Annotated in this window: 100 protein-coding genes, 2 tRNA genes and 2 riboswitches (2 of these 104 cut by a window edge); of the genes, 61 read left to right on the top strand and 41 right to left on the bottom strand. The window is 62.9% G+C overall.

Annotation, left to right across the window (positions count from 1 at the left end; genetic code table 11):
• The 4 genes from BMX27_RS11640 to gcvP form a co-directional block, all read left to right on the top strand.
• Positions 1-1,272, top strand: the 3' portion of a protein-coding gene (locus BMX27_RS11640) for an aspartate aminotransferase family protein (RefSeq protein ID WP_090159974.1). 120 nt of this gene lie to the left of the window's left edge; the window shows 1,272 of its 1,392 coding nt (coding positions 121-1,392); the start codon falls outside the window, past its left edge; it ends in the stop codon at positions 1,270-1,272.
• Between the two features lie 15 nt (positions 1,273-1,287).
• Positions 1,288-1,374, top strand: a riboswitch (glycine riboswitch).
• A gap of 128 nt (positions 1,375-1,502) precedes the next feature.
• Positions 1,503-2,624 carry a glycine cleavage system aminomethyltransferase GcvT gene (gene gcvT / locus BMX27_RS11635; RefSeq protein WP_090159973.1) on the top strand — a complete coding sequence of 374 codons (1,122 nt, stop codon included), beginning with the start codon at positions 1,503-1,505 and terminating at the stop codon, positions 2,622-2,624.
• Positions 2,625-2,642: 18 nt separating this feature from the next.
• Positions 2,643-3,002 (top strand): glycine cleavage system protein GcvH, encoded by a 360-nt coding sequence (gcvH, locus tag BMX27_RS11630; RefSeq protein WP_090160029.1) that lies wholly within the window; start codon positions 2,643-2,645, stop codon positions 3,000-3,002.
• Positions 3,003-3,011: 9 nt separating this feature from the next.
• On the top strand, positions 3,012-5,852 hold the full coding sequence (gene gcvP / locus BMX27_RS11625) for an aminomethyl-transferring glycine dehydrogenase (RefSeq protein WP_090159972.1): 2,841 nt from the start codon (positions 3,012-3,014) through the stop codon (positions 5,850-5,852).
• A 61-nt stretch (positions 5,853-5,913) separates the two neighbouring features.
• On the opposite strand, the gene BMX27_RS11620 is transcribed toward gcvP, so the two are convergent.
• The 3 genes from BMX27_RS11620 to BMX27_RS11610 all read right to left on the bottom strand — a co-directional run bounded on the left by BMX27_RS11620 (position 5,914) and on the right by BMX27_RS11610 (position 8,861).
• Positions 5,914-6,705 (bottom strand): ATP-binding cassette domain-containing protein, encoded by a 792-nt coding sequence (locus BMX27_RS11620; RefSeq protein WP_056037545.1) that lies wholly within the window; start codon positions 6,703-6,705, stop codon positions 5,914-5,916.
• On the bottom strand, positions 6,702-7,769 hold the full coding sequence (locus BMX27_RS11615; RefSeq protein WP_090159971.1) for an ABC transporter permease: 1,068 nt from the start codon (positions 7,767-7,769) through the stop codon (positions 6,702-6,704). The genes BMX27_RS11620 and BMX27_RS11615 overlap by 4 nt, the downstream gene beginning before the upstream one ends.
• 69 nt (positions 7,770-7,838) lie before the next feature.
• Positions 7,839-8,861, bottom strand: coding sequence for a sugar ABC transporter substrate-binding protein (locus BMX27_RS11610; protein ID WP_090159970.1), 1,023 nt, complete (start codon positions 8,859-8,861; stop codon positions 7,839-7,841).
• A 160-nt stretch (positions 8,862-9,021) separates the two neighbouring features.
• On the opposite strand from BMX27_RS11610, the gene BMX27_RS11605 reads away from it, so the two are divergent.
• Entirely contained in the window at positions 9,022-10,218 is a 1,197-nt protein-coding gene (locus BMX27_RS11605; RefSeq protein ID WP_090159969.1) for an ROK family transcriptional regulator, read from the top strand.
• A gap of 3 nt (positions 10,219-10,221) precedes the next feature.
• Here BMX27_RS11605 and BMX27_RS11600 read toward each other — a convergent pair whose 3' ends face one another.
• A complete protein-coding gene (locus BMX27_RS11600) occupies positions 10,222-11,283 on the bottom strand; it encodes a Hint domain-containing protein (protein ID WP_090159968.1) in 1,062 nt (353 codons plus the stop codon).
• A gap of 117 nt (positions 11,284-11,400) precedes the next feature.
• Positions 11,401-12,309: a lipid A-modifier LpxR family protein gene (locus tag BMX27_RS11595; protein WP_090159967.1), complete on the bottom strand. Its 909-nt coding sequence runs from the start codon at positions 12,307-12,309 to the stop codon at positions 11,401-11,403.
• Positions 12,310-12,543: 234 nt separating this feature from the next.
• Between BMX27_RS11595 and glgB the strand changes: the two genes are divergently transcribed.
• Genes glgB through BMX27_RS11570 form a run of 5 tightly spaced genes read left to right on the top strand, consistent with a single transcriptional unit; the run spans position 12,544 to position 21,268 of the window.
• Positions 12,544-14,748 carry a 1,4-alpha-glucan branching protein GlgB gene (glgB, locus tag BMX27_RS11590; RefSeq protein WP_090159966.1) on the top strand — a complete coding sequence of 735 codons (2,205 nt, stop codon included), beginning with the start codon at positions 12,544-12,546 and terminating at the stop codon, positions 14,746-14,748.
• Positions 14,749-14,777: 29 nt separating this feature from the next.
• Positions 14,778-16,049 carry a glucose-1-phosphate adenylyltransferase gene (gene glgC, locus BMX27_RS11585; protein WP_090159965.1) on the top strand — a complete coding sequence of 424 codons (1,272 nt, stop codon included), beginning with the start codon at positions 14,778-14,780 and terminating at the stop codon, positions 16,047-16,049.
• A 4-nt stretch (positions 16,050-16,053) separates the two neighbouring features.
• Positions 16,054-17,490, top strand: coding sequence for a glycogen synthase GlgA (gene glgA / locus BMX27_RS11580; protein ID WP_090159964.1), 1,437 nt, complete (start codon positions 16,054-16,056; stop codon positions 17,488-17,490).
• On the top strand, positions 17,487-19,613 hold the full coding sequence (gene glgX / locus BMX27_RS11575; protein WP_256212483.1) for a glycogen debranching protein GlgX: 2,127 nt from the start codon (positions 17,487-17,489) through the stop codon (positions 19,611-19,613). The genes glgA and glgX overlap by 4 nt, the downstream gene beginning before the upstream one ends.
• Positions 19,614-19,642: 29 nt before the next feature.
• Positions 19,643-21,268: an alpha-D-glucose phosphate-specific phosphoglucomutase gene (locus BMX27_RS11570; protein WP_090159963.1), complete on the top strand. Its 1,626-nt coding sequence runs from the start codon at positions 19,643-19,645 to the stop codon at positions 21,266-21,268.
• Between the two features lie 6 nt (positions 21,269-21,274).
• Here the strand turns inward: BMX27_RS11570 and BMX27_RS11565 are convergent, their stop codons facing one another.
• Positions 21,275-22,090, bottom strand: coding sequence for a helix-turn-helix domain-containing protein (locus BMX27_RS11565; protein WP_090159962.1), 816 nt, complete (start codon positions 22,088-22,090; stop codon positions 21,275-21,277).
• Positions 22,091-22,165: 75 nt separating this feature from the next.
• Here BMX27_RS11565 and pobA point away from each other — a divergent pair, with 75 nt between their 5' ends.
• Positions 22,166-23,335 carry a 4-hydroxybenzoate 3-monooxygenase gene (gene pobA / locus BMX27_RS11560; RefSeq protein ID WP_090159961.1) on the top strand — a complete coding sequence of 390 codons (1,170 nt, stop codon included), beginning with the start codon at positions 22,166-22,168 and terminating at the stop codon, positions 23,333-23,335.
• An 87-nt stretch (positions 23,336-23,422) separates the two neighbouring features.
• Positions 23,423-23,755: an Hpt domain-containing protein gene (locus BMX27_RS11555; RefSeq protein ID WP_090159960.1), complete on the top strand. Its 333-nt coding sequence runs from the start codon at positions 23,423-23,425 to the stop codon at positions 23,753-23,755.
• Here BMX27_RS11555 and BMX27_RS11550 read toward each other — a convergent pair.
• Both BMX27_RS11550 and hemN read right to left on the bottom strand, forming a co-directional pair.
• Entirely contained in the window at positions 23,752-24,522 is a 771-nt protein-coding gene (locus BMX27_RS11550; protein ID WP_090159959.1) for a DUF2189 domain-containing protein, read from the bottom strand. The two genes, BMX27_RS11555 and BMX27_RS11550, sit on opposite strands and share 4 nt — an antisense overlap.
• 57 nt (positions 24,523-24,579) lie before the next feature.
• Complete coding sequence (hemN, locus tag BMX27_RS11545) at positions 24,580-25,935, bottom strand: oxygen-independent coproporphyrinogen III oxidase (protein ID WP_090159958.1); 1,356 nt, start codon at positions 25,933-25,935, stop codon at positions 24,580-24,582.
• A 53-nt stretch (positions 25,936-25,988) separates the two neighbouring features.
• On the opposite strand from hemN, the gene fnrL reads away from it, so the two are divergent.
• The 9 genes from fnrL (at position 25,989) to ccoS (ending at position 34,524) form a co-directional block, all read left to right on the top strand.
• Entirely contained in the window at positions 25,989-26,723 is a 735-nt protein-coding gene (gene fnrL / locus BMX27_RS11540) for a transcriptional regulator FnrL (protein ID WP_090160027.1), read from the top strand.
• Between the two features lie 111 nt (positions 26,724-26,834).
• Positions 26,835-28,436 carry a cytochrome-c oxidase, cbb3-type subunit I gene (gene ccoN / locus BMX27_RS11535; protein ID WP_090159957.1) on the top strand — a complete coding sequence of 534 codons (1,602 nt, stop codon included), beginning with the start codon at positions 26,835-26,837 and terminating at the stop codon, positions 28,434-28,436.
• Positions 28,437-28,446: 10 nt separating this feature from the next.
• The gene (gene ccoO / locus BMX27_RS11530; RefSeq protein ID WP_056037392.1) at positions 28,447-29,172 is read left to right on the top strand and encodes a cytochrome-c oxidase, cbb3-type subunit II; all 726 of its coding nucleotides are present in this window, start codon (positions 28,447-28,449) and stop codon (positions 29,170-29,172) included.
• Positions 29,173-29,181: 9 nt separating this feature from the next.
• A complete protein-coding gene (locus BMX27_RS11525) occupies positions 29,182-29,409 on the top strand; it encodes a CcoQ/FixQ family Cbb3-type cytochrome c oxidase assembly chaperone (RefSeq protein ID WP_090159956.1) in 228 nt (75 codons plus the stop codon).
• Entirely contained in the window at positions 29,402-30,265 is an 864-nt protein-coding gene (gene ccoP, locus BMX27_RS11520) for a cytochrome-c oxidase, cbb3-type subunit III (protein WP_090159955.1), read from the top strand. The genes BMX27_RS11525 and ccoP overlap by 8 nt, the downstream gene beginning before the upstream one ends.
• Positions 30,266-30,417: 152 nt before the next feature.
• On the top strand, positions 30,418-31,827 hold the full coding sequence (gene ccoG, locus BMX27_RS11515) for a cytochrome c oxidase accessory protein CcoG (protein ID WP_090159954.1): 1,410 nt from the start codon (positions 30,418-30,420) through the stop codon (positions 31,825-31,827).
• On the top strand, positions 31,824-32,273 hold the full coding sequence (locus BMX27_RS11510) for a FixH family protein (RefSeq protein ID WP_090159953.1): 450 nt from the start codon (positions 31,824-31,826) through the stop codon (positions 32,271-32,273). The genes ccoG and BMX27_RS11510 overlap by 4 nt, the downstream gene beginning before the upstream one ends.
• Entirely contained in the window at positions 32,270-34,387 is a 2,118-nt protein-coding gene (locus BMX27_RS11505; protein WP_090159952.1) for a heavy metal translocating P-type ATPase, read from the top strand. Before BMX27_RS11510 ends, BMX27_RS11505 begins: the two co-directional genes overlap by 4 nt.
• Complete coding sequence (gene ccoS, locus BMX27_RS11500; protein ID WP_056037410.1) at positions 34,384-34,524, top strand: cbb3-type cytochrome oxidase assembly protein CcoS; 141 nt, start codon at positions 34,384-34,386, stop codon at positions 34,522-34,524. The genes BMX27_RS11505 and ccoS overlap by 4 nt, the downstream gene beginning before the upstream one ends.
• Before the next feature lie 15 nt (positions 34,525-34,539).
• Here the strand turns inward: ccoS and BMX27_RS11495 are convergent.
• The 3 genes from BMX27_RS11495 to BMX27_RS11485 form a co-directional block, all read right to left on the bottom strand.
• Positions 34,540-34,625: transfer RNA gene (locus BMX27_RS11495), tRNA-Leu, on the bottom strand.
• A gap of 40 nt (positions 34,626-34,665) precedes the next feature.
• Positions 34,666-35,214, bottom strand: coding sequence for a tetratricopeptide repeat protein (locus tag BMX27_RS11490; protein WP_090159951.1), 549 nt, complete (start codon positions 35,212-35,214; stop codon positions 34,666-34,668).
• 47 nt (positions 35,215-35,261) lie between these two features.
• Entirely contained in the window at positions 35,262-35,747 is a 486-nt protein-coding gene (locus tag BMX27_RS11485; RefSeq protein WP_090160026.1) for an Lrp/AsnC family transcriptional regulator, read from the bottom strand.
• Between the two features lie 107 nt (positions 35,748-35,854).
• Between BMX27_RS11485 and putA the strand changes: the two genes are divergently transcribed.
• From putA to BMX27_RS11470, 3 genes are all read left to right on the top strand, one after another.
• Positions 35,855-39,313 carry a bifunctional proline dehydrogenase/L-glutamate gamma-semialdehyde dehydrogenase PutA gene (gene putA, locus BMX27_RS11480; protein ID WP_090159950.1) on the top strand — a complete coding sequence of 1,153 codons (3,459 nt, stop codon included), beginning with the start codon at positions 35,855-35,857 and terminating at the stop codon, positions 39,311-39,313.
• A gap of 57 nt (positions 39,314-39,370) precedes the next feature.
• Positions 39,371-40,102 (top strand): rhomboid family intramembrane serine protease, encoded by a 732-nt coding sequence (locus BMX27_RS11475; RefSeq protein WP_090159949.1) that lies wholly within the window; start codon positions 39,371-39,373, stop codon positions 40,100-40,102.
• A gap of 391 nt (positions 40,103-40,493) precedes the next feature.
• Positions 40,494-42,350, top strand: coding sequence for an acyltransferase family protein (locus tag BMX27_RS11470; protein ID WP_090159948.1), 1,857 nt, complete (start codon positions 40,494-40,496; stop codon positions 42,348-42,350).
• A 228-nt stretch (positions 42,351-42,578) separates the two neighbouring features.
• Here the strand turns inward: BMX27_RS11470 and BMX27_RS11465 are convergent, their stop codons facing one another.
• The gene (locus BMX27_RS11465) at positions 42,579-43,367 is read right to left on the bottom strand and encodes an inositol monophosphatase family protein (protein WP_090159947.1); all 789 of its coding nucleotides are present in this window, start codon (positions 43,365-43,367) and stop codon (positions 42,579-42,581) included.
• Positions 43,368-43,430: 63 nt separating this feature from the next.
• Positions 43,431-44,336: a LysR family transcriptional regulator gene (locus BMX27_RS11460; RefSeq protein ID WP_090160025.1), complete on the bottom strand. Its 906-nt coding sequence runs from the start codon at positions 44,334-44,336 to the stop codon at positions 43,431-43,433.
• Between the two features lie 97 nt (positions 44,337-44,433).
• On the opposite strand from BMX27_RS11460, the gene metF reads away from it, so the two are divergent.
• On the top strand, positions 44,434-45,300 hold the full coding sequence (metF, locus tag BMX27_RS11455; protein ID WP_090159946.1) for a methylenetetrahydrofolate reductase [NAD(P)H]: 867 nt from the start codon (positions 44,434-44,436) through the stop codon (positions 45,298-45,300).
• Between the two features lie 39 nt (positions 45,301-45,339).
• Entirely contained in the window at positions 45,340-45,816 is a 477-nt protein-coding gene (locus BMX27_RS11450) for a PaaI family thioesterase (protein ID WP_090159945.1), read from the top strand.
• Here BMX27_RS11450 and BMX27_RS11445 read toward each other — a convergent pair.
• Together BMX27_RS11445 and BMX27_RS11440 are read right to left on the bottom strand one after the other, a co-directional pair.
• Positions 45,800-46,816 carry a DUF2235 domain-containing protein gene (locus BMX27_RS11445; protein WP_256212482.1) on the bottom strand — a complete coding sequence of 339 codons (1,017 nt, stop codon included), beginning with the start codon at positions 46,814-46,816 and terminating at the stop codon, positions 45,800-45,802. The genes BMX27_RS11450 and BMX27_RS11445 overlap by 17 nt on opposite strands.
• Positions 46,803-49,103, bottom strand: a complete 2,301-nt coding sequence (locus BMX27_RS11440) for a xanthine dehydrogenase family protein molybdopterin-binding subunit (protein WP_090159943.1) — start codon at positions 49,101-49,103, stop codon at positions 46,803-46,805. The genes BMX27_RS11445 and BMX27_RS11440 overlap by 14 nt, the downstream gene beginning before the upstream one ends.
• Positions 49,104-49,236: 133 nt before the next feature.
• Between BMX27_RS11440 and BMX27_RS11435 the strand changes: the two genes are divergently transcribed.
• From BMX27_RS11435 to BMX27_RS11420, 4 genes are all read left to right on the top strand, one after another.
• The gene (locus BMX27_RS11435) at positions 49,237-52,167 is read left to right on the top strand and encodes a valine--tRNA ligase (RefSeq protein WP_090159942.1); all 2,931 of its coding nucleotides are present in this window, start codon (positions 49,237-49,239) and stop codon (positions 52,165-52,167) included.
• Positions 52,167-53,279 (top strand): pyridoxal phosphate-dependent aminotransferase, encoded by a 1,113-nt coding sequence (locus BMX27_RS11430; RefSeq protein WP_090159941.1) that lies wholly within the window; start codon positions 52,167-52,169, stop codon positions 53,277-53,279. The genes BMX27_RS11435 and BMX27_RS11430 overlap by 1 nt, the downstream gene beginning before the upstream one ends.
• A gap of 50 nt (positions 53,280-53,329) precedes the next feature.
• The gene (locus BMX27_RS11425) at positions 53,330-53,536 is read left to right on the top strand and encodes a hypothetical protein (protein WP_090159940.1); all 207 of its coding nucleotides are present in this window, start codon (positions 53,330-53,332) and stop codon (positions 53,534-53,536) included.
• An 83-nt stretch (positions 53,537-53,619) separates the two neighbouring features.
• Positions 53,620-53,946 (top strand): DUF305 domain-containing protein, encoded by a 327-nt coding sequence (locus BMX27_RS11420; RefSeq protein WP_090159939.1) that lies wholly within the window; start codon positions 53,620-53,622, stop codon positions 53,944-53,946.
• On the opposite strand, the gene BMX27_RS11415 is transcribed toward BMX27_RS11420, so the two are convergent.
• A complete protein-coding gene (locus tag BMX27_RS11415; protein WP_090159938.1) occupies positions 53,943-55,118 on the bottom strand; it encodes a pyridoxal-phosphate-dependent aminotransferase family protein in 1,176 nt (391 codons plus the stop codon). The genes BMX27_RS11420 and BMX27_RS11415 overlap by 4 nt on opposite strands.
• 108 nt (positions 55,119-55,226) lie before the next feature.
• On the opposite strand from BMX27_RS11415, the gene BMX27_RS11410 reads away from it, so the two are divergent.
• Positions 55,227-57,038 carry an ABC transporter ATP-binding protein gene (locus BMX27_RS11410; protein WP_371260128.1) on the top strand — a complete coding sequence of 604 codons (1,812 nt, stop codon included), beginning with the start codon at positions 55,227-55,229 and terminating at the stop codon, positions 57,036-57,038.
• Entirely contained in the window at positions 57,031-57,774 is a 744-nt protein-coding gene (locus BMX27_RS11405) for a CAF17-like 4Fe-4S cluster assembly/insertion protein YgfZ (RefSeq protein ID WP_090159937.1), read from the top strand. The genes BMX27_RS11410 and BMX27_RS11405 overlap by 8 nt, the downstream gene beginning before the upstream one ends.
• 90 nt (positions 57,775-57,864) lie before the next feature.
• Here the strand turns inward: BMX27_RS11405 and efp are convergent, their stop codons facing one another.
• The gene (gene efp, locus BMX27_RS11400; RefSeq protein ID WP_090159936.1) at positions 57,865-58,428 is read right to left on the bottom strand and encodes an elongation factor P; all 564 of its coding nucleotides are present in this window, start codon (positions 58,426-58,428) and stop codon (positions 57,865-57,867) included.
• 228 nt (positions 58,429-58,656) lie between these two features.
• Between efp and BMX27_RS11395 the strand changes: the two genes are divergently transcribed.
• Positions 58,657-58,980 (top strand): DUF6280 family protein, encoded by a 324-nt coding sequence (locus BMX27_RS11395; protein ID WP_090159935.1) that lies wholly within the window; start codon positions 58,657-58,659, stop codon positions 58,978-58,980.
• Positions 58,981-59,037: 57 nt separating this feature from the next.
• Here BMX27_RS11395 and BMX27_RS11390 read toward each other — a convergent pair whose 3' ends face one another.
• The gene (locus tag BMX27_RS11390) at positions 59,038-59,613 is read right to left on the bottom strand and encodes a cobalamin biosynthesis protein CobQ (protein ID WP_090159934.1); all 576 of its coding nucleotides are present in this window, start codon (positions 59,611-59,613) and stop codon (positions 59,038-59,040) included.
• Positions 59,614-59,663: 50 nt separating this feature from the next.
• On the opposite strand from BMX27_RS11390, the gene BMX27_RS11385 reads away from it, so the two are divergent.
• Complete coding sequence (locus tag BMX27_RS11385) at positions 59,664-61,130, top strand: cobyric acid synthase (protein ID WP_090159933.1); 1,467 nt, start codon at positions 59,664-59,666, stop codon at positions 61,128-61,130.
• A 3-nt stretch (positions 61,131-61,133) separates the two neighbouring features.
• Here the strand turns inward: BMX27_RS11385 and BMX27_RS11380 are convergent, their stop codons facing one another.
• The 3 genes from BMX27_RS11380 to BMX27_RS11370 all read right to left on the bottom strand — a co-directional run bounded on the left by BMX27_RS11380 (position 61,134) and on the right by BMX27_RS11370 (position 64,026).
• Positions 61,134-61,946 (bottom strand): hypothetical protein, encoded by an 813-nt coding sequence (locus BMX27_RS11380; protein WP_090159932.1) that lies wholly within the window; start codon positions 61,944-61,946, stop codon positions 61,134-61,136.
• Positions 61,947-62,014: 68 nt separating this feature from the next.
• On the bottom strand, positions 62,015-63,376 hold the full coding sequence (locus BMX27_RS11375) for a TolC family outer membrane protein (protein WP_371260127.1): 1,362 nt from the start codon (positions 63,374-63,376) through the stop codon (positions 62,015-62,017).
• Positions 63,373-64,026: a protein-L-isoaspartate O-methyltransferase family protein gene (locus tag BMX27_RS11370; RefSeq protein ID WP_256212481.1), complete on the bottom strand. Its 654-nt coding sequence runs from the start codon at positions 64,024-64,026 to the stop codon at positions 63,373-63,375. Before BMX27_RS11370 ends, BMX27_RS11375 begins: the two co-directional genes overlap by 4 nt.
• 156 nt (positions 64,027-64,182) lie before the next feature.
• Here BMX27_RS11370 and BMX27_RS11365 point away from each other — a divergent pair.
• A tRNA-Cys gene (locus BMX27_RS11365) sits at positions 64,183-64,256 on the top strand.
• A 117-nt stretch (positions 64,257-64,373) separates the two neighbouring features.
• On the opposite strand, the gene smc is transcribed toward BMX27_RS11365, so the two are convergent.
• Complete coding sequence (gene smc / locus BMX27_RS11360) at positions 64,374-67,829, bottom strand: chromosome segregation protein SMC (protein WP_090159931.1); 3,456 nt, start codon at positions 67,827-67,829, stop codon at positions 64,374-64,376.
• A gap of 190 nt (positions 67,830-68,019) precedes the next feature.
• Positions 68,020-68,243, top strand: a riboswitch (cobalamin riboswitch).
• Positions 68,244-68,277: 34 nt separating this feature from the next.
• Here smc and BMX27_RS11355 point away from each other — a divergent pair.
• From BMX27_RS11355 to BMX27_RS11345, 3 genes are all read left to right on the top strand, one after another.
• A complete protein-coding gene (locus BMX27_RS11355; protein ID WP_090159930.1) occupies positions 68,278-68,952 on the top strand; it encodes an energy-coupling factor ABC transporter permease in 675 nt (224 codons plus the stop codon).
• Positions 68,953-69,032: 80 nt separating this feature from the next.
• Positions 69,033-70,118, top strand: a complete 1,086-nt coding sequence (gene cobW, locus BMX27_RS11350) for a cobalamin biosynthesis protein CobW (protein WP_090159929.1) — start codon at positions 69,033-69,035, stop codon at positions 70,116-70,118.
• Positions 70,118-70,567, top strand: a complete 450-nt coding sequence (locus BMX27_RS11345; RefSeq protein WP_090159928.1) for a GNAT family N-acetyltransferase — start codon at positions 70,118-70,120, stop codon at positions 70,565-70,567. Before cobW ends, BMX27_RS11345 begins: the two co-directional genes overlap by 1 nt.
• Before the next feature lie 5 nt (positions 70,568-70,572).
• Here BMX27_RS11345 and BMX27_RS11340 read toward each other — a convergent pair whose 3' ends face one another.
• Positions 70,573-70,833, bottom strand: coding sequence for a hypothetical protein (locus BMX27_RS11340; RefSeq protein ID WP_090159927.1), 261 nt, complete (start codon positions 70,831-70,833; stop codon positions 70,573-70,575).
• 65 nt (positions 70,834-70,898) lie between these two features.
• Between BMX27_RS11340 and cobN the strand changes: the two genes are divergently transcribed.
• The 5 genes from cobN (at position 70,899) to bluB (ending at position 77,288) form a co-directional block, all read left to right on the top strand.
• Positions 70,899-74,660, top strand: a complete 3,762-nt coding sequence (gene cobN / locus BMX27_RS11335; RefSeq protein ID WP_090159926.1) for a cobaltochelatase subunit CobN — start codon at positions 70,899-70,901, stop codon at positions 74,658-74,660.
• Between the two features lie 299 nt (positions 74,661-74,959).
• On the top strand, positions 74,960-75,301 hold the full coding sequence (locus BMX27_RS11330; protein WP_056035102.1) for a CidA/LrgA family protein: 342 nt from the start codon (positions 74,960-74,962) through the stop codon (positions 75,299-75,301).
• Entirely contained in the window at positions 75,298-76,023 is a 726-nt protein-coding gene (locus BMX27_RS11325; protein ID WP_090159925.1) for an LrgB family protein, read from the top strand. Before BMX27_RS11330 ends, BMX27_RS11325 begins: the two co-directional genes overlap by 4 nt.
• A 26-nt stretch (positions 76,024-76,049) precedes the next feature.
• A complete protein-coding gene (gene cobO / locus BMX27_RS11320; RefSeq protein ID WP_090159924.1) occupies positions 76,050-76,658 on the top strand; it encodes a cob(I)yrinic acid a,c-diamide adenosyltransferase in 609 nt (202 codons plus the stop codon).
• Between the two features lie 6 nt (positions 76,659-76,664).
• A complete protein-coding gene (bluB, locus tag BMX27_RS11315) occupies positions 76,665-77,288 on the top strand; it encodes a 5,6-dimethylbenzimidazole synthase (protein WP_090159923.1) in 624 nt (207 codons plus the stop codon).
• Positions 77,289-77,366: 78 nt separating this feature from the next.
• On the opposite strand, the gene BMX27_RS11310 is transcribed toward bluB, so the two are convergent.
• The gene (locus BMX27_RS11310) at positions 77,367-79,001 is read right to left on the bottom strand and encodes a thiamine pyrophosphate-binding protein (protein ID WP_090159922.1); all 1,635 of its coding nucleotides are present in this window, start codon (positions 78,999-79,001) and stop codon (positions 77,367-77,369) included.
• Positions 79,002-79,084: 83 nt separating this feature from the next.
• Here BMX27_RS11310 and BMX27_RS11305 point away from each other — a divergent pair, with 83 nt between their 5' ends.
• The 3 genes from BMX27_RS11305 to BMX27_RS11295 are packed head-to-tail and all read left to right on the top strand — an operon-like array spanning position 79,085 to position 80,890.
• Entirely contained in the window at positions 79,085-79,615 is a 531-nt protein-coding gene (locus BMX27_RS11305; RefSeq protein ID WP_090159921.1) for an NADPH-dependent FMN reductase, read from the top strand.
• A gap of 58 nt (positions 79,616-79,673) precedes the next feature.
• The gene (locus BMX27_RS11300; RefSeq protein WP_090159920.1) at positions 79,674-80,456 is read left to right on the top strand and encodes an HTD2 family dehydratase; all 783 of its coding nucleotides are present in this window, start codon (positions 79,674-79,676) and stop codon (positions 80,454-80,456) included.
• On the top strand, positions 80,453-80,890 hold the full coding sequence (locus BMX27_RS11295; protein ID WP_090160021.1) for a VOC family protein: 438 nt from the start codon (positions 80,453-80,455) through the stop codon (positions 80,888-80,890). The genes BMX27_RS11300 and BMX27_RS11295 overlap by 4 nt, the downstream gene beginning before the upstream one ends.
• Here BMX27_RS11295 and BMX27_RS11290 read toward each other — a convergent pair.
• Positions 80,887-81,921, bottom strand: coding sequence for an NAD(P)/FAD-dependent oxidoreductase (locus BMX27_RS11290; protein ID WP_090159919.1), 1,035 nt, complete (start codon positions 81,919-81,921; stop codon positions 80,887-80,889). The genes BMX27_RS11295 and BMX27_RS11290 overlap by 4 nt on opposite strands.
• Before the next feature lie 48 nt (positions 81,922-81,969).
• Between BMX27_RS11290 and mnmD the strand changes: the two genes are divergently transcribed.
• The 3 genes from mnmD (at position 81,970) to BMX27_RS11275 (ending at position 84,636) form a co-directional block, all read left to right on the top strand.
• Positions 81,970-82,635 (top strand): tRNA (5-methylaminomethyl-2-thiouridine)(34)-methyltransferase MnmC2, encoded by a 666-nt coding sequence (gene mnmD, locus BMX27_RS11285; protein WP_090159918.1) that lies wholly within the window; start codon positions 81,970-81,972, stop codon positions 82,633-82,635.
• 3 nt (positions 82,636-82,638) lie between these two features.
• Positions 82,639-83,505: a DMT family transporter gene (locus BMX27_RS11280; RefSeq protein ID WP_090159917.1), complete on the top strand. Its 867-nt coding sequence runs from the start codon at positions 82,639-82,641 to the stop codon at positions 83,503-83,505.
• 90 nt (positions 83,506-83,595) lie between these two features.
• A complete protein-coding gene (locus BMX27_RS11275) occupies positions 83,596-84,636 on the top strand; it encodes a sensor histidine kinase (protein WP_090159916.1) in 1,041 nt (346 codons plus the stop codon).
• Here BMX27_RS11275 and BMX27_RS11270 read toward each other — a convergent pair whose 3' ends face one another.
• Entirely contained in the window at positions 84,637-86,802 is a 2,166-nt protein-coding gene (locus tag BMX27_RS11270; protein ID WP_177172709.1) for a lytic transglycosylase domain-containing protein, read from the bottom strand.
• Positions 86,803-86,959: 157 nt separating this feature from the next.
• On the opposite strand from BMX27_RS11270, the gene dapA reads away from it, so the two are divergent.
• Positions 86,960-87,832 carry a 4-hydroxy-tetrahydrodipicolinate synthase gene (dapA, locus tag BMX27_RS11265; protein ID WP_090159914.1) on the top strand — a complete coding sequence of 291 codons (873 nt, stop codon included), beginning with the start codon at positions 86,960-86,962 and terminating at the stop codon, positions 87,830-87,832.
• A gap of 50 nt (positions 87,833-87,882) precedes the next feature.
• Here the strand turns inward: dapA and BMX27_RS11260 are convergent, their stop codons facing one another.
• The gene (locus tag BMX27_RS11260; RefSeq protein ID WP_371260126.1) at positions 87,883-89,064 is read right to left on the bottom strand and encodes a winged helix-turn-helix domain-containing protein; all 1,182 of its coding nucleotides are present in this window, start codon (positions 89,062-89,064) and stop codon (positions 87,883-87,885) included.
• Positions 89,065-89,147: 83 nt separating this feature from the next.
• Between BMX27_RS11260 and smpB the strand changes: the two genes are divergently transcribed.
• The 8 genes from smpB to BMX27_RS11220 all read left to right on the top strand — a co-directional run bounded on the left by smpB (position 89,148) and on the right by BMX27_RS11220 (position 96,725).
• A complete protein-coding gene (gene smpB / locus BMX27_RS11255) occupies positions 89,148-89,621 on the top strand; it encodes an SsrA-binding protein SmpB (protein ID WP_056035144.1) in 474 nt (157 codons plus the stop codon).
• 137 nt (positions 89,622-89,758) lie between these two features.
• Positions 89,759-90,853, top strand: a complete 1,095-nt coding sequence (locus BMX27_RS11250) for a carboxynorspermidine decarboxylase (protein WP_090160020.1) — start codon at positions 89,759-89,761, stop codon at positions 90,851-90,853.
• Between the two features lie 27 nt (positions 90,854-90,880).
• Positions 90,881-92,122 (top strand): saccharopine dehydrogenase family protein, encoded by a 1,242-nt coding sequence (locus BMX27_RS11245; protein WP_090159912.1) that lies wholly within the window; start codon positions 90,881-90,883, stop codon positions 92,120-92,122.
• Between the two features lie 118 nt (positions 92,123-92,240).
• Positions 92,241-93,107 (top strand): 3-mercaptopyruvate sulfurtransferase, encoded by an 867-nt coding sequence (gene sseA, locus BMX27_RS11240; RefSeq protein ID WP_090159911.1) that lies wholly within the window; start codon positions 92,241-92,243, stop codon positions 93,105-93,107.
• Between the two features lie 10 nt (positions 93,108-93,117).
• Positions 93,118-94,302, top strand: coding sequence for an amino acid aminotransferase (locus tag BMX27_RS11235; protein ID WP_090159910.1), 1,185 nt, complete (start codon positions 93,118-93,120; stop codon positions 94,300-94,302).
• 22 nt (positions 94,303-94,324) lie between these two features.
• A complete protein-coding gene (locus tag BMX27_RS11230; protein WP_371260124.1) occupies positions 94,325-94,546 on the top strand; it encodes a chorismate mutase in 222 nt (73 codons plus the stop codon).
• Positions 94,547-94,734: 188 nt separating this feature from the next.
• A complete protein-coding gene (locus BMX27_RS11225; RefSeq protein WP_090159909.1) occupies positions 94,735-95,694 on the top strand; it encodes an L-malyl-CoA/beta-methylmalyl-CoA lyase in 960 nt (319 codons plus the stop codon).
• 68 nt (positions 95,695-95,762) lie between these two features.
• Complete coding sequence (locus BMX27_RS11220; RefSeq protein WP_090159908.1) at positions 95,763-96,725, top strand: acetyl-CoA carboxylase carboxyltransferase subunit alpha; 963 nt, start codon at positions 95,763-95,765, stop codon at positions 96,723-96,725.
• Here the strand turns inward: BMX27_RS11220 and BMX27_RS11215 are convergent.
• Genes BMX27_RS11215 through BMX27_RS11195 form a run of 5 tightly spaced genes read right to left on the bottom strand, consistent with a single transcriptional unit; the run spans position 96,722 to position 100,353 of the window.
• Positions 96,722-97,420, bottom strand: a complete 699-nt coding sequence (locus tag BMX27_RS11215; protein WP_090159907.1) for a hypothetical protein — start codon at positions 97,418-97,420, stop codon at positions 96,722-96,724. The two genes, BMX27_RS11220 and BMX27_RS11215, sit on opposite strands and share 4 nt — an antisense overlap.
• Complete coding sequence (locus BMX27_RS11210; protein WP_090159906.1) at positions 97,414-98,016, bottom strand: MSMEG_1061 family FMN-dependent PPOX-type flavoprotein; 603 nt, start codon at positions 98,014-98,016, stop codon at positions 97,414-97,416. Before BMX27_RS11210 ends, BMX27_RS11215 begins: the two co-directional genes overlap by 7 nt.
• Complete coding sequence (locus BMX27_RS11205) at positions 98,013-98,786, bottom strand: lysophospholipid acyltransferase family protein (RefSeq protein WP_090159905.1); 774 nt, start codon at positions 98,784-98,786, stop codon at positions 98,013-98,015. The genes BMX27_RS11210 and BMX27_RS11205 overlap by 4 nt, the downstream gene beginning before the upstream one ends.
• A complete protein-coding gene (locus BMX27_RS11200; RefSeq protein WP_090159904.1) occupies positions 98,783-99,685 on the bottom strand; it encodes a cell division protein FtsX in 903 nt (300 codons plus the stop codon). Before BMX27_RS11200 ends, BMX27_RS11205 begins: the two co-directional genes overlap by 4 nt.
• The gene (locus BMX27_RS11195) at positions 99,682-100,353 is read right to left on the bottom strand and encodes a cell division ATP-binding protein FtsE (RefSeq protein WP_090159903.1); all 672 of its coding nucleotides are present in this window, start codon (positions 100,351-100,353) and stop codon (positions 99,682-99,684) included. Before BMX27_RS11195 ends, BMX27_RS11200 begins: the two co-directional genes overlap by 4 nt.
• A gap of 167 nt (positions 100,354-100,520) precedes the next feature.
• Between BMX27_RS11195 and BMX27_RS11190 the strand changes: the two genes are divergently transcribed.
• On the top strand, positions 100,521-101,459 hold the full coding sequence (locus BMX27_RS11190) for a zinc-ribbon domain-containing protein (protein WP_256212480.1): 939 nt from the start codon (positions 100,521-100,523) through the stop codon (positions 101,457-101,459).
• A 40-nt stretch (positions 101,460-101,499) separates the two neighbouring features.
• On the opposite strand, the gene BMX27_RS11185 is transcribed toward BMX27_RS11190, so the two are convergent.
• The 5 genes from BMX27_RS11185 to argH all read right to left on the bottom strand — a co-directional run bounded on the left by BMX27_RS11185 (position 101,500) and on the right by argH (position 107,441).
• Entirely contained in the window at positions 101,500-104,082 is a 2,583-nt protein-coding gene (locus tag BMX27_RS11185) for a TIGR02302 family protein (RefSeq protein WP_090160018.1), read from the bottom strand.
• Between the two features lie 58 nt (positions 104,083-104,140).
• The gene (gene lysA, locus BMX27_RS11180; protein WP_090159902.1) at positions 104,141-105,406 is read right to left on the bottom strand and encodes a diaminopimelate decarboxylase; all 1,266 of its coding nucleotides are present in this window, start codon (positions 105,404-105,406) and stop codon (positions 104,141-104,143) included.
• 112 nt (positions 105,407-105,518) lie between these two features.
• Positions 105,519-105,836: a DUF2834 domain-containing protein gene (locus BMX27_RS11175; protein ID WP_056035724.1), complete on the bottom strand. Its 318-nt coding sequence runs from the start codon at positions 105,834-105,836 to the stop codon at positions 105,519-105,521.
• 22 nt (positions 105,837-105,858) lie between these two features.
• A complete protein-coding gene (locus tag BMX27_RS11170; RefSeq protein ID WP_090159901.1) occupies positions 105,859-106,074 on the bottom strand; it encodes a hypothetical protein in 216 nt (71 codons plus the stop codon).
• Positions 106,053-107,441 carry an argininosuccinate lyase gene (gene argH, locus BMX27_RS11165; protein ID WP_090159900.1) on the bottom strand — a complete coding sequence of 463 codons (1,389 nt, stop codon included), beginning with the start codon at positions 107,439-107,441 and terminating at the stop codon, positions 106,053-106,055. Before argH ends, BMX27_RS11170 begins: the two co-directional genes overlap by 22 nt.
• 19 nt (positions 107,442-107,460) lie before the next feature.
• On the opposite strand from argH, the gene BMX27_RS11160 reads away from it, so the two are divergent.
• Positions 107,461-108,054 carry a TlpA family protein disulfide reductase gene (locus BMX27_RS11160; protein ID WP_090159899.1) on the top strand — a complete coding sequence of 198 codons (594 nt, stop codon included), beginning with the start codon at positions 107,461-107,463 and terminating at the stop codon, positions 108,052-108,054.
• A 74-nt stretch (positions 108,055-108,128) separates the two neighbouring features.
• Here the strand turns inward: BMX27_RS11160 and BMX27_RS11155 are convergent, their stop codons facing one another.
• Positions 108,129-110,042: a cation:proton antiporter domain-containing protein gene (locus tag BMX27_RS11155; protein ID WP_090159898.1), complete on the bottom strand. Its 1,914-nt coding sequence runs from the start codon at positions 110,040-110,042 to the stop codon at positions 108,129-108,131.
• A 24-nt stretch (positions 110,043-110,066) separates the two neighbouring features.
• Complete coding sequence (locus tag BMX27_RS11150; RefSeq protein ID WP_090159897.1) at positions 110,067-110,633, bottom strand: YqgE/AlgH family protein; 567 nt, start codon at positions 110,631-110,633, stop codon at positions 110,067-110,069.
• A gap of 106 nt (positions 110,634-110,739) precedes the next feature.
• On the opposite strand from BMX27_RS11150, the gene BMX27_RS11145 reads away from it, so the two are divergent.
• Entirely contained in the window at positions 110,740-111,495 is a 756-nt protein-coding gene (locus BMX27_RS11145; protein WP_090159896.1) for a protein-disulfide reductase DsbD domain-containing protein, read from the top strand.
• Here BMX27_RS11145 and BMX27_RS11140 read toward each other — a convergent pair.
• Complete coding sequence (locus tag BMX27_RS11140; RefSeq protein ID WP_090159895.1) at positions 111,492-114,881, bottom strand: efflux RND transporter permease subunit; 3,390 nt, start codon at positions 114,879-114,881, stop codon at positions 111,492-111,494. The two genes, BMX27_RS11145 and BMX27_RS11140, sit on opposite strands and share 4 nt — an antisense overlap.
• Positions 114,881-115,343, bottom strand: partial view of an efflux RND transporter periplasmic adaptor subunit gene (locus BMX27_RS11135; protein WP_090159894.1) — the 3' end only. Its footprint extends 989 nt past the window's final position; 463 of the gene's 1,452 nt are visible here — the last part of the coding sequence; its start codon lies beyond the right edge, outside the window; it ends in the stop codon at positions 114,881-114,883. The genes BMX27_RS11140 and BMX27_RS11135 overlap by 1 nt, the downstream gene beginning before the upstream one ends.

Genomic DNA, 115,343 nt, shown 5'->3' with positions numbered 1-115,343 from the left:
AAGGGCGTGTGGCTGACCGACAGCGACGGCAATCGCATTCTGGACGCGATGGCGGGGCTGTGGTGCGTCAACATCGGCTATGGTCGTCCCGAAATGGCCGAGGCCGCCAAGCGGCAGATCGAACAACTGTCGTTTTACAACACGTTCTTTCAAACCACGCACGTTCCGGCCGTCACATTGGCAGCCAAGCTGGCACAGATTGCCCCCGGCGACCTGAACCATGTGCATTTCGCCAATTCCGGGTCAGAGGCGAATGACACCAACCTGCGCCTTGTGCGGCATTATTGGGCCGCCAAGGGCAAGCCGACGAAGCGTATCGTGATTGGCCGTTGGAATGGATATCACGGGTCCACGATGGGATCAGGCAGTCTGGGCGGCATGAAATTCATGCACGCACAGGGCGGCATGCCGATCCCCGACGTCGCACATATCGAACAGCCCGACTGGTGGATGCAGGGCGGCGACAGCGATCCGGCAGATTTCGGGCTCGCACGGGCCAAGCAGCTAGAGGAAAAGATACTTGAGTTGGGTCAGGACAACGTGGCGGCGTTCATCGCGGAGCCGATCCAGGGATCTGGCGGTGTCATCGTGCCGCCCGCAACTTACTGGCCTGAAATCCAGCGCATCTGCGCGCATTACGACGTTCTGCTGATCGCGGATGAGGTCATCACAGGCTTTGGCCGCACCGGCAAATGGTTCGGCAGCCAGACGCTGGATCTGCGTCCCGACATCATGACCATCGCAAAGGGGATGTCATCGGGTTACGCGCCCATTGGCGCATCGCTGCTGTCGGACGACGTGGCGAACACGATCAACGAGGCGGGCGAATTCAACCACGGCTACACCTATGCGGCACATCCGCTGTCGGCCGCACTTGCGCTGGAAAACATCCGCATCCTCGAGGATGAAAAGATCGTCGATCACGTGGCGAATGTCGCAGCGCCCTACCTGCGCGAAAAGTGGGAAGGCCTGATCGACCACCCGCTGGTCGGTGACGCCAGCATCGTGGGTCTGATGGGATCAATCCGCATGACACCTGACAAGGCGGCACGCGCGAAATTCAAATCCGACGAGGGCACGGCAGGGTACATCTGCCGCGAACGCTGTTTCGCCAACAACCTGGTCATGCGTCACGTGGGCGACCGCATGGTGATTTCACCGCCACTGGTCATCACCAAGGCGGAAATCGACCAGTTCATCGACCGCGCCGTGCAGTCGCTGGACGAGACACATGCGAAACTCAAGGCCGATGGCTTGATGGTAGCCGCCTAACTGGCTAACCTTCATACGACTCGTGTGGGAGAACCGGTAACACCCGGTGCCGAAGGCGCAACCGCCCCGGAAACGCTCAGGCCACAGGACCACAGGGGTCTTAACACTCTGGAGAGTGGCACCTTTCGTGCCCGCCGACGGGATAGCGATCTCAGGCAAACGGACAGAGGGGGCATCAGGTCGCGTACGCGGCCCAGGATGCCCGTGCGCGCCACGGCGAAAGGACCGCTTTGGACGAAAACCGCAAGACACCGCTCTTTGATCTGCATGTTGCCCTCGGGGGCAAGATCGTCGGCTTTGCCGGGTACGACCTGCCCGTGCAATACACGGGCGTTCTGCCCGAACACCTGCACACACGAACCAAGGCGGGATTGTTCGACGTCAGCCATATGGGCCAATGCGTGGTCGCGGGACCATCGTACGCGGCGGTCGCACAGGCGCTGGAGTCGCTGATTCCCGTTGATATTGCAGGCCTTGCGGATGGGCGTCAGCGGTATGGATTTCTGACCAACGACGCAGGCGGTATCCGCGACGACCTGATGCTGGCACGGCGTGGGGACAGCGTGTTCATGGTCGTCAACGCCGCCTGCAAGGCCGCCGACATCGCCCATATCCGTGCGCATCTGCCGGACGGCGTGAAACTGACAGAGGTGACGGACCGCGCCCTGCTGGCGCTGCAAGGACCGCTGGCAGAGAATGCCCTGGCCACGCTGAACCCCGCCGCCCGCTCCATGCGGTTCATGGACGTGATCGACATGGCACTGGCCGGGGTGACCTGCTGGGTGTCACGGTCCGGTTATACCGGCGAGGACGGCTATGAAATTTCGGTGCCCGCCGCGCAGGCCGAACCGCTTGCAGTTGCGTTGCTGGACCTGCCCGATGTGGCACCCATCGGGCTGGGGGCCCGCGACAGCCTGCGGCTGGAGGCCGGACTTTGCCTGTATGGCCACGATATCGACGACACCACGACGCCCGTTGCCGCTGGCCTGACCTGGGCGATCCAAAAGGTCCGCCGCCCCGGTGGTGCGCGCGCAGGCGGCTATCCCGGCGCGGATATCATCGGTGCCGAACTGGCAGACGCCCCGCCCACGGCACGGGTCGGTCTGCTGCCTGACGGGCGTGCGCCCATGCGCGAGGGTGTGGAGATCTTTGCCGATGCAGATGCGCAAACACCAATCGGGCGCATCACCTCTGGCGGATTCGGGCCGACGGTTCAGCGGCCAGTTGCCATGGCCCTGATCGACCGGGGGTTTGCCGCCCCCGGCACGGCCCTATGTGCGGAACTGCGGGGCAAACGCCTGCCCGTCACCGTGGCCGCGATGCCGTTTACCCCCGCCAATTTCAAACGCTGAAAAGGATCAGACCCCATGTTGAAATTCACCGAAGAACACGAATGGCTGCGCGTCGAGGATGACCTTGTCGTGGTCGGCATCACCGAACATGCCGCCACGCAGCTGGGCGATATCGTGTTTGTCGAACTGCCGGACGAAGGCGCCGTGGTCGTCAAGGACGACGAGGCTGTCGTGATTGAATCGGTCAAGGCCGCGTCCGACATCCTCGCCCCGCTATCGGGCGAAATCGTCGAGGTGAATACCACGCTGAACGATAACCCCGGCCTGGTGAACGATGATCCCATCGGCGACGGCTGGTTTTTCAAGATGTCGGTCGAGGACATGTCCCAGCTGGACGAATACCTCGACGAGGCCGCCTACAAGAAACTGATCGGATAGGATGAATTCATGACCTACACGCCGACGGACTACCTGCCCTATGACTTTGCGAACCGCCGTCACATCGGCCCCTCACCCGAAGAGATGGAAGCCATGTTGCAGACCGTCGGCGCGCCCTCGCTGGATGCGCTGATCGACGAAACCCTGCCTGCGGGAATCCGGCAGGCCGAACCGCTGGAATTCGGCAAACCCAAATCGGAAAGCGAACTGCTGTGGCACATGCAGCAGGTCGCGAAACAGAATACCGTGCTGACGTCCCTGATCGGTCAAGGCTACTACGGCACGGTCACGCCGCCGGCGATCCAGCGCAATATTCTGGAAAACCCGGCCTGGTACACGGCCTATACGCCCTACCAGCCTGAAATCTCTCAGGGCCGGCTGGAGGCGCTGCTGAATTATCAGACCATGATCAGCGACCTGACGGGTCTGGAAATCGCCAACGCATCCCTGCTGGACGAGGCCACGGCCTGCGCCGAGGCGATGACGATGGCGCAGCGTGTCGCCAAGTCCAAGGCATCTGCGTTTTTCGTCGATGAAAACTGTCACCCGCAGAACATCAACGTGATCCGCACGCGGGCCGAACCGCTGGGGATCGATGTGATCGTCGGTGACCCCGATGCGCTGGATGCAACGGCGGTCTTCGGTGCGATTTTCCAGTATCCCGGAACCCACGGTCACGTGCGGGATTTCACAGCGCAAATGGCAGCCTTGCACGCGGAAAACGCGGTTGGCATCGTGACGGCCGACCCGCTGGCGCTGTGCCTGCTGAAAGAGCCCGGCGCGATGGGGGCAGATATCGCTGTCGGATCGACCCAGCGCTTTGGCGTGCCAGTCGGTTACGGCGGTCCGCATGCGGCCTACATGGCCACAAAACAGGCCTATGCACGCAGCATGCCGGGGCGGATTGTCGGCGTCAGTGTCGATGCCCATGGCAACCGCGCCTACCGTTTGTCGCTGCAAACGCGCGAACAGCACATCCGCCGGGAAAAGGCGACTTCGAATGTCTGCACGGCACAGGCGCTGCTGGCGGTGATGGCGGGCTTCTACGCCGTGTTTCACGGGCCCGAGGGACTGAAAGCCATCGCGCAGCGCATTCACCGCAAGACGGTGCGCCTTGCCCGCGGGCTCGAGGACGCTGGCTTCAAGGTCGAGCCGGACGCGTTTTTCGACACCATCACGGTCGAGGTCGGTGCCCTGCAGCGCGGGGTGATGCAAGCGGCCGTCAACGAGGGCATCAACCTGCGCCGCGTGGGCAAGACCAAGGTCGGCATTGCAATGGATGAACGCTGCCGTCCGGCCACGATCCGGCAGGTCTGGCGTGCCTTTGGCATTCAGGATCGCGACACCGATCTGACGGCGGATTACCGCATGCCAGATGCGATGATCCGCCAGACCTCCTATCTGACGCACCCCGTGTTCCACATGAACCGGGCGGAAACGGAAATGATGCGCTACATGCGCCGTCTGGCCGACCGTGATCTGGCGCTGGACCGTGCCATGATCCCGCTGGGGTCCTGCACGATGAAACTGAACGCCGCAGCCGAGATGATGCCGATTTCCTGGCCCGAATTCGCGTTGCTGCATCCCTATTGTCCCAAGGATCAGGCACAGGGTTATACCCATATGATCGAGGACCTCAGCGCAAAGCTGTGCGACATTACCGGGTATGCCGCCATTTCGATGCAGCCGAATTCCGGCGCACAGGGCGAATACGCGGGGCTGTTGACCATCGCGCGCTGGCAAAAGGCGCGTGGCGAGGGTCATCGCAACGTCTGCCTGATTCCCGTGTCCGCGCATGGCACCAACCCCGCCAGCGCTCAGATGGTCGGCTGGAAGGTCGTCGTCGTCAAATCGGCGGACAACGGCGACATTGATCTGGATGATTTCCGGGCCAAGGCCGAATTGCACGCCGAAAACCTTGCGGGCTGCATGATCACCTATCCCAGCACCCACGGCGTGTTCGAGGAAACGGTGAAAGAGGTCTGCGACATCACCCATGCGCATGGCGGTCAGGTTTATATCGACGGTGCCAACATGAACGCCATGGTCGGCTTGTCCCGCCCCGGCGATCTGGGGGGCGATGTCAGTCACCTGAACCTGCACAAGACGTTTTGCATTCCCCACGGCGGCGGAGGCCCCGGCATGGGCCCCATCGGCGTCAAGGAGCACCTGATCGACCACCTGCCCGGCGACCCCAATACGGGCGAAGGCGCTGTGGCCGCTGCCGCCTATGGGTCGCCGTCGCTGCTGCCGATTTCCTGGGCCTATTGCCTGATGATGGGCGGCGCGGGTCTGACGCAGGCCACGCGGGTCGCGATCCTGAACGCCAACTATATGGCCGAACGGCTGTCGGGGGCGTTTGACGTGCTCTACCGTGGTAAATCCGGGCGCGTGGCGCATGAGTGCATTCTGGACACCCGGCCCTTTGCCGAACACGGGATCACCGTCGACGATATCGCGAAACGTCTGGTCGACTGCGGGTTCCACGCCCCCACGATGAGCTGGCCCGTCACAGGCACGCTGATGATCGAACCCACGGAAAGCGAGACCAAGGCAGAACTGGACCGGTTCTGCGATGCGATGCTGGCGATCCGTGCCGAAATCGACATGGTCGCCAGCGGCGAGATGGACCCGGTCAACAACCCGCTGAAAAACGCGCCTCATACGGTCGAGGATCTGGTGGGCGATTGGGACCGTCCCTACACCCGCGAACAGGGGTGCTTCCCACCCGGCGCATTCCGCGTCGACAAATACTGGCCACCCGTGAACCGGGTCGACAATGTCTATGGCGACCGGAATTTGTTGTGCACCTGTCCGCCACTCGAGGCCTACGCCGAAGCGGCCGAGTGACATCAACAAAAAGGGCCGCCCGATCCGAGCGGCCCTTTTTAACGTTCGTCTATCGCTTGGATCAGGCGTGCGCCTTGCCACCGATCAACGCCTCATCGGGTTCGGCAGCACCGGTCATGTAGGCCACCGCGTCCGACATCGAATGGTTTTTGGGATCAATGACGCACAGGCGCTTGCCAAGACGGTGAACGTGAACACGGTCTGCGACCTCGAACACATGGGGCATGTTGTGGCTGATCAGGATGATCGGAATGCCACGCGACCGCACATCCTGGATCAGGTCCAGCACGCGGCGGCTTTCCTTGACGCCCAATGCCGCCGTCGGTTCGTCCAGTATGATGACGCGACTGCCAAAGGCCGCGGCCCGCGCCACAGCGACACCCTGACGTTGACCACCAGACAGTGTTTCCACCGCCTGATTGATGTTCTGGATCGTCATCAGGCCCAGTTCGGACAGTTTTTCGCGGGCGAATTTCGCCATCGCGGGTTTATCGAGCTGACGGAACACCTTGCCCATGATGCCGGGCTTGCGCAGTTCCCGCCCCATGAACAGGTTGTCGGTGATGGACAATGCGGGTGACATTGCTAACGTCTGGTAAACCGTTTCGATACCAGCCTCGCGGGCATCCAGCGGCGTCGCGAAATTCACGCGCTTGCCGTCCAGATGCACCTCACCCTCGTCCGGGACCACGGCACCGGACAGCGCCTTGATCAAGGTCGACTTGCCCGCACCGTTGTCACCGATCACGGCAAGGATTTCGCCCGGGTAGAGTTCGAAATCGCAGTGATCCAGGGCCGTGACGCGCCCGTAGCGTTTGACCAGATTGCGGCCAGTGAGAATGGGATCGGTCATGATGATACCTTTCTGATCCATTGGTCGATTGCGACAGCACCGATGATCAGCACGCCGATCAGCAGGTAGGTCCATTGGGCGTCAGCCCCCGCCATACGCAGGCCCATTTCGAACACGCCGACGATCAGCGCGCCCAGGAACATGCCCACGATGCTGCCGCGTCCGCCAAAGAGTGAGATGCCACCGATCACCACGGCCGTGATCGACTGGATGTTGCCCAGGACACCGGTCGAGGCCGAAGGCGTGATCGACCCGAACCGGCCCACCATGACCCAGGCCGCAATCGCGCAGAACAATCCGGCCAGCGCATAGACCTGAATGAGGATCATGTCGGTTTTCACACCCGCCAGACCGGCGGCATCAGCGTCGTCACCAACGGCATAGACGTGGCGGCCCCAGGCCGTCGACCGCAGCACATAGGCCATGACAGCCACCAGCACGATCAGCAGAACGACGGCAAAGGTCACCCGTGCGTCAAAAATTTCGAAGGTATTGCCCCAGAACTGCATGATCGGGGCGGTTTCCTCGATGTCACGCGACCGGATCGTTTCGTTGCGCGAAAAAATGTAGTTGGTCGCAAGGAAAATCTGCCATGTCCCCAGCGTGGTGATAAAGGGCGGGATTTTCATCTTGGCCACAAGGAAGCCGTTGATCGACCCCATGACCGTGCCGGCGATCAACGCGATCATGACCGACAACTCGCCGGGCACGCCGTAGCGGAACGTCAGCTGTCCCATCAAAACCGTGATCAGCACAGCCATCGCCCCAACGGACAGGTCGATGCCTGCGGTCAGGATGACGAGCGTTTGAGCGATGCCGAGCACACCAACGATGCCGATCTGCTGGAAGATCGTCGACAGCGTGCTGACGCGCATGAAGTTCGAATTGATGATGCCGAAAACAATGACTGCAACGATCAGCACCACCAGTGGCACGATGGCCGGCGTCTGGTGCAAGATGTGCTGAAGGTGCCCCAGCGGACTGCGCTTTGGCGCTTCGAATTGCGCCAGCGTGTCGGCCTTGCCGCCGCGGGTTTTTTGCTCATAGTCCTGTGTCTGGGTCATTCCATGCTCTCCCCGTGATGAAAAACGGGCGGCACAGGGCCGCCCGCTTCAGGATGTCGGATTAGGGATTTAGCCCCAGCAACGATCTGTGCCTTCGGCAACGTCGATGCTGTCGACGCCGTCAACCGGCGCGCCAGTGACCAGGCTGACGCCCGTGTCAAAGAAATCCTTGCCTTCGGTCGGTGTCGGCACGGTGCCGTCTGCTGCGAATGCGGCAATCGCCTCGATACCCAGCGATGCCATGTCCAGCGGATACTGCTGGGCCGTTGCGCCGATGACGCCGTCAGCGACGTTCTGCACGCCGGGGCAACCGCCGTCGACGGACACGATAAGCACGTCGTTTTCACGGCCGATGGCGCGCAGCGCCTCGTATGCACCAGCCGCGGCAGGTTCGTTGATGGTGTAGACCACGTTGATCTCCGGATCCTGCGCCAGCAGGTTTTCCATAGCGCGGCGACCGCCTTCTTCGTTGCCTTGCGTCACGTCGTTGCCGACGATGCGCGGATCGGTTTCATCGCCCCACATGTTGGGGTCCATGATGTCGATGCCAAAGCCCTGAAGGAAACCCTGGTCGCGCAGAACACCAACGGTCGGCTGGCTGACGTCGAGGTCGAGCATCGCGATCTTGGCGTTTGCAGCCTCGTCGCCCAGCGTGGCGGCAGCCCACTGGCCGATCAGTTCACCTGCAAGGAAGTTGTCGGTTGCGAATGTCGCGTGTGCGGCATCGGCGGGGTCCAGCGGCGTGTCCAGTGCGATGACCAGAATGCCGGCTTCTTTGGCCTGCTCCAGCACGGGCACGATGGCCGAAGTGTTGGACGCCGTGATCAGGATACCGGATGCGCCGTCGGCGATGCAGGTTTCGACAGCAGCGACCTGCGTTTCGTTGTCGCCGTCGACCTTGCCCGCAAAGGTCATCAGGCTGATGCCCAGTTCTTCGGCCTTGGCCGTCGCACCTTCGCGCATCTTCACAAAGAACGGGTTCGTGTCCGTCTTGGTGATCAGGCATGCGGTTGTTTCAGCATGCGCTGCTGCATAGGCGACGCTGGTGGTCGACAGCAGTGCAAGCGCAGTTCCAGTAAGCAGTTTTTTCATCTTCCCCTCCCAAGGAATGAGGCTACCTTGCCATTGATGCGGACCGGATGATCCGCACCACTGTCACCACTCAAGAGCATGGTTGACGATTCGTCAACACGGATAAATCAACTTGATTTACTAATTTTACTGCTCAATACCTTCAGGTGGGGGAATTATTATGACTCATGAAGATTCACGCGCTCAGACGACCGGACGAAACCAAAGCGCTTTGCGCGATCACAATGAGCGACTGATCCTCACCAAGCTGTCACGACAGGGGCCCATGCCAGGCAGTGAAATATCGCGCGTCACCGCCCTGTCACCACAGACGGTTTCTGTAATCCTGCGCGAACTGGAACAAGACGGCATGCTGACGCGCGGGAAACCGATGCGCGGCCGGGTTGGCAAACCGTCGATCCCGATGGAATTGTCCAAGAACGGTGCCTATTCGATCGGGGTAAAGATCGGACGCCGCAGCGCGACTGTCGTGCTGACCAACATTCTGGGCGAAGTTCTGTTGAACCGCAGCGTGCGCTATGACTACCCCATACCGGGGCCGATCATGAAATTCCTGGACGAAGCGCTGACGCAGATCCGGACACAACTGGGATCGCGCGACTGGGACCGCATTGCAGGGATCGGTATTGCGAAACCCTATGAAATATGGGCCTGGCATGACACGATCGGTGCCCCGCAACGTGATCTGGATCTCTGGCGCGATTTCGATTTCGCCGACAGTCTGGGTCAGATCTGCGACCTCGATGTCTTTGTCGAAAACGACGCGACCGCAGCCAGTCAGGCGGAACATCTGTATGGTGCTGGCCGCGCTTGGTCGCATTACGCCTATTTCTTTGTCGGCACCTTTATCGGCGGTGGCGTGGTGCTGAACGATGCGGTTTTCGAAGGCCCCTTCGTCAACGCCGGTGCGTTCGGATCGCTGCCCGTCAGGACCGCGACCGGCGAGACCCGGCAGCTGATCGATACAGCCTCACTCTATTTGCTGGAGGATCGGATTCGCGCCACGGGCAGCGACCCTTCGGCCATCTGGCAAGACCAGTCGGACTGGTCACAGTTCGGACCCATCATCGAGGACTGGATCGCACAGACCGGCACGCAGCTGGCATTCGCCGCGCTGAGCGTGTGCTCCGTCATCGATTTCGAAGCCATCGTGATCGACGGGTCCATGCCCGGTCGCGTGCGCGACGGACTGGTGGCGCGAGCGCGGCAGGAACTGGAAACGCTCGACACGCGGGGCCTGCACGTCCCGCAGGTCGTTGCAGGTGCGATCGGACCGCAAGCCCGCGAAATGGGGGCCGCCGCGATACCGATCCATGCCAAACACTTTCTGGCGTTGCATGCGGGCGATGTGGCCTGACGGTCAGGCCGTGTCTGCCTTGAGGATGGCCGCCTCGCTTTGGGTCAGCAATCGCCGGGCCGCATCGCCGTAAAGCGCGGTATCGACCGCGAGGTCCGGCAGGCGGTCGAACAGCCGGTCCCTGTCGCCATCATCCATCGCCCCCATCGGAGTGTTATCAGGATGAAAGCTCTCGGTTGCGACACCATTGGCAAAGACGATTTCATGACGGGGCAGCAGCATATGGATATATGTCACCGCACGATGCCCGTGTTCGCGCATGATCGTCCGATCGTTGATCAGGTCCCGCGCCGCGACGAGCACCTCGTCACTGTTGAACAGCGCGCGGGCCTGCGGGCCACGCAGTACCATCCGGTGATCGGGGGAAACCAGCAGCCCCTCGTCCGGGACCTCTCGGTCCAGCGACCCGGCCTTTAACCTGACGGGCGCGAGATCGGGGACCGCCCTGATCCGCGCACCGCTGACCCGCCGTGACGCCAGCCACAGGATTTCCGCAGGTCCATTATCCTGGGTCTGCACCACATCGCCTTCGGACAATGACGCGACATCGCGCGGGCCATGGGGTGTGCGGATCATGGTTCCGGGGGTAAAGCAGATGACCCCGCGCGGCACGCTCTGCACTTCGGCGCGCAGGCGCGCATCGACGCCGTGGCGCACGATCCACAGCTCGGTCTGGCGCGGCGGAATATCGTCCAGGAACATGACCAGTGGCTTGCGCCCTGCCCCGCGCGGGATCAGCGTGATTTCCCACACCTTGTAGCCGTCCGTTACCGTCATCGACGTCTTGAACAGTGGATCGCGCAAGATCGGAATGTCTGCCGCGGGCGCAACCTCTGCTGCATCCAGTAGGCGCCGCACCGTGGGTGCCGCACGCTTGCGCAAATCTGCCTGTTCCTCTGATCGTCCCAACGGCAGAACGGCACTGGGGCCGTCCACACGCACCGGCACACCGGTCCACGACCAGATCGCACCAACACGCACATGATCAACCGGCGGCGATTGCAGCCCGTCAAGTTCCATTTGCGACCAGGGAATGACAAACGTGCCACGAAAGCCCGTTTTCATACCTGTTACCTTGCCTCAATCGGCCGCATCGTTGATCGCGCGGTCCTGATACAGGTCAGGTTAGCCGCCACGCACTTGTCGATCAAGTGGGCGGTGCGGCACTGTGGCAATCCGGTATCAGAAGGAAAAGTTGAGCCTGACAGACCCCACGACCTGCCCCTCGGGCTGTTCGTCGAATTCGCGCGACAGATAGGTTGCCCCATAGAACAGCGACAGACCCGGGTGCGGCTGCCAGTTGACGCCCGCGCGGGCACGGGACCGCGTGTCACTGGCGTGGTACCCCTCGTCCTCGGGCAGGAAATTGCTGCCGGCAACGCTGGCGATGTCACCACCCAGCACAAAACCAACTCCGGACCCCGTTCCCATGGCCCCGGGATACAGCTGTCCCGTAACGACGTCCCGCACCAGCAGATCGTCCTGACCCACGCGCCCGACAATCAGATCGGCACCGATGCGGGCAATATCCTCGGTCCCCAGTTTTGCCTCGACGAAAGGCCGGATCGTCGCCTGATCGCCCAATTGGTAGGTCCGCCGCAATTCGCCAGTGACGTCCAGAAAGACATCATCGTCGAGTTGCGGATCGTTCAGCGGCACCTGAAGCCCAAAGGTGTCGTGATAGAATTCCTGAAAATCGTCCATGCCTGTCTGCGGCCCGACAAGGACCACATCGGCCCCCACACTGGCATCGGTGCCTGACAGGTCGAAATGCGTATGCGCCCCGGCGGACAGCAGACCGACGTAGGGCCTGCCGCGCGTGCCGCTGTCAGGCGCGATGATTTCAGCCCGCAACCGGTATTCCAGCACATCACCAAAGGGTTGCAGCGCCCCATCATGCGGCCGCGGCGCACGCAGATGGCTGTAGACATAGGACCCTGTGCGCCAGCGGTCACTGCCGTCGCCGATCGCGTCGTTCGAGAACAACCGCCCGTTTCCAATACCCTGCCGGTCCTGCAAAAGGTCCTGTGACAAGGCTGGCGTCGCACAAGTCAGTGCGGACAGGATCAAGGCGTGCAGGGTGTAATTCATGGTGTCGCTTCTGCAGGGAGGATCGTTACGTGATAGAAGTGTGAACCGAGTCGCACTAGCAGCGGATTCAGGTTCTGCCGCCCTATGGCGGCGCAGCAACACAGCGGCGCACCCGGAATTTTGCTTTACCATCCTCAGTTTCGGTCCACATATTTAACGAATGATGAAGACGTCGCTGTCTATCACGGCGCAGATCAGTATTGTTAGCGCTGACACTAACTTCGGAGGTTCTTCATGCCGGCCACAAAAACCCCATCCGCGACAACGCTTGTCGACTACAATGCCGCCCGTGACATTGTTTGGGGTCAATGCCGGTCTCCCTTCGATGCCCTTGGCCTGCAACAGCGTGACGGTGGCTGGCTGCTGACGGTTTTCGTGCCCGGTGCCGAATCGGTCACCTGCGTCACGGCAGACAAACGCATCGCACTGGACCGGTTGGACGACCATCCCGGCCTGTTCATCACGGCCTTTACCGAACCGCCCGAAACCTACAGCCTCGAGGCGATGGCGGACGGCTATACGTGGTCCTTTGATTATCCCTACCGCTTTGGTCCGGTGCTGACCGATGAAGATATCTATTTCTTTGGCGAAGGCAGCTACAAGCGTTTGTGGAAGGCACTGGGTGCCCACGTCATGACGCACGAAGGCACCGACGGCACGCATTTTGCTGTCTGGGCCCCGAATGCGCGGCGTGTTTCCGTTGTCGGCAATTTCAATGTCTGGGACGGGCGCCGTTTGCCGATGCGCCCCATCGGTGCATCCGGGGTCTGGGAACTGTTTGTGCCGGGGATCGGCACGGGCGAAATCTACAAATACGAAATCATCGGGCCGAACGGCGAACATCTGCCCCTCAAGGCGGATCCGTTCGGCTACGGGTCCGAACATCCACCGGCGACCGGGTCCGTGGTGCGTGATATCCGCGATCCCGCATGGTCCGACGCCGACTGGATAAAGACCCGCGCCGATCTGCAACACATCGACGCGCCCATTTCGATCTACGAGGTCAACCTCGCCAGCTGGAAACGTGCGCCGGGCAACCGCCCGCTGTCCTATCTGGAACTGGCCGAGGATCTGGTCGACTACGCCGTCTGGATGGGGTTCACCCACATCGAGCTGATGCCGATCAGCGAACATCCCTTTGACGGCAGCTGGGGCTATCAACCCGTCGGACTGTATGCGCCCACGATCCGCCACGGCACCCCCGATGAATTCCGCGCATTGGTCAACGCAGCCCACCGCAAGGGGCTGGGTGTCCTGCTGGACTGGGTGCCCGGGCATTTCCCGATTGATGCGCACGGACTGAGCGAATTCGACGGCACGCACCTGTATGAACATGCCGACCCGCGCGAGGGTTTCCATCAGGACTGGAACACACTGATCCCGAATTTCGGCCGCACCGAGGTCGCGAACCACTATCGGTCAAACGCGCTATACTGGCTGGAAGAATACCATCTGGACGGGCTGCGCGTGGATGCCGTCGCATCCATGCTCTATCGTGACTACAGCCGCAAACATGACGAATGGGTCCCGAACAAGGACGGCGGGCGCGAAAATTACGAGGCCATCGCGCTGCTGCAAACCACCAACACCCTGGCCTATGGCGAGGTGCCCGGCATCATGACCGTGGCCGAGGAAAGCACGGCCTTTCCCGGTGTGTCGCGGCCCGTCGAATACGGCGGCCTGGGTTTCGGGTTCAAATGGAACATGGGCTGGATGAACGACAGCCTGCGTTACATGGAAAAAGACCCCATTCATCGCCGCCACCACCATCACGAGATGACATTCAGCCTGCACTACGCATTCGGTGAAAACTACGTGCTGCCCATCAGCCACGACGAGGTGGTGCACGGCAAGGGTTCCATGCTGACCAAGATGCCCGGCAATGCGTGGGAAAAATTCGCGAACCTGCGGGCCTACTACGGGTTCATGTGGACCCACCCGGGCAAGAAGCTGCTGTTCATGGGGCAAGAGTTTGCGCAATCCAGGGAATGGAACCACAACCAGAGCCTTGATTGGCACGAATGCGATGATGGCCGCCACAAGGGCGTGCAGATGTGGGTGCGCGACCTGAACACGCTGTATCGCGCGACCCCTGCGCTGCACGTCAACGACGTGCGCCCGTCCGGTTTCCAATGGCTCGAGGCGAACGATACCGATGCCTCGGTATTTGCATTCGTGCGCATTGGCGGCGTGGATGATCCAAAGGTCGTAGTCGTCATGAACATGACCCCGATCGAACGCACCGGCTATCGCATCGGCCTGCCCGCCAAGGGCCGTTGGCGCGAGGCGCTGAATTCCGACGCCGAAGCTTACGGTGGCGGCGGGCGCGGCAACATGGGAGGTGTTGACGCGGAAACCCGTGCCTGGATGGGGCAGGATCATTCCGCCGAGGTCACGATCCCGCCGCTGTCCACCGTCATTTTTGTCCAGGACAACTGAATACCATCCGCCACCAGGGAGTGAGACCAATGAAACCCAAGGCCAATCCAAGACTGTCGAACAAGGCGCTGGCATTCGTGCTGGCCGGCGGGCGTGGCAGCCGCCTCAAGGAACTGACCGACAACCGCGCCAAACCGGCGGTCTATTTCGGCGGCAAGACCCGGATCGTCGACTTTGCACTGTCGAACGCGCTGAATTCCGGCATGCGCAAGATGGCGATCGCCACCCAGTACAAGGCGCACAGCCTGATCCGGCATTGCCAGCGGGGCTGGAACTTTCTGCGGGCGGAACGCAACGAATTCCTTGATATCCTGCCTGCGTCGCAGCGGATGGACGAAGCTAAATGGTACGTCGGCACGGCCGATGCCGTCACCCAGAACATCGACATCATCGACAGCTACGGCGTTGAATATATTGTCATCCTGGCAGGCGACCACATCTACAAGATGGATTACGAGGTCATGCTGCAACAGCATGTCGACACCAAGGCGGATGTGACGATCGGCTGCCTGACCGTCCCCCGGATGGAAGCGACTGCGCTGGGTGTGATGCATGTGAACGATCAGATGCAGATCACCGATTTCCTCGAAAAGCCGGCTGATCCGCCCGCCATTCCCGGCGATCCCGACCACGCGCTGGGGTCAATGGGTATCTACATCTTTGACTGGCAGTTCCTGCGGACCTTGCTGCTCGAGGATATGCACGACGACAACAGCAGCCATGACTTCGGCCACGACATCATCCCGCATATCGTCAAGAACGGCAAAGCCATGGCGCACCGTTTTCAGGACAGCTGCATCATGTCGGGTCTGGAAACCGAACCCTACTGGCGCGACGTGGGCACCGTGGATGCGTTCTGGCAGGCCAACATCGACCTGACGCTGTTCACCCCGCCGCTGGACCTCTATGACAACGAATGGCCGATCTGGACCTACGCGGAAAGCGTGCCACCTGCAAAGTTCATCCATAACGAGGATGGCCGTCGCGGGACGGCGGTGTCGTCGATGGTGTCTGGCAACTGCATCATCTCGGGGTCCGAAGTGACTGAATCGCTGCTGTTCACAGGTGTGCGAACACATTCCTATGCCTCGCTGAACCGGGTTGTGGCGCTGCCGCATGTGGACGTGGGCCGCAAGGCAGAGCTACGCAACTGCGTGATCGACCGCGGTGTGCAGATCCCCGAAGGCATGGAGATCGGCATCGATTCCGAAAAGGATCGTGAAAACGGTTTCCGCGTCACTGACAAAGGCGTCGTGCTGGTCACCAAGGCCATGATCGACGCCTATCTCGCGCGGTCCTGATCCCATGGGTGGTCGGGTCTTATCGGTCACGTCGGAATGCGTTCCCCTGATCAAGACAGGGGGCCTGGCAGACGTGGCCGGTGCCCTGCCCGCAGCACTCGCACCGCTGGGCTGGGACATGCGCACGTTGTTGCCAGCCTACCCCGGATTGATCGACAAGCTGGGTGCCGTGACCGAGGTCTGGGCTGACAGCGATCTGTTCGGCGGTCCGGCCTGCGTGTTGCTGGGCCAGATCGGCGGGGCTGCGATCATGTTGCTGGATGCGCCGCATCTGTTTGCGCGCGCTGGCGGGCCCTATGGCAACCCGCATGATTTCGGCGACAATCCGCAGCGGTTCGCCGCGCTGTCGTGGGTTGCCGCCCAGATCTCGGCGACTGGGACGACCGATGGCTGGACACCGAATATCCTGCATTGCCATGACTGGCAGGCAGGTTTTGCACCAGCCTATATGGACCTTTGCGTGGACACGCAGGCCAAATCGGTCGTCACGATCCACAACATCGCTTTTCGCGGCGAGGCACCGGCCGCGGCCCTGGGGTCGTTGCGCCTGCCGATCGAGGCGTTCCACAGCGACAGCCTGGAATACTGGGGCAACCTGTCCAGCCTCAAGGCCGGGCTGGCCCATGCCGACGCGATCACCACCGTCAGCCCCACCTACGCCGACGAACTGATGCGCCATGAATTCGGGTTCGGGCTGGAAGGTCTGCTGCAATACCGTGCCGCCGATTTCCACGGCATCCTGAACGGCGTCGACGAAACTGTCTGGGATCCCCAGACAGACCCCCACATTTCCAAGACTTACGGCAAGGCGTCGCTGGCCAGGAAACAGCACAACCGGACGGCCTTGATGGCAGAATTCGGACTGGCGAGCTGTGACGGCCCGCTGGCCGTCGTTGTCAGTCGTCTGACCGACCAAAAAGGCATGGACCTGCTGGTCGCCGCCATCCCTGATTTCATCGCCGGCGGTGGCTGTCTGGCGGTGCTGGGATCAGGCGACCCGCAGATCGAAAACGACCTCAAGTCGCTGGCCAAGGCGCATCCTGGCCGGATCGGTCTGCGCATCGGCTATGACGAAGCCCTGTCGCACCGCATGTTCGCAGGCGGCGACGCGGTTCTCGTGCCGTCGCGGTTCGAACCATGTGGCCTGACCCAGCTATATGGTTTGCGCTATGGCTGCGTACCGGTCGTCGCCCTGACGGGTGGGCTGGCCGATACTGTCATCAATGCGACCCCCATGGCCCTGCAGGACAAGGCAGCGACCGGCCTGCAATTCCATCCCATCGACGCGCTGGCCTTCGGTCAGGCCCTGATGCGCCTCATTGCCTTATACTCGGACAAGAAAACGTGGACAGGCTTGCAGAAAAAGGGCATGTCGCAGGCGCTAGGTTGGCAGACCTCTGCGTCCGCCTACGCTGACTTGTACAAAGGCGTAACCGTTTGAATGCCCAACTTAACCAGTCTGTCCCGACGAAACTGCGCGACCACCCACTGACGGCGGGCAAACCCTTTCCGCTGGGCGCGACATTCGACGGGGCAGGCGTGAATTTCGCCGTCTTTTCCGAACATGCCGAACGCATCGACCTGTGCCTGTTCAGCGATGACGGGCGCAAGGAACGCGCGCGCCTGCCGCTGTTGGAACGCGACGGCGATGTCTGGCACGTTCATGTCGCGGGCCTGACACCGGGTGCGAAATACGGGTTTCGGGTGCACGGGCCCTATGCCCCCGAAGAAGGGCACAGGTTCAATTACAACAAACTGCTGATCGATCCCTATGCCAAACGCCTGTTCGGCAAACTGAAATGGTCCGACGCGCTGATGGGCTACCGTGTCGGCAGTCCGCGTGGCGATCTCAGCTTTGACTCGCGTGACAGCGCCTTTGCAGCGCAGCGCAGCGTCGTGGTGGACCCGTCGTTCAACTGGGGACGCGACCTGCCCCCTGAAATCGCCGCAACCGATACCGTCCTCTACGAGGCCCATGTCAAAGGCATGACCGCCCGCATGCCGGGCGTCGCGTCGGCCATGCGCGGCAAGTTTCTGGGCATGGCGTCCCAGCCCGTGCTGGATCACCTCAACAAGATCGGCGTGACCACCGTCCAGCTGATGCCGTCACAGGCCTATGTCGACGACCATTTTCTCGTGCGGCAGGGACTGCGCAACTACTGGGGCTACAACAGCATCGGATTTTTCGCGCCAGAACCGCGCTACATGACCGAGGAAGGTGTCTGGGAATTTCAGACCATGGTCCGGCGGTTCCACAAGGCCGGCATCGAAGTCATCATGGACGTGGTTTACAACCACACCGCCGAAGGCAACGAAATGGGTCCGACCCTGTCGTTTCGTGGTTTCGACAACAAATCCTACTACCGGTTGACCGACGACGGTCGGGGCTACGTGAACGATACAGGCGTCGGGAACACGCTGCGGACCGAACACCCGATGGTGCTGCGCATGATCATGGATTCCATGCGCTATTGGGTCGAAACGATGCACGTGGACGGGTTCCGGTTCGATCTCGGGACAGCGCTGGCCCGCGAAAAGGACGGTTTCGACCGCGAGGGCGGGTTCCTGGATGCGTTGCGACAGGACCCGGTGCTAAGCCGCGTGAAACTGGTGACCGAACCCTGGGACCTGGGGCCCGGCGGCTATCAGTTGGGCGCGTTTCCGCACCCTTTCATGGAATTCAACGACAAGTTCCGCGACGGTGTGCGCAAATATTGGCGCGGCGATTCCGGCCTGACCGCCAATCTGGCCAAAAGGGTCGCCGGCAGTGCCCGCCAGTTCGATCATTCAGGCCGCAAAGCCACTGCCTCGATCAACTTTGTGACCGTGCATGACGGCATGGTTCTGGATGATCTGGTGTCCTACAACGTCAAGCACAACGCCGCCAACGGCGAGGACAATCGCGACGGCAAGGACGACAATTATTCCGATAACATGGGTGTCGAAGGTCCGACGGATGATCCCGCGATCCGGTCCGCCCGTGCCCAGCGCAAGCGCAACCTGCTGGCCACCGTGTTTCTGTCGCAGGGCACGCCGTTCCTGCTGGGAGGGGACGAGATCGGCAACAGCCAGTGGGGCAACAACAACACCTTTGCACAGGACAACGACACGGGCTGGCTGAACTGGGACCGTCTGGATCAAAATCTGCTGGATTATGTCGCGCGGCTGTCCCGCTTGCGTCGCGACCACCCGGTGTTGCGGCAGACGCGGTTCCTGCACTCTCGCCCACGCCGAGAGGACGGCATGCCCGATCTGTTCTGGCGCAAACCTGACGGCACCCCGCCGACACAAGAAGACTGGGACGATCCGCGCTGGCGCGCCTTGTCTGTCGAAATGCGCACGGCCTCTGACACCCCCGACTATGCGGCATCGCATGATGTGGTGTTCATCACCTTCAACGCGGGTCCGGCCATCGACATCACCCTGCCGGATTGCAGCACGGACAGCCCCTGGGAACTGATCCTGGATACAGCCAACCCAGAGGACGGCACCCAGTGCATCGCCACACAAACCTTCCGTGTTGCAGCGGATTCGGTCTGTGTCTTTGCTCGGACGACGGATTGATCTAGCTTCCTGTGTAACAGGAGGACCCCATGAACACCGTTGCAACGACACCCATCGACGGGCAAAAGCCCGGAACCTCTGGCCTGCGCAAGAAAACCCGCGTTTTCATGCAGCCGCATTACCTTGAAAACTTTGTCCAAAGCATTTTCGACGGGATCGGGGGTGCCATGGGCAAAACCTTTGTGCTGGGTGGCGACGGGCGTTTTTTCAATAAACGCGCCGCACAGGTTATCCTGCGCATGGCGGCCGCCAATGGTGCCACCCATGTGATCGTCGGGCGCGATGCGCTGCTGTCGACCCCGGCGGCCAGCCACCTGATCCGCCTGAATAAAACCGACGGTGGCATCATCATGTCCGCCAGCCACAACCCCGGCGGCGAGGACGAAGATTTCGGCGTCAAGTTCAACATGGCCAACGGCGGCCCGGCCCCTGAATCCGTTACAAACGCGATGTTCGAACGCACCCAGACCATCCAAGAATACCACATCGTCGAGGCACAGGACGTGGACCTGAGCACGGTGGGTGACACGGAACTGGCGGGGATGGAAATCACCGTCGTCGATCCCGTCGCGGATTACGCCGCGCTGATGGAAACCCTGTTCGATTTCGATGCAATCCGCGCCATGTTTGCCGGTGGGTTCCGCATCCAGTTCGACGCCATGTGCGCGATCACCGGCCCCTATGGCCAAGAGATCCTGGAGAACCGTCTGGGGGCCGCACCGGGGAGCGTCGTGCACGGCACCCCCCTGCCCGATTTCGGCGGCATGCACCCGGACCCCAACCCCACCTGGGCGCACGAATTGATGGACACGATGAACGGCCCCGACGCGCCCGATTTCGGGGCCGCCAGCGACGGCGACGGCGACCGCAACATGGTCGTTGGCCCCAACATCTACGTCAGCCCATCCGACAGCCTGGCTGTTCTGGCGGCCAACGCGCATCTGGCCAAGGGCTATGCCGCGGGCCTCAAGGGGGTCGCGCGGTCCATGCCGACCTCTGCCGCCGTGGACCGTGTCGCGGAAAAAATGGGACTGGCCTGCTTTGAAACCCCGACGGGCTGGAAATTCTTTGGCAACCTGATGGATGATGGGCGCGTGTCTCTGTGTGGCGAGGAATCGTTTGGCACCGGGTCCGACCATGTGCGCGAGAAGGATGGTCTATGGGCGATCCTGATGTGGCTCAACATACTGGCGAAACGCCAGATGAGCGTTGCCGAAATCATGCGCGACCACTGGCAGAGCTACGGGCGCAACTACTATTCCCGCCACGATTACGAGGCCGTGGACAGCGACATCGCCAACACGATGATGGACGATTTGCGCAGCAAGTTGGACGGTCTCGTCGGCCAGACCATTCAGGGTCACCGCGTCAGCGAGGCCGACGATTATGCCTATCACGATCCGGTGGATGGATCGGTCAGCGCACAGCAGGGTATCCGTGTCCTGTTCGACGGTGGCGCGCGTTTCGTGATCCGGTTGTCAGGCACCGGCACATCTGGGGCGACGATCCGGCTGTATCTGGAATCGCTGGAAACCGATCCTGCGAATTTCGATCAGGACCCGCAGGACGCATTGCGCTGGATCATTCTGGCAGCCGAGGACATCGCCGGAATCCGCGCGCGCACCGGCAAATCTGGACCAGATGTCACGACCTGACCACGGCTAGCCCTCAAACCGCTTGCGATAGGCGCGCGGGGTGCAGCCGATCCCCTTGCGGAACGCGCGGGCAAAATGTGTGGGGTCCGAAAACCCCAGATCATATGCGATGACGGTAATCGGCTGGCGCGTATAGGCCAGCCGTTTGCACGCCAGTTCCAGCCGGTAGGCCATCACCGCCCCCATGACGGACATCTGGGCGCGGGCGCGCACGACCCTGTTGAGACTGGAGGCCGACGCGCCCAAACTGCGGGCGTAATCGCCGACCTCCCACCCTTGGGTGGCATGATTGCGCAAGGCTACCTCGAAACGCGTGAACAGGTCCGCGGTGTTGCCCGCTGCTGGTGTTGCTTCGGCACATTCCCAGATCAATGCCGCGGCGAGGGCGCGCAAACTGGGATCACGGGGACCATCCGCGTCCGCGTGCCGGTCCTGCAGGATCGCAATCAGCCCCGTGATCCGCGCGGTCGCCGCACGTTGCTGGACGCGGTCCACCTGCAAGGCGCTGTCGTCCAGTAGCGTCGTAGGAATGGACACGACGACCCCGACGGTCCCGGCAGCAAAGGTAAAGCCATGCACGGCATTCGGCGGCAGCACGATCACGACCGGTGGCGTCAGCGTTTCCGATCCATGCGCCAGATGCAGTGTCGCCTCTCCCGCCTTGACGTAGAGCACCTGCAAAAGACCGGGATGCCGGTGGCTGGCAATGCGCCAACCATGCTGCGCGGCGCGGTCCACGATGGCCTCGACATGCAGAACGTCAGGAAAAATCGCACGTTCGCCAAACAATGCGTAGTCCGGCAGTTTGATTGCATTGGTCAAGTATAAGCCCCGATTCTGCCAGATATGGCCGATGTCTGAATGTATTGTGCCAGCCAGTCAGGGGAGGTGTCTATCATGCGCACGCAGGTTTGTATCATTGGTGGCGGGCCGTCCGGTCTGCTGTTGTCGCAACTGCTGGACCGGGCCGGGATCGATACGGTCGTGCTGGAACGCCGCAGCCGTGACTATGTGCTGTCACGCATCCGCGCCGGCGTGCTGGAATCCGGCACCGTCGGCATGTTGGAAAAGGCCGGGATCGCCACCCGCGCCCACGCTGAAGGGTTACCTCACACCGGCACTTACCTTGCTGTGCAGAATACCGGATTTCGCATCGATTTCGACGCGCTGATCGGCAAACAGGTGCTGGTCTATGGCCAGACCGAAGTGACCCGCGACCTCTATGATGCCCGCGAAAAGGCGGGTGGAATCGTGATACACGATCTCGACGGGGTCGAATTGCATGATCTTGATACCGACGCGCCCCACGTCACCTACGTCAAGGATGGCACGACACACCGGATCGATTGCGACTATGTTGCGGGATGCGACGGGTCTCACGGACCTTCGCGGCAGGCCATCCCAAAGGATGTTCTGACCGAATTCGAACGGGTCTATCCCTTTGGCTGGTTGGGCGTCATGGCCGATCTGCCCCCTGTCAGTCACGAACTGATCTATGCCAACCATCCGCGTGGCTTTGCGCTGGCCTCGATGCGCAGCCCGACGCGCAGCCGCTACTACATTCAGGCACCCGTCGATGATCCCTTGGACAAATGGACCGACGATGCGTTCTGGGATGAATTCCGCAGGCGACTGCCGCACGACTCAGCCGAGGCGCTTATTACTGGGCCGACCATCGAAAAATCTATCGCGCCACTGCGGTCCTACGTGGCTGACCCGATGAAATGGGGGCGTCTATTTCTGGTGGGGGACGCGGCCCATATCGTGCCGCCCACGGGGGCCAAGGGTCTGAATCTGGCCGTTTCCGACGTGCACTATCTGTTCGAGGCGCTGACCAGTCACTACCGGGATGGCGATGACCACGGGATCGAGACCTATTCCCAGACCGCGCTCAAACGGGTGTGGAACGCGATCCGGTTCAGCTGGTGGTTCACGACGACCATGCACCGTTTTCCCGGACAGGAATCCTTTGACCAGGCGATCCAGGACAGCGAATTGCGCAACCTGCAAACCTCAGTCAATGCGCAAACCGTGTTTTCCGAGAACTATGTCGGGATGCCTTATTAACCTCTGAATTGCCCGTATCGGATCACACTGTCGCCCCAGTCACCGACCAGACATATCCTCAGCCGCCGAAAGAATGAGGATTGCGTAATGACACAGACGACAGTGAACCCCGTTTACATGGGTCGGATGCAGCAACGCTTTATCCAGAACTATTATGCGCGACATGATGCCCTCGAAGTGCTGTTCGAGGCCAAGGCCTATCGTGACGCGCTGGCGATCCTGTCCGACGTTCACGGCTCTGCCCAGGCGCTGGGGCTGACGACATTGGGCCAGGCAGCCGCACTGGTGCGTGATTTCCTGACCACCGAATTGAACACGGCCGAACCCTCGGACCGGCTGATGCACACGGCGCTGAACGCCTATCTCGATGTGTCGATGGAATTCTGCAACCCGACCGAACGGTTCCTCGCGACAGCCTAAGGGTCGGACACAAGCCGCTGGTAGAGGTGCCACGACGCATGCCCCAGAATGGGCATCGTCACGAACAGGCCCAGAAAGACCGGCAGCGCCGACAGCAGGGTCACGACACCGATGAACGCGCCCCAGACCAGATAGGCCATCGGCTGTTGCAGAACGGCAGACAGCGACCGCAGCATCGCGGTTATGAAATCCACATCAAGGTCCAGCAGCATCGGCATTGCGTGAACGCTCAGCGCAAGGACAAGCCCGGAAAACATCGCCCCCACCAACGTGCCGACCGCGATCATGGTCAAACCAGAGGGCGTCAGAAAAACGGCGAGTGACGTCGAAATGTTCGTCATCGGGGCAAGTCCAAGAAACAGGGCAAAGATCATGTGCCCGATGAAAAACCAGAACAAGAAGATCACCACCACGATCGCGGCGAGCCACGGTATCTGACCGATCCGGGCCGCCCAGATCAGGCTGGCAACCTGCCGCAGTCCGGGGCGCAGGTCGCGGCTGCGCTGTCTGCTGACCTCGTAAAATCCGACGGCAGCCAATGTGCCCACCATGGGAAACCCCAGCACCGCGAGCACCAGCCAGAACGTCTGTCCGGTCATTACCGTAACGGCCGCCATGCCCAGCCCGGCCAGCACAAAGACGCAGGCCAGGCAAAGGTCGATCCACAAGGCTGCCCGAAAATCTCGGACGCCCAGCGCCAGACTGGCCGTGAAATCGGACCAGACAACCGGTCGGATGGTGGGCGGTGTCGTGGCGTTCTGCGTCATGCGGGTCTGTCCCCTGCTGGTGCGATCACGAAAGACGGGGTGTCATCGTGCCCCCGGTCAGACGGCGACGGAATGCGCGACCAGATCGGCGCGGAAACCGTCGATGTCGTGGGCGATGATACGCACAAGCATCCGTGCCTCTGGCCGCAGCGTGACGACGTTGCACCGACGCTCCAGCACATCTGGAAACCGTTTCATGAGCCCGGCAATATAGTTTTCGATCTGCGACCATCTGTCGGGGAAACTGGCGTGCAGCCTTTGCAGATCGATCCTGAACCGACACATCAGGTCCTCGATCATCGTGGCGATCAAACGGTCCCTGGGCGTCAACGCGAAACCCTTGCTGCCTGCGAACCCCGTGTCCTCGATCCGCCCGTGATAGGCCGAGGTGGCAACCGCATTCTGCACATAGCCCTGCGCAAACCGCGAAATCGCAGAGGCACCGAACCCGATCAGCGTGGGGCTGGCATCATCGGTATAGCCCTGAAAATTGCGCCGCAGCACGCCCGCCGCATCGGCCGTCGCCAGCGAATCATCTGGCCGTGCAAAGTGGTCGATACCGATGGACTGGAACCCCATTTCCTCGAACCGGGTTCTGGCCTGTTCTGACAGCGATAGGCGCATCAATGGGTCCGGCAGATCAGCCGCACGGATCATCACCTGCCGCTTGGACATCCACGGCACATGAGCATAGCCATAGATCGCAAGTCTGTCAGGCTCCAGCGACAGAACACGGGTGATCGTTTCACCAAATGTCACGGCGGTCTGGTGCGGCAAGCCGTACAGCAGGTCCAGGTTCAGGCTGGGCACACCGGCATCGCGCAACCAGTCGACCACATCGCGCGTCTGGGCAAAGGATTGCTGTCGTCCGATGGCCCCCTGCACCACCGGATCAAAATCCTGCACCCCGATGCTTGCACGGTTCAACCCATGATCTGACAACACGGCCAGCAGATCGGGTGCTGCATCGGTCGGGTCGATCTCGACCGAAAACTCGAAATCGGCGGCAGGGGTGAATTCTCCGAACACCGCCGCCAGCAGCCGTTTCATCAGGTGCGGCGACAGGATCGTCGGCGTCCCGCCCCCCAGATGCAGCCGCGACATGCGCACGCCGCCCGGCAAGGCGGCAGCAACGGTCCCGATTTCCTTGACCAGCTGCGTGATATAGCCCGCAACCGGGTCCAGCGTGCTGGTGCCCTGAGTGCGGCAGGCGCAGAACCAGCACAATCGCCTGCAAAACGGAATGTGGATATAGACCGAGATTTCGCTGCCATCGGGCACGGCGGCCAGCCAGCCCCGCTGGGCCTGCAATCCCACGTCAGTTTGAAAATGGTTTGCCGGCGGATAGCTGGTGTAGCGCGGCACCTTGGCGTCGAACAAACCGTAACGGGTGAGTAGGTCTAGATTTTCCATGGGTGAATGTCATAGGATGGTCACAGCCAAATTCTTTGATCCAGATCAACCTCATGCAAATCGCCCTGACCGCCGCGGTACGCTGCGCCGAATGCCCCATCCGTCACCGTGCCGTCTGCGCGCGTTGCGACGACGATGAGCTGTCGCTGCTGGAGGGCATGAAAACCTACAAGACGTTCAAGGCCGGGCAACCGATCCTGTGGCGTGGTGACGATCTGGTCTTTGTCGCCTCGGTTGTTCAGGGCGTCGCCGCATTGTCCAAGACGCTGGAGGACGGGCGCACACAGATGGTGGGCCTGCTCCTGCCGTCTGATTTCATCGGGCGCCCCGGCCGCGGACAGATCGATTTCGATGTAACCGCGACCACCGATGTGACCCTGTGCTGTTTTGATCGCAAGCCGTTTGAAAAACTGGTCGATGACACACCGCATGTGGCCCATCGCCTGATGGAACTCGCGCTGGACGAGCTGGATGCCGCACGGGACTGGATGTTGCTGCTGGGGCGCAAGACCGCACGTGAAAAAATTGCGACCTTTATCCAGATGTTCGTCCGGCGCACCCATACGGATGAACAGGCTGCGGGGCCCGACCAGTTCAACATGCCGATGACCCGTGACCAGATTGCCAATTACCTCGGCCTGACGCTGGAAACAGTCAGCCGCCAGTTCAACAGCCTGAAAAAAGAAGGCGTGATCTCTTTTGGTGATCGCAAGACGTTCACGGTTGTCGACATGGCGGCCCTGCACAATGCAACCGGCGACGATGCAGACGGCGGCATGATCGACTAAAGCTTTTTGCGGGTTTTGATCCAGATCAAGGAAACCCGCCACCACCTTGTCCATACCGACCTTGCGAAAACGAGCAGCTCTTGCGTGCTCGCATGATTGCAAGGGAACACAATGGACTACGTCAAACTCATCATACTTGCGTTGATCACGCTGATCGCCGCAATCGGCGCGAACTGGGCGCACGACCTGGCCTATCAGGTGCACGCCGTCCTGATCATGGTCATTGCCGCGGGCCTGTTCATCTGGATCTTGCGCCAGGCGGACGAGCCAAAACCCGCGGTCGATACCCACCGCTACGCCGATGGCGTCATCCGTGCGGGGGTCATCGCGACGGCCTTTTGGGGGATTGCCGGTTTTCTGGTCGGAACATTCATCGCGTTCCAGCTTGCCTTTCCGGCACTGAATTTTGACTGGGGCCAGCCATTTACGAACTTTGGCCGCCTGCGTCCGCTGCACACCAGTGCGGTGATTTTCGCGTTCGGCGGCAACGCCCTGATCGCCACATCGTTCTACGTCGTGCAGCGCACCAGCGGCGCACGCCTGTGGGGCGGCAAGGCGCATTGGTTCGTTTTCTGGGGCTATCAGCTGTTCATCGTTCTGGCCGCAACCGGTTATCTGCTGGGGGCCACGCAATCCAAGGAATATGCCGAACCCGAATGGTACGTGGACATCTGGCTGACCCTCGTCTGGCTGACATACCTGGCCGTGTTTCTCGGCACGATCTTTCGCCGCAAGGAACGCCACATCTACGTGGCGAACTGGTTCTTTCTCGCCTTCATCATCACGGTCGCCATGCTGCATGTGGTGAACAACCTGTCCGTCCCGGTCAGTATCTGGGGCAGCAAATCCGTGCAGATCTTCAGTGGTGTGCAGGATGCGATGACCCAGTGGTGGTATGGCCATAACGCCGTCGGGTTCTTTTTGACGGCCGGTTTCCTGGGGATGATGTACTACTTTGTGCCAAAGCAGGCGAACCGCCCCATCTATAGCTACAAGCTGTCGATCATCCACTTCTGGGCGCTGATCTTTCTCTATATCTGGGCCGGCCCGCACCACCTGCACTACACGGCCCTTCCTGACTGGGCGTCGACGCTGGGCATGGTGTTCTCGATCGTTTTGTGGATGCCCAGCTGGGGCGGCATGATCAACGGCCTGATGACCCTGCAAGGGGCCTGGGACAAGCTGCGCACAGACCCGATCCTGCGGATGTTCGTCCTGAGCCTTGGGTTTTACGGGATGTCCACCTTCGAGGGTCCGATGATGTCGATCCGCGCGGTCAACAGCCTGTCGCATTACACCGATTGGACCATCGGCCACGTGCATTCGGGTGCTTTGGGCTGGAACGGCATGATCACCTTTGCCTGCATCTATTTCCTCACGCCGCGCCTGTGGGGCCGCAAGGAAATGCATTCGATGTCCGCGATCAACTGGCACTTCTGGCTCGCGACGCTGGGAATCGTTCTCTACGCCGCATCCATGTGGATCTCTGGCATCATGGAAGGCCTGATGTGGCGCGAGGTCGACGACCAAGGGTTCCTGGTCAACAGCTTTGCCGACACGGTTTCCGCAAAATTCCCGATGTATGTGGTGCGTGGAATGGGCGGTGTGATGTTCCTCGCAGGGGCACTGATCATGTGCTGGAACATGTGGATGACCATCCGCGGGGCCGCACCGGCACGGGCTGCCCTGCCCCAAGCAACCCCAGCGGAATAAGGAAAAGAACATGGGAATCCTGGACAAACACGCCATCCTTGAACGCAGCCCGACGCTGCTGCTGGTCAGTTCGCTGCTTGTGGTCACCGTCGGCGGCATCGTGGAAATCGCACCGCTGTTCTGGCTGGAAAACACCATCGAAGAGGTCGAGGGGATGCGTCCCTATGCGCCGCTCGAACTGGCGGGGCGCGACATCTACATCCGCGAGGGCTGCTATGTCTGCCACAGCCAGATGATCCGCCCGATGCGTGACGAGGTCGAACGCTACGGTCATTATTCGCTGGCCGCGGAATCGATGTACGACCACCCGTTCCAATGGGGGTCGAAACGCACCGGACCGGACCTCGCCCGTGTCGGCGGGCGCTATTCGGATGACTGGCACGTGGCCCACCTGAAGGACCCGCAATCCGTCGTCCCCGAAAGCGTCATGCCCAAATACGCGTTCCTGTCGGAAACTGCGATCAGCGGTGAATACATCGAGGATTTGCTGCGTACCCACCGTTTCGTGGGCGTACCCTATACCGACGACCAGATCGCCCATGCCAGCGCAGATTTCCGCGTGCAGGCCGATCCTGACGGTGACTGGGACGCGCTGGTCGAACGCTATCCCGGTGCGGTCGTGTCGAACTTTGACGGACAGTCGGCCCTGACCGAAATGGATGCGCTGATCGCGTATCTGCAAATGCTGGGCACATTGGTCGATTTTTCGACCTTCACCCCCGATGCCAGCCGATAGGAGGCCGCGATGGACACTTATTCTTTCTTGCGCGAACTGGCGGACAGCTGGGTGCTGCTGGCCATGTTTGCCTTTTTCGCAGGCGCGGCCGTCTGGGCCTTTTGGCCCGGCCTCAGCCATGCCCGCGAGGACGCCAGCATGATCCCCTTTCGCAACGATACGGCGGAAAAATCCTGCACCAATGATTGCGCAGCCTGCAAATGCGGCGACGAATGGAAGGACAAATTCAATGTCTGACGAACAGATCGACCATGAAACCGGCGTCGGGACGACCGGCCACGAATGGGACGGGATCAAGGAGCTGAACAACCCGCTGCCGCGATGGTGGCTGTGGACGTTCTACGCCTGTATCGTCTGGGGGATCGGCTATACGATCGCCTATCCCGCATGGCCGATGATTTCAGGTGCGACGTCAGGTGTTCTTGGTTTTGCGACCCGCACCGAGGTGGCGCAGGACATCGCCGCCCACGAGGCTGAAAACGCCGATCTGGTCGCCGCCCTGAATGCCGCTGACCTGACCGACCTGCCCCCAACGGACGACCTGCACCGCTATGCGGTCGCACGCGGCGGGTCCGTGTTCCGCGCCCAGTGCAGTCAGTGTCACGGACAGGGTGCGGCAGGCACGACCGGATTCCCCAACCTGCTGGACAACGACTGGCTGTGGGGCGGTGATCAAGAGGCGATCGCCTATTCCATCCGTCACGGGATCCGCAACGACACCGACTGGGATGCGCGCTATTCGCAGATGCCCGCCTATGGCGAGATATTCGAGGACGGCGAAATTGCCGCGGTGGTCGAATACGTCACCAGCCTTGGCAACACCGATTTCGACGCATCGCTCGCGCAGGCAGGTGAAGGTCTGTTCATGGACAATTGCGCCGCTTGCCATGGCAACGACGCAGGCGGAAACCGCGATCTGGGTGCGCCCAACCTTGCGGATGCGATCTGGCTTTATGGTGGGGACCGCGCGGCACTGACCGAAACCGTCACCAACGCGCGTTTCGGCGTCATGCCCGCCTGGGGCCAACGCCTGAGCGAGGAAGACGTGCGCGCAGTTGCTGTCTACGTACATGCGCTGGGAGGCGGAGAGTAGGCAGAGCGCGGGCCACATCCCGGCCCGCAATCCCAAGGCGGCCCTGTTCGCAAAACATGCCGCCTTGGGGCATTTGCAGATAGTGTTTGACACAGATCAAGGCACAGCCTGCACCGACATCCTAGACAGGTCTCGCGAACAGGAGACCCACGATGTCCGAAACACAATTATACGCCCCGCGCGAACCGATCTTTCCGCGCCGCGTCTCCGGCAGGTTCCGCCAACTGAAATGGTGGATCATGGCCGTGACGCTGGGCATCTACTACCTGACCCCCTGGATCAGATGGGATCGCGGCCCGAACATGCCCGATCAGGCGGTGCTGGTGGATATGGCGAACCGCCGGTTCTATTTTTTCTGGATCGAGATCTGGCCTCACGAATTCTATTTCGTGGCAGGGCTGCTGATCATGGCCGGGCTGGGCCTGTTTTTGTTCACATCGGCGCTGGGCCGGGTCTGGTGCGGCTATACCTGCCCCCAGACCGTCTGGACCGATCTGTTCATCCTCGTGGAACGCTGGATCGAGGGCGACCGCAACGCGCGTGTCCGCCTGCACCGGGCCAGGTGGGATCTGCACAAATGGCGTCTGCGCCTGACGAAATGGACGGTCTGGCTGCTGATCGGGCTCGCGACGGGCGGGGCATGGGTGTTCTATTTCACCGATGCGCCCACACTGGCCCGCGATCTGGTGCAGTTCACGGCAAATCCCGTGGCCTATGTCACCATCGCGATCCTGACCGCGACCACCTTTGTGTTCGGTGGGTTCATGCGTGAACAGGTCTGCAACTACATGTGTCCCTGGCCCCGCATCCAGGCTGCGATGATGGACCCCGATACGATCACTGTGGCCTATCGCGACTGGCGCGGCGAACCGCGCGGCAAGAAACGTGACGCCGACACGGGCGATTGCATCGACTGCATGGCCTGCGTGAACGTCTGCCCTGCCGGGATCGACATTCGCAACGGGCAGCAGATGGAATGCATCACCTGCGCGCTGTGCATCGATGCCTGCGACGACGTGATGGACCGGATCGGCAAACCGCGCGGTCTGATCGGATATATGGCACTGACCGACGAAGCGGCCGAACGGGCGGGCCAGCCGGTCAAATCGGTCTGGCGGCATGTCCTGCGTCCGCGCACGCTGCTGTATACGGCGGTCTGGGCCAGCATGGGGATCGGACTGGTCTATGCGCTGTTCATCCGGTCCGATATCGAACTGACCGTCGCTGCCGTCCGCAATCCGACCTATGTCGTCCAGTCCGATGGCGCGATCCGCAACATCTATGACGTGCGCCTGCGCAACAAGCAGGGCGAGGATGCGCAACTTCAGCTCAGCCTGACCAGCGACGCCACATTGCAGATCGCCCTCCAAGGTCAGGACGACACCGATACCGTCACTGTTCCCGCCGACACAACGGTCCTGCAACGGGTCTATGTCACGGCCGACCCGCAGGCCCCTGCCGCCGGTCGCGCCGTCACGGACCTGCGGTTCTGGGTCGAAGACCTGAGCAGCGGCGAACGCACCAGCCAAGCCACGACATTCAACGGAAAGGAAAGCCAATGACCGAAGTCAAAGGATGGCATGTCCTCGGCATCTTTGTTCTCGCATTCGGGGTCATCATCTCGGTCAATCTGACGCTGGCGTTCAACGCGGTGCGGACGTTCCCGGGGCTGGAGGTCAAGAATTCCTATGTCGCCAGCCAGTCGTTCGACGCCGACCGCACGGCGCAACAGGCACTAAGATGGGATGTTGCCGCCCGACTGGAGGGGGACGAACTGATCCTTGCCATCCACCATGACGGACAGGCCGTGGCACCCACGATCGAATCCGCCATCTTTGGCCGTGCCACGATGGTGGCCGCCGACCAGACGCCCGTTTTCGTCTTTGACGGTGACGTGTTCCGGGCGCACGTCGATGCAGGGGCCGGCAACTGGAACCTGCGCCTGCAGGCGCGGGCCGCTGACGGGACGTTGTTCCAGCAGCGGGTCATCGTGCAGGTGCAGTCATGACCGCCGCCTGCCCCGCCTGCGCCGGCATCCCCGCGGCCAGCGCTGCCGCCACCGGACCCGCGCTGATGTTTTCGGTGCCGACGATCCATTGCGCCGCCTGTATCGGCAAGATCGAACGCGGACTGGCCACCCTGAACGGCGTCGCCGATGTCCGGGTGAACCTGTCGCTGAAACGGGTGTCGATCACGGGACCCGTCGATCCTGGCCGTGCGCTGGACGCGCTGAAATCACTCGGATTCGAGGCTTATCCGCTCGATCTTCAGGCACTGGCTGCAGCACAGGACAACGTGGGCCGCGCGCTCTTGATCCGGCTTGCAGTCTCGGGCTTTGCCATGATGAATGTCATGCTGCTGTCGGTCGCGGTCTGGTCGGGTGCACAGGATGCCACCCGCGACCTGTTCCACCTGATCTCGGCCCTGATCGCACTGCCGACTGTCGCCTATGCGGGACAACCGTTTTTCATCAATGCCATGTCCGCCTTGCGGGTTGGTCGGTTGAACATGGATGTGCCCATTTCGCTGGCCATCCTGCTGGCCGCAGGCATGTCCCTGTTCGAGGTACTTAACGGCGGCAGGCACGCCTATTTCGATGCAGCCATATCCTTGACGTTCTTTTTGCTGATCGGGCGTTATCTGGATCACCAGACCCGGACCGCCGCGCGATCCGCTGCCAAGGAACTGACCGCACTCGAGGTGCATACCGCACAGGTGCTGATCGACGGCCTGACCATGACGACCCCCGTGGCTGACATCAGGGCGGGCGATATCGTGGTCGTGCCGACCGGCGAACGTGTCCCCGTGGATGGCACATTGTCCAGCGAAACAGCCCTGCTGGACCGGTCCTTGCTGACCGGAGAAAGCGAAGCTGCGGAAACCGCAAGGGGCGATCACCTGCAAGCGGGCGAGGTGAACCTTGCCGCGCCATTTCATCTGGTCGCCACGGTCGATGGCACCGACACCAGCCTGCGCCGCATGGCGGCACTGGTTGAAACGGCTGAAAACGGACGCAACCGCTATACCAGTCTGGCCGACCGTGCGGCACGGATCTACGCGCCCGCCGTGCATTTGCTGGCGTTGTTCGCCTTTATCGGTTGGGTGGCCTACGACGGCGACCTGCGTCACGCGCTAAATGTCGCCATCGCCGTGCTGATCATCACCTGCCCCTGTGCGCTGGGCCTTGCCGTGCCCGCCGTCAGCACGAGTGCGATCAGCAGGCTCTACAGCAGGGGGTTTCTGGTCAAACACGCCACGGCCCTCGAACGTCTGGCAGAGGTGGACCATGTTGTGTTCGACAAGACCGGCACGCTGACCCTGCCTGCGCATGTCGACGTGACAGGGCTGGACGCCAATCAGCGTGCCATCGTCGCAGGACTGGCACAGGTCTCCAGCCACACCTGGTCTCGCGCCGTGCTGTCGGAACTGGACGATGTCCGGGCGGCATCCCTGGATGATGTGACCGAGGACGTGGGCAACGGCGTGCTGGCTTTCCACGACGGTGTGCCTGTCGCACTGGGACGCGGATCATGGCTGAATGCGCCGTTCCGCGGACTTGGGCTCCGGATCGGAACGGCCCCTGCCATCTGCCTGCAAACGACCGAACGGCTGCGCGACGGGGTCGCCGCTGCCATCGCGGGGATGGACCTGAACTGTGAAATGCTGACTGGCGATGGCCCTGCCCCGGCGCGTGACATGGCGGATCGGCTGGGAATCGGTTTCACGGCCGATGCCAGACCGCAGGACAAGTTGGATCGACTGCGCCAACTGGATCAGCAAGGCCGACACGTTCTGATGGTGGGTGACGGGTTGAACGACACCGCGGCACTGGCCTCGGCACATGCCTCGCTTGCGCCATCCACGGCCCTTGATGCATCGCGCAACGCGGCTGATGTCGTCATCCTCAAGGAAAGCTTTGCCGATCTGCCCCTGCTGATCCGGGTCGCCCGCATGACCCGCCACCTGTCGCAGCAGAATTTCGCGATTGCGGCGCTGTACAACTGGATCGCGGTACCTGTGGCGCTCTTGGGCTATGCCACGCCGCTGGCCGCCGCACTGGCGATGAGCGTGTCATCCATCACCGTTCTGTTGAACGCCCAGCGCATGCGGTTCGTCAAATGAATGTCCTTGTGATCCTGATCCCCGTCTCGCTGATCCTCGGGGCCTGCGGCCTGGCCGCGTTCCTGTGGACGATCCGAACCGATCAATACGACGACGCGCAGGGCAACGCCGCACGCATTCTGCTGGATGACGACTGATCCGATATCACATCTTGGTGCCCCCGGCCGGACTCGAACCGGCACGACCAAAAGGTCAGGAGATTTTAAGTCTCCGGTGTCTACCATTCCACCACGGGGGCACGCGGCGTTGGTAATCCGGCACGCCCGCGCGGACAAGCGTCAGATGTCGGTGCCGGGCGGTTCATCCAGCAACCGGCGTTCCTGCAACCAAGGATTCATCGCAACGGCCGCGCGCAACGTGGCCTGACCTTCTGCGTCGCGCCCCAGGCCGAACAGCGTCAGCGCCTTGCCGGACAGGGCTGCGACGTGGTTGGGCAAAAGGTCCAGCGCGCGATCCAGATCCACCAGCGACGCCGCAAAATCGCGTTGCAGGAAATATGACAATGCCCGCTGATTATAACCCTCTGCGTAGGCGGGGCAGTAATTGACCAGATCGTCGAAAAAACCGATCGCCCCCGCGAAATCGCCCAGATCACGCCGGGTCATTCCCGCATCCAGCAGCGCCTGTGCGTGACTGTCAGGCGCGTCCAGCCAATAGGACCACAGCGCAGACGCGGAACGCTGCGCCTCTGCCGCTGACTGCGCCCGCTGCATATGTGAAATGGCCTGCGCCATTTCCGCTGCGTGATCGGGCACCGCAGGACATGCATCCTGCGCCACGGCAGGGCCGGCGTACAGCGTCAAACAAAGACAAAGGGTTCTGATCATGCCGACAGTCTTGGGCGGATGAACGCACCCGTCAAGTCACGCAACCGTCAGCTTGATGGCGGCACGGGCGACACACCCTCTTCCTTGACAGCCTGCATCGCAACATAGGTCGACGTGCCCGACACGTTCGGCAGGGTCGAGATAAAGGACGCCAGAACCGCACGGTAATCGGTCATGCCCTGCGTCCGCACCTTCAGCAGGTAATCGTATGATCCGGCAATCATGTGACATTGTTCGATCTGCGGGATCGCCAGCACGGCATCGTTGAACGCCCGCAAGGCCGCCTCGCGCGTGTCGGACAACTTGACCTCGACAAAGGATACGTGGTCTCGTCCCAGTGCGATCGGGTCAAACAGGGCCCGGTAGCCCCGAATGACACCATCCGACTCCAGCTTGCGCAGGCGCGCCTGGGTTGGGGATTTGGACAGGCCGATACGCTCGGCGAGTGCGGTGACACTGATGCGCCCGTCGACCGCCAGCACGTCAAGAATCTTTGCGTCGAATCGGTCCAGGTCACCAGTCGAATTCGGCATAAATTCCCCAAAAATGCGGGCCATCTGACCCCACATCAATATGATAGAGGTCAGATAGACTAGCGGCAAGTTGATACAGTGATCCGTATTCAAAATCGGAGAGTGCTATGCCCCGTGATATTCACAATACCCTGCGCGAACAAATCGAGGCTGGCATCTACGCCGACGAACGTGCGGTCGTGGCTGAGCTTGTCGGTCAATCGGAACTGACCGACGCCGACCGCGCACGGATCGTCAGGAATGGTGCCGATCTCGTGCGCCAGATTCGAAACAGCTCCGAACCCGGCCTGATGGAAGTGTTCCTGGCCGAATACGGCCTGTCGACCGACGAAGGCATCGCCCTGATGTGTCTGGCCGAGGCACTGCTGCGCGTGCCCGACAGCATCACGATCGACGCCCTGATCGAGGACAAGATCGCGCCCTCCGACTGGGGCAAGCATCTGGGTCATTCCGCATCCAGCCTGGTGAACGCATCAACCTGGGCACTGATGCTGACGGGCCGTGTGCTGGACGACGAAAAGCCGGGCATCACCCGCCACCTGCGTGGTGCCGTCAAACGTCTGGGCGAACCCGTCATCCGAACGGCCGTGGGCCGCGCGATGCGCGAGATGGGCCGCCAGTTCGTGCTGGGCGAAACGATCGAAAAGGCGATGAAACGCGCCGACGGCATGCAGGAAAAGGGATTCACCTATTCCTATGACATGCTGGGCGAGGCCGCGCGCACAGACAAGGACGCGCGTGCCTATCAACTGTCCTATTCTCGTGCCATTTCCGCCATTGCAAAACATTGCACGCACGATTCCGTTGCTGAAAACCCCGGTATCTCGGTCAAGCTCTCCGCCCTGCACCCCCGCTACGAGGAGGCGCACCGCGACCGCGTCATGGCCGAACTGGTCCCCCGCGTGCGGTCCCTGGCCATTCTCGCCAAGGCGGCGGGCATGGGGTTCAATATCGACGCCGAAGAGGCCGACCGCCTGTCGCTGTCTCTGGATGTGATCGAAGAGGTTCTGTCAGAACCGTCGCTGGACGGCTGGGACGGGTTCGGCGTCGTGGTGCAGGCCTACGGTCTGCGCGCCGGCATGGTGCTGGATTACCTACACGCGATGGCCGAACGCCTGAACCGCAAGATCATGGTGCGTCTGGTCAAGGGGGCCTATTGGGACGCCGAGATCAAACGCGCCCAGGCCATGGGCATCGACGGTTTCCCGGTGTTCACCGCGAAATCGCACACTGATGTTAGCTATATGGTCAACGCGCGCAAACTGCTGGGCATGACCGACCGCATCTATCCGCAGTTCGCCACCCACAACGCGCATACCGTTGCCGCGATCCTCGACATCGCGGATACGATGGGCCGCGGCACCGATGATTTCGAATTCCAGCGCCTGCACGGTATGGGCGAAACGCTACATACCATCGTGCTCAAGGATCGCGGCACCCGTTGCCGCATCTACGCACCCGTCGGCGCACACGAGGATCTGCTGGCCTATCTGGTCCGGCGTCTGCTGGAAAACGGAGCCAACAGTTCGTTCGTGAACCAGATCGTGGACGAGGACGTCCCGCCTGAAGTTGTTGCCGCCGACCCGTTCGAAAACATCAACAAGGTGCCCGACCTGCACGCTGGTCCTGACCTGTTTCAGCCGGAACGCCTGAATTCCAAGGGGTTCGACCTGACGCATATCCCGACGCTGCGCCAGATCGCCGCCGCACGCGATACCTATCGCACGGCCGTCTGGACGGTCGAGCCGATCATCGCCGGCGAAACCGATACCACCCGCGAGGTCATCGAACGCTATAACCCCGCGATCTCGGGCGATCTTGTGGGGCAGATTGCCCACGCGACCCCGGATGATGTTGCCGTGGCCCTGGATGCGGCCACCACTTGGGATGTGCCAGTGCAGGAACGCGCGCGGGTCCTCAACGACGTGGCCGACGCGTTCGAGGACAACTACGGCGTGCTGTTTGCCGCACTGACCCGCGAGGCGGGCAAGGCCCTGCCCGATTGCGTGGCCGAACTGCGCGAAGCGGTCGATTTCCTGCGCTACTACGCCGCGCAATCACTGGACCAGACGGAGGCCACCCCGCGCGGGATCTGGACCTGCATCAGCCCGTGGAATTTCCCGCTGGCGATTTTCACGGGCCAGATCGCCGCGGCCCTTGCGGCCGGCAACGCCGTGCTGGCCAAACCTGCGGAACAGACGCCGGTTGTCGCAAAACTGGCGGTCGAACTGATGCACAAGGCCGGTGTGCCCGCCAACGCCGTGCAGCTGCTGCCGGGCGGTGGCGATGTCGGTGCCGCCGTGACATCCGATCGCAGGATCAAGGGTGTGGCCTTTACCGGGTCGACAGCCACCGCGCGCAAGATTGCGTCCGCCATGGCCGAACACTGCCTGCCCGGCACACCGCTGATCGCGGAAACCGGCGGTCTGAACGCGATGATCACCGACAGCACCGCCCTGCCTGAACACGCCGTGCGCGACATCATCAACGGGGCCTTCCGGTCAGCCGGACAGCGCTGTTCCGCACTGCGCTGCCTTTATGTGCAAGAGGATGTCGCCGACAAGTTGATCGACATGCTCAAGGGCGCGATGAACGCATTGACGCTGGGCGATCCCTGGTCGCTGTCAAACGACATCGGCCCGGTGATCGACGCCGCCGCCAAGGCCGGTATCGACGACCATATCGCCAAGGCCGCAGCCGAGGGCCGCGTGATTCACCAGTTGCCGATCCCGGCACAGGGTCATTTCGTGGCCCCGACCATCATCGCGCTGGACAGTATCGCCGATCTGGAACGCGAGGTTTTTGGCCCGGTCCTGCATGTGGTCCGGTTCAACGCCCGCGATCTGTCCAAGGTTGTCGATGCGGTGAATGCCACGGGCTACGGCCTGACATTCGGCCTGCACACGCGGATCGACGACCGTGTCGAGATGATCGTGAACAACGTCCACTGCGGCAACATCTACGTGAACCGCGACCAGATCGGCGCCATCGTCGGGTCTCAGCCTTTTGGTGGCGAGGGCCTGTCCGGCACCGGCCCCAAGGCAGGCGGCCCACTGTATCTGCCGCGTTTCAGCACCGCTGCGCCGGGTGCAGCACTGGGCGGTGGCTGGACGACAGAGGACAACGCCAAACGGCTGGAAAAGGCGTTGGCGGATGCACCCAAGGGTGCGTCGTCCGAACCGCGCGACATGCCCGGACCGACCGGCGAATCGAACCGCTGGTCAACGCATCCGCGCGGCCCGGTGCTGTGCATGGGGCCGGGACAGGACATGGCGGACGCCCAGGCCGAGGCGGTCCGTGCCCTCGGTGGTCAACCGGTCACCGCACGCGGCGAAATCACGCCCGAGACCCTGACGCTGCTGTCCGATCTGGCCTGCGTGCTGTGGTGGGGGGACGAAGATCGCGCCCGCGCCTATGCCAAGGCGTTGACGCAGCGCGACGGCCCGATCACGGCGCTGGTCACGACGATGCCGGACAAGGCGCATGTGACCCATGAACGCCATGTCTGCATCGATACGACAGCCGCAGGCGGCAACGCCGCACTGCTGGCCGAAGTCGCAGGCTGAACAGCAAATCCGCCGCCCCGCCCTTGACGCGGGGCGGCGGACCGTCACCTTGGGGCTATGTTTCCGATCCGTGACCACAATCCGTCAACGCGCACGCCGTTCGTGACCTACGCCCTGCTGGCCGCGAATATCGCGATCTGGCTCTGGACGGTTATGGCAGCACAGACCGATGCCGCACTTGGGCAGCTCTACTACGATTACGCCCTGATCCCCGCCCGCGTCACGGGGTTCGAGGGTTGGGGCGGTTTCATCACATCCATGTTCCTGCACGGCGGCATCATGCATCTGGGCGGCAACATGCTGTTTCTGTTCATCTTCGGCGACAACCTCGAGGACAGGATGGGGCATGTCCCCTTTGCGCTGTTCTACCTGGCCTGCGGAGTCGCGGCAGGCCTGGCGCAGGTCGCGTCCGAGCCGTTTTCCCCGATCCCCACGATTGGCGCATCAGGGGCGATCGCAGGCGTGATGGGCGGCTACCTGCTGCTGTTCCCCAAGGCGCGGGTGGACGTGTTTTTCTTTTTCATCGTGTTTTTCAAGATCATCCCCATCCCCGCATGGATCACGCTGGCCGTCTGGTTCGTCATGCAGCTGTGGGGCGGGTTCAGCCCCAACGACGGCGTCGCCTACTGGGCCCACAACGGCGGGTTCGTGGCTGGATTGCTGCTGGTGATCCCCCTGTGGCTCCGACTGGGTGGCCCCGGGTTCTGGCGGGCTACAGACGGTCACCCCGATCACCCGCCCGCGCAATACCGCGAATCCCGCATCCCCAAAGTGCCACGCAGGCGGTAACGTTGGGCGACGCGACCGCAAAGCAGTGAGGATTGCGCAAGCCTGTCGTCTCACGCCAGAGAGCGATTGCTTTTGACCTGTTCAGCGAAGGTCGGGTTTGAGCCTACACCGACTTATGCTGCGCTATGCTTGGACGCTCGCAAACTGCGTACGGCTGCCATCGGTCATACTTAGGGCAGCCCGCAGCTGGCCATGCGCAAACAGGCGCCTCTGAGATCCAGTGCTCCGAGCAAACGGCCGCGATAGGTTTCGGCAGACTCAGGATTTGAGATCCCGAAGCATCATGTCGTCAACAGAAACAACTGAAAGATCAACATTCCTGCTGGACAGTGCAGCGACGGCTCTTCAGTTTCCGCGAATACCATTTTGAATATCATAAAACTCTAGGCCGATGTCACAGCAGCACATACAAAGCTACATCCCCGCCATTGACGGTTACCGGGCTATTGCAGTGGTTTCGGTGTTTTTGTTTCACACCTTCCCTGAAATGTTGCCGGGGGGCTTTATCGGGGTGGACGTATTCTTCGTGATTTCGGGCTTTCTCATCACCCGATTGATATTGAAGGAGCTGAACGCTGAACGCTTCTCTCTCCTGAACTTCTACCAGCGTCGCATCGCGCGGATTTTCCCAGTCTTCTTTGCCGCGATTGCCGCGACACTCGTCGCAGCGGCGGCGCTCTATAACGACCAAGACTTTGCAAACGTTGCTGAAGCAGCGGGCTATACCTCTGTTTTTCTGGCTAATATCCATCTCCTGACTCTTGGCAGCTATTTCGGGATAGAGCACGATGCGCAGCCGCTCTTGCACTATTGGTCCCTTGCGGTAGAGGAACAGTTTTACGTGTTCTTCCCCTTGCTTTTGATGCTCGTCTGGGGATCTCGCACGTGGCTTTTACGGAGCACTATTGCGCTTTTATTGCTTAGCCTCGTTCTCTGTATTGGTGTTTCGTTAGAGAAACCACGTTGGGCCTTTTACCTGCTGCCGACGCGAGCCTGGCAATTGCTAGCAGGAGCCTTGCTGGCGATCTATTCCGACGAGATCGCAGCCGCCGCAAGACGCTATTCAAACGTATTTGCCCTGCTAGGACTATCCTTGGTCGTCGGCGGCATGGTGTTCTTGTCCGGAGAGCTGTCTTACCCCGGCGTCTACGCCATTGCCCCCACGCTTGGGGCAAGCTTGCTGATCGCGGCCTGTTTGCAATCTTCAACAGGTGTGGTTGCGGTCCTATCGGCACGCCCGCTCCGCTTTGTCGGCAAGATCTCTTATTCCCTGTATATTTGGCACTGGCCTATTTTCTGCATTGTTGACTATCGGTTGATGACCTGGTCCGCAGAGCCAAGAGTGTTGATCAAGGTTTTGCTCTCGCTCGGGCTCGCCTTGCTAAGCTACTATTTGATTGAAACCCCCGCGCGCCACTATCTGAACAAGCCGGGGAGTCGAAATCTGGCGCTGTGCGGTTCTGTCTTTGCGATAATATCTTCTGTGGTGGCCGCTTTTCAGATCACATCGACCCACTTCGTCTTTGCGCGTGACAGCGAGCTACGTGCTGAAGGCCGCTTCTATGATAATAAATCTGACCACGAGGTTGTCTTGCTGGGCGACAGCATGGCGACGATGTACGGTGCAGTCTTTCGCCGCGAACTACGTGACCTTGGCCTCGATTTCCGCCTTCTGGCATCGCCTGCAACCAATTTCCTTCCCGGTGAGGCCGGAACCAAGTGGCCGCAGGTGGTAGAGATCCTGCGAGAACACGAGCCCGAACTGATCATTATTTCCTATGCATGGCGCGGGAAGCTGCATCTCAACGACAACTTCCTTTGCGATACGTTACAGCAGCTGGAGGGGCTGTCTTCCCAAATACTTCTGCTCACAGATGTCCCCCGCTTGCCGGACGATGCCGGCCGTGCTGACGTCAGAGACAACAAACAAAACGTCTTTTTTGAACCAGATTTTTCAGCGTCGCGGCGGGCAGAGGCGCTCACGATTTTGACGTCGGTCACTGGCCAAGCCGTTTCACTTTTTGATGTCTCATCGTACCTTTTAACCGAAGACGGCGCCATTCAGTTTGTTGGGGCAAATGGGCGAGCGACCTATCATGATACGACGCATCTTTCAGAGACTGGGATCGAAACACATAAAAGCGAGTTGTTTTCGCGCGTTCAGTATTTGGTGGATGCACCATCTTTTCCGCTCAGCGTCCCAGCATCATGCACGGATATCAAACCTGTCGATGGGACGCTTGACTAGCCGTCGGAGGGTGACTTCTCGATAATGAGGCGGGCTTATTGTGCAATCAGTAGGCAACAAAACGCAGCCTCCATCAGTGTACGAATTTTGGGTGGAATCTCACACCGAACGTCCGCTTCGTGCACACACCGAACTTTCAACGTCTAACGACAAAATGTCTGTTTAGGTCAGGTCGCACACACACCTGAGCGGACTACGGCGGCGGGATGACCGGATGGCGCGCTGTCATCAGGCCTTGCGGACGACCTTGGCGAAATTGTCAAAGATATCGCTGTTCGACACGATCATGGCACCCGTTTCCAGCGGATCGGCGTCGGGGGTGATCGCCTCGACGATGGCACCTGCCTCTTTGCAGATCAGCACGCCTGCGGCGACGTCCCAGATGTTCAGGCGGCGTTCCCAGAACCCGTCGTAGCGACCGGCGGCCACATAGGCCAGGTCCAGCGAGGCGGCACCGAACCGGCGCACACCGGCGCAGGCGGGCAGCAACCTTGCCAGGTCTTGCAGCGTTTCGGGCAGATCGGTGCGTCCGGCCCAAGGCAGGCCAGTGGCAAACAGACCGTCCGACAGGCGATGACGCCCCGACACGCGGATGCGCGATTCGTTCACAAATGCACCAAAACCTTTTTCGGCGTAGAACATCTCGTCCTTGACCGGGTCATAGATCACGCCCGACACGATCTGCCCCTTATGTTCCAGCGCGATGGAAACCGCCCAATGCGGCAGGCCGTGCAAAAAATTGGTGGTGCCGTCCAACGGGTCGACGATCCAGCGGCGTGTCGGGTCTTCGCCCTCTTTCTCGCCGCCCTCTTCGCCCAGAAAACCATAGGACGGACGCGCATGCATCAGATCATCGCGGATCGTCTGTTCGGCCTGACGGTCGGCGCGGGTGACGAAATCGCCGGGGCCTTTGGTCGACACCTGAAGCTGCTCGACCTCGCCAAAGTCCTTGAGCAGGGCGCGACCGGCCTTGCGGGCGGTTTTCATCATCACATTGAGGTTTGCGCTGCCAGCCATGGGGACTCTCCGATTTACGTCAAGCGGGGCGTATAGGCCCGCAGGCGTCTGCGCACAAGCACATCAGGCGCGTTGCAGTTTGACCGCCTCCTGGCGCGCCAGCCGGACAACATGCGACATGAACGGCAGCCCGTCATCCGCCGTGCGCGTCGCCGCATACAGCCGTTTGGTGATACCGTCCGCCGTCAGGGGCCGCGTGATATAATCGGCGTTGTAGCGCACCTGCCGCACGACCCAGTCAGGAAGAACCGCAACCCCCCTGTTGGACGCCACCAGCAGCAGGATCATCGCGGTCAGTTCCACCTGACGCACCGCCAGCGGTTCGACCTTGGCCGGGGTCAACAAGGCGTTGAAGACATCCAGCCGGTGCCGGTCCACCGGATAAGTAATCAAGGTCTGATCCACGAAATCCGCCGCCTCGACATAGGGTTTTTGGGCCAAGGGATGCCCGGCAGGGGCCACGAAGATGGGTTCATAATCGAAAATCGGGGTAAATCCGACGCCAGGCAAATCCTCGGGGTCGGACGACACGACCAGATCCACCTCTTCGCGGATCAGCGCAGGCAGCGCTTCAAACGCCAGTCCGGGGCGAATATCGACATCGACCTCTGGCCAAGCCTTGCGGAACTGATCGAGCACCGGCATCAGCCATTCGAAACAGGCGTGACACTCGATCGCGATATGCAGTCGTCCTGCCTTGCCCGCGACAAGGCCATCGAATTCGGCCTCCAGTGCCGCGACCTGCGGCAGGATGCGTTCGGCAGCGGCCAGCAGTTTCATGCCCGCAGCCGACAGGCGCAGCGGTTTGGTGCGCCGCACGAACAATTCCACCCCGGCCTGATCCTCGATCCCCTTGATCTGATGGCTCAGCGCGCTTTGCGTGATGCCCAGCATATCCGCCGCACGGCCCAACCCGCCGGTATCATGAATCGCCTTGATCGTGCGCAGGTGACGGAACTCGATGTGCATTTCGCGGTTTGCCTCATGATCATCGTGAAAGTTATGAATTTGCTTCATATGCGGCGCGGTGGCATCTAGGCAAGAACTCAGATCAGGATGAACCATCATGACCCGCCCCGCCATCAGCTTTGAATTCTTTCCGCCCAAGAACATCGCGGGTTCGTTTCGCCTGTGGGATTGCGTCAATGCGCTCTCGCCGCTGGCCCCCGAATTCGTGTCGGTCACCTATGGTGCCGGCGGCACCACCCGCCAGCTGACACATGAGGCCGTCACCGCCATCGACAAAACCACCGGCCTCAAGGTTGCGGCCCACCTGACCTGTGTGGACGCCACCCGCGAGGAAACCTTGGCCATCGCCAATGAATATGCTGACGCGGGAATCACCGATCTGGTCGCCCTGCGCGGCGACGCACCCAAGGGCAGCGACGGTTTCAAACCCCACCCCGAGGGCTTCGCAAGTTCGATCGAATTGATCGAGGCGCTGGCCGATACCGGGAAATTCACGCTGCGTGTCGGTGCCTATCCCGAAAAACACCCCGAGGCCCGCAGCCAGGCCGACGACATCGCGTTCCTGAAACGCAAGATCGACGCCGGTGCCTCTGCGGCCATCACGCAGTTCTTCTTCGAGGCAGACACATTCTTTCGTTTCCGCGATGCCTGTGTGGCCGCCGGTATCACCGCCCCGATCATTCCCGGCATCCTGCCCGTCGAAAACTGGAAGGGCGCATCGAAATTTGCCGCCGCCACCGGCACAAGCATTCCGCCCGTGATCGCGCAGGCCTTTGAAAACGCGACCCGCGACGGAAGCGCCGATCTGCTTGCGACCGCATTGGCGACCGAACTGTGTGACGAGCTGTTGCAAGGCGGCGTCGACCATCTGCATTTCTATACGCTGAACAAACCGCAATTGACGCAGGACATTTGCCGCGCGCTGGGAATTGCGCCTCAGGCACGCTTGCAAAACGTCGCCTGACCAGACCATCTTGGGCGGACCTCAGGACAGGACCGCCCCATGCCACTTGCCAAGACATTCGACGAACTGCCCAGCCGCGAGACGCTGTTGTCACTGACAGGGCTGGAATTCATGCAGGCCGTATTGGCAGGAGAACTGTCTGGTCCGCCGATTTCGGGCATCATGAACTACCACTTGCACAGCGTGGACCACGGGAGCATCGTGTTCCACGGCACACCTGATTTCGCGCATACCAACCCGATGGGCGGTATCCACGGAGGCTGGTATGGCACACTGCTGGATTCCGCGATGGCCTGCGCGGTCATGACGACCGTGCCGCGCGGGTCGGTCTACACAACGTTGGAATACAAGATCAACATCACCCGCGCGATCCCGCCCGGCACCCCGATCATCGCCACAGGCCAGATCGACCATGCAGGCAGGTCAACCGGCGTGGCCACGGGCCGCATCACCGACGCGGATGGCAAGCTCTATGCCACGGGTTCAACAACCTGCCTGATCATGCAGATTGCCTGACCGTTTCATGCATCCGTTCCGACGGGTCGGTCAGCCTGCGACGCGGCACGCGCCACAAGAACAGCCTGGCCCAGCCGTGCCACTGACCGACTGACGGTGCGTCGGGGTCCGTGGGAAACCTGTCACGCCAACCATCGGGCAATGCCATGCCGGCCTGCGACAGCCGATCCAGCATCCAGACCAGCGGGATGTTCGACAGGGGGCGCACCTGTGACTTGCCATCCAGATGCCCGCCTACATCGGCATGGGTGCCGCGAAACCAGACCTGATCCACCCAGGCCGCATCATCAGCGTCCGTATTCCACAGGACCGGCACATAGGCCCTGCGACGTTCATCCAGCGCCAGCGCGTGAAATCCCCGCCCGACGTGATCGCCCAGGTGATGATCGTGAAAATCTTGGTTGTTCTCGATGAAACGCCAGATGACCGGCAGGCCCAGCGCCCGGACCGTGTCCCAGACACCGACCGCCGCGACGGGTGTCGCATCATAACAGAACCGCGCACGGAACCGTGCCAGCACTTCGGGCGCGCTTTGCCGCTGATAGTGGCGAAAGGCCTGGCGGACCGCGCGTGTCGTTGCCTGCTGCCGGCGCAACAGGCCGACACGTCCGATCATGCCGGACAATGACCGCACCGCATAGGCACCCCGCGAATAGCCCATCAGCACGATTAGGTCGCCCGGCCGATACCGCGAGGCCAACACGCCATAGGCCCGCGCGATCTGGTCATCGATGCCATGCCCCGACACGACGGCCAGCGTGTCGCGCCAGCCGCGCCACTGGATACCTGCCTCGTAATAGACGGTCAGATTGGACTTCTGCCCGGCCTCGCGCAGCAGTTTGTAGGTCAACCCGGCGTTGGTTTCATAACCCTGCGCCAGCGACGACATCGTGCCATCGAGGATGATCACATGGGTCGCCTGCCCCGGTTCGCGTGCCGCGTTGCTCTTGCGGCGCGGCAGAAACCGGAAAAGGCCGAACAGGCGTTTAAGCGGCGTCACGCGACCTAGCATCCCGGAGCCAACCCCAGACGCGATGGGGCGTCAGCGGCATTTCCACGTGGCGCACGCCCGCGTCCCACATCGCATCAAGTGCTGCATTGGTGACAGCGGCCAGCGCACCGACCGTGCCCGCCTCGCCGCAGCCTTTCATACCCATCGGATTGTATAGCGACGGCGTGGGTCTGGTCGAGAACCCGATCATGGGCATCTCAGACGCGCGCGGCATGGCGTAGTCCATGAAACTGGCTGTCAGCAGCTGGCCGTCCGCGTCGAACACGGTGCGTTCCATCAGCGCCTGCCCCAGCCCCTGTGCGACGCCGCCATGAATCTGTCCCTCGACCAGCATCGGATTCATGAGGTTACCGAAATCGTCGACCACCGTGTAACGGTCCACGTGGCTTTCGCCCGTTTCGGGATCAATCTCGATCTCGGCCACGTGGCAGCCGTTCGGGAAACTGCGGTTGTCCAGCGTGATTCGTTGGCTGTGGCGCAGCAGGTCGTCGCGGCCGTCAGCCCGCGCCATATCCGCGACCTCCAGCACAGTGGGCGACAGGTTGCTGCCCGGAATGCGAAAGCGTTCGTCGTCGAATGTCACGCCTGCGGCGTCGACACCTTCCTTGTCCGCCAGATAGGCGGCAAAGGCCGGGATCATCGCCTCGACCGTCGCCAGCGTCGCGGTGTTCTGCACGGTGACGGACCGCGATCCACCTGTGCCGCCGCCTTGCGGGATGAGATCGCTGTCGCCCTGCACCACGGTAATCCGGTCTGCAGGAATACCCGTATGGTCCGATAGGAACTGGGCAAAGACCGTTTCGTGCCCCTGCCCGTTTGACTGCGTGCCGACGTAAATATCGACCCGCCCGTCCGCGCGAAATTCCACGGCCGTCGTTTCCGACGGATCGCCGAGGATGCTTTCGATGTAATAACAAATGCCCTGCCCGCGCAGCCGACCCTTGGCCGCACTCGCGGCCTTGCGCGCGGCAAAACCGGTGGTGTCTGCGCTGTCCTTGGCGGCAGCCAGCACGGCGGCAAAATCGCCCACGTCGTAGGTCACGCCGCTGACGGTCGTATAGGGAAACTGATCAGGCCGGATGAAATTTGCGCGCCGCAGCTCCCAAGGGTCGACGCCCAGCTGGCGCGCCGCCTCGTCCATGGTGCGTTCGAGGACAAAGATCGCCTCGGGTCGACCGGCCCCGCGATAGGCATCGACGGGCGTGGTGTTGGTATAGATGCCGCGCGTCCGCATGAAGGCGGTCTGCACATCATAAGTGCCCATCAGCACCTTGGAAAACAAATCCGTCTGGATCGCCTGCGCGAACTGGCTGTTGTAGGCCCCCATGTTGGCGACCGTGTCCAGATGGTAGGCCACTATCCGGTTGTTCGCATCAAAGGCCAGCGTCGCCGTCGTCGTCAGGTCACGCCCCGCGTTGTCGGTCAGCATCGCCTCTGTGCGTTCAGACATCCAGCGCACCGGACGGCCCAGCACGCGGGCCGCATGCGCACAGGCCAGCGGCTCAGGGTAGCGCATCCCCTTCATCCCGAAACCGCCGCCCGTGTCCGGATTGGTCACGCGGATCTGGTCGTCGTCCAGACCAAAGTGTTTCTTGAAATCAGCCTTTGGTCCCCAGACCCCCTGCCCGTTGATCGCGACGTGCAACTTGCCATCTGTCCACTCCGCATAGGTGCCGCGTGGTTCCATCGCGTTGACGATCACACGGTTGTCCGGCACCGCGACCGTCACCACATGCGCCGCACCCGCGATGGCGGCGGCCACCGCATCGGCATCACCCAACCCATAGTCGAATGCGAGGTTTTCGGGCGCGCTGTCGTGCAAGGGTTCACCGCCCACCTCCAGCGTCATATGCGCGGGCCGTTCGTCGATATCGACGATTACCGCCTCTGCGGCGTCGCGGGCGTTGTTCAGCGTGTCGGCCAGCACGATGGCGATCGGTTCACCCACATGGCGCACGCGGTCCAGTGCCAGAATCGGGCGCGATGTATGCGCGCCCTTGGACCCGTCACGGTTTTTGACCTGCACGCCGGCCATGTCCATGACCACACCCGCAGCCTGCATGTCAGCCCCCGTGATGACGCCCGCAACACCCGGCATCGCCAGTGCATCCGACACGTCGATCCCGGTGATGGTCCCGTGCGCCACCTGTGCGCGCACAAAAGCCGCCCGCAGCGCATCTGCGGGGGCAATATCGTCGACATAGCGTCCCTCGCCTGTCAGGAACCGCAGATCCTCGACCCGTTTGACCGACTGGCTTTTGCCGAATTTTTCCACTGCGCCACCCCTCGTGTTTTCGCGACAAACCCTCAGACAATCGCGACCGGGTGTCCAGCCCCCGGCATTGCCCCTTTTCGCCGCAACCCGCTTTGGGGTATTGGGGCGACAACAAAGCTGAAGGACAAGACCCATGGCCCTGCCCAAATCGTTCGACCCCGCCACCCGCGAAGCGGAACTCTACCGGATGTGGGAAGAGTCCGGCGCGTTCAAGGCCGGCGCGGGCAAGCGCCGGGACGAGACATTCACCATCATGCTGCCGCCACCGAACGTCACGGGCGTGTTGCACGTGGGCCATGCGTTCAACCACACGCTGATGGACATTCTGACCCGTTGGAAACGGATGCAGGGCTACGATACGCTCTGGCAGCCCGGTCTGGACCACGCGGGCATCGCCACACAGCTGGTCGTGGAAAAGGACATGGCCGCCAAGGGCGAGACCCGCAAACGCTCGGAAATGGACCGTGAAGAGTTTCTGGCAAAGGTCTGGGACTGGAAAAAATCATCCGGGGGCACGATCGAGGATCAGGCCCGTCGGCTGGGCGACAGCATGGACTGGTCACGCTCTGCCTTTACCATGTCGGGAGCACCCAACGCGCCTGCGGGCGAAAAGGACGGCAATTTCCACGATGCCGTGCTCAAGGTGTTCGTCGAGATGTACGACAAGGGCCTGATCTACCGCGGCAAGCGGCTGGTGAACTGGGACCCGCATTTCGAAACCGCGATTTCCGACCTCGAGGTCGAGAACATCGAGGTCGACGGCCACATGTGGCATTTCAAATACCCGCTGGCCGGGGGCGAGACCTACACCTACGTGGAAAAGGACGAGGACGGGAACGTGCTCTTCGAGGAAGAGCGCGACTATATCTCGATCGCGACCACCCGGCCCGAAACCATGCTGGGCGACGGTGCCGTGGCCGTGCACAAGGACGACGCACGCTATGCGCCCATCGTCGGCAAGCTGTGCGAAATCCCGGTGGGACCCAAAGAGTCCCGCCGCCTGATCCCGATCATCACTGACCCCTACCCGGACATGAATTTCGGTTCTGGTGCGGTGAAAATCACCGGGGCGCATGACTTCAACGACTACGAGGTCGCCAAACGCGGCGGCATCCCGATGTATGCGCTGATGGACACGCGTGGCGCGATGCGGGCCGATGGCAAACCCTACGCCGAAGAGGCCGCGACCGCGCAGGCCATCGCAAACGGCGAACAGACATTTGACGAGGCGATGATCGCCGCGATGAACCTCGTGCCAGAGGACTATCGTGGTCTCGACCGGTTCGAGGCGCGCAAGCGCGTCGTGGACGACATCACCGCAGAAGGTCTGGCCGTGATGGTCGCGCCCAATGATCCGCGTCTGGGTGCTGCTGCCGAAAAACTGGTCGCACCCGAAGAAGGCGGCGAGGACCGGCTGGACCAACTGGTGCCACTGGTCGAGCCGAAAAAGATCATGCAGCCCTTTGGCGACCGGTCCAAGGTCGTGATCGAACCGATGCTCACCGACCAATGGTTCGTGGACACCGCCCAGATCGTCCAGCCCGCGCTGGACGCGGTCAAGGACGGCCGCACGACGATCATCCCGGACTCGGGCCGCAAGGTGTACGATCACTGGCTGGAAAACATCGAGCCGTGGTGCATTTCCCGCCAGCTGTGGTGGGGGCACCAAATCCCGGTGTGGTTCGATGATGATGGCAATCAATTCTGTGCTGCGAGCGAGGCCGAGGCGCGTGCGCAGGCAGGCGACGACCGCACACTCACACGCGATCCCGATGTCCTCGACACATGGTTCTCCTCGGGCCTTTGGCCCTTCGGCACCCTTGGCTGGCCGGATCAGACCGAGGAACTCGACCGCTACTTCCCCGGCGACGTGCTGATTACTGGGCAGGACATCCTGTTTTTCTGGGTCGCCCGCATGATGATGATGTCGCTGGCCGTCATGGACGACGTGCCGTTCCACACGGTCTACCTGCACCAGCTGGTCCGCGACGCCAAAGGCGAAAAGATGTCCAAGACCAAGGGCAACGTCATCGACCCGCTGACCATGGTGGACACCTACGGTGCCGACGCGCTGCGCATGTCCAATGCCGCGATGGCCTCCATCGGTGGTGTGCTGAAAATCAGCGAGGACCGCATCGGCGGCTACGCCAAGTTCGTCAACAAGCTGTGGAACGCCGCGAAGCTGGCGGAAATGAACGGCGCGTTTGACGCACCCGCCGAACGGCCCGCACCCCGCCAGACCGTCAACCGCTGGATCATGGCAGAGGTCGGACAGTTGCGCGCGGACGTGGACGCCGCATTGACCGACTACCGGTTCAACGACGCGGCCAGCGCGCTTTATGCCTTTATCTGGGGCCGGTTCTGCGACTGGTATCTGGAATTTTCCAAACCCCTGCTGATGGACGGCAGCGACGCGGACAAGGCGGAAACGCAGGCGACGCTGGCCTGGACGCTGGACCAGTGTCTGATCCTGCTGCACCCGATCATGCCGTTCGTGACCGAAGAGTTGTGGCAGCAGTCGCGCCCCCGCGACCAGATGCTGGCGCTGACCCCCTGGCCCGAATACACCGACCTGTCCGACGCCGATGCGGTGGCGGAAATGAACTGGGTGATTTCCCTGATCGAAGGCATCCGGTCCGCCCGCGCGCAACTGAACGTGCCCGCCGGTCTGAAAATCCCGGTCCTGCAGATCGAGGCGGACGATGCCGCTAAAACCGCGCAGGCCAACAACATCGCGATGATCATGCGCATGGCACGGGTCGACAGCATCGACACCGCCGACACGCCACCCAAGGGATCGCTGACCGTGGCGACCAAGGGCGCGACCTTTGCCCTGCCGCTGGCGGGTCTGATCGACGTGGCCGCCGAAAAGGCGCGTCTGGGCAAATCGCTGGTCAAGCTGGAAAAGGAAATCAAGGGTCTGGCTGGGCGCGCAAACAATCCCAAATTCGCCGAATCCGCCCCGCCAGAGGTCGTCGCCGAAACCAGGGCCAACCTTGCAGAGCGCGAGGCCGAGGCCGCACAACTGACGACGGCGCTTGATCGTTTGGCGGAACTCGACTGATGACCGACCCACGACTGACACGGCTGGCACAGGGGCTACCCGCCTCTGTGCCGTTTGTGGGGCCTGAACGGCTGGAACGGATGCGCGGTGCACCCTTTGTCGCGCGGCTGGGGGCAAACGAATCCAGCTTTGGGCCCTCGCCGCGTGTCGCAGAGGCGATCCGGGCCGCCGCCGATGAGGCGTGGATGTATCCCGATCCGGACATGCACGCGTTGCGCAACGCGATCGCCGCACACAATGAGGTCGCCCCCGAAAACGTCATGATCGGTGAAGGTATCGACGGATTGCTGGGCAATCTGGTGCGCCTGCTGGTGGCACCGGGCGACAGTGTCGTGACCTCGGCTGGGGCCTATCCGACGTTCAATTACCATGTCACAGGCTTTGGCGGTGTGCTGCACACCGTGCCCTATACCGGCAATTTCGAAGATCCAGAGCGACTGGTTGCCAAGGCCCGCGAAACCGGTGCCAAGCTGATCTACCTCGCCAACCCCGACAACCCGATGGGCAGCCATCACAGCGCGCACATGATGCGCAATCTGGTCACAAATGTACCGGCAGGCTGTCTGCTGATCGTGGACGAGGCCTATATCGAACTGGCACCACAGGGCACGGCGCTGGCCGTCGCCCCCGATGATGCGCGCGTGATCCGCATGCGCACCTTTTCCAAGGGATACGGTTTGGCAGGTCTGCGGGTCGGCTATGCACTGGGCGCGCGCGACCTGATCGCGGCCTTTGACAGGGTGCGCAACCATTTCGGGGTTGGACGCGTGGCACAGGCTGCGGCGCTGGCGGCACTCGGGGATCAGGACTGGCTGGCGCAGATCAACGCGCGTGTCGCGGACAGCCGCGACAAGCTGGCGGCGATCGCGCTCGAAAACGGGCTGGTGCCACTGGCCTCGGCCACCAATTTCGTCGCGATCGACTGCGGGGCTGACGGGACCTTTGCGCGTGCGGTGCTGGATGAACTGGCGACACGCGGTATTTTCGTGCGGATGCCCGGTGTCGCCCCGCTGGATCGCTGCATCCGCGTCACCTGCGGCCCGGATGACCAGATCGACGCCTTCGCAAAAGCGTTACCGGATGCATTGGCTGCGGCGCGTCGTCACGCTTGACCGTAGCACCATCCTGACCGCAGGTTGATACTGCGGACAGGAGAATGACGATGCAGCGCAAGGTTGGACGGGTCCAGGACTACACCAACGCGTTCCTCGGGACGCTTGGCCTGATCCTGTTCATGGCGTTCTGGTGCATCGGTGCGTTGTTCGGTTTTTTCTGGGTGGTCCTGACTGCGGCCTGCCTGGACCAGCTGCGGGTGCGCTTCATCCGCGTCCATGGCTGCGACCGCGACGATCCCCCCTCTGTAAAGTGACTTGCACATGTCCAGGCCCCGTGCTGACTGGATCACAAGGCGTGCAGTCTGCGCGTCACCTTCTGACATGATTGGAAATTGAGATGTCGACACGCATTGGTGCGCTTGCCGGGTTGGTTGTGGGGGCTGGTCTGGGGATCGGCAGCATGATGATCTTGCAGCAGGATTCCATGATGGATCACGGTGCCATGGCGGGGATGGGCGACATGCCGATGACCGGAAACCCCGACCACGATTTCATGGCCGGCATGGTTCCCCATCATCAGGCAGCCGTCGACATGGCAAACGACGTGCTGGCGAACGGCACGGACCCAGAGGTCCGCGCCCTCGCGCAGACCATCTTGCAAAGCCAACAGGCCGAGATCGACGAAATGAACGACTGGCTGGCCGCCAATCCTGTGCAGAATTAGCCGGCGGCGATCACGGCGGCGGCGGCATCCAGCGCCCCCGGCCCGTGGGCCACACCGGTGGCCATCAGGCCCGCCTGAATGGTGCCCAGCGCGCCCATCATCATCTGCGCGTTGATATGGCCCATGTGACCGACGCGGAAATAGGCGCTTTCCGGTTGGCGGCCCAGGCCGATGCCCAGCGTCAGACCGGCGGTATGTTCGCACCAATGGCGCAGCGCATCGGCCTGCCCTTCTGCCATGCACAGCGATGTCACCGCATGACTGCGGTGCGCTGCATCCGACACGTTCAGATGCAGCGGACCCTGCGCGCCCCAAGCCTCGAACGCAGCCCACAGTGCGCGCGCAAGCACCGTATGCCGGGCAAAGACCGCATCCAGCCCCTCGGCCTTGATCAGATCGAGCGCCGCGCGCAACCCGTACAGATGATGGGTCGGTGCCGTGCCGCAGAAATACTGGTAGAATTGCGCAGGCCGCGCCCGTGGCCGCCAGTTCCAATAGGTCGACATCTGTGCAGGCTGACGCGCGTCGGCACGTGCGTTGAACCAGACAAAACTGATGCCCGCAGGCGTCATCAGACCCTTTTGGCAGGCGGCGACCATCACGTCGACGCCCCAGTCGTCCATGCGGAAATCATCGCATCCCAATGAGGCGATGCAGTCGATCATCAGCAAGGCGTCATGCCCGCTGGCCGTCAGGGCCGCCCGCATCGCCGCCACATCGGATTTCACACCGGTCGAGGTATCGACATGACAGGCCAGCACGGCCTTGATCCGACCATCGGTATCCGCGCGCAACCGCGCCTCCAGCCTTGCGGCATCCACCGGGGCCTGCTGTCCGAATTCCAGGATCTCAACCTCCAGCCCCAGTCCCTTGGCCATTTCACCCCAGCCGTGCCCGAACCGGCCGGTAGCGCAGACCAGAACCAGATCGCCCGGCGCACAGATATTGACCAATGCGGCCTCCCATGCCGCGTGGCCATTGCCGATGTAGATCGCCACGTCAGCCGTGGTCCGCGCCACCATCTGCAGATCGGGGATCAGGCTGGCGGTCATGTCGTGCAGCTCGCCTTCGTAGATATTGGGCGAGGCGCGGTGCATCGCCCGCAGAACCGCATCGGGAATGACCGAAGGGCCGGGAATGGCGAGATAGGACCGACCGTGTGACAACGACATGGGAATTGACCTTTGCGGATTGAATTGCGCGAACCCTATGCCTGTCCCGCGCGGCGTCAACACCCCCTGTGCCTTGCCTGACTTGGGGCGGTCGACTAGGTGTCTGTGATGAACACAACACCCGCACCAGTCACCGACACCGCCGCAGGCCAGCCTGCCGCCGACCGGCCCGACATCACACCGATGTTCCGGTGGCTGTGGCGCACCTATCTGCGCCGCCACCGCAAGCTGCTGATCGCCGCCGTCCTGCTGATGTCGATGGAAGGCGCGATGCTGGGCCTTCTGTCCTATCTCATCAAACCGATGTTCGACGACGTGTTCATCGCGGGTCAGACCACGGCGCTGTGGGGCGTGGGCATCGCGATCATGCTGATCTTTGTCGTGCGCGCCGTCACCAGTGCGGGACAAAAGATCCTGATGATGCGCGCCAGCCAACGCGCTGCCGCCGCGATGCGCACCGACCTGCTGGACCATCTGATGACGCTGGACAGTGCCTATCATCAGGTCAACCCGCCGGGTCAGCTGATCGAACGGGTGCAATCCGACGTCACTGTGGTGAACAACAGCTGGGCCGACATCCTGGTGTCCATCGGACGCGACACCGTGACCGTGATCGTGCTGTTCGGCGTGGCCGTTTCGGTCGATCTGCAATGGACGCTTGTGACCCTCGTCGGTGTGCCGTTCCTGGTCCTGCCTGCCCTGCTGGCGCAACGCTACGTGCGCCGCCGGTCGGTTTCCGCGCGCGAGTTGGCAGGCCGCATGGCAACGCGCCTGGACGAGGTGTTCCACGGCATCAACCCGATCAAGCTGAACGCGCTCGAATCCTACCAATCCGTGCGCTACCGCAAGCTGACGGGTGATCGCGCACGCGCTGAAATCAAAGCGACCACGGGTCAGGCTACGGTCCCGGCGCTAGTCGATATCGTCACCGGCATGGGGTTTCTGGCCGTGATGATCTACGGCGGCGGCGAAATCATCGCTGGCACGAAAACCGTGGGCGAATTCATGTCGTTCTTTACTGCGATCGCACTGGTGTTCGACCCGCTGCGCCGGATCGCGAACACATCGGGCAAATGGCAGATTGCGGCGGCCAGCATCGACCGGCTGCGCAGCGTTTTTGACGAACGTCCCACCCTGCTGTCGCCGGCACACCCCAAACCTGCACCGCAGGGCGCACCCGAAATCCGGTTCCGCGATGTCGAAATGCGTTACGGCGACCTGCCCGTTCTGCGGGGGGCCACATTTACGGCCAAGGCTGGCCAGACCACGGCGCTGGTCGGCGCATCCGGCGCAGGCAAGAGTACCGTGTTCAATGTGCTGACCCGTCTGGTCGAACCGAACGGAGGCGAGGTCAGCATCGACGGCACCGCTGTGTCCGACATCGACCTGGGCCAGTTGCGCGCACTGTTTTCGGTCGTGACACAGGATGCCGCCTTGTTTGACGAAAGCCTGCGCGAAAATATCCTGCTCGGCCGCGATGACATCACCGAGGACCGCCTGCGCGAAGTCCTTGACGCAGCCCATGTCACTGATTTTCTGCCGCAGCTGTCGCACGGCCTGGACAGCGCCGCTGGCCCGCGCGGATCGAACCTGTCAGGTGGTCAGCGTCAGCGCGTGGCCATTGCCCGCGCCGTGTTGCGCGACACGCCGATCCTTCTGCTAGACGAGGCAACCAGCGCGCTGGACACCAAATCAGAAGCCGTGGTCCAGCAGGCGTTGGAACGGCTGAGCGTGGGGCGCACGACCTTGGTGATCGCGCACCGCCTGTCCACGATCCAGAATGCCGACAGCATCGTGGTGATGGACCAAGGACGCGTCGCGGATCAGGGCACGCATGACGAACTTCTGGCGCGGGGTGGCATCTATGCCGATCTCTACCGGATGCAATTCAAATCAAAGGCTGCTGAAAACAATGACTGATCGCATCGTTCTGGCGCTGACCGGCACTGACCGCGTTGAATTTCTGCAGGGTCTGGTGACCAACGACGTGACCCGCGCCGACGGCGGGATCGTCTACACGGCCCTGCTGTCGCCGCAGGGTAGGTTTCTGGCCGATTTCTTTGTTCTCGGTCAGCCTGACCGCCTGCTGATCGACGTGGCCGCCAGCCATGCGCAGGGGTTGGGTCAGCGCCTGAACATGTACCGTTTGCGGGCGGACGTGCAGATCGAAACAACGGACCTGATCGTATCGCGCGGGACAGGGGATGCGCCGGACGGGGCGCTGGCTGATCCCCGACACCCTGCCTTGGGCTGGCGCGCCTATGCCACGACAGACGGGTCGGATGCGACCGATTGGGATGCGCTGCGCGTGGCCCATCTCATCCCCGAGACAGGTATCGAACTGACGCCCGAAACCTACATCCTCGAGGCGGGATTCGAACGTCTAAACGGCGTCGATTTTCGCAAGGGTTGTTTCGTCGGACAGGAAATCGTGGCGCGCATGAAACACAAGACGACCCTGCGCAAGGGGCTGGTCCGCGTCACGTTGGACGGTGATGCCGCGGCCGGCACAGCGCTGTCCCAGGATGGCAAGGATGCGGGCGTCTTGCACACGGTGGCGGGCCATCAGGCCATCGCCTACATGCGTTTCGATCGCAGCGACACTGTGTTCGCGGATCAAACGCGGGTTTTCGTCGATTTGGACGCGCAGCCCTGACGACGGTAAGCTTCTGTTAAGACCTCTGCGTCACAACCTCCCCAGATCGGTAACCTGGGGAGGTTGAATGACACACTTGCCGAAACCGCCTTAGGCGCGTTCGACGTATTCCATCAGTTCGGTGTTCACGACGATATCCTCGTCGGTACCCACGAATGGCGGGATCATGACGCGCACGCCATTGTCCAGGATAGCAGGCTTGAAACTGTTTGCAGCGGTCTGACCTTTGACGACCGGCTCGGTCTCGACGACCTTACAGGTGACGCGCAGCGGCAGGGTCACGTTCAGCGCTTCTTCGCCGTAGTATTCGATCTTGACGATCATGCCGTCCTGTAGAAACGGGCGACGGTCGCCCAGGATATCGGCGGGCAGCGCGATCTGATCGTAGGTTTCGCTATCCATGAAGGTCAGCATATCGTCGGATTCGAACAGGAATTGCTGGTCCTTTTGTTCCAGACGCACCTGTTCGACCTTGTCGGCGGACCGGAACCGTTCGTTCAGTTTGCGACCGTCGCGCAGGTTTTTCAGCTCGACTTGCGCAAAGGCACCGCCTTTGCCGGGCTTGACGTGATCGACCTTGACCGCAGCCCACAGGCCGTTTTCGTGGTCCAGCACATTGCCGGGGCGAATTTCATTACCGTTGATTTTTGGCATGGGTCACTTCGTGTCAAAATTGTGGCGAAAACTTGATGATTTCTTAACCGGCTCTATATCTGGCAGGCAGTTGCGCCGCAAGACAACTAGATCGGCTGATTTCGACTGATAGCCATGCATTTCGCGCATGGCAGTCATTCCAAATCAGGCGCCCTCCTGAAGGGTGATTCAGAGCATATAGAGCGTCACCGTAACTGCGATGACCGAAACAAGCGAGAAGGACCACACATGAGAGATTTCGTTGACGGGACCGCATTCAACAACGAGCAAGGCAACCGCGCACGCAAACTGTTTGCAGCAGTTGTACTCGCTGCGCTGGACGATGCAATTGCCGACGACAAGAAATATGGCAACGGACCAGAGCAGATCGCACGCTGGGCCCGCTCTCGTGATGGTCGTGAAGTCTTGTCCTGCGCAGGCATCGACCCCAACGAACGTGTCGTTGCCGGCCTGATGGATTTTGTGGGCAAAGGTGTGCGCACCTCGGTCGCGCTGTCCCGCGAAGAAAGCGAACGCCGCCATGCCGCAGAGCAGGACGCCAAGGCCGCCTGATCCGATTGATTGAATGACATATTTGACGCGGTGCCCTCGGGTGCCGCGTTTTGCGTTTCAGCCCAGGCTCATCAGGCCAAACATCAACGGCGGCGTCACCTCGAGCACCAGCAGCACAGCCAGCAGCGTGCGCATCACGCATCCCGGATGCTGCCGCCACAGCCACAGCGTTGCGGCGACAACTGCCGCAACCTCAACGCCCGCGACGATCCGGCCATGATGCGCGGGATCCCAATAGCTGACAGGACTGATGAATTTCCAGTCTGTCAGGGGCCAGAAATGCGCGCGCGCATCTTCTCGGTGGAACGGGAAATCCAACACCAGATGCAACAGGGCCGCCGCGCACAGCGCCACGACCACCCGGGATTTCAGTGCGATGCCTGCGGCCAGGGCCATGCTCCACAGGATGAAGGAATTATCGATCCTGAAAACGGCCTGCCAGGCGTCCGAATAGTACAGCTCTCCAAAAACGACCTGGCCCGGAATGCGTTGCACCAGCAACGCCCAGCCGGCCAACAGGTACAGCGACAGATCGGGTAACAGCGCCCCCGTGATCGCGGCACCGGTGACACGACGATCCTTTGGGTCGGCAAAGGTAAACAGCCCGAAAACCACGTGCGCTGGCGTGTTCATGTCTTTTCCTGTCGCTGCCCGTCACCTAAGACTACGGCAAAGGAGCCGCGATGACACGTGCGATCATGATCCAGGGGGCCGGGTCCAATGTCGGCAAATCGTTGCTTGTCGCTGGAATTGCGCGGGCAGCGGTGCGCCGCGGTCTCTCTGTCGCACCGTTCAAACCGCAAAACATGTCCAACAACGCAGCCGTCACCGTTGATGGCGGTGAAATTGGGCGGGCGCAGGCGCTTCAGGCGCTGGCTTGTGGGCGCGATCCGGTGGTCGACATGAATCCGGTCCTACTCAAACCCGAAACGGATGTCGGTGCACAGGTCGTGGTGCAGGGCCAGCGCCTGACCACCGTGCGCGCCCGTGACTACGCAGCACTGAAACCGACACTCCTGCCCCGTGTTCTGGACAGCTTTTACAGGCTTGCGCAGTCCTGCGACCTGATCGTCGTCGAAGGCGCAGGCAGCCCGGCCGAGGTCAACCTGCGCGCAGGCGATATTGCCAACATGGGTTTTGCCGCGGCAGCGGATGTGCCGGTCGTTCTGATCGGTGACATCGACCGGGGCGGTGTCATCGCCCAAATGGTGGGCACCCGCGCTGTGCTGGACCCTGCGGATGCCGCCCTGATCAAGGGATTCGCCATCAACAAGTTCCGCGGCGATGTCAGCCTGTTCGATGAGGGCATGATCACCATTGCCGACAGCACAGGATGGGCACCGCTGGGGGTCCTGCCGTGGTTCGCCGATGCCTGGAAATTGCCCGCCGAAGATGTCATGGACATCGCCAGCCGGGGCGGCGGCGATATTCGCATCGTCGTGCCCCGCCTGAATCGCATCGCGAATTTCGACGATCTGGACCCGCTGTCCGCGACACCGGGCGTCAGCGTCGACATCATCCCCGAAGGCCGCCCCCTGCCCCTGGACGCCGATCTGATCATCCTGCCCGGATCGAAATCCACCATCGCGGATCTCGATCATTTCCGCGCACAGGGATGGGATATTGACCTGGCGGCCCATATCCGGCGCGGCGGCCACGTGCTGGGGATCTGCGGTGGCTACCAGATGCTGGGCACCCGTATCAGCGACCCCGATGGTCTCGAAGGGCCTGCACGCAGCGTGCCGGGGCTGGGTCACCTTGATGTGCAGACCACGCTGCACCCCAGCAAAAGGTTGGCACTGTCGCAGGCCAGTTATCTGCCCAGCGGTGACCCCGTATCGGGGTATGAAATCCATCTGGGTGCCACGACGGGGCCAGACACCGACCGGGCTTGGCTGTCACTGGATGGCAGGCCCGAAGGGGCCGCCAGCCCATCGCAACGTGTGCGCGGCTGCTACCTGCACGGATTATTTGCCAAGGACCGGTTTCGCGCGGCCTATCTGTCCGACCTTGGAAAACCCGTGGCAGCTGGTGATTACGGCGGTCAGGTACAGGCCACGCTCGACGCACTCGCCGATCATGTCGAAAATCATCTTGATGTTGATGCAGTCCTTGCGATGGCAGCAGAGGTGCAGCGACCGTCCGATTGATGCTCAGGTCAGGTCAGAACTGGACAGGACACGCTGAATTTCGCGGCGGACCAGTTTGCGCACGTTGCGCGTGATGCGCTCACCCATTGTACCCTGCAATTCCTCGCGCACGATCTGGCGCACGATTTCCTGCAACTGATCGTTCTTGACCGTCAGCCCGCCTTCCAGAAACATATGCAGCGCAGCCTCTGCCTCTGGGTCGCGCTCGTCCGGTGCCTCGATCAGGTCGTCGTTATAGTCTTGATCAACAGCCTCATGGTCTGCCGCGGCACGGTGACGATGATGGCGAAACAGGACCTGTGCTGAATCGTCTTCATCCTCGTCCTGGACACGGTACAGGCGGGCGGCCTCTGACAATGTGGCGGGCCAGGCCTCTGGCCCTTGTGGCACACCCAGCGGGCGATCGGCGCTGTCCAGCTCGATCGCATCCTCGACGGGCACATCGCCACGGAAACCGGCGCTGGACCAACTTTTGTCCAGTTCAGTGCCCGTGCCGTCGTCTTCCCAGTCCTCGGCCTGGTCACTGACGGCCGCCTCAAGTTCCGCGATGGTCGAGAGGAGTGACGCGGGGCCGGACGTGTCCTCGGCCGGTGTCACCGCATGCGATGCCTCCAGCACAAAGGGCGCGTCCGACTCTGCATCCGAGTCGCGTGCGTCTTCTTCGTGATCCACACGCAAGGCGGGGGTCAGAACAAACTTTTCGATTCTCGCGCTTGGGCGCGGTGCCTCACGTTCGGCGGCGTTGTCTTCCGCGACAAGCCTGCGAATGGACGACAGCACATCCTCAATTCTGGCGTTGCTCATCGGTTCGGCCATTCTGCATCCTCAACGTCTGTTCCTGACCCTAGACCGAAGCGTCTTGCCAAACAACAAATGTATCCAGGTTACTGACCGATTGCGCGCAAAACACGGTCCAACGCACGACCCTGCTCGGACAGTGCCGGCGGCGCGTCTTTCACCAGCTCGTAATAGGCGTTGGGATCGTATTGCTGCACCGGAAGACGCAGATGATCCGTGGTCAACAGCCCCATCGCGGACAAAACCGCATAAGAGGCATTTACCTCGGCTTGCTGTGCGGTGATCACGTTGGCACGCGCATCCAGCAGGTCCTGTTCAGCGTTCAGGACGTCCAGTGTCGTGCGGGCCCCCAGTGTCGCTTCTTCGCGGACACCGTCGAACGCCAGACGCGCGGCGCGCACCTGTTCGGCGGTAGATGACAATTGCGACCGTGCGACCTGATAGACCGCATAGGCATTTGCAACCTGCTGACGAATCCCAAGGGTCGTGATGTGCAGGCCGGCACGCGACTGGTCACGCTGCGCCATCGCCTGACGCACCACGGACGCAAGCGCCCCACCCTGATAGATCGGCCCACCAATGCTGAGGCCGACGCTGTTGCCGACGTTCAGATCGGGATCAACGCCGATCTGTGCATCCAGCGTCGCACGCGGGCCATAGGCCGCCTCGGCGCGAGCGATTCCCAGCTCTGCGGCAGACACGCCGAATTGCGCCTGAAGGATGTCGGGATGACTGCGCACTGCAACAGCGACCGCATCGGCCTCGGACTGCGCAACCGGCGCTGGCTGCGCTGTCGTGAGGTTGCCGGGCGCGCGCCCGATGGCCGCAGCGAATTCCGCTTCGGCCTGTTCGCGATCACCGCGCGCGGATTCGAGCAGGGTACGCGCCTCGGCCAGACGCGCCTGGGCCAGTGCGACGTCCGTGCGTGTGACCTCGCCGACCTCGAACCGGTCCTGGGCGGCACCCAGTTCCTGGTTCAGCAGCCGCAGATTGTTTTCACGCAACGAAATAAAGGCATTGGCGGCGATCACGCCCATATAGGCCTGAACACCGCGCAGCAGGACCTGTTGTTCGGCAGACCGCAGCGCCTGCCGCGTGCCCAGCACCAGTTCCTTTTGTGCCGCAATCGCCAGGCGGTTTGCACCACCGTCATACAGTGTCAGCTGGCCGGTCAGGGACAAAGACCCGGTAAAGCGGTCCGCACCCACGGGGCGCGGGCTTTGGGTATTCACCGACGCGGCCCAGTTGATCACGGGCAGCAGGCGAGCGGTCGCCTGTGCGACGTCCTCGTCCGCGGCACGCAAGACAGCACGGTTCTGCGCAAGCAATCCGGAATTCGCGTAGGCATCCGTCAGCGCCTGGCTCAGTGTATCCGCATGGGCCAGTTGACCGATTACCGATACGCACAGCACCGCGGCCCCACGACGCAACGTTTCCAGAATGCTCACAAGGCAAACTCCTTGGGCTTGCGAAAGCCACCCAGGATCGGGGCCCCTGCATTGAAGGCATAGCGCCAGCTGACACGACCATGCGCCTTGATGCCGATCCGCACGGTCCCCAACGCGCCGTCGGCAAAGATCGCCGCGATGCGCCCGCCATCCTTGAGCTGGTCAAGCAGGCTGTCGGGGACGACTTCCACAGCACCGTGGATCATCATCAGGTCATAGGGCGCAGATTTGGCACAGCCATCTTCCAGCGGGTTGACCATGACGGCGGCATTGTCGATCCCGTGGTCCGACAAATTTGTCTGCGCGTCATCCGCCAGATCCGCGTCGGATTCGACGGCCACGACAAAGTCGGCCAGCCGGGCAGCCACGGCAGCGGAATATCCCAGACCACAGCCCAGATCCAACATCACCTCGTGCGGTTGCACGTCGAGGGCATCAAGCATCTTTGCCAAGGTGCGCGGTTCCAGCATCACGCGCTCTGGGGACAGCACCAGGTTCTCGCCCACATAGGCAGCCTCGCGCAGCGATGACGGCACAAACGCCTCGCGCGGGATGGACAGCATTGCGTCGATGATGGGGAATTTGGTCACGTCTGAAGGCCGCACTTGCGTATCGACCATCATCGTGCGGCGTGCTTGAAAATCTGCCACGGTCTGATTTGTCCGTCTGAATTGTTTATCCATCACCAATGCCATAGCTGGCGGTCGCGGGCAACGCATTGATCTGCGTTTGTGAGATAGCGCCGGCACGCGATTGCGCAATCCCCGTTGACCCCGCCCGCGTTCCGTCCTATCCGGGCGACGGATGGCGAGTGGGCAGGTAGGTTATGCAGCGGATTGCAAATCCGTGTAGACCGGTTCGATTCCGGTACTCGCCTCCATCACCCCTTTTTCGATAGATTTCTGGCCGACGCGATGCTTGCGATCAGACCAGTCGGTGGGATGGCGGGCGGGGCGGGTTTGCCCGGAACGGGCCAAACAGCGCCGTGCCGATATCATCAGGCCACCATCTGTTCCGCTTTTTTCAGATCAACCGACACCAGTTGGCTGACGCCCTGTTCCGCCATCGTCACACCAAACAGGCGGTCCATCCGGCTCATGGTAACAGCGTGGTGCGTGATGATCAGGAACCGGGTCTGTGTCCGGCGTGTCATCTCGTCCAGCAGATCACAGAATCGGGTGACGTTTGCATCGTCCAGCGGCGCATCTACCTCGTCCAGAACACAGATCGGCGCGGGGTTCGCCAGGAACACCGCGAAAATCAGCGCCATGGCCGTCAGCGTCTGTTCACCACCCGACAACAGGCTCAGCGTCGACAACTTCTTGCCCGGTGGCTGGCACATGATTTCCAGCCCGGCATCCAGCGGATCATCGCTTTCGACCAGTTCAAGCCGTGCCTCACCACCACCGAACAGATGCGCAAACAGGGTGCCAAAGCTTTCGTTGACCTGCTCGAATGCCGTCAGCAGCCGTTCGCGTCCCTCGCGGTTCAGGCTTGCGATTCCCGACCGCAGTGCGGCAATCGCCTCTTCGAGGTCGCGCTTCTCCTCGACCAGCGACGCATGTTCGGACTGCACCGCGCGGCTGTCCTCCTCGGCCCGCAGATTGACGGACCCCAAGGCGTCGCGCTGACGTCGGTGACCTGCGACCTCGGCTTCGATCCGGTCAACGGGCGGGATCGTGTCCGGATCAATGGCCAGCACCTCGATCAATGCGGCCGGTGTCAGGTCACGTGCGTCACGGATGCTCATGACAGCCGCCGCAACGGTCTCGCCTGCGGCTTCTGCACGGGCATCCGCCGCGGCACGGGCCTCGCGCGCCTCGGATGCGGCGCGTTCGGCATCGCGTTCCGCAAGGGTCGCCGTCCGCAGATCGCCTTCCCCGACCGAAAGCGCATCACGCGCGGCGGCATGACGCCGTTCCGCCGCCTGCAAGGACCCGGCCAATGTTTCACGCTGTGTTGCCAACGTGGCAGGCGTATCGTGCGCAGCGGTCAATTCTGCCTCGGACGCGGCCTTGCGCGCTTCCAGTTCGGCCAGCCGCCCGGTGGCGGTGTCCAGCCGCGTGCGCCAGCCCGTCAGATCCTTGGCGATGGTGCGTAGTCGCGCCGCGCGCGTGTCACCGGCACTGCGCAACTCATCCGCGGCAGCGCGGCGGGCCATCAGCGTCATGCGCGCGGCCTCGACCGTGACGCGCAGATCGTCGACGGCTGCGCGGGCCGCGGTCAGGTCCTCCAGCTGTGCGACTGCGGCGGTGGCCTGCTGCAATTCAGTCCGGGCCGCCGTTGCCTCATCCGCGTGCCGCGTCTGCGCCAGCGCGGAGGCATCCAGTTTGCTTTGTGCCAGATCACGATCCGCCTCGGCGCGCGAGGCGGCGCGCCGTGCGTCCGTGACCTGTGCATCGGCCGCGCGCCGGGCCGCGCGGGCGGATGCGTCGGCCTCGGTCAACTCCTTCAGCCGTGTGGCAAGCTTGTCGTGCGCCGCCTGCGCGTCACCGGCAACCGTTTCGGCCTGCGCCAGATCGGTACGCAGACGCGCCAGCCGGTTGACCTGTTCCAGACGCAACGCCGCAGCCGAAGGCGCATCCGCCGCCCCTGCCCGCAATCCGTCCCAGCGCCACAGATCACCCTCGACCGATACCAACCGTTGCCCCGGCTGCAGATCCCGCTGCATTGCAGCCCCCCGGTCTGCCGCGACCACCCCGACCTGCGACAGGCGGCGCGTCAGGGCCGTGGCCCCCGTCACCATGTCGGCCAGCGGACGTGCGTCACCCGGCAGTGGCGGCACTGTCGGATAGGCCTCCAGCGCGACCCAGCCTGTCGCGGCATCATCCGTCACCACCGGTGCCTTGAGGTCGTCGGACAATGCGGCCCCCAACGCCCGCTCAAATCCCGGTGCCACGGTCAATGCATCCAGCAGCGCGGTTGCATCACCCCGGTCGCGGTCCACCAGCCGGGTCAGCGCCGCGACCTCTGCACGCAACGCGCTGGCCTCGCCTTCGGCTGCGGACCGCGCGGCACGCGCCTCGGATTCGCTGGCCTGCGTCCTTGCGCGTGCCGCCTCGGCCATGGCGAGCGTTTCCTCGGCACGACGCGCCGTTTCGGTTGCGGCTTCTTCGGCCTGCCGCGCCGCATCAGAGGTCTGCGCAAGTGTCGCAAGCGTGGCCACGGCAGCAGCATTGGCATCGCGTGCCTGTTGTTCCTGCTGTTCGGCCCGCGCCACCCGTTTGGCGCTGTCCTCGGCCAGTCGCTGTGCGGATTGATGCCGCGCCGCAAGGCGTGCCGCATCCTCGGTCGCCTGCCCCAGATCGGCCTCTCGGGTCCCCAGCACCTCGGCTGCGGCGACAGCCTCGCCCATCGCCGATTGCAAGGCATCTTCATGACCGGCCTGCGCGGCCTCCAGCGCGGTCTGTTCGGCCTCCAGTGCAGCGATGCTCTCGCCTGCATCGGCATTCAGCGCGACCTCGCGGCTGATGTCGCGGGACAGCTGGGCAATGCGTGCGGTCAGGGTCTCGATGGCCTTGACCGCGCGTGCCTCTGCCGATTCCAGTTGGTCGCGTTCCACGATCAGGCGCTGGATCACGGCGGCGGCGATGGCGTCCTCGTCGCGCAACGCCGGCAGTGCGTCCTCGGCCGTCTGCCGCGCCGAGGCTGCCGCGCGGGCAGCGGCCTCGGCCCGCACGGCCTGTGCGGTGCAGTCGCGCACGGCAGTCTGCGCGGTTGCGTAGGCCGCGTCCGCATCCCGCCAACGCCGGTACAACAAAACACCCTCGGCCTGACGCAGTGCAGTTCCGATCTCGCGGTAGCGTGCCGCCTGCCGCGCCTGCCGAGCCAGCGTGCCCAGCTGTGCCGCCAGTTGCGCGATCACGTCATCGACGCGGGTCAGGTTGCCTTCTGCGCCGCGCAGCTTCAGCTCTGCCTCGTGGCGGCGCTGATACAGCCCTGAAATACCAGCCGCCTCTTCCAGGATGCGACGGCGGGATTTGGGTTTGGCGTTGATCAACTCGCTGATCTGCCCCTGCCGGACCAGCGCCGGCGAATGCGCCCCGGTCGAGGCATCGGCAAACAGCATCTGCACGTCGCGGGCGCGCACATCCTTTGCACCGACCTTGTAGGCAGACCCTGCATCGCGGGTGATGCGCCGCGTGATGTCCAGCGAATCGCTGTCATTGAACGCGGCAGGTGCCAGCCGTTCGCCGTTGTCGATCTGCAGCACGACCTCGGCGAAATTGCGTGCAGGGCGCGTCGCCGTGCCCGCAAAGATCACGTCCTCCATGCCGCCGCCGCGCATCGCAGAGGCGCGGTTTTCGCCCATGACCCAGCGCAACGCCTCGAGAAGGTTGGATTTTCCGCAACCGTTTGGCCCCACGACACCGGTCAACCCGTCCGCGATCACCAGATCGGTCGGGTCGACAAAGCTCTTGAAGCCATTCAGGCGGAGCTTGGTGAACTGCATTGCGCACGCTATCCTTGGACTGGCGGGCAGGATGCGTCACGGCAAAGCCCCGAGTCAACGCGCGCAGCACCGCATCTGCGCTGATCCGCCCAGTTATCCACAAGATATTGCGCAGCTCCGGCCAGCCCCTCACGTCGGGAAAGCCTGACAGAACGCCGCAGTCCGCCCTTGACGCTGGACACCCCCGAGGCGCACAAAGGGCAGGCAAGGTTCCCCACACAGACGCAAAGCGTCGGGGATGAAACTGGGAATGCGGAACGGGCCGATCCGATCAAGGAGGCCCCCAGCCGCAGCCGCCCCCGCGACTGTAAGCGGAGAGTGCGCCGTCGATATGCCACTGGGGCCAGCCCCGGGAAGGCGACGCCGCACCTTGACCCGCAAGCCAGGAGACCGGCCCTGCACATTGAAACACCACCCGCCGGGGATGGCGGGCAAAGGAGACGACATTATGCATATCGAACCGGGCCTTGTGACAGGCGCAAAAATGGCACTGGGCGCAGTGACCGCAGCAGGCGCTGCCACCGTCAGCGCAAAACTGGTATGGGAAAGCGCCGCAGAGCGCGGGTTGGTCAGCCTCGGCGCACGCGCCGCGATGGCCACCATAGCGACAGTGATCTTCTTCGAGGTCCTGCCCCACTTTGCCGCAGGTCCGTCCGAGGTCCACCTGATCCTGGGATCGACCCTGCTGCTGATGCTTGGCACGGCCCCCGCCGCGATCGGTCTGGCCCTGGGCTTGCTTGTTCAGGCGTTGTTCCTGTCGCCCACCGATCTGCCGCAATACGCGATGAACGTGACCACGCTGCTGGTGCCCCTGCTGGGCCTGCACTTTGTCGCACGCAAGGTCATCGCATCCGACACGGCTTACGTCGATCTGACCTACACGCAGGCCCTGAAACTGTCCGCCACCTATCAGGCCGGCATCGTGGCCTGGGTTGCTTTCTGGGTGATGTGGGGTCAGGGCATGGGTGCCGAAACGATGGTGTCGCTGGCAACATTCGGTGCGGCCTACATGACCGTGTTGCTGCTGGAACCGCTGGTCGATCTGGTCGTGCTGGCGGGTGCCAAGGCACTGCGCGCGAACGGCTCTTCGCTGCTGAACAGCCGCGTCTACAACGCCGCCTGAACAACACCCCATTGACTTGAAATCAACGGGCCGAGGGGTATCCCCTTGGCCCGATCCCTATTCCGCGCAGGAGCGTTCCCATGGCTAGCAAAATTCCCGCCACCGTCGTCACAGGATTTCTGGGCGCGGGCAAAACCACACTGATCCGCCACATGCTGCAAAACGCCAACGGCAAGCGCATCGCGTTGATCATCAATGAATTCGGCGATCTGGGCGTGGACGGCGACATTCTGAAAGGCTGCGATCAGGACGCCTGCGCCAAGGACGACGTGGTCGAACTGTCGAACGGGTGCATCTGCTGCACCGTGGCCGACGATTTCATCCCCTCGATGGAGGCCCTGCTGGCCCGCGACCCTGCCCCCGATCACATCGTCATCGAAACCAGCGGTCTGGCCCTGCCGCAACCGCTGGTGCGGGCGTTCAACTGGCCGGGCCTCGCCAGCCGCGTGACGGTGGACGGCGTGGTGACCGTCGTGGACGGCGTCGCTGTCGACGAAGGCCGGTTTGCCCATAACGTCGATGCCGTGGACGCCCAGCGCCGCGCCGACGAAGGTCTTGATCACGAAACGCCACTGTCGGAACTGTTCGAGGATCAGATCGCCTGTGCCGACATGATCGTCATCAACAAGACCGACCTGATGAAACCAGAGGCCGCCGCCGCCCTCGCGGCCCGCCTCAAATCCGAATCCCGCGACGGCGTACAGGTGGTTCGTACCGCGATGGGTGCCCTGCCGGTCGATGTTCTGCTGGGTCAGGGGATCGGTGCCGAAAACGATCTGGAATCGCGGCACGAGGTGCACCACCATCATCACGATCATGACGATGACCATGATCACGACGAGGATGATGATCACGACCACCACCATGCCCACGAACACGGCCACGACGAATTTGATTCCTTTGTCGTCGAGCGGGCGGAAATCGATGATCCGGCGGCCTTTGCGACCCAGCTTGCCGACGTGATCCGCGCCCACGATATTCTGCGACTCAAGGGGTTCACGTCGGTCGCTGGCAAGCCGATGCGCCTGACGGTGCAGGCGGTCGGACCGCGCGTGGATCACTACTACGATCAGCCGCTGGGACAGACCCCGCGCGGCGCACGCCTCGTGGTGATCGGTCAGGCCGGTCTTGACCGTGCCGCGATCACGGCAGCCTTGTCCGCCTGATGCTGACCGTCGCGCCAGCCGATCCGCGCGACCCCGACGGTCGCCGCCTGCTGACGGCAAGCCACGCATTCCTGCTGTCGAAATATCCGCCAGAGTTCAGCTTTGCCCTGTCGGTCGACGAACTGGCCGCACCGCACATCCGGTTTTTCATCGCCAACCAGGACGGCGATGCCCTGGGCTGTGTCGCACTCGCGAACAAGGGAGACTACGGCGAGGTGAAGTCGATGTTCGTGGATCCCGCCGCACGCGGATCTGGGGCAGGTGCGGCTCTTATGCAGGCCCTGATCGCCGAGGCGCGCACCCAAGGCCTCGCCCTTTTGCGCCTTGAGAGTGGCGATGACCTCTACGCCGCGCACAGGCTTTATGCACGGCATGGGTTCACGCCATGCGGCCCATTCGGCGACTACGTCGAGGGACCGCATTCGGTGTTCATGGAATGCCAGCTATGACAGCGTTACTTGTCCAGCTTTTCCGGACCGCGCACGGTCTTGGGACCCATCTCGTCGATGGCGATCTTGTCGGCGCCTTCATTGGGACGGTCCAGCGGCAGGCCGCCGGTTTCCGCCAGCTTGGCAGCGCGACTGGCTTTCATCCGCTCCAAAAGGGCGGCCTTGTCGTTGCGCGCATCGCCGGTCTGCGGGTTGCGCCCCTTGCCGTCGCGGGTCTTGGGCGCGTTGCGGCCCGGCTTTGCGGCGCCGGATTTGCTGTAGTCCATGGGATTGCCTCATGTATCAATGGTTGGCATGCGACCTACGCTGACCTGTCGAAAGGTCAAGCATAATGCATCTGTTGGCCGCCAGTGCGGGCGCGATATCCGACGGGACGGAACCCATCGATCTGGGCCAGACACCCGCCGATGTGGTTGTCATCTCGGCCGCCGATACAGAACTCGCTGCATTGTCAGAGGCGCGCGCCGCGATGGACGCGCCCCCCGGCCTGCGGCTTGCCAGCCTCATGCATCTGCAACACCCGATGTCGGTCGACCTGCATCTGGACGCCTGTGCCGCGAAATCGCGGCTGGTCATCGCCCGCGTGCTGGGCGGTGCCGGATACTGGCGCTATGGCCTGACGCAATATGCAGCCCAGCTGCGGACAGCTGGCGTGCCTGTCGCGTTCCTGCCCGGCGACGACCGAGAGGACCCCGACCTGCGCGGCCTGTCCACCGTCACCGACGCCGACTACGACGCCTTGTGGAGCTACCTTGTCGAAGGCGGACCGCAGAACGCCGTCCGGTTTCTGGCCTGCGCGAAATCCATCGTGGACGATACCGACCGCCCTGCCCCCGCCAGCCCGCTGCTGCGGGCGGGTGTCTACTGGCCCGGCGCGGGTGTGGCCGACCTGGCTGCAGCGCAGGATGCCTGGACCGACGGCGCACCGGTCGTGCCAATCGTGTTCTACCGTGCGCTGGTGCAGGGCGGCGGGCTTGCCCCGATCAACCGGCTCGTCCGCGCATTGTCACGCAAGGGGCTCAACCCGCTGCCCGTCTTTGTGGCGTCGCTCAAGGACCCGCTGTCGACGGCCACCCTGACGGAACTTTTCCGACAGGCCCCGCCATCGGTGATCCTGAATGCCACCGCCTTTGCCGTCGGCAGCCCGCACGACGGCGACGACAGCCCCGACAACCCACTGGCCGGTCCGCAGGCACAGGGCGCGCCCGTGTTCCAGGTCGTGCTGTCAGGCGGCACCGAACAGGCCTGGCGCGACAGCCCCCAGGGGTTGTCTGCCCGCGACATCGCCATGAACGTCGCCCTGCCAGAGGTCGATGGGCGCATCCTGACCCGCGCTATCAGCTTCAAGGGCGAGGCCTTCTTCGACGCGGCCACCGAATGTCCCATCGCTACTTATCAGGCGCAGGGTGATCGGATCACATGGGTGGCCGATCTTGTCGCCAACTGGACACGGCTTCAGCGCACCCCCGCAGCCGACCGCAAGGTCGCCCTGATCCTTGCCAATTACCCCAACAAGGACGGCCGCCTCGCCAATGGTGTCGGCCTCGACACCCCCGCCGCCACGGTCCACGCGTTGGGGCTGCTGCAAGACGCAGGCTATGCCACGGCACCGCCCGCCAGCGCACAGGCGCTGATGGACCAGATGATGGCGGGTCCCACCAACTGGCTGACCGACCGCGCAGACACCGAAGGCGGTGAATTCCTGCCGCTCGACATCTACCAACAGCACTTCGACGCTCTCCCGTGGGAGGTCCGCGAACAGATCACCACGCGCTGGGGCGCACCTGACGACGACCCGTTCATCATCTTGCCGGAAATACTCCCGCCGGAGGCACCCGCCACCGAAACCAGCGCAGGTTTCAAATTGTCGATCCATCGTTTCGGCAATGCGGTCGTGGCCCTGCAACCCGCGCGCGGTTATAATATCGACCCGACCGAGACCTACCATTCCCCCGACCTGGTGCCGCCGCATAACTACCTGGCCTTCTATTTCTGGCTGCGCCACCATTGGGGTGCACATGCGCTCGTGCACATGGGCAAACACGGCAACCTCGAATGGCTGCCGGGCAAGGCGCTGGCCCTCTCCGGTACCTGCTGGCCAGAGGTCACGCTGGGGCCCGTGCCGCATATCTATCCCTTCATCGTCAATGACCCAGGCGAAGGCACGCAGGCCAAACGCCGCACGGCAGCCGTCATCATCGACCACCTGACCCCGCCCCTGACCCGCGCAGAAAGCTATGGCCCCATGCGCGATCTCGAGGCGCTGGTCGACGAATACTACGAGGCGGCAGGCCTCGATCCCCGCCGTCTCGACCACCTGCGCCGCGAAATCCTGTCCCTGTCAGAGGTCACGGGCCTCAGCCAGGATGCAGGCTTCAAGGGCGACGCCGACGGCGATCTGGCGAAACTCGACGCCTACCTCTGCGAGTTGAAAGAGGCACAGATCCGCGACGGATTGCATGTCTTTGGTGTCAGCCCCACGGGCCAGCAGGAAATCGACCTCAGCATCGCGCTTGCCCGCGTGCCGCGTGGTGATGGCAAGGGCGCGAATGCCTCGCTGCTGCGCGCGCTCGCGCTGGATTTCGACCTGTCCATCGACCCGCTCGACTGCAACCTGGCGGCCCCCGCGCCAGAAAAACCCGGCGCACTTGGCGACGCAAAAGGCTGGCGGACCAATGGCGATACGGTCGAGCGGCTAGAGGCGCTGTCACAAGAACTTTTGACAAGCGGCACTCTTCCCGAAACGTTGCGCGCCGCCTCAGGGGACGGTGGGCGGGGCGCATTGGGCGTCAGCCCAACAGCGTCGGCCGCCGTCATATCGGAAATCGAGGCGCGTATCCGCCCTGCCGTCGCCGCCTGTGGTCCGGACGAGGGGGCAGCCCTCCTGCGTGCCTTGGATGGCCGCGCGATCCCGCCGGGGCCATCGGGCGCGCCGACACGCGGGCGGCTGGATACCCTGCCGACAGGGCGCAACTTCTATTCCGTCGACAGCCGCGCGGTGCCGACACCGACAGCCTGGGCGCTCGGCTGGAAATCCGCCAACCTGCTGATCGACACGCATTTGCAAACCCACGGGGATTGGCCGCGCAGCCTGCTGCTGACCGCATGGGGTACCGCGAACATGCGCACGGGTGGCGACGACATCGCGCAGGCGCTGGCATTGATGGGGTGCAAACCCAAGTGGGACGCCGCCAACCGCCGGGTGACCGGTTTCGAGATCATACCGTCGTCTGCCCTCGGTCGCCCGCGCGTCGACGTCACACTGCGCATATCGGGTTTTTTCCGGGACGCCTTTCCGCAGTTGATCGCGCTTGTCGACAGTGCCGCCCGCGCGATCCAGGCGCTGGACGAACCCCAGGACATCAACCCTGCCGCAGCCCGCGCGCGCGCGGGCGAGGACGCGTCCCGTGTCTTTGGATCAAAACCCGGGGCTTACGGTGCGGGCCTGCAGGCCTTGATCGACGAACGCATCTGGTCGGACCGCAGCGATTTCGCCGAGGCCTATCTGACCTGGGGCTCTTATGCCTACGGGGCTGACGCAAAGGGCACCGCCGCGCGCCCTGCATTCGAGCAACGTCTGACCCAGACCGATGCGATCGTTCAGAACCAGGACAACCGTGAACACGATGTGCTGGACAGTGACGACTACTACCAGTTCGAGGGCGGCGCCGCCGCAGCCGTCGCCACGCTTCAGGGGCAGGATCGCCCGATCTATCACAACGACCATTCGCGTCCCGAACGCCCCCTGATCCGCACGCTCGAGGATGAAATCGGCCGCGTCGTGCGGTCCCGCGTCGTGAACCCCAAATGGATCGCGGGTGTGAAACGCCACGGCTACAAGGGTGCTTTCGAGATCGCGGCGACCGTTGACTACCTCTTTGCCTTTGCCGCCACGACCGGGGCCGTGCGCAATCACCACTTTGACCTCGTCGAAGAGGCCGTTCTGGCAGACGACGACACGCGCCAGTTCATCGTCGATACCAACGCGCCCGCGCTGGCCGAAATCGCGGCCCGCCTGCAAGAGGCTATCGACCGTGGCCTGTGGTCACCCAAATCGAATTCGGCCCGCGCGCGCATCGCGGGATTACTGTAGCGCGCAAACATGCGGCGCAATCTTGATACAGGATCGCATCAGGTCGCAGGCATGCTGCAACGGCCCGTTGCGGCAGGGGCTGTCCTGACTACAGCCCGACAGCCAGCGCCGCCGTACCCAGATAAAGCGCAAAGAGGGTCAGGACAAAAATGCGCATTTTCAGGGATTCCAAGTCGTGCTGCTCTGGCGCTTCTCTTGGCAAGCCGCGCCAAGCCGCGCCACATCTTTTTTCGCTCCCGATCGTGCAGCCGTGAAAATCGTTTCTTTCCTGCCACAACTTCTGCGCTTAGACCGGTGACATGATACAACATCTGACCATTCTCTTGGGGTTTCAGCTCTTGGGCGAGGCGATCAGCCGTGGCGCAGGCCTCCCCCTGCCCGGCCCAGTTCTTGGCATGGCGCTGCTGTTCGTGGCGTTGATGGCCGTGCCGCGGCTTGCTGCGATCACCACCACGGCACAAGGGTTGCTGGCACATCTGTCATTACTGTTCGTGCCCGCAGGCGTTGGCGTAGTGGGCCAGCTCGATCGCCTGGGCGACGACGGCCTGGGTCTGGCGCTGGCCATCCTGGGGTCGACCGCGCTGGCGATCATTGCGGCGGTCTACACCTTCATCGGCGTGGCACGGGTGCTGGGCCGATGACCGATGTGACCGATATCTGGATCTACCTTTCACAGGGGCCGCTGCTGTGGCTGACCTTGACGCTGATTGCCTACGGCATCGGTGACGCGGCCTTTCGCGCATCGGGGCGCAAACCCATCGTCAATCCCGTCCTGCTGGCCGTGGCGATCCTGTCGGTCGTCCTGACCCTGACGAACACCAGCTACGCCACCTATTTCGAAGGTGCACAGTTCGTCCACTTCATGCTCGGACCTGCGACCGTCGCCCTGGCCGTCCCGCTCTATACCAACCTCGCGTTGATCAGGCGCAGTTTTCTGCCGATGCTGGCCGCTCTGATCGTCGGCGCAGCCACAGCGATGGTGTCCGCCGTGGCGATCGCGCGTTTGGCAGGCGTCGGCCCCGACACCCTGCTCAGCCTTGTTCCGAAATCTGTCACCGCCCCCGTCGCCATCGGCATCACCGAGGCACTGGGCGGCCAGCCTGCACTGACCGCCGTGCTGGTCATCGTCACAGGCGTCACGGGCGCCATCATCGGCACACCCATTTTCAACGCACTGCGCATCACCGACTACCGCGCACGCGGTTTCGCCATGGGCGTGGCCAGCCACGGCATCGGCACCGCCCGCGCATTTCAGGTCAATGAAACCGCAGGCGCATTCGCAGGCATCGGCATGGGCTTGAACGCGCTGCTGACGGCACTGATCGCGCCCTTGCTTGCGCCCTATCTGGTCGCCGCCTACTAATACCCCAATCAAAACCGGAGTGCGCCATGACCGACGACACCGAACGCCACAACGCCAAGATGGCCAAGAAAAAGGCCGCCCGCGACAAGATCATGGCGACAAAAACCGACGAAAAGGGCCTGATCATCGTCCACACCGGCAAGGGCAAGGGCAAATCATCTGCCGCCTTTGGCATGATCTTTCGCTGCATCGCGCATGACATGCAATGCGCCGTCGTCCAGTTCATCAAGGGCGGGATGAGCACGGGCGAACGCGACCTGATCTTGTCGAAATTCTCCGACACCTGCGCATTTCACACCATGGGCGAGGGGTTCACATGGGAAACCCAAGACAAGAGCCGCGACACGGAAATGGCGCAGGCCGCCTGGGCCAAGGCCCGCGACCTGATCCGTGACCCGGCCAACAAGATGGTCCTGCTGGACGAAATCAACATCGCGATCCGCTATGACTATGTCGATGCAGCCGAGGTGGTGGCCTTTCTGCGCGCCGAAAAACCGCCCATGACCCACGTGGTCCTGACCGGCCGGAACGCCCATGCCGACCTGATCGAGGCGGCGGGCCTGGTGACAGAAATGGAGCTGGTCAAACATCCCTTCCGCGCCGGCATCAAGGCGCAGATCGGTGTCGAATACTGACCCATCATGCAGCTGACCAAGGCACATGCAGCCGCATTGCAAGACATCCTGACATGGCGCCGCGACGTGCGCCATTTCCGCACCGATCCGATTGCGCCAGACCGGATCGCGCGCCTGCGCGCGGCGATGGACCTTGCGCCATCGGTCGGCAATGCCCGCCCCTGGCGCGTGATGCAAGTGGACACACCTGCAACCCGCGCCGCGGTCGTCGCCAATTTCGAACGCGCCAACGCCGCAGCAGCAAAAGCCTATACCGACGACCGACGACGCGCTTATGACGCCCTCAAACTCGCGGGCCTGCGCGAAGCACCGGTCCACCTGGCCGTATTCACGGCCGATAATCCGGAAGAAGGACACGGTCTGGGTCGCCAGACCATGCCGGAAATGCTCAGCTTTTCCACAGTCTGTGCGATCCACAGCCTCTGGCTGGCGGCCCGTGCGGACAATATCGGCACAGGCTGGGTCTCGATCCTCGACCCCGTCGCATTGCATGCCACGCTGGCGGCCCCGCCACACTGGCAACTGACAGCCTATCTCTGCCTCGGCTTGCCTGCCCGAACGGACGACACACCGCTGTTACATCGCGCCGACTGGCAGGAAAACACCGCAACCCCCTGGCAGGTGGTCTAGCCTTCTTCTGGGCAAAAATATCCCGGGGGAGGCGCAGCCGGGGGCAGCGCCCCCACCCGAATTTTCGCGAAAATTCGGCTACCCGCCCAGTGATGCGCCGGGTGCCAGAACAGCAGGGTCCAGCACACATTCGATGATCGCGACGGTGCCGGCGGCGCGCGCCGCGGCAAAGGCCTCCGCGAACTGGTCCTGCGTCGTGACCGTCGCACCGAACCCGCCATAGGCGCGCGCCAGGGCCGCGTAGTCCGGATTGGCCAGCACGGTGCCAGACACACGCCCCGGATAATTCCGTTCCTGATGCATCCGGATCGTGCCGTAGCGCCCATTGTTCATCACGATCACGATCGGGGTGGCACCGTGCTGAACGGCCGTCGACATCTCGTTGCAGGTCATCTGGAAACACCCGTCCCCCGCAAGGCAGACCACCGGCCGGTCCGGATGTCGCAACGACGCGGCAATCGCTGCGGGAAATCCATATCCCATCGACCCCGAGGTCGGCGCCAACTGGGTTCCGTACTGCTTGTAGCTGAAATAGCGGTGCAGCCAGGCGGCATAATTGCCTGCCCCATTGGTCAGGATTGCATCGCCAGGCAGGTGATCGGACAGCCAACGGATGATCTGTTCTTGCTTGACCGCGCCCGGCGTCTCGCGCGGCTTGATCCAGTCGAGATAGTCCGCACGCGCGGCGGCGGTCCACGCAGACCAGCGCGGCGCAGGGACGGGGTCTTCTACCAATGCCGCCAGCGTGATGATCGCATGATCCGCTTGGCAGACCGCCTGCGCGTCAACGCCGTAGACGCGTCCGATTTCGTCCGCTTCGGCGTGGATATGCAGGATCGTCTGGGCCGGCGCCGCAGGATCGACCAGCGTATAGCCCTGCGTTTCGATATCGCCGAACCGTGTTCCCAGCAGCAGCAGGCAATCCGCATCCCGGACCCTTTGCGCCAGCACAGGGTTAACCCCGACATTCAGGTCACCGGCAAAACCGTCGTGCCGGTTGTCCATGTAATCCTGCCTGCGAAAACTGGTCACGACGGGCACGCCCGTGGCCGTGGCAAAGCGTTCCAGCGCCTGTTGCGCGGCCGGGGACCAATGCGGCCCACCGACCACGACCAGGGGACGCGCCGCCTGCATCAGCTGATCCAGAATATTGGGCAGCGCACCCACGTCAGCTGCAGGTTGCGCCACGAGTCCCTGAAAATCAGGCACATCCGAGGCCGCACTCAGCATATTTTCGGGCAGGGCGAGCACCACGGGACCGGGTCTGCCGGACTGTGCCAGCCGAAAGGCGCGCGCGATATATTCCGGCAAACGATCCGTATCGTCCACCTGGGCCACCCATTTCGCCAGCCCGCCGAACATCTGTTTGTAATCGACCTCCTGGAACGTTTCGCGGTCCGTGTGGCCGTTGTCGATCTGGCCTATGAACAAAACCATCGGCGTGCTGTCCTGCATCGCCACATGCACGCCCGCGCTGGCGTTGCAGGCCCCCGGCCCGCGAGTGACAAAACACACGCCCGGCCTGCCGGTCAGCTTGCCGTGCGCCTCGGCCATCATTGCGGCCCCGCCTTCGTGACGGCAGACGACGTTCTGGATACCGCTGTCGTACAAACCGTCCAATGCCGCTAGAAAGCTTTCGCCCGGCACCGAAAACACGCGGTCCACCCCCAGTTTCACCAGCTGATCGGACAGAATTTTACCGCCGTGTCTCATTGCACACCCCTTTCGCGCATTCGCACATTGGCCTTTTGCCACCGCGCCTTACCTCAGCTTCGACTAATTCAAAGGAGGCTTCCATGGCCAAACTTCTCGGCATTTCAGGATCGTTGCGCAAGGCGTCACATAACCGGCTGTTGATCGCAGAAGCAGGGCGGTTGTTCGGCGCGGACACGCTGACATTTGGCGACATTGATCTGCCCCTGTACAACGGCGACCTGGAAGAGGCGTCGGGCATCCCCGCCGCGGTGCAGACCCTCTCCGACCAGATCGCAGCGGCGGACGCCGTCATCATTTCCACGCCCGAATACAACAAGGCCCCTTCAGGCGCGTTGAAAAACGCATTGGACTGGATCAGCCGCACCGATGGTGCCGTGCTCAAAAACAAGCCCGTTGCAATCATGTCGGCCACCGCTGGCCGGTCGGGTGGCGAACGTGCCCAGTTTTCCCTGCGCCTGATGCTGACGGCATTCGATGCGCGCGTGCTGAACGGACCAGAGGTTCTGGTCGGTGCCAGCTACGAGCAATTCGACGACAACGGACGTCTGATCGCTGACAGCTATCAGGATTTCCTCAAGGCACAGATGGATGCGCTGCGCGCCCTGATCTGACAGGGCGGCGGCGGCCTGCACGATTGCCCTGCGCTGCCCGTTGCGGCACTTTGTCGACATGGACAGCCGCGAAACCCTGACCCTGACCGATACGATGGACCCCGCCCGTGCCACGGCACTGGCGGCGACGATGGGCGTGGATCGCAGCTATGGTGTTGGCGATCCATTGCCGCCGTTTGGGCACCATGTCTATTTCTGGACGCCTGAACCGCCCCAGGGATTGGCCGACAATGGCCACCCGGCTCAGGATGCAGGATTGCCCGATCTGGGGTTGCCGCGCCGCATGTGGGCCGCTGGTCGGCTGGTGTTGCACTGCGACCTGCTGGCCGGCGTGCGCGCCGAACGACACACCCGGATCGAGACGATCACGCAAAAGGAAGGGCGGTCCGGTCGGCTGGCCTTTGTCAGGCTGCGGCATGACATCCGGCAGCGCCAGACCCTCGCGCTGACCGAATGGCAGGACATCGTCTATCGCGCGACAGACGCGGACACCCTTGCACCAGCGCAGGCACCGACCGACCAGTCCGAGACACGCGTCCATCATTTCGACAGCGTGACGCTGTTTCGCTATTCCGCGCTGACCTTCAACGGACACCGAATCCACTATGACGACCCCTATGCCCGCGCGCAGGGCTACGGCGGCTTGGTCGTTCATGCCCCCTTGCTGGCACATCTGCTGATGGATTTCGCCACGGATGCACTGGGGCCATTGCGCAGTTTCGACTACCGCGCAACGGCGCCGCTGCTGGTGCACGAGGCCGCAACACTTTGCCGGCGCGGCAACGATCTGTGGGTGCGCGCCCCGGACGGACGCCTGTGCCTGACGGCGGCGGCGACATGACCGACCGCCCGTTTCATCCCCGCGCATTGGGCGAAATCGCCATCCGCTGCCGCGACTACGCCGCAATGCGTGATTTCTACGGCCGCATCCTGGGGCTGACGCCCATCACCGGCGGCGTGCGCGGCGGCCACCGCGACGGAATCACCTTTTATCAATTGGGCGAAAGCCACGCAGGCCATGTGGCGGTGCTCGCCTTGTTCGCGGATGAGGGGCCTGTGACCACCGGTGCGGGGTCAGCGTTGCACCATCTGGCGCTGGCGCTGCCTTGGGATGAGCAGGTCGCCGCCCGCGATTGGCTGCTTGCAGCGGGACATCCAGCGGAATTCACCGATTTCGACTGGGCTGGCTGGCGCGGGCTGTTTACCCGTGATCCCGATGGCAACACCGTCGAACTGGTCGCCGCATCGCCCGACTGGCATATTACCGCGGATTAGAGGTTCGCCGCGGCCCGGAAATCATCGGGGATCGCATCATGATCGTCGAGCATCAGATCGGCCATGACCTGCGCCACCTTGGGGGCCATGCCGAACCCGATCTTGAACCCGCCGTTGGCGACGAATTGGCCCGGCCTGAACGGATGCGCGCCCAGCATCGGTGCACGACTGCGGCTGCGCGGGCGCACCCCGGCCCAGCGTGCGATCACGGCTGCATCGCGCAACGCAGGCACCGCCGCGCGGGCCGCCGCGATCACCGCATCCAGCTGGTCGTCCGTGGTGCCGGGATCGTCAAACTCGCGTTCGGTGGTCGAGCCGACCGCCGTGGTGCCGTCATGGTGTGGCACGATATGCACACCACCGGCAAAGGCTTGCGCCTGTCCGCGCGCATCGACGTCCAGCAGCGCCGCCTGCCCCTTGACCCCTGTGCCCACCATCCGGCTATGGGCGGCGGTCATGTCTTGCAGACCCTGCCAGCCCGTGGCCCAGACCACCGCGCCGCTGTCCGGCCCTTCGGACAGGATCGGCACGCCCGCGCGGGTCAGCGCCTGCGCGAGGGCGCGGGTCGCGTCGCGTGGCTGGATCAGACCCGACAGGGTGTCATGCACCCACAACCCCGTGGGGCTGTCGGGGATCAGGTCGCCGGGGGGCGCATCGGTCACCTGCCAGATGGCATGGCCCTGCCACAGATCCCGCGCGCCCTGCGCCCGCGACCGGGCCAGCGCCACCGCAGCATCATCGGCGAGGGGCTGAACCCGCCCGCTGCGGGCATATCCCGTCGGCAGCCCCGAGGCCAAGGCCACGTCCGACCAGAAATCCTCCGCCATCAGCAGGCTTTCGAATTGAAACGCCTTTTTCGGGTTCCATTGTTCCGGCACATGCGGGGCAAGGGCGCCGACGATGCCGCCGCTGGCCCCAGACGCCGGCCCGTGCGGGTCGATGACCTGCACCGATGCACCGCGTTGCAGACAGGCCCAGGCGATGCCAAGTCCGAAAACACCTGCACCACGCACCGTCACATCACTTGCCATCGCGCCCTCTCCGGTTCAGACCTGACCCGACGCTTAAGGCAAACGATCATGACCGACCAGCCCGCCATCCTCAGTTGGAAAGACACGCCACACGGCCCGGTGCCGGTGTCCGACCTGTTCGATGATCCCTATTATTCGCTGAACGGTGGCGTCGATGAAACCGCCCATGTCTTTTTGGGTGGCAACGGCCTGCCGGAACGGTTTCGGGACGGGTTCCACATCGCCGAACTGGGGTTCGGGACGGGGCTGAATTTTCTGTGCGCCCTGCGCGCATTCCGCGCCTCCGGCGTGGCTGGACGCCTGATATTCACCAGTTTTGAACTGCACCCGATGACGCCGGCAGACCGCGCACGCGCGCTAGCCCCGTTCGACGGTCTGCCGGTGGGGACACTGGCCGCCGCCGATCTGTCGCATGTCGCGGGTCCCGATTTCACGTTGCGGGTGATCGCGGGCGACGCAAACGCCACCCTGCCCGCATGGGACGGCATGGCCGACGCTTGGTTCCTTGACGGGTTTTCACCGGCCAAGAACCCCGCCTTGTGGCGGCCGGAACTGCTGCAACAGGTGGCTGACCACTGCCGCACGGGCGGCACCTGCGCGACCTATTCGGCGGCAGGCCATGTGCGCGCCTCACTGGCTGCAGCCGGTTTCACCGTCACACGTCAGCCCGGCTACGGGCGCAAACGGCACATGACCACCGGGATCAAGGAATAACCCATGCAAAGTTCCAACACCCGATTGGGTATCGGCCTGATGACGGCGACCACATTCGTCTTTGCCGTGCAGGACGGGCTGTCGCGGCATCTGGCGACGGATTACAACGTGATGATGGTGGTGATGATCCGCTACTGGTTCTTTGCCGCCTTTGTCATCACACTTGCGCGGTTGCGCACTGGGTCGGTGCGCCAGGCCGCCCGCACCAACCAGCCCAAGGTGCAGATCCTGCGCGGTCTGCTGCTGGCGACAGAAATCATGGTGATGGTCGCGGGTTTCGTGGCGCTGGGATTGGTCGAAAGTCATGCCGTCTTTGCCTGCTATCCGCTGCTGATCGCGGCCCTGTCCGGTCCCGTATTGGGCGAAGGCGTGGGGCCGCGCCGCTGGATCGCCATTGGCGTGGGGTTTGTCGGCGTGCTCATCATTCTGGAACCCGGATTCACCGTCTTTGCCCCCGCGGCCATCATCCCGTTGATCGCGGCGGTGATGTTCGCGCTATATGGCTTGTTGACGCGATACGTGGCGAAACTGGACACCGCCGCCACCAGCTTTTTCTGGACGGGCGTCGCGGGGGCCGTGGCGTCCACCGCCGCTGGCATCTGGTTCTGGGAACCCATGACCGGCCCCGACTGGGCGATCATGGCCGTGCTCTGCGTCACGGGCGTCAGCGGTCACTGGCTGCTGATCAAGACCTACGAGGTCGCCGAGGCGGGATCGGTCCAACCGTTTGCCTATCTGCAACTGGTCTTTGCGACCGCGATCGGGCTGACGTTCTTTGGCGAGGTGTTGGAATGGAACGTGGCGCTGGGCACCGCGATTGTCGTCGCCGCGGGCGTATTCACACTGATCCGCAGCCGCGCACGCAGTTGAAAACCAAGATTAGTTTAATACCACAACTCTTGCGTCAATTTTTAGCAGATCCTAAAAAAAGACGCGCTGAACCTACAAAGATTGCACGTGATGCCGCCACCTGATGGATTATTCGATCTGCCCGTCGCCGGACAACCGGATGTGTCGGCTGCATTGCTGCAACTGGGCGTTCAGGTTGCAGGGCTTGGCCTTGGCACCGTGGATTATGTGAACGACACGATCACGCTGGATGCCCGTGCCGCCGAACTGTTCGATCTGCCAGCCTTGCGCCCCGTGTCCCGCGATGAATTGCACGCGCGCATTCATCCCGAAGACCAGCCTCATGTTCAGCACGAGGTCGACGCCCTGCTGGCACCCGGTCAACCTGACATCGTGGATGTGGTGCACCGCGTCCCGCGACCGGACGGGGGCCATCGGTGGCTGAGCGCGCGCAAACAGGTCACGTTCAAACAGGACGCAGATGGCAACGCGCGGCCCGTGTCCGGTCTGGTGGCGATCATGGATATTTCCGCACTCAAGAGCCACGAAGACCATGTCGTGGCCCTGATGGGAGAAATGAATCATCGCCTGAAAAACGTGCTGACCATTGTGCAAAGCATCGCACGTCTGACGGCACGCACCACCGAACCGCAGGATTTCCTGGCCAGTTTCAATGCACGGATGGCGGCACTGGGGCAGAACCAGAACCTGCTGATGCAGCAGGCCGCCGTGGGTGTGCAACTGGGCGATCTGGTGCGCGAGCAACTGAGCCCCTTTGCCAGCAGGACCGACCCGCGGATCACGGTCGACGGCCCCGCGCTGATCCTGCGGGAAAGTGCGATGCAATCCATCGGGCTGACGCTGCACGAACTGGCCACGAATGCGACCAAATACGGTGCGCTGTCAGTGTCAGAGGGTCGCTTGACCGTCAGCTGGACGGTCACGGACGAAACACTCAGCCTCTCCTGGCGCGAGGATGGAGGCCCGTCGGTCAAGGCGCCAGAGCATCGGGGTTTCGGCACATCCGTGCTACAAACCATGACCGAAGCGGCGCTGAATGCCACCGTCACCCAGGACTTCGATCCCAAGGGGCTGCGCTGGTCGATGACCTGCCCGGTTCAGGCGATCAACGACACCAACCCGCCCCGTTAGTCAGGGGCGCGGGATGGGGCGCAGGGTTTCCGGCGGGGCGCTGCCTTCGGGAATGACAATCAGCTCGACCACGTCCGGAGGTGCCGATGACGTTGCCACACGCGCCTCGGCATCCAACGCGGCAGGACGCAATTCAGGCCGCGGTGCCGCCAGCACCTCGGCGGGGACCGGTTGTTCCACCGACCCATCGGGGCGCAATCGTGGCCGCACAGATGCCATGCTGCCCGTGATCATGTTCAGAAAATCGACCTCGCCCGTCGTGCCCGTCAGACGCGCACGGTAGATGGGCAGCGATTCACTGACCCGCTGAACATAGTTCCGCGTCTCGCGGAACGGGATATGTTCGATCCAGTCGACGACATCCACCTCACCCTGGCGTGGGTCACCGCGTTCGTCCATCCAGGTTGCGGGGCGGCTGGGACCGGCGTTGTATCCCGCTGCGACCTGAATGACGGAATCACCAAATCTCTCGCGCAGGCCTGCCAGATAGGCCGCACCCAGCTGCGCGTTATAGCGCCAGTCGCGCGTCAGATTGGCCTCGGAATAGCTCAGGCCCAGTTCACGGCTGACCTCGCGCGCTGTGGCAGGCATCAGCTGCATCAGACCCTGTGCGCCCACCGGGCTGCCTGCACCGATGTAGAATTCGCTTTCGCGGCGGGCGATCGCCAGGGTCAGATCGGCCGGCACCGGCAGATCCATGTCCGCCACGGGGTGCAGCGGAAAATACGCCGAGGGCACGATGACGCCGCGTTCGGCAGCGGCCTTGCCCAGCAGGACCGTCAGATATGTTTCATCCCGCGCGGCAAAGGCCCGGCCCAGACGTGCGATATCCGCAGCCCCCAGCGTCTGGCCCAGATTGTTGACGAATGCGATGGCCTTGCCGCGCTGACCCGCCTCCAGCAAGGCGATGGCGGCCCGCACGCGGTCATCCTCGATGATCGGTGCACTTTGCCAGTCCAGCCCCTCGTCCGCGCCGATCAGCGCAGGATCCAGTGGCAGGTCCAGCCGGTCGGCGGCCAGCAGACCGTAGAAACTGGTCTGGTGCACCGCCGCACGGGCAAAGGCCGCTTCGGCCTCGGCCGTCCGGCCCAAGGCAGACAGGGCGCGTCCCTGCCAGTATCCCGCACGTCCCTCGCTGATTGGCGTATCGACCGTGGCGGCAAAGGTGTCGAAATGCGTCAGCGCCAGTTCCACATCGTCCAGATAGGTCAGCGCCAGATAACCCGACAGCCATTCCAGATCGGCATAGTTGTACCCGTCACCGGGGGTCATGAAATGCTGTGATGCCATGCGGTAGGCCCGTTCAGGGTCGCCGTTACGCATCTCGTACCGCGCGAGGATACGCCGCCAGCCGGACCAGCGAAAGGGTTCGCCCAGTGCAGCGGCACTTGTGGATTGCGCCAGCAGCAGGTCCATCGCATCACTGCGACGCCCCCGGTCAGCTGCCCAGTTATACCGATCATAGAGCAACCCCGCCGTGTCGCGCAGATCCTCGGGGACCGCGGCCAGTGCTGCATCGACGCCGGAGGCATCGCGGATCAGCCGCGACCGGGCGGTCAGCAACGCCTGCTGGCCCTCGTCCAGCAGGGGGCGCATTTTCTCGGCCGCGTCAGTGCGCCAGGCCCATAGCAGCTGATCGGTTCTCTCTTCGTGCAGATCGGCCAGATCGTCACCGAAACTGTCCAGCAACAACTGCTGGCTGAAATCCGACAGTTCCAGATCGATCCATGCCGTGCGCACGACGTTGCGCGCACGATCAATCTGGCCCGTAGCCACCAGCGCCTGCGCCAGTCGCACGGCCCCCAGACCCGTCTGCGGGGGCAAACCGTCGAACCATAGTATGACTTGCGCCGCACTTGCGTCCTCGGGGATCACCTGCTCTCCGGCGGCGCGCACGACGTTTTCGCCGGGCCAGTTCGGGCGCCGCGCCTCGAAATCGATGTAATCCGCGAATGGCGCATCGCCGAACCGCAGGCGTTGCCATGTCACCAGATCGGTCATCACCGGGTCGTCGCGCCCGGCTGCGGCATAGGCTGCATCATAGTCACGGTCATTGGACAAACGGACCGCCCTGATGTCGTCATCGGTCACGGTCTGCGCTGTCGCCAAGGCAGGCCAGAAAAGGACACTGGCAACACGCATGAAACCGGGGATCGAAAATCGCATAGGGGCACCTGTGGCGCGGAACAGAACTGTCACTCGAATATGGTCTATCATGCTGACGGGGCAACGCACATTCTTGGCATTCGGGGGAAACCCCGCTAGGGTCCGCGCGATTTCGCCGATGGCCCGCAGCCCGGCCCCAACATCAGGACAACACCCCATGTTCAAAGGTTCATTCGTCGCCCTCGTCACGCCGTTCAGCGGCGGCAAGGTGGACCTCGCAACGCTGAAAAACCTTGTCGACTGGCATGTCGCGCAAGGCACGCACGGGCTGGTTCCGGTCGGCACAACGGGCGAGAGCCCGACACTGACCCACGACGAACACGATCTGGTCGTCCAGACCGTCGTTGATCATGCAGCAGGCCGCATCCCGGTCATTGCAGGCGCCGGGTCGAACAACACCATGGAAACCGTTCGGCTGGTCAAGGCCGCCAAGGCCGCAGGCGCCGATGCCGCACTGGTCGTGACCCCCTATTACAACAAACCCACACAGGCCGGTCTGATCGCGCATTTCACCGCCGCTGCCGATTGCGGCCTGCCCATCGTGATCTACAACATACCCGGCCGGTCCGCCGTCGACATGACCGTCGCCACCATGGCAGAACTGGCCAAGCTGCCGATGATCGTCGGTGTCAAGGATGCCACCGGCGATTTGTCCCGCGTACCTAAGCAGCGCATGACCTGTGGTGTGGATTTCGTGCAGATGTCGGGCGAGGACGCGACAGCACTCGGGTTCAACGCCCACGGCGGCACGGGCTGCATCTCGGTCACGGCGAATGTGGCACCCGCGCTGTGCGCACAGATGCAGGACGCCACGCTGGCCGGCGATTTCGCGACCGCATTGTCGATCACCGACCGCCTGATGCCCCTGCACGAGGCGATCTTTCTCGAACCGGGGCTGGTCGGCGCGAAATACGGCTTGTCGTTGCTGGGCCTCGGCAACGAAGAGGTACGCGCGCCGCTGGTCGGCCTGACCGACGGCGTCAAGGACCGCATCCGCGCCGGTATGGTTCACGCGGGCCTTCTGAACTGACGGGACGGCGGGCGGGGCGCATTTGCGGGCAGCGCCCGCAAACAGCGGCGTCAGGCGTCCCGCATCCAATCCGGGTCATAATCAATCCGACCACAACCGCCAAAAACGGCCGCGCGCGCCAGCTCTGATTGCAGGCGCGACAACCGCCCCTTGCCCATCGTGACGCCCGGTTCGGGCCAAAAGGCGCGCACCGCCAGCACATCACCCTGCCGTGCCATGTCGATACGCCCGATCGCCCGGTCCCCTTCCCACACCGGAAAGACATAGTAGCCATAGCGCCGCTGCGGCGCTGGTACGAAAATCTCGATCCGGTAGTGAAAACCGAACAGCCATTCCGCCCGCTTGCGGTCGCGCAGCGCGGGATCGAACGGTGACAGGATGCGCACCCGTCCCGGCAGGTCCGGCACCCTCGCATCCAGCAGATCAGGACGCGCAAGGCAGCGACGTATCCGGCCATCGGCCCCTGATACGTCCACCGGCACGGCATGGCCTGCGGCCAGCTCCGCGTCGCACCAGACCCGTGCCTCTGCCGGGGTGACATGCGCCCAGAACGCCGCGATCTCGCCGCTTGTGGCGAACCCCAGCTTGTCCAGCGCCAGTGCGCACAGCCGGTCGATGGCGTCTGCATCGCTGATCTCTGTCTCGCGCACCGCCTGCGGGATCACCCGTTCGGTCAGGTCATAGACCTTGCGGAACCCCTCGCGCCGCACGACCGACAGCGCACCGCTGCGCCACAGGTATTCAAGCGCCGTCTTGCTGGGGTGCCAGTCCCACCAACCGCCCTTGCCACGCGCCTCGCCCTGCCCCACGTCGCCAGAGGTGCAGGGCCCATGATCGGCGATCTGGCGCATGACCCCGTCAACCTGCGCGGCGAATCCGGCAGGCCGGTGACGCACCCAGCGGCGTTCCAGCATCATGCGGTCGCGTGCGAACCGCATCCGCCACAATGGCCACAGGTCCATGGGAATCGCGGCTGCGTCATGGGTCCAGTGTTCGAACACCGCGCGTTCGCGCGCCAGCAGACGGTTCAGGACGGGCGGACGATAGGACCGATGCCGTGACCACAGGATCATATCGTGCGCCCGCGCGAATGTGTTCACACTGTCCAATTGCACGAACCCCAGCGCATCGATCGCGGCCATGGCACTGCCCAGGCCTGCGGCGCCCAGCTCGTGCCGGTCCAGAAACAACGCCCGCGCGCGGGCATTTTCCAGTCGCTCTACCTGCATCATACCCCCTGTCGCGACCAGTCTGGCGCATCAAGTCCGCCCGGGCCAGCCTTGCCCTGCCCCGCACTGTCGCCTATCTGCTGTGCATGGCCAAGAAACCGGACAACAAGAATTACAAGGTGATCGCCGAAAACCGGCGTGCACGCTATGATTACGAAATCCAGGAGGACCTGGAGGTCGGGATCATCCTGCACGGGTCAGAGGTGAAATCCCTGCGCATCGGCCAATCCAGCATCGCCGACAGCTATGCCTCGGTTGACGACGGCGAGCTGTGGCTGACCAACGGCTATATCGCCCCCTATGAACAGGCGATGTTTGGCCACGAGGCCCGGCGCAAACGCAAACTGCTGGTCAGCCGCCGCGAATTGGCGCGCCTGTGGAACGCGACCAAGCGTGAAGGCATGACCCTCGTGCCGCTGGTGATGTATTTCAACGACCGCGGGCTGGTGAAACTGAAAATCGCCACGGCCAAGGGCAAGAAAAACCACGACAAGCGTCAGACCGACGCGAAACGTGACTGGGCAAGGCAAAAACAGCGATTACTGCGTCACGACACCTGACGTAGCCTCGCGCCAGTATTGCCGATTGCACTGGCCGCGCCAGTTATGCGACAGCCGCTCGCGATATCGTTCAAAACCGGCACCACGCCGCGATCCTTTCGATGCACCACGGTGCAATCCAACAGAAAGCCTCTGCCGTGCAAACTCCCTATTACCTGATCGACAAATCCCGCCTGTTGCCCAACATGGAAAAAATCGCATGGCTGCGTGCGGAATCCGGGGCGAAATGCCTGTTGGCGCTGAAATGCTTTGCCACATGGTCGGTGTTCGATTTCATGTCAGACTACATGGACGGTTCCACGTCGTCCTCGCTCTATGAGGTGCGTCTCGGCCGTGAGAAGTTTCCGGGCGAAACGCACGCCTATTCCGTGGCCTACGCCGACCACGAAATCGTCGAGGTCCTGGCCCATTCAGACAAGATCATTTTCAACTCCATCGGTCAGCTGACGAAATTTGCGGCCCAGTCTGCCGGTCACATCCGTGGTCTGCGAGTCAATCCCGGTGTCTCGACCTCGGAATTCGACCTGGCCGATCCCGCCCGTCCCTTCAGCCGGTTGGGCGAACACGACCCCGACGAAATTGACGCGATCGCTGACCAGATCACCGGGCTGATGTTCCACAACAACTGCGAAAACGACAGTTTTGACCGCTTTGACGAGATGCTGACCCTGATCGAGGATCGGTTCGGCAAGGTCATTCACAAGATGGACTGGATCAGCCTGGGCGGCGGCATCCATTTCACGGGTGCGGATTACCCGCTGGACCGCTTTGCCGCCCGGCTCAAGGGCTTTGCCGAACGCTATGGCGTGCAGATCTACCTCGAACCCGGCGAGGCCGCGATCAGCGGTGCCGCCACGCTCGAGGTGACGGTGCTGGACACGATGCACAACGGCAAAAACCTGGCCATCGTCGACAGTTCCATCGAAGCCCATCTGCTGGATCTGCTGATCTACCGCGAACCTGCCAAAATCGCGCCCAACACCGGCGATCACGCCTGGATGGTCTGCGGCAAATCCTGTCTGGCCGGGGATATTTTCGGTGAATTCCGGTTCGATGCCCCGCTCAAGGCGGGTGACCGGCTTTCGTTTCAGGACACGGCAGGCTACACAATGGTCAAGAAAAACTGGTTCAACGGCGTCAAGATGCCCAGCATCGCGATCCGTGAACTTGATGGCAGCACCCGGTTGGTGCGCGATTTCGACTACGACGATTTCGCAGCCGCACTTTCGTAATTCATGACAAAGGGGTTTTTTGGATAAATGAAACGCAATGTTCTGATCATCGGTGCTGGCGGCGTCGCACAGGTCGTCGCGCATAAATGCGCGCAAAACAACGACGTTCTGGGTGACCTCCATCTGGCCAGCCGCACCATCGCGAAATGTGACGCCATCATTGCCAGCGTCCACGACAAAGGCGCGATGAAACAGGACGGCGTTTTTCAGTCCCATGCCATCGACGCGATGGACAGCGACGCGGTCGCAGCCCTGATCAATGCGACCGGTGCGCAGATCGTGATCAACGTCGGCTCGCCCTTTGTGAACATGACCGTGCTCGAGGCCTGCATCCAGACCGGTGCCGCATATATCGACACGGCCATTCACGAAGATCCGACCAAGATCTGCGAGACCCCGCCGTGGTACGCCAACTATGAATGGAAACGCCGCGACGCCTGTGCCGCCGCAGGGGTGACCGCCATTCTGGGCGCGGGTTTCGATCCGGGCATGGTCAATGCCTTTGCCCGCCATGCCGCCGATGCCTACATGGACAAGGTGACGTCCATCGATATCGTCGACATCAATGCCGGCAACCACGGACGTTATTTTTCGACCAACTTCGATCCCGAAATCAACTTTCGCGAATTCACCGGCACGGTCTACAGCTGGCAGGACGGCGCATGGCGGACGAACAAGATGTTCGAGGTCGGGCGCGAATGGGACCTGCCCGTCGTGGGCAAGCAAAAGGCCTATCTGTCCGGCCATGACGAGGTGCATTCGCTGTCCGCCAACTATCCCGATGCCGACGTGCGGTTCTGGATGGGCTTTGGCGATCACTACATCAATGTCTTTACGGTGCTGCAAAACCTCGGGCTGTTGTCCGAACAGCCCGTCACCACCGCCGAAGGGCTGGAGGTCGTCCCGCTCAAGGTGGTCAAGGCAGTGCTGCCCGATCCGTCCAGCCTGGCACCTGACTATACCGGCAAGACCTGCATCGGCGATCTGGTCAAGGGGACCAAGGACGGCGAGGAGGTCGAGGTGTTCGTCTACAACGTGGCTGACCACAAGGACGCCTATAACGAGGTCGGCAGCCAGGGCATTTCGTACACGGCTGGCGTGCCGCCCGTGGCCTTTGCCATGCTGATCGCGGATGGCACCTACGACAGGGGCACCATGATGAACGTCGAAGAGCTGGACCCGAAACCGCTGTTCACCCTGCTGGACACCATCGGCCTGCCGACACGGGTGCGCGACGCAGACGGCGACCGCGCCTGGAACGCCAACTGAAATGGCCGGGGGGCACTGCGGCGCGGTGCCCCCTGCCGATGTCGTCCCGGTCCCGCTTGCCTTGACGCCCCCCGTGGTTTAGCACTCGCCGCGACCCTCGCCCCTACAGGAGAGCGCCATGGCGACCCCGGACGATCCGCGCACGCTCGTCAGTGCTGACTGGCTCAAGGCGCATCTGCGCGACCCCGACATGCGTATTCTCGACGCCAGCTGGCACATGCCGGATTCGGGCCGCGACGCGCGTGCGGAATACGCAGCCAGCCACATCCCGGGTGCGCGGTTTTTCGACATCGACGATATTTCGGACAGCCGGTCCGAACTGCCCCACATGGTACCAGAGGTCGAAAAATTCATGTCGCGCCTGCGCGCGATGGGTGTGGGCGACGGCCACCAGGTCGTGGTCTATGACAGCACGGGGCTGTTTTCCGCCGCCCGCGTCTGGTGGATGTTCCGGCTGATGGGCAAACGCGACGTGGCCGTTCTGGACGGTGGCCTGCCCGCATGGATCGCCGCCGGAGGTGCGACCGAAGATATGCCGCCCGTGATCCGCGACCGCCACATGACGGTCAGCCGCCAGAACCAGATGATCAAGGACGTGACCCAGGTTGCCCGTGCCGCGAAACTCGGTGACCACACCACGCTGGATGCCCGCGCCCCCGCCCGTTTCAACGGCGAGGTGCCGGAACCGCGCGCAGGTCTGCGCAGCGGCCATATCCCCGGATCGCGCAACCTTCCTTACACCGCGTTGCTGAACGCCGATGGCACGATGAAGGACGCCCCCGCCCTGCAACAGGCCTTTGCCGACGCCGGTGCGGATCTGACGAAACCCGTGATCACGACCTGCGGGTCGGGTGTGACCGCCGCCATCATCAACCTTGCGCTGGAACGCATCGGCAAGACCGACCACGCGCTCTATGACGGGTCATGGTCCGAATGGGGCATGTATCCCGACCTGCCCATCGCCACCGGCCCCGCCACCTCTTAAGGACCTACAGATGTTCGAGACGCTCAAGGCGCAACCCGCCGACAAGATCCTGTCACTCATGGCCGCCTACCGCGCCGATCCCCGCGACACCAAGGTCGATCTGGGCGTCGGCGTCTACAAGGACGCCAGCGGCAACACGCCCGTCATGCGCGCCGTCAAAGAGGCCGAGCGCCGAATCGTCGCGGACCAGACGACCAAGGCCTACACGGGTCTGGCAGGTGATCCGGCCTTTGCCGACGCGATGATTGATCTGGTGCTGGCCGACACTGTGCAGCGCGACCGCATTGCGGCCATCGCGACACCGGGCGGCACCGGTGCCATCCGGCAGGCGCTGGAACTGATCCGCATCGCATCCCCCGACGCAACCGTCTGGCTGTCGAACCCCACATGGCCGAACCACCCGTCGATCATCAAATTCCTCGGCATGAAAATGCAGGAATACCGTTATTTCGACGACACCACCCGTGGCGTTGATTTCGACGGTCTGATTGCTGATCTGGGTACGGTCGCACCCGGCGACGTGGTGCTGCTGCACGGCTGCTGCCACAATCCCACGGGGGCCAACCCCACGGCGGACCAATGGGACCAGATCATCGCGGTGATCAAGGACAGGGGTGCCGTGCCGCTGGTGGACATCGCCTATCAGGGTTTTGGCAACGGTTTGCAGGACGACGCCGCAGCCACCCGCAAGGTGGCCGCCGCATTCGACAACGTGCTGATCGCCGCCAGCTGTTCAAAGAACTTTGGCATCTACCGTGAACGCACCGGGATTTTGATGGGCCTCGCCCGTGACACCGAAGAGGCTGCACTCACGCAGGCCAACCTCAACTTTCTGAACCGCCAGAACTATTCCTTTCCGCCGGATCACGGCGCGCGGGTCGTCAGCACGATCCTGACGGACCCCGCTTTGCGCGCCGACTGGGAGGCAGAGCTGGAGGAAACCCGCAACACCATGCTGGCCCTGCGTCAGCAGCTGGCCGATGAGTTGCGCCAGCGGGCGAACGACGACCGGTTTGACTTTGTGGCACAGCACCGCGGCATGTTCAGCCGGATCGGTGCTTCGCCGGAAGAGGTCGAAACGATGCGGGATAAAAACGGCATCTACATGGTGGGCGACAGCCGCATGAACATTGCCGGTCTGAACGCGGATACCGTGCCGCTGCTGGCGCAAGCCATCGTCGATGCCGGCGTCTAGGGCGCCCGCCGACTGCGCAAACATGGCGGAACTGCGCGTGCAGATCGACGCGCTGGATACCGCACTGATCGACTTGCTGGCGCAGCGCGTGGGCTATATCGACCGCGCCGTCGACCTCAAAAAGGTCGAAGGCCTGCCTGCGCGCACCGTCGACCACGTGGCCGAGGTCAAGGCGCACGTGCGCGCCCTGGCCGAAGCGCGCAACCTCGACCCCGATCTGGCAGAGGCGCTGGGCATACCCTGATCGAATGGTCGATCGCGCGTGAGGCGGTGCATTTAGGCTGATTGCGGGACGGCGGGCGGGGCGGCTTCGCGGGGCTTGCCCCGTCGAACAGCGCTGCGCGCCGTGCTGCATGTGCGAAAGAAACTTGCGCGGCGCAGCGTAACATTATACGCGGGACACCTATTCAAACGAAATAAAGTGTCTCGCCCATGTCATTCCGCTTGCAACCGACCCCACCTGCCCGCCCGAACCGCTGCCAGTTGTTCGGGCCAGGTTCAAACACCAAATTGTTTGCGAAAATGGCGGCCTCTGCGGCGGACGTCATCAACCTCGACCTCGAGGACAGCGTATCGCCAACGGACAAGGATGCAGCCCGCGCCAATGTAATCGCGGCGATCGGTGCGCACGACTGGGGCACCAAAACGTTGTCTGTGCGGATCAATTCGCTCGACACACCCTTCTGGTATCGTGACGTGGTGGATCTGCTGGAACAGGCGGGTGACCGGCTGGACCAGATCATGATCCCCAAGGTCGGCTGTGCGGCCGACGTCTATGCCGTCGATGCGCTGGTGACGGCGATTGAAACTGCCAAAGGCCGGACCAAACCCATCGCGTTCGAGGTCATCATCGAATCTGCCGCTGGTCTGGTGAATGTGAACGAAATCGCGGCGTCCTCCCCCCGGATGCAGGCGATGAGCCTCGGTGCCGCCGACTACGCGGCCTCGATGGGGATGCAGACGACGGGGATCGGTGGCACGCAGGACAATTACTACATGCTGCACGGTGAGACGCGGCATTATTCCGACCCGTGGCACTGGGCGCAGACCGCCATCGTCGCCGCCTGCCGCACCCACGGCATTCTGCCGGTCGATGGTCCCTTTGGCGATTTTTCCGATGACGAAGGTTACCGCGCGCAGGCCCGGCGGTCCGCCACGTTGGGCATGGTCGGCAAATGGGCCATCCACCCCAAGCAGATCGCGCTGGCCAACGAGGTGTTTACCCCGTCAGAGGCAGCCGTTGCCGAGGCGCGCGAAATCCTTGCCGCGATGGAAACCGCCAAGGCAAATGGCGAGGGTGCAACCGTCTACAAGGGACGTCTGGTCGACATCGCATCCATCAAACAGGCCGAAGTCATCGTCAAACAGTCCGAAATGATCGCGGGCACCTGACGCCTCGCGGCATTGCAATTCCCGGTCTCACGCGCCTATATCGGCACCAGTTCCAGTAAAGGTGCGTGATGACCCAATATCTCGAATTCGAAAAACCCCTCGCCGAAATCGAAGGCAAGGCCGAAGAGCTGCGCGCGATGGCCCGCGAAAACGAGGAAATGGACATCGAAAAAGAGGCCGCCGCATTGGATCGCAAGGCGGCCGACCTGCTGAAACAACTGTATTCCGGGCTGACTCCGTGGCGCAAATGTCTGGTTGCCCGCCACCCCGAACGCCCCCATTGCAAGGACTACATCGAGGCGCTGTTCGACGAATTCACGCCGCTGGCCGGTGACCGGAACTTTGCCGACGATCATGCCGTCATGGGCGGCCTCGCGCGTCTGGACGGTCGCCCCGTCATGGTGATCGGCCATGAAAAGGGCAACGACACCAAATCCCGCATCGCGCGTAATTTCGGCATGGCCCGCCCCGAAGGGTATCGCAAGGCGATCCGTCTGATGCGCATGGCCGACCGGTTCGGCCTGCCCGTCATCACGCTGGTCGACACCCCCGGTGCCTACCCCGGCAAGGGGGCCGAGGAACGTGGCCAATCCGAGGCGATTGCCCGTTCGACCGAAGCCTGTCTGGACCTGAAGGTGCCGATCATTTCCGTGGTCATCGGTGAAGGCGGGTCCGGCGGCGCTGTGGCATTTGCCACCGCCGACCGCGTGGCGATGCTGGAACATTCGATCTATTCCGTCATCAGCCCCGAAGGCTGCGCATCCATTCTGTGGAAGGACGCAGGCAAAACCCAAGAGGCCGCCGCCGCCCTGCGCCTGACGGCACAGAACCTCAAGGAGTTGGGCGTCTGCGACCGGATCATTCCGGAACCTGCAGGCGGGGCCCACCGCGACGCTGCCGCCGCAATCAAGTCCGTGGGTGCAGCGATCAGCGAGCTGCTGACATCCTTTGACGGCATGAAACCCGCCAAGATCATGGCAGGTCGCCGCAAGAAATACCTCGATCTGGGGAAAAAGGGCCTCGCGGCCTAAACCTCACGCTGCAGGGTGACATAGCTGTCACCGCCCTGCACGTGGCGCAGACACGCCCACAGGGCTGCATGATCGTCATCTACCTCGCAGGTGGCCTGCGTCCAGCCGCTGGCCACGGCGCGGCGCAGGACGGCCCCCAGAACGGCAGGCACATGGCCTGGGCCGGCACGTATTGCGTCCAGCCAGCCCAATTCCATATCAGCGCGCAGACTGCCGAACGCCACTAAGGCGCCCTGCGCATCCGTGACGAACAGCGCATCGGTCAGGTCATCCCCACCGAATATCAGCGCCCGCCCCTCTGGTCCCGGATCGCGTGGCGGATTGCTGCGATGGGTGCGCGCGTAATGATCCCAATGGGCCGCGAACCAGCCGGTCCAATCGGCTGGATCGCCCGGCGATACCCATTGCGCCGTCCAATCCGCGGGCAAGTCAGGCAAGGTCAGCGGCAGCGTGCCCAGTTCGATTGCGACCAGTCGCGTGCGCCGCACGCTGCGAAACCCGCAGGCGAAAAATGCGGTCAGGTCCATGTCAGCGGGGGCCACGACGCGCAAGCGATGGATGAAATCCGGCAGATTCAGACCCGCAATCGCCAGTGTCAACGCGGCGGGGTCACAGGCGGCATCCAGGCTGTCGTCGTCCAGCGTCAACGCGTTGGGATGCAGCGCCGATTTGAACCAGCGGATCGCTGCTACCACATCTTGGCCTCGGCCGCTGCGGCATAGCCCGCATCATAGGCGGCACCATCGAAATCCGGCTCGACCTCTTGCAGCAAGTCCCCCGCCTTGGGCAGGGCTGCGCCGTGATCCTCACCCGACCACAATGCAGACCGCATGATCGCCTTGGCGCATTGGAAATATACCTCGGTCACGGTGATGACGACGACGCTGCGGGGGTGTTTGCCGCGCTGTTCGAATTGCTGCGTCACATCCGAATCGACCGTCACGATGGCATGGCCGTTCACGCGCACGACATTGTTGCTGCCGGGCACCATGAACATCAGGCTGACGCGCGGGTCACGCACGATGTTGCGCAGCGTGTCGATGCGGTTGTTACCCATCCAGTCCGGCAACAACAGCCTGCGATCATCCGCGATGCGCACCACTGGCCCGACATCGCCGCGAGGCGATCCGTCCGTGCCTTCTGGCCCGACGGTGGACACCACGACGAACCGGGCCGCGTTGATCCACGTCCGGTAGGCCGGGGTCAGACGGTCGCGCACCTTGGTCAGGGACCGAGGCACAGCAGGGCCGTAGATCGCGGCCAGTTCGTCGACGGATGATACGGGGGTCATACGGGGGCTCCGGGTTCGACGGGCGGAATGGTCTTGCGCTGCGGCACGTCCAGTCCAGCCTCGCGCGCCAGCGCATCGGACCGCTCCTCGATCGCGTTTTCCAGCGCGACCATGAATTCCCGCAAGGGCAGGCCCGCCGGAATCGGATCGAGGAACTCGAACACCGCCACACCCGGCTTGCGATAAATCCCGCGTTTCGGCCAGAACACGCCAACATTGGTGGCCACCGGCACGCAGGGCTGTTGCAATTGCCCATAGAGGGCTGCCGTGCCTTTTTTGTAGGGTGCCACAACGCCCGCCGCGACCCGGGTGCCCTGCGGATAGATGCACAGTTGCCCCGGTTTCTGGTCGCCGGCCTTGACCCGCGCCAGCATGTCCTTGATCGCCTGACCCTTTTTGCCCCGATCAACGGGGATGCAGCCCGCACGATAGGCATACAGGCCCAGGATCGGTGCCCAAAGCAGCAATCGCTTCATGATGAAACGCGGGCGCGGCATGGTCTGGTAGATCGCCATCACGTCCATGAAACTCTGGTGTTTGGCCGCGACCATGCAACCATAGGTCGGCGCCGTGCCCCGAAATTCGAACCGCAGGCCAATCATCCAACCGGCCAGCCACATCACTGTCCGGGAGTAGGACATGCAGGCGGTGCGCCCGCCCATTGGCGACACCAGCACATAGGGCAGAAAGACGATGCCGTAGATTGCCATCAGAATGTACATCGTGACGGTGAACAGCAGCGACCGCAGCCATTGGATTGCGTAACTCATGCTTGGGTCCTCAGGGTGCGCAACGCCGCGGCACGGGTTGCCAGAAACGCGACGACCGCCGCAAGGGGCGGGATGAAGAGGGGCAGGAACCAGCCAGCGCCGGAAAATCCGAGACCTGTCAGAAATCCACCGTCGTCACCGTTTGGCAGGGCGGCAACCGCCAGCAGTCCCAGGATCGTGCCGACCAGCGCTCCCAACCCGGCCCGCAGCGTAAAACGGCGGACGAACGCGCGCGCGATATAGGCGTCGCGCGCACCCACCAGCCGCATCACGCGAATGACCTGCGCATTGGCCGACAGCGCCGATTGCGCCGCCAGCGTGATCATCGCAGCCACCGCACCGCCGATCAGCAACAAGGCGATCCATCCCAGTGTGCGCAGCCTGTTGGCCGCATCGACAAGCGGCGCGCGCCAGCGCGTATGATCGTCCAGCACGGCGGCCGGGACCTCGGCCTGTAGCCGCGCGCGCAGTCCGGTCGCGTCATAGCCATCGGCATCCGCCGTCACTTCAATCAGCCGGGGGATGGGCAGCGTTTCCAGCGGCAGATCGGGGCCGAACCAGGGTTCCAGCAAAACGGCCTGTTCCTCGGGGGTCAGTGCACGGGCCGATGCCACGCCGGGGGTTGTTTCCAACACCTGCAAGGCCGCCCGCACCTGCGCCTCGCCCTCGCCTGCGGGGGCCGATATGCGCAAGGTCGCCGTACGCGCCAGCTCTGCCGACCAGCGGTCCGCCAGCCGCCCCGTCGCCACCGACAGCGCCAGCGCAAAGACCGCAAGAAACGCCATCGCCGCTGCGGTGAAAACCGTCAGCCGCGCCGTGAAACCGGTGGGAGGAACGGCGCGGTCAGCCTCGCGGTCACCCTGCAGCAGACCCAGGATTTGCGTGACCCGCGGATTCACAGCGTCACCCCGGTTTCCAGTTGTCCGCCCCGGATGCGCAGCACATTGGCCACCACCTGCGATTTGGCAAAACGGATCAGGTTCAGGTCATGGGTCGCGATCAGCACCGTCTTGCCCATCCGGTTCAGCTCGATCAGCAAGGTCAACAGGCGTTGCGACATGTCCCAGTCGACGTTGCCCGTCGGTTCATCCGCCACGATCACATCCGGCGAGGTGATGACCGCACGGGCCAGCGCCGCGCGCTGGCGTTCGCCGCCCGACAACTGCGGGGGCGTCTGGGCTGCCTGCCGGGACAGGCCGACCCAGCCCAGCAGATCGCCCAGGTTGTCCTGCGCCTCCTTGCTGCGGCCGGATACCTGCAACGGCAGCGCCACGTTTTCAGACAACGGCAGATGGTCCAGAAACTGGCAATCCTGATGCACGACCCCGATGCGGCGGCGCACCAGCGCCACATCATCGCGTGTCAGCCCTGCGGCATCCTTGCCGAACAGCGTCACACGCCCGGATGTCGCCAGCAGATCGCCGTAGCACAGTTTCAGCAGCGTGGTCTTGCCCGCGCCCGACGGTCCCGTCAGGAACTGGAACGATCCCGGTGCCAGCTGCAATGACAGCCCCGCGAACAGGGAATCCCCGCCATAGCTGTAGGCCACATTCTCCAGCTCGATCACGCGGATTTCTCCTCCAGCAGCGTTGCAAGTGTTTTGCCCAAATTTGCAACAGGTTACAATGCAAAGCCTCTGACCCGTGCCGGACGTCTTGGCTTTATCTGTGGGGACGTTAACTATCCCGTGAAACTTCTGTGTCGTAACTTCGGCAAGCCGACGAAGGACTTGGTATGGCGACGATCCGACTGATCTGCCCGAATTGTGGCGCGACCTACGAGGTCGACGCCGACGTGATCCCCGCAGGCGGGCGCGATGTGCAGTGTTCGAACTGCGCGCATACCTGGTTCGAATCGGCCGATGCCCCCTCTGATGCCGCCGAAAGCATGGGTGCGGTCGAACCCCCGCGCGCGCCAGAACCGCGCGAGGCGGACCCTGATCCGATGGATGATCCATTCGCAGCGGACGACGACGGCAATGCGCCCGATGATGACGCCGACATGCAGGACGACCCCGCTGACGCTGTAACCGACGACAACAGCGTCGTGGTCGATGATGCACCGGCCGTCCCGCCACAAGCGCAGGATGTGCCCGCAGCCGCAGCCGCGCCCGCCCAGCGTCGCCCGCTGGAGGCGTCGATTGCGGAAATCCTGCGCGAAGAGGCCGCCCACGAAGAAGCCGCGCGCAAGGCCGAAGCCGGCGATCCCTTTGCCGGGCAGGCCGATATGGCGCTGCGTGATCCCGAGCCGCAGCCCGCCGCGGTCAAACCGCGCCGCCCCCTCCCGCCCGAGGACGAAGGCCGCGAACGTCTGGCCCGGCTCAAGGGTGAAACGCCAAGCCCGGTATCCAAGTCTGCCATTCGCCGCGAACAATTCCCCGACATCGAGGAAATCAATTCGACCCTGCGGTCAGACGCCGAACGCGACCCGCTGGGCCCCATCCCGACCGAACAGGCTGAAAATGATCGCAAGAGCGGGCGTGCCGGTTTCCTGACCGTCATCGGTCTGATCCTGATTGCCGTTGCCATCTACACGCTGGCCGACACGATCGCGGCAATGGTGCCCGCGCTGGGCGATCCACTGGCCGCATATGTGGCCGCCGTCGACGCGGGCCGCCTGTGGCTGGACAATCAGGTTCAGGCCCTCGTCCGCGCGATGGGTGGCGACATCTGATCACACCGGCCCACCGGCCGAAGACCCCCGGTCCGCCGGATCAGAACCGGTCGAGAAGCCGGTTCAGATAATCGCGTTCGACCTGAGGTCTGTTCTGTTCGCCTGACCGGCGGCGCAATTCGTCCAGCAATTCCTCGGCGCGGCGGTAGGTGTCTTCGCCCTGCAACATGTTTTCGTCACTGCCGAACTGACCCGAATTGCCCAGCTGACGGCCAAGCGGATCACGGCGCGAAGGTTGCACCTGACCATTCGTCTCTCCTTGCGCCTGACCTTGACCGGGTTCTTGCTGTTCGTTCTGCGCCAGCGCCTCGCCCAGCGCCTGCATGCCGCCGCGCAGTGCGTCCAGCGCCTCGGCCTGCTGGTCGATGGCCCGGCCCAGATCGCCGTCGCGCAGGGCCTGTTCGGCCCCGTCCATCGCACCTTCGGCACGGTCCAGCTGCTGTGCGGCACGGTCGCCCGCATCGCCGGGCAGGCCCGGCAACTGACCACGCTGGCGGTTCAATTCGTCGCGCAGCGCCTGCTGCCGTTGTGCAAGGCTCTCGCTGCCCTGACCACCCTGGCCTTGGTCGTTCTGCGCCTGACCCTGGCCTTGCTGGTTGCCGGGTTCGTTGCCCTGTCCCTGTTGCTGACCCTGCCCCTGTTGCTGACCTTGGCCCTGTTGCTGACCTTGGCCTTGTTGCTGGCCTTCTTGCCCTTGCTGGCCTTGCTGACCCTGCTCTTGCAAATCACGGAACGCGTCGTCGGACAGCTCTTGCTGTTCGCGCAAGGTATCCGCCAGATCCTGCATCGACTGCTGACCGGGCGTGCGCGGACCATCGCCCTGCCCCTCGCCTTGGGTAATGCGCATGTTTTCCAGCATCTGGTTCAGCTGTTCCATCAGCGCCTGCGCCTCGGCCATCCGGCCTTCCTGCATCAGCTCTTCGATACGATCCATCATCGCCTGTAGCTGATCCTGGCTCATTTCCTGTGAATTCTGCGCCATATCAGGCTGATCCGTGCCGCTTTCGCCCGGTTCCATCTGGTCGGCCAGCATCTGCATGTAGTCGCGCGTGGCCTCGCGTAATTCGTTCATCAGTTCGGCGATTTCCTCGTCAGAGGCACCGTTGCGCATCGCCTCTTCTAGTCGTTCCTGCGCGCGGCGCAGACGCTCGCGAGCGTCGGCCAGCGTGCCTTCTTCCAGCTGGATCGCAAGTTCCCACAGCGCCGTGGTCAGTTCCAGCTCCTGATCCTCGGTCAGACCCTCGGTGTTGTAACTCTCCAGATTGCGGACGATCTGGCGCAGACGCAGGTAGGTGGTCTGATTGGTGAACAGATCCTCGGGCGTATAGCTGATCGCACGCAGCACCTGCGCGATGCGCCGCCCGTTGTCATGGCTCCACATCAGGTCGCGGCGCTGTTCGATTACGGCCCGCGCCACCGGCTGGAAAAACCGCCGCCCCGGCAGCGTCATCGGCACCGTTTCGCTACTGCCGTCCTGTCCTGCGGCATCCGTCACCGTCAGCGTCATGGTGACCGGCAGATTGGCCAGCGGATGTTCCGACAGGTTTTCGATCAGCACCTCTTCAAAATCAGCGCGATCGCCGCTGAATGGCATCGGCAGGTCAATGACCAGCGGATCAATCGGATCAGGGTCCACCGCCAGCCCGTAACGGCGGTCCACTGCGTCCAAATCCAGCGCGATGGTCACGAACCCGGTCTCGACACCGTAGTCGTCCATCGCGGCAAAGGGTTGCTGCAACTCGCCCATCGCGTCGGAATCGATTTCGCCATTGAACGATACGCTAGGGGCCGCATCCGCCTGTGCGGTCACATCCCAGGCCGCGCCTCGTTCACCGCTGATCGCAAGCCGGCCCGATTGCGTCACGACAAAGCGTTGTTCGGGATCAGAGGCGGGCGCGATATCAGTCGTGCGCCCGGACACGGTTTCATCCACCGTCAATGCGCCGACCTCGCCGTAGAGGCGCAGGGTGATTTCGGACCCCGCCGGAACACGCAACGGGCCCGGCGGAATATCATTCAGATACAATGTCGGACGCCCGGTATAGGCGGGGGGCGTGACCCAGCCTTCCCAGACGGGACCGGTGGCAAGGGTCTGTGTGCCGCCTTGCGCGATTTCGGACACCGACCCGACCCGCAGGACCGACCCGAACATCAGGGCGCAGACGAAAAACAGCAGCGCGGTGAATCGCAGACCATAGGGGTCGCGGTCGCTGACCCGCAGGTCCGGTTGTACGGCACGGGCATTTTCCGATGCGCGGCGCATCCGCGCGACATGGGCCTGCCAGACGGCTTCTGATGCGGCATCGCCGGTGCCGATGGCCTGTGTGTCACGCACTGCGGCAATGGGTCGCCCCGGCAGGCTGGCATCCAGACGGGCCACGGCGTCGGATTCGGACGGCCATGTGAACCGGCGAACACCCCAGACAAGGGCGCTGCAAATCCCCAGCACGGCCAGCACCGACAGCCCCCAGAATGCCTCCAGCGTCAGGCGGTCCTGCCATCCGAACATCAGGGGCGCGAGGATGACGAAACACATGCTCCACAAGGGCCAAAAGGCCCGCGTCGCCCGTTCGGCGAGCAACCCCAGACGCGTCAGCAAGACGGGTCGTTTCAGATGCGGCAGGTCGTTGTGCGTGCGGCTCAGCTGCCCTCTCCTCGGACGGGGTGACGGGCTGCTGTCGCTACAGCCACGCAGGGATGGTATCGCGCGCAATCATTTCGTCAAAGGTGGGACGTGCGCGAATAACCGCAAATTGATCGCGCTGAACCAGAACCTCGGGGATCATGGGGCGCGAATTGTATTCGCTGCTCATGACTGCACCGTAGGCACCGGCAGACCGGAACGCGACCAGATCACCTGGACCAACCTGCGCCATCTGACGTCCCTTGGCAAAGGTGTCGCCGCTTTCGCAGATCGGACCAACCACGTCATAGGTAGCGCGATCAGCCGCCACCGCAGGTTCGATCACCGGGACAATGTCGTGGTGCGCGTCGTACATCGCAGGGCGGATCAGATCGTTCATCGCCGCGTCGATGATCAGGAACTGACGATCGGCCCCCTCTTTGACATAGATGACCTCGCTGACCAGCAGGCCTGCGTTCCCGGAAATGAGGCGGCCTGGCTCGATCTCGATCTCGCAGCCCAGATGGCCGACGCTGTCCTTGATCAGCTGACCATAGTCACTCGGCAGCGGCGGGTTCGCGTTGCCTGTGGAATAGGGGATGCCCAGACCGCCACCCAGATCCAGCCTGCGGATGTCATGACCGTCCGCGCGCAGCACCCCGGTCAGTTCGGCGACCTTGGCATAGGCGGCGCGGAACGGTTCCAGATCCGTCAGTTGGCTGCCGATATGGACGTCGATGCCGATCACCTCGATCCCCGGCAAAGATGCCGCAAGCGCATAGACCTCGCGCGCACGCGCAATCGGAATACCGAACTTGTTTTCGGATTTGCCGGTCGCGATCTTGGCATGGGTCTTGGCGTCCACATCCGGATTCACCCGGATCGTGATCGGTGCAACCACGCCCAGTGCCGTGGCGACCTCGCTCAGCGTTTCCATCTCGGGTTCGCTCTCGACGTTAAACTGGCGGATGCCGCCTTCCAGCGCGGTGCGCATCTCGGTGCGTGTCTTGCCCACGCCCGAAAACACGATGCGGTCGCCGGGAATACCCGCCGCACGGGCGCGCCGATATTCGCCTTCGGACACGACATCCATGCCGGCCCCGGCCTCGCCCAGCAGATGGATCACCGCCTGATTTGACAGCGATTTCATGGCAAAGCAGACGAGGTGGTCCATGTCCGCCAGCGCATCATCGAACAACTGGAAATGCCGCAGCAACGTGGCGCTGGAATAGACGTAGAACGGCGTGCCGACAGCCGCCGCGATATCGCGCAGCGGCACATCCTCGGCAAAGAGTTCGCCATTCTTGTAATTGAAATGATCCACCACAGACTCCCGCGCCAAAAGACGCGGCCCTCATACCACGGCGGACGGGCTGCGCAATGGGACGGCGGGCGGGGCGCCTTTGCGCCGCAGGCGCAAACAGCGCCGGACGGCGTCAGCGGATCGGTTTGGCGCGCAAGAACAGATAGAGCGGCAAACCGCAGCTGACACCAATGCAGAACGTGGCCGGGATCGCCAGCAGCGCCACCCAGTTGCGCCGCACAGCGACCTCGGCCAGCACCCAGATCGTCAGCGTCACGGCCGCAATCGTCAGATCCCAGGTCAGGCCCGTCGTGGCATCGTTCACATACCAGGCGTCGATCATCGCTCCCAGCGACCAGCCCTCGGCCCGGAACCAGGACACGAACCAATACATCGGATGCACGGCCCCCCACACGGCGAGTGCGGCCCAGACCCAGCGCAGCGGTGACATGTCCTTCATGATGCAGACCCTCTTAGTGTGACAAGGTGGCGGGAATCCCCGCTGCACCCAGACGTAGACCGCCCGGCCCCAAGGTCACGCGCCCCACGCCATCCGCCAATACCACCGGCGGTGCTGCAACCACAGGCCCGTCGCCTGAGGTCTGCGCCGCCTGCGGCGCGACCGGGTCGCCTTGCACACCGCAGCCCATCAGGGCCAGCGCGGCAATCAGCCCAAATGCTTTTGCCATTGCGCAATCGCCTCTCTGACACGCACGGGTGAGGTGCCCCCAAAACTTGTACGCGACGCGACAGAGTTTTCGACCCCCAGCACGTCGAACACATCCTGACGTATACCGTCGTGCACGGATTGCATCTGCGCAAGCGTCAGGTCAGGCAGATCGCAGCCCGCGTCCTCTGCCATGGCGACCAGCGATCCGGTGACGTGGTGCGCCTCGCGGAACGGCAGGCCCAACTCGCGCACCAACCAGTCGGCCAGGTCCGTCGCCGTGCTGAATCCTGTCGCTGCAGCCGCGCGCAGGGATTCGCGATTGGCCGTCATGTCAGCGACCATCCCCGCCATCGCCGCGAGTGCCAGCATCAGGTTATCGGCGGCGTCGAATACCTGCTCCTTGTCCTCTTGCATGTCCTTGGAATACGTCAGCGGCAGGCCCTTCATCACCGTCATCAGCGCGACATTCGCCCCGAAAATCCGACCGATCTTGGCCCGGATCAGCTCTGCGGCATCGGGGTTACGCTTTTGCGGCATGATGCTGGACCCGGTGGACCACTTGTCCGACATCTTGACGAAGCGGAACTGCGCAGACGACCAGATCACCAATTCCTCTGCCAGACGGCTGAGGTGCATCGCGCAGATGCTGGCCGCCGACAGGAATTCCAGCGCGAAATCGCGGTCCGACACGGCATCCAGACTGTTCGCCATCGGCCCGTCAAACCCAAGCGCCGCGGCGGTCATCTCACGATCGATCGGGAAGGACGTGCCTGCCAGTGCGGCCGCACCCAGCGGCGACAGGTTCATCCGCTTGCGCGCATCCGCAAACCGGGAACGGTCACGGCCCAGCATTTCCACATAGGCCAGCATATGGTGGCCCCAGGTCACGGGCTGTGCGACCTGCAGGTGGGTAAACCCCGGCATGACCCAATCGGCCCCGGCCTCGGCCTGACCCAACAACGCCTTTTGCACGGCGGCCAGCGCCGCATCTGCGGCGTCGCATTGGTCACGCACCCACAGGCGGAAATCGACAGCCACCTGATCGTTGCGCGACCGTGCCGTGTGCAGACGGCCCGCCGCCTCGCCCACGATCTCTTTCAGCCGCGCCTCCACATTCATGTGGATATCCTCAAGGGCTGCGGAAAACGGAAACGTCCCGCCCTCGATTTCTGACAAGACCGTCAGCAGCCCTTTGCGAATTTCCTCCGCATCGCTATCTGTGATGATGCCGGTCGCGGCCAGCATCGCCGCATGCGCGCGGCTGCCCGCGATATCCTGTTGCGCCAAGCGACGGTCAAAGCCGATAGAGGCATTGATCGCCTCCATGATCGCATCGGGTCCGGCGGCAAAGCGGCCGCCCCACATGGTGTTCGCGTGATCGGTCATAACAAAAAGGAGCCGCCCTTTGGCTTTGAAAACATCAACGCTGATCTATACGGGCGCTGCCTGCCTTGCAATCGCAGTGCTGACCGTCGGCTCCGGCGTTCTGACACCCGCCCCCACACCCTCGCCGGTGAATACCATCGCACTTCAGGACCTCGCAGACGGCGACATGCGCAAGCTGACGTGGTCCGGCCCCGTCCCGCTGCCCGATGTCACCTTCGTGTCCGAGGACGGCACACAGGCCAGCCTGACGGATTATGCAGGCAAACCGGTCGTGTTGAATTTCTGGGCCACATGGTGCGCGCCCTGCCGGGTGGAAATGCCGCATTTGTCCGCCCTGCAGACGGCGCTGGGTGAAGAGGCCGCGGTTCTGACAGTCGCGACCGGGCGCAACGACCCCGCAGGCATCGACCGGTTTTTCACTGAAATCGGCGTGACCAATCTGCCAAAGGCGACGGACGCCAATCAATCCATGGCACGCGCCTTTGGCGTGCTGGGCCTCCCGGCCACGATCATCGTGGACGCGCAGGGGCAGGAAATCGCCCGCCTGCTGGGCGAGGCCGACTGGTCCAGCGACAGCGCGCAAAACATCATCCGCGCCCTCGCTGACGACTGAGCACCGCGCGCCCGCATCATCTTGCCGGAAATACTCCCGCCGGAGGCTCCCGCACTGATCAGCCTGTGCTGCGTTTATTCGTCGCGCGGTTGCAGCGCCATGCCGGTGGTGCGCACGATCTCGTCCACATCGTCACCCCGCGCCGCCATGCGTGATTTCAACTGGCCGAAACTCGCCCCGCCCTCGGCAAAGATCTGATCCTGCAACGCGCGCAATGCGCGGGTCTTTTCCACATATTCCGTTGCCATCGGGTTGCCCGCGACCTGCTGGAATACCGGGGCCATCGCGATCAACAGCGCGCGGTCGTCGTCGACATAGCCGCTGGTCATGCGATCAGCGGTTTCAGGCGCTGTTCCCATCGCAACCAGCGCCGACCGCCCGGTGCGCACGGCACTGTCGAACGTTTCGCGGATGATGTCACGGCATCCGGCAGCATATAATTCATAGACATGATGCCGGTCTCGCGCCCGCGCAACGATATGCACATGGGGATAGTTTTCGTGGACATGCGCCACGATCCGGGTGGCACTGTCGCGGTCGTCGATAGCCACCACCAGCATCCTTGCGTCACGGATGCCGGCGGCCTCCAGCATCTCGGGGCGGCTGGCATCACCGAAATAGGCCCGCATCCCGAAGACGCGCAGCATGTCCAGTTGCCGCGCGCTGTAGTCGATCACAACCGGATGGATGCCGCCGCCCTCGAGGATGCGTTTGACCACACCACCGAACCGCCCGTGGCCTGCAATGATGACCTGCGGGGCCTCGTCCACGGTATCCGCCGCGCGCAGGTCCTGATCCGCGCGCGGCAGGATCACCCGTTCGTACAGGATGAACAGCGCGGGCGTCAGCAGCATCGACAGGGTGACTACCAACAAGAGCGTATCCGCGATGTCCTGCGGCAGAATCCGGCCAGCGGTGACGAATGACAGCAGCACGAACCCGAATTCGCCCGCCTGCGCCAATCCCAGCGCAAACAGCCAGCGGTCCGTGCGTTCCAGACGGAACGCCAGCGCCAGCACCCAAAGCACGGCACCTTTCAACAGCAGCAACCCCAGCGTCAGTGCAATCACCACCACCGCCTGATCCGCCAGCAAGGCAAAGTTGATGCCAGCGCCCACGGTCATGAAAAACAACCCCAGCAACAGACCCCGAAACGGGTCGATATCGGCTTCCAGCTCGTGACGCCAATCGCTGCCCGCCAGCACCACACCAGCGATGAAGGTGCCCAGCGCAGGCGACAGCCCGACCAGCGTCATCAGCAGCGCGATCCCCACGACCATCATCAGCGCTGCGGCGACGAATAACTCGCGCAGGTCCGCCTTGGCGATGAACCGGAATACCGGGCCTGTCAGCGTATAGCCCACCACGATCACCGCGATCACCGCCAGCGCGTTGACTAATGCCGTCTGCCAGCCCGACAGCCCCGCGACGAGGCTCAGGTCATGGGTCGCATCGGCTGCCTGCTCTGCCCCGATCCCCGTGGCCAGCAAGGGCAGCAGCGCCAGCATCGGGATCACCGCAATGTCCTGCATCAGCAGCACCGAAAACATCGACTGACCGCCGTCGCTGCGCATCAGACCCTTTTCGTTCAGCGTTTGCAGCACGATGGCGGTGGATGACAACGCCAGCACCGCACCGATGGCCAGACCAACCTGCCAGGTTTGTCCCAATGCCATCGCGGCCCCGGTCACGGCCAGCATGGTCAGCACCACCTGCCCGCCGCCCAGCCCCAGCAGACGCGCGCGCATGTCCCACAGCTTGGCCGGGTCAAGTTCGAGCCCGACCAAAAACAGCATCATCACGATCCCGAATTCGGCAAAATGCTGGATCGATTCCACATCCACGGCCATCAACCCAAGCAACGGGCTGATCAGCACCCCGGCAATCAGATAGCCCAGCACGGACCCCAGCCCGAACCGCGTCGCGATCGGAACCGAGGCAACCCCCGCCACAAGAAACACAAAGGCGAGCATCAGCACATCGGTCATCGGTGATTCCTTGGGCTTGGGGTCTCAGGCATGACCGCCCGCAGCCGACAGCAGCAGTGGGTCGATGCCAATCGCCCTGAGCGCACCCGTCCATTTGTGTTCATGCGCCCGACCGAACAGCAGTTGCGGCGTGGCCTCACCGGTCAACCAGGCGTTCTGCGTGATTTCGGATTCCAGCTGCCCCGGCGACCAACCCGCGTAACCCAGCGCCATCAGACAAGAGGTCGGACCCTGACCCTGGGCAAGTGCTTCCAGCACGTCGCGGGTGCCTGTCATGCAGACGTCATCGGTCACTGGCACCGTGTTGTCACCGCTGCGGTATGCCCCGTCATGCAGGACGAATCCGCGCTGTTTTTCCACCGGCCCGCCGAAATGCACCGCCATGTCCCGCGCATCGGCGCTTGTTGGAATCGACATCTGTTCCAGCAGGGCCTTGAGGCGCAGTTGCGGAATGGGCTTGTTCACGATCAACCCCATGGCCCCCTCGTCAGAGTGGTCGCAGATATAGATCACGGACCCCGAAAACCGGGGGTCACCCATGTCGGGCATCGCGATCAGCAACTTGCCGCACAGATTGTCAAAGACGTCCATTGGCCGATGATGCGCCCCCGCCCGCAACTGTGCAAGACGGTCACGGTTGAGAGAGGTCTTCTTTCATGCCTTTTCCATGACACATGGTCCGGGGCATTGATGTGGCATGAAAACATTGTCCGCCCTCGCGCTGTCCGCCTGCCTGTCCGCATTGTCCGCACAGGCGCAACCCGTCGATGTCGAACTGTCGGTCCTGCCGGGCCACGCCACCGCACAGGGTACCCGCATGACGGCCCTGCGCGTGAAGCTGCCTGCGGGATGGAAAACCTATTGGCGGGCACCCGGCGACGCGGGCATTCCGCCGCTTTTGTCGCTCGAAGGCACAGCGGATGCGCAACTGCACTGGCCGACGCCGATCGTGTTTCACCAGAACGGGATGCGGTCGGTCGGTTATTCAGAAAACCTCGTCCTACCGATCGAAGTGCCTGCCGGAACCGACCATCTGACCGGATCGCTGGATATCGGCGTATGTCTCGATATCTGCGTGCCGATCAGCCTGCGTTTTGATGCACCACTTGGCCCTGCCGGTGCGCCGACACCCGCGATCATCGCGGCCCTGCTGGACCAGCCGCAACCCGGTGGCCACGCCACCTGCCGACTGACCCAGGCCGACGACGGGCTGATCCTGACCGCGACATTGCATCTGCCGCCCACCGGCACCCAAGAGGCCGTCGTGATCGAAACGGCCGATCCACAGGTCTGGGTGTCGGAACCACAAGTGATGCGTGCAGGCGACAGTCTGACGGCAACGGCACGGCTGGTGCGCGACGGTCAGGCCTTTGCACTGGATCGCAGCAAACTGCGGTTCACCGTTCTGGGGTCGGACCGTGCCGTTGACGTGACAGGTTGCACGGCAGGCTAGACCCTGCGCCGCAGCCCCGCGGCAATCAGCCCGACCGCATAGACCGCCAGCAGTGCGACAGCCAGCAGCACGAGGTATGCGCCCAGCGCCGCACCAAGGTTGCCCAAGGCAGGCAGAAATGCCGTCACCGCGGCCCATCCCTGACCAAACAGCAGCAACGGGGCGACCAATGCCGCAAACAGCCCCAGCGCCGGCAGTGCGCCCAGCCCCACGGGCAACCACATCGCCATACGCCGCCCGCGCAACGCACGGCGTGCGGCCATGATCTGTCGGTTGAAATCGGCCTGCATCGCCATCAGCGACGGCACCACGATCAGCACCAGCACCATGCCGAACCCCAGACCATAGACCAGCGTGACCACGGTGGGTTTCAGGAATTCGGCCTGAACCGATCCCTCGTACAGCAGCGGCGACAGACCCAGCACCGTCGTCAGGGTGGTCAGCAATACGGGACGCAGCCGGTTGACCGTACCATCGATGATCGCAGGCACCAGCCCGCGGTCCTGTGCGTATTCGTCAATCGTCGTCACCAGCACGATGGAATCGTTGATGATGATGCCCACCATCCCGATCATCCCGATCACGGTGAACAGGCTCATCGGGATGCCCCAGGCATTGTGCCCGTAGATCGTCCCGATCAGACCGAATGGAATGATCGCCATCACGACCAGCGGCCGCGTCCAGCTACCGAAAATCCACGCAAGGCTCAGGAAAATCCCGGCCAGCACGAGGATCAGCGCGTTGCGCGCATCATTGAGGAAATCCGCCTCTTGCTGGGACAGGCCCGACAACTGCGTTTCGATGCCGAAACGTTCCTCGATATCGGGCAGGATCGTGTCGTTGATGATCTGGTTGATCTCGGCCGCGCGGTCGGGGTTGTCGTCAGACAGGTCGCCGACGACAGACAACAGCGGGATGCCGTTTTCGCGCTGTACGGTCGAAAATCCCGTGCGACTGGTCACGCTGACCACATCCGCCAGCGGCACGTAGTCGCCGGTGTCGGTCCGCACCAGCGTCCGTTCCAGGAAATCGGCCTCCAACTCACCCTCTGGCAGTTCCACGCGAATGGTGGCTGACCGGGTTCCGTCGGGAAAGCTGGCCGCCTCGATCCCGCCCAGCCGGTCGCGCAGCGTGCGACCAAGGGCGTCGATGTTCAGACCCAGCGCCTGCCCCTGCGCGGTCAGTTCCAGCGACAGTTCTTCCTTGTCATAAGGCAACGTATCCTCAAGCCCGCTGATTTCGGCGAATTGCGCCAGTTCCGATTTCAGCGCCTCTGCCGCCTGTTTCAGCGTGATCGCATCGGCACCGAACATCTGCACATCCAGACTGTCACCGCCCGGCCCCCCGCCCCAGCGGCGGAAACTGACGGTTTCGGCCAGCGGATGCTGCACGACCTCATCCTGCAGGCGCGTCACGAAATCCGAAGAGCTGTAGGGCCGCAGGTCCGCGTCAATCAGGGTGACGCTGACCGCACCCAGCTGATCGGGGTCCTTTTCGTCGGCCCCCGAAATGCCTCGGCCGGCGTTGCCACCGATTTCGGACACCACATAGGTCGTGGCATAGACGCCGGTTTCTTGTTCGAACGCCTGCGAGGTCGCATCCACGGCGCGCTGCATCTCGCGCATCATTTCCAGCGTGTCGGACCGGGTCGCACCGGGCAACATCGCAAAATTGCCCGTCACCTCACCCTGTTCGGGCGACGAAAAGAACTGCCAGCGCACATCGCCCTGAATGAACAGGGTCACCTGCGTCGCAAGGATCAGGACGACCCCGGCGAACACGGGATAACGCGCCCGGATCACCAGCGCCATGAACGGCCGGAACAGACGCTCGCTGAACCAACGGAATCCGCGGTTCACGAAACGCGACGGCGCATCATACCAGGCCTGGCCGTTGTTCGGGCCGATCGAATGGCTCAGGTGATGCGGCAGGATCAGAAAACATTCGACCAAGGACGCCAGCAGAACCACGATCACCGTGAACGGAATATCCGCGATCAGGTCACCGAAACGCCCCCCGACCACAACAAGCCCGAAAAACGCAATCACCGTCGTCAGGGTGGCGGAAAACACCGGGCTGAACATGCGCCGGGCGGCGTTTTCGGCCGCAACCTTGGGCGATTCTCCCAGCTCACGCGCGCGATAATCAGCGTGTTCACCCACCACGATGGCGTCGTCCACGACAATGCCCAGCGTCAGGATCAGCGCAAACAGGCTGATCATGTTGATGGTGACCCCGGTCAGATACATCAAACCGATGGCTGCCAGCATGGCCGCAGGAATGCCCATCGCCACCCAAAAGGCGGTGCGCGCATTCAAGAACAGGAACAAGAGGATAACGACCAGCGCCAGCCCCATCAGACCGTTTTCGAACAACAGGTTCAGACGTCCCGTGATCTGTTCGGCGCGGCCGTTCACCAGATCGATCGTTGTGCCCGCGGGCAAGGTCGCCGCCAGTTCCGCTGCAACCTCTTCGACACTTTCCTGCAATCCGATGGCGTCCCCGGCGGCGGAACGGACCACACTGATCAGCACCGCCGGGTTTTCACCGACGAAATAGGCGCGGCTGCGGTCGGCACCTTCGACCCTGACGGTCGCCACGTCGCCCACCGTCAGGGTCGATCCGTCAGGGTTCGACCGCAGCGCAATGTCCGAGATTTCATCGGCGGTCCGTTTTGCGACACCCGTGCGCACGCGGGCAGACCCCGACACATCGCCCGCGGGACTGCCGGTCGCCTCTTCGTTGATGCGTGCGGCGATGTCCGCCAGGCCGATGTCGTATTCGATCAGGCTGATCTGCGGCACCTCGACAATCGTCGAGGGTGCAGCGATCCCGCGCACGGTGGCCTGCGTCACGCCCTCTTCGAACAGGCGGATGACCATTTCATCGGCAAAACGCCCCAATTGATCGACGCTGACCGGCCCGGTGATGACAACGTCGGTCACGCGGTCCGACCAGCCGCCGCGGCGGATCTCGGGGTCGTCGGCATCCTCCGGCAGGTTGGTCGCCGAATCGATGGCCGCCTGCACATCCTCGGCCGCGCGGTCGATATCCGTGCCGGGCATGAATTCAAGTTCGATACGGGCGCGCCCCTCGCTGGAAGAGGATTCAGAGGCCTCGACCCCCTCGACCGCCAGCAACGCGGGGCCGAGCACTTGCACGATCCCCTCGTCCACGGCCTCGGCACCCGCACCGTCCCATGTCACCGTCACATCGATCCCGCCGGCCACGACATCGGGAAAATACTGGGCCCGCATGTTCGGCCAAGCCAGCAGGCCCGCCCCGATCATCACGAACAGCAGCAGGTTGGCGATGGTCCGATGCCGCACGAAATAGGACAGGATACCGCCTGCCCCGGCCGTCAGCCTGTCGCCCCCCGCAGCCATCAGCTGCCCATCCGGCGTTCAAGGTTGGCGACCGTTTCGGCGTCAACCTCTGGCGCGTCCAGCTGGGCCAGGATCCGTGTTTTCACCGCGTCGGGCATCTGGCTGGTTTCGACATAATCCTTGAGGCGCGCGCGACGGTCGTCATCCAGTGCGATCGGCGGATCGGCCTCGGGCATCGTGCCATCGGGCGACAACGGCCGCACACCGATCCCCGCCCCCAGCAAGGGCGAGCGTTCAGAGACGATCCGCGCACCGTCCAGCCCTGCGGCGGCAATGATCACATCATCCCCCTGACGACGCAGGATTTCGGTCTGTGCGCTGTCCAACCGGTCTTCGGCATTGACCACCAGAACGGTGCCGTCGGCGGCCACGGCCGTCGCCGGGACCAGCGCCACATCCGTCAGTTCCGGCTCGGTCACGGTGACGGTGACGAAATCGCCGGGACGAAACGCCCGGCCTGCG

Source organism: Loktanella sp. DSM 29012 (genome assembly GCF_900110705.1).
Lineage (GTDB): Bacteria > Pseudomonadota > Alphaproteobacteria > Rhodobacterales > Rhodobacteraceae > Loktanella > Loktanella gaetbuli.
This window is presented reverse-complemented; position numbering and strand designations above follow the sequence as displayed.

What these genes read in the sequence shown, in the direction of transcription:
- gcvP (WP_090159972.1), top strand. Translation starts at nt 3,012, where the DNA reads ATGACCTACACGCCGACGGACTACCTGCCCTATGACTTTGCGAACCGC.
- BMX27_RS11620 (WP_056037545.1), bottom strand. Translation starts at nt 6,705, where the DNA reads ATGACCGATCCCATTCTCACTGGCCGCAATCTGGTCAAACGCTACGGG.
- BMX27_RS11615 (WP_090159971.1), bottom strand. Translation starts at nt 7,769, where the DNA reads ATGACCCAGACACAGGACTATGAGCAAAAAACCCGCGGCGGCAAGGCC.
- BMX27_RS11610 (WP_090159970.1), bottom strand. Translation starts at nt 8,861, where the DNA reads ATGAAAAAACTGCTTACTGGAACTGCGCTTGCACTGCTGTCGACCACC.
- BMX27_RS11605 (WP_090159969.1), top strand. Translation starts at nt 9,022, where the DNA reads ATGACTCATGAAGATTCACGCGCTCAGACGACCGGACGAAACCAAAGC.
- BMX27_RS11600 (WP_090159968.1), bottom strand. Translation starts at nt 11,283, where the DNA reads ATGAAAACGGGCTTTCGTGGCACGTTTGTCATTCCCTGGTCGCAAATG.
- BMX27_RS11595 (WP_090159967.1), bottom strand. Translation starts at nt 12,309, where the DNA reads ATGAATTACACCCTGCACGCCTTGATCCTGTCCGCACTGACTTGTGCG.
- glgB (WP_090159966.1), top strand. Translation starts at nt 12,544, where the DNA reads ATGCCGGCCACAAAAACCCCATCCGCGACAACGCTTGTCGACTACAAT.
- glgC (WP_090159965.1), top strand. Translation starts at nt 14,778, where the DNA reads ATGAAACCCAAGGCCAATCCAAGACTGTCGAACAAGGCGCTGGCATTC.
- glgA (WP_090159964.1), top strand. Translation starts at nt 16,054, where the DNA reads ATGGGTGGTCGGGTCTTATCGGTCACGTCGGAATGCGTTCCCCTGATC.
- BMX27_RS11570 (WP_090159963.1), top strand. Translation starts at nt 19,643, where the DNA reads ATGAACACCGTTGCAACGACACCCATCGACGGGCAAAAGCCCGGAACC.
- pobA (WP_090159961.1), top strand. Translation starts at nt 22,166, where the DNA reads ATGCGCACGCAGGTTTGTATCATTGGTGGCGGGCCGTCCGGTCTGCTG.
- BMX27_RS11555 (WP_090159960.1), top strand. Translation starts at nt 23,423, where the DNA reads ATGACACAGACGACAGTGAACCCCGTTTACATGGGTCGGATGCAGCAA.
- BMX27_RS11550 (WP_090159959.1), bottom strand. Translation starts at nt 24,522, where the DNA reads ATGACGCAGAACGCCACGACACCGCCCACCATCCGACCGGTTGTCTGG.
- hemN (WP_090159958.1), bottom strand. Translation starts at nt 25,935, where the DNA reads ATGGAAAATCTAGACCTACTCACCCGTTACGGTTTGTTCGACGCCAAG.
- fnrL (WP_090160027.1), top strand. Translation starts at nt 25,989, where the DNA reads ATGCAAATCGCCCTGACCGCCGCGGTACGCTGCGCCGAATGCCCCATC.
- ccoN (WP_090159957.1), top strand. Translation starts at nt 26,835, where the DNA reads ATGGACTACGTCAAACTCATCATACTTGCGTTGATCACGCTGATCGCC.
- ccoO (WP_056037392.1), top strand. Translation starts at nt 28,447, where the DNA reads ATGGGAATCCTGGACAAACACGCCATCCTTGAACGCAGCCCGACGCTG.
- BMX27_RS11525 (WP_090159956.1), top strand. Translation starts at nt 29,182, where the DNA reads ATGGACACTTATTCTTTCTTGCGCGAACTGGCGGACAGCTGGGTGCTG.
- ccoP (WP_090159955.1), top strand. Translation starts at nt 29,402, where the DNA reads ATGTCTGACGAACAGATCGACCATGAAACCGGCGTCGGGACGACCGGC.
- ccoG (WP_090159954.1), top strand. Translation starts at nt 30,418, where the DNA reads ATGTCCGAAACACAATTATACGCCCCGCGCGAACCGATCTTTCCGCGC.
- BMX27_RS11510 (WP_090159953.1), top strand. Translation starts at nt 31,824, where the DNA reads ATGACCGAAGTCAAAGGATGGCATGTCCTCGGCATCTTTGTTCTCGCA.
- BMX27_RS11505 (WP_090159952.1), top strand. Translation starts at nt 32,270, where the DNA reads ATGACCGCCGCCTGCCCCGCCTGCGCCGGCATCCCCGCGGCCAGCGCT.
- ccoS (WP_056037410.1), top strand. Translation starts at nt 34,384, where the DNA reads ATGAATGTCCTTGTGATCCTGATCCCCGTCTCGCTGATCCTCGGGGCC.
- BMX27_RS11490 (WP_090159951.1), bottom strand. Translation starts at nt 35,214, where the DNA reads ATGATCAGAACCCTTTGTCTTTGTTTGACGCTGTACGCCGGCCCTGCC.
- BMX27_RS11485 (WP_090160026.1), bottom strand. Translation starts at nt 35,747, where the DNA reads ATGCCGAATTCGACTGGTGACCTGGACCGATTCGACGCAAAGATTCTT.
- putA (WP_090159950.1), top strand. Translation starts at nt 35,855, where the DNA reads ATGCCCCGTGATATTCACAATACCCTGCGCGAACAAATCGAGGCTGGC.
- BMX27_RS11475 (WP_090159949.1), top strand. Translation starts at nt 39,371, where the DNA reads ATGTTTCCGATCCGTGACCACAATCCGTCAACGCGCACGCCGTTCGTG.
- BMX27_RS11470 (WP_090159948.1), top strand. Translation starts at nt 40,494, where the DNA reads ATGTCACAGCAGCACATACAAAGCTACATCCCCGCCATTGACGGTTAC.
- BMX27_RS11465 (WP_090159947.1), bottom strand. Translation starts at nt 43,367, where the DNA reads ATGGCTGGCAGCGCAAACCTCAATGTGATGATGAAAACCGCCCGCAAG.
- BMX27_RS11460 (WP_090160025.1), bottom strand. Translation starts at nt 44,336, where the DNA reads ATGCACATCGAGTTCCGTCACCTGCGCACGATCAAGGCGATTCATGAT.
- metF (WP_090159946.1), top strand. Translation starts at nt 44,434, where the DNA reads ATGACCCGCCCCGCCATCAGCTTTGAATTCTTTCCGCCCAAGAACATC.
- BMX27_RS11450 (WP_090159945.1), top strand. Translation starts at nt 45,340, where the DNA reads ATGCCACTTGCCAAGACATTCGACGAACTGCCCAGCCGCGAGACGCTG.
- BMX27_RS11435 (WP_090159942.1), top strand. Translation starts at nt 49,237, where the DNA reads ATGGCCCTGCCCAAATCGTTCGACCCCGCCACCCGCGAAGCGGAACTC.
- BMX27_RS11430 (WP_090159941.1), top strand. Translation starts at nt 52,167, where the DNA reads ATGACCGACCCACGACTGACACGGCTGGCACAGGGGCTACCCGCCTCT.
- BMX27_RS11425 (WP_090159940.1), top strand. Translation starts at nt 53,330, where the DNA reads ATGCAGCGCAAGGTTGGACGGGTCCAGGACTACACCAACGCGTTCCTC.
- BMX27_RS11420 (WP_090159939.1), top strand. Translation starts at nt 53,620, where the DNA reads ATGTCGACACGCATTGGTGCGCTTGCCGGGTTGGTTGTGGGGGCTGGT.
- BMX27_RS11415 (WP_090159938.1), bottom strand. Translation starts at nt 55,118, where the DNA reads ATGTCGTTGTCACACGGTCGGTCCTATCTCGCCATTCCCGGCCCTTCG.
- BMX27_RS11410 (WP_371260128.1), top strand. Translation starts at nt 55,227, where the DNA reads ATGAACACAACACCCGCACCAGTCACCGACACCGCCGCAGGCCAGCCT.
- BMX27_RS11405 (WP_090159937.1), top strand. Translation starts at nt 57,031, where the DNA reads ATGACTGATCGCATCGTTCTGGCGCTGACCGGCACTGACCGCGTTGAA.
- efp (WP_090159936.1), bottom strand. Translation starts at nt 58,428, where the DNA reads ATGCCAAAAATCAACGGTAATGAAATTCGCCCCGGCAATGTGCTGGAC.
- BMX27_RS11395 (WP_090159935.1), top strand. Translation starts at nt 58,657, where the DNA reads ATGAGAGATTTCGTTGACGGGACCGCATTCAACAACGAGCAAGGCAAC.
- BMX27_RS11390 (WP_090159934.1), bottom strand. Translation starts at nt 59,613, where the DNA reads ATGAACACGCCAGCGCACGTGGTTTTCGGGCTGTTTACCTTTGCCGAC.
- BMX27_RS11385 (WP_090159933.1), top strand. Translation starts at nt 59,664, where the DNA reads ATGACACGTGCGATCATGATCCAGGGGGCCGGGTCCAATGTCGGCAAA.
- BMX27_RS11380 (WP_090159932.1), bottom strand. Translation starts at nt 61,946, where the DNA reads ATGGCCGAACCGATGAGCAACGCCAGAATTGAGGATGTGCTGTCGTCC.
- smc (WP_090159931.1), bottom strand. Translation starts at nt 67,829, where the DNA reads ATGCAGTTCACCAAGCTCCGCCTGAATGGCTTCAAGAGCTTTGTCGAC.
- BMX27_RS11355 (WP_090159930.1), top strand. Translation starts at nt 68,278, where the DNA reads ATGCATATCGAACCGGGCCTTGTGACAGGCGCAAAAATGGCACTGGGC.
- cobW (WP_090159929.1), top strand. Translation starts at nt 69,033, where the DNA reads ATGGCTAGCAAAATTCCCGCCACCGTCGTCACAGGATTTCTGGGCGCG.
- BMX27_RS11345 (WP_090159928.1), top strand. Translation starts at nt 70,118, where the DNA reads ATGCTGACCGTCGCGCCAGCCGATCCGCGCGACCCCGACGGTCGCCGC.
- BMX27_RS11340 (WP_090159927.1), bottom strand. Translation starts at nt 70,833, where the DNA reads ATGGACTACAGCAAATCCGGCGCCGCAAAGCCGGGCCGCAACGCGCCC.
- cobN (WP_090159926.1), top strand. Translation starts at nt 70,899, where the DNA reads ATGCATCTGTTGGCCGCCAGTGCGGGCGCGATATCCGACGGGACGGAA.
- BMX27_RS11330 (WP_056035102.1), top strand. Translation starts at nt 74,960, where the DNA reads ATGATACAACATCTGACCATTCTCTTGGGGTTTCAGCTCTTGGGCGAG.
- BMX27_RS11325 (WP_090159925.1), top strand. Translation starts at nt 75,298, where the DNA reads ATGACCGATGTGACCGATATCTGGATCTACCTTTCACAGGGGCCGCTG.
- cobO (WP_090159924.1), top strand. Translation starts at nt 76,050, where the DNA reads ATGACCGACGACACCGAACGCCACAACGCCAAGATGGCCAAGAAAAAG.
- bluB (WP_090159923.1), top strand. Translation starts at nt 76,665, where the DNA reads ATGCAGCTGACCAAGGCACATGCAGCCGCATTGCAAGACATCCTGACA.
- BMX27_RS11310 (WP_090159922.1), bottom strand. Translation starts at nt 79,001, where the DNA reads ATGAGACACGGCGGTAAAATTCTGTCCGATCAGCTGGTGAAACTGGGG.
- BMX27_RS11305 (WP_090159921.1), top strand. Translation starts at nt 79,085, where the DNA reads ATGGCCAAACTTCTCGGCATTTCAGGATCGTTGCGCAAGGCGTCACAT.
- BMX27_RS11300 (WP_090159920.1), top strand. Translation starts at nt 79,674, where the DNA reads ATGGACAGCCGCGAAACCCTGACCCTGACCGATACGATGGACCCCGCC.
- BMX27_RS11295 (WP_090160021.1), top strand. Translation starts at nt 80,453, where the DNA reads ATGACCGACCGCCCGTTTCATCCCCGCGCATTGGGCGAAATCGCCATC.
- BMX27_RS11290 (WP_090159919.1), bottom strand. Translation starts at nt 81,921, where the DNA reads ATGGCAAGTGATGTGACGGTGCGTGGTGCAGGTGTTTTCGGACTTGGC.
- mnmD (WP_090159918.1), top strand. Translation starts at nt 81,970, where the DNA reads ATGACCGACCAGCCCGCCATCCTCAGTTGGAAAGACACGCCACACGGC.
- BMX27_RS11280 (WP_090159917.1), top strand. Translation starts at nt 82,639, where the DNA reads ATGCAAAGTTCCAACACCCGATTGGGTATCGGCCTGATGACGGCGACC.
- BMX27_RS11275 (WP_090159916.1), top strand. Translation starts at nt 83,596, where the DNA reads ATGCCGCCACCTGATGGATTATTCGATCTGCCCGTCGCCGGACAACCG.
- BMX27_RS11270 (WP_177172709.1), bottom strand. Translation starts at nt 86,802, where the DNA reads ATGCGATTTTCGATCCCCGGTTTCATGCGTGTTGCCAGTGTCCTTTTC.
- dapA (WP_090159914.1), top strand. Translation starts at nt 86,960, where the DNA reads ATGTTCAAAGGTTCATTCGTCGCCCTCGTCACGCCGTTCAGCGGCGGC.
- BMX27_RS11260 (WP_371260126.1), bottom strand. Translation starts at nt 89,064, where the DNA reads ATGATGCAGGTAGAGCGACTGGAAAATGCCCGCGCGCGGGCGTTGTTT.
- smpB (WP_056035144.1), top strand. Translation starts at nt 89,148, where the DNA reads ATGGCCAAGAAACCGGACAACAAGAATTACAAGGTGATCGCCGAAAAC.
- BMX27_RS11245 (WP_090159912.1), top strand. Translation starts at nt 90,881, where the DNA reads ATGAAACGCAATGTTCTGATCATCGGTGCTGGCGGCGTCGCACAGGTC.
- sseA (WP_090159911.1), top strand. Translation starts at nt 92,241, where the DNA reads ATGGCGACCCCGGACGATCCGCGCACGCTCGTCAGTGCTGACTGGCTC.
- BMX27_RS11235 (WP_090159910.1), top strand. Translation starts at nt 93,118, where the DNA reads ATGTTCGAGACGCTCAAGGCGCAACCCGCCGACAAGATCCTGTCACTC.
- BMX27_RS11230 (WP_371260124.1), top strand. Translation starts at nt 94,325, where the DNA reads ATGGCGGAACTGCGCGTGCAGATCGACGCGCTGGATACCGCACTGATC.
- BMX27_RS11225 (WP_090159909.1), top strand. Translation starts at nt 94,735, where the DNA reads ATGTCATTCCGCTTGCAACCGACCCCACCTGCCCGCCCGAACCGCTGC.
- BMX27_RS11220 (WP_090159908.1), top strand. Translation starts at nt 95,763, where the DNA reads ATGACCCAATATCTCGAATTCGAAAAACCCCTCGCCGAAATCGAAGGC.
- BMX27_RS11210 (WP_090159906.1), bottom strand. Translation starts at nt 98,016, where the DNA reads ATGACCCCCGTATCATCCGTCGACGAACTGGCCGCGATCTACGGCCCT.
- BMX27_RS11205 (WP_090159905.1), bottom strand. Translation starts at nt 98,786, where the DNA reads ATGAGTTACGCAATCCAATGGCTGCGGTCGCTGCTGTTCACCGTCACG.
- BMX27_RS11190 (WP_256212480.1), top strand. Translation starts at nt 100,521, where the DNA reads ATGGCGACGATCCGACTGATCTGCCCGAATTGTGGCGCGACCTACGAG.
- BMX27_RS11175 (WP_056035724.1), bottom strand. Translation starts at nt 105,836, where the DNA reads ATGTCACCGCTGCGCTGGGTCTGGGCCGCACTCGCCGTGTGGGGGGCC.
- BMX27_RS11170 (WP_090159901.1), bottom strand. Translation starts at nt 106,074, where the DNA reads ATGGCAAAAGCATTTGGGCTGATTGCCGCGCTGGCCCTGATGGGCTGC.
- argH (WP_090159900.1), bottom strand. Translation starts at nt 107,441, where the DNA reads ATGACCGATCACGCGAACACCATGTGGGGCGGCCGCTTTGCCGCCGGA.
- BMX27_RS11155 (WP_090159898.1), bottom strand. Translation starts at nt 110,042, where the DNA reads ATGACCGATGTGCTGATGCTCGCCTTTGTGTTTCTTGTGGCGGGGGTT.
- BMX27_RS11150 (WP_090159897.1), bottom strand. Translation starts at nt 110,633, where the DNA reads ATGGACGTCTTTGACAATCTGTGCGGCAAGTTGCTGATCGCGATGCCC.
- BMX27_RS11145 (WP_090159896.1), top strand. Translation starts at nt 110,740, where the DNA reads ATGAAAACATTGTCCGCCCTCGCGCTGTCCGCCTGCCTGTCCGCATTG.
- BMX27_RS11140 (WP_090159895.1), bottom strand. Translation starts at nt 114,881, where the DNA reads ATGGCTGCGGGGGGCGACAGGCTGACGGCCGGGGCAGGCGGTATCCTG.